The organism is Veillonella sp. T34266-5 (genome assembly GCF_002959815.1).
Classification (GTDB): domain Bacteria; phylum Bacillota; class Negativicutes; order Veillonellales; family Veillonellaceae; genus Veillonella; species Veillonella atypica.
In genome coordinates this window covers 115,343-230,685 of record NZ_PPCZ01000024.1, presented here as the reverse complement: position 1 = coordinate 230,685, position 115,343 = coordinate 115,343, and the positions used below count along the sequence as shown (strand labels likewise).

106 protein-coding genes, 1 tRNA gene, 2 other RNA genes, 1 riboswitch and 1 other annotated feature (2 of these 111 running past the window's edge) are annotated in these 115,343 nt (G+C 38.9%); of the genes, 97 read left to right on the top strand and 12 right to left on the bottom strand.

From position 1 onward, the window contains the following. The 60 genes from mrdA to VIHSUH07_RS08800 all read left to right on the top strand — a co-directional run. Nucleotides 1-328, top strand: the final stretch of a protein-coding gene (mrdA, locus tag VIHSUH07_RS09095) for a penicillin-binding protein 2 (protein WP_105084705.1). The gene continues 1,565 nt to the left of window position 1, outside the view; only the last 328 of its 1,893 coding nucleotides appear in the window; the start codon falls outside the window, past its left edge; it ends in the stop codon at nt 326-328. Nucleotides 329-340: 12 nt separating this feature from the next. Then, nucleotides 341-1,255, top strand: a complete 915-nt coding sequence (locus tag VIHSUH07_RS09090; RefSeq protein ID WP_105084704.1) for a P-loop NTPase — start codon at nt 341-343, stop codon at nt 1,253-1,255. A 7-nt stretch (nt 1,256-1,262) separates the two neighbouring features. After that, nucleotides 1,263-2,366 (top strand): rod shape-determining protein RodA, encoded by a 1,104-nt coding sequence (gene rodA, locus VIHSUH07_RS09085; RefSeq protein ID WP_105084703.1) that lies wholly within the window; start codon nt 1,263-1,265, stop codon nt 2,364-2,366. 59 nt (nt 2,367-2,425) lie between these two features. After that, nucleotides 2,426-4,309 (top strand): TIGR03960 family B12-binding radical SAM protein, encoded by a 1,884-nt coding sequence (locus tag VIHSUH07_RS09080; protein ID WP_105084702.1) that lies wholly within the window; start codon nt 2,426-2,428, stop codon nt 4,307-4,309. Beyond that, a complete protein-coding gene (locus VIHSUH07_RS09075; RefSeq protein WP_105084701.1) occupies nt 4,281-4,976 on the top strand; it encodes a TIGR03936 family radical SAM-associated protein in 696 nt (231 codons plus the stop codon). The genes VIHSUH07_RS09080 and VIHSUH07_RS09075 overlap by 29 nt, the downstream gene beginning before the upstream one ends. 58 nt (nt 4,977-5,034) lie before the next feature. Further along, nucleotides 5,035-6,462, top strand: a complete 1,428-nt coding sequence (locus VIHSUH07_RS09070) for an Rne/Rng family ribonuclease (protein ID WP_105084700.1) — start codon at nt 5,035-5,037, stop codon at nt 6,460-6,462. Between the two features lie 28 nt (nt 6,463-6,490). Continuing rightward, a complete protein-coding gene (locus VIHSUH07_RS09065) occupies nt 6,491-7,066 on the top strand; it encodes a manganese efflux pump MntP (protein WP_105084699.1) in 576 nt (191 codons plus the stop codon). A gap of 204 nt (nt 7,067-7,270) precedes the next feature. Beyond that, nucleotides 7,271-7,582, top strand: a complete 312-nt coding sequence (gene rplU / locus VIHSUH07_RS09060; protein ID WP_005377353.1) for a 50S ribosomal protein L21 — start codon at nt 7,271-7,273, stop codon at nt 7,580-7,582. Between the two features lie 2 nt (nt 7,583-7,584). Next, nucleotides 7,585-7,899: a ribosomal-processing cysteine protease Prp gene (locus VIHSUH07_RS09055; RefSeq protein WP_105084698.1), complete on the top strand. Its 315-nt coding sequence runs from the start codon at nt 7,585-7,587 to the stop codon at nt 7,897-7,899. A gap of 12 nt (nt 7,900-7,911) precedes the next feature. Beyond that, nucleotides 7,912-8,196 carry a 50S ribosomal protein L27 gene (rpmA, locus tag VIHSUH07_RS09050; RefSeq protein WP_004696430.1) on the top strand — a complete coding sequence of 95 codons (285 nt, stop codon included), beginning with the start codon at nt 7,912-7,914 and terminating at the stop codon, nt 8,194-8,196. Between the two features lie 217 nt (nt 8,197-8,413). After that, nucleotides 8,414-9,070 carry an ABC transporter ATP-binding protein gene (locus VIHSUH07_RS09045; protein WP_105084697.1) on the top strand — a complete coding sequence of 219 codons (657 nt, stop codon included), beginning with the start codon at nt 8,414-8,416 and terminating at the stop codon, nt 9,068-9,070. Next, nucleotides 9,067-9,831 (top strand): ABC transporter permease, encoded by a 765-nt coding sequence (locus VIHSUH07_RS09040; RefSeq protein WP_105084696.1) that lies wholly within the window; start codon nt 9,067-9,069, stop codon nt 9,829-9,831. Before VIHSUH07_RS09045 ends, VIHSUH07_RS09040 begins: the two co-directional genes overlap by 4 nt. Before the next feature lie 196 nt (nt 9,832-10,027). After that, complete coding sequence (hydG, locus tag VIHSUH07_RS09035) at nt 10,028-11,446, top strand: [FeFe] hydrogenase H-cluster radical SAM maturase HydG (RefSeq protein WP_105084695.1); 1,419 nt, start codon at nt 10,028-10,030, stop codon at nt 11,444-11,446. 286 nt (nt 11,447-11,732) lie between these two features. After that, nucleotides 11,733-13,727: a single-stranded-DNA-specific exonuclease RecJ gene (recJ, locus tag VIHSUH07_RS09030; RefSeq protein WP_105084694.1), complete on the top strand. Its 1,995-nt coding sequence runs from the start codon at nt 11,733-11,735 to the stop codon at nt 13,725-13,727. Continuing rightward, the gene (locus VIHSUH07_RS09025; protein WP_105084693.1) at nt 13,724-15,964 is read left to right on the top strand and encodes a RelA/SpoT family protein; all 2,241 of its coding nucleotides are present in this window, start codon (nt 13,724-13,726) and stop codon (nt 15,962-15,964) included. The genes recJ and VIHSUH07_RS09025 overlap by 4 nt, the downstream gene beginning before the upstream one ends. Beyond that, nucleotides 15,964-16,599, top strand: coding sequence for an MBL fold metallo-hydrolase (locus VIHSUH07_RS09020; protein ID WP_105084692.1), 636 nt, complete (start codon nt 15,964-15,966; stop codon nt 16,597-16,599). Before VIHSUH07_RS09025 ends, VIHSUH07_RS09020 begins: the two co-directional genes overlap by 1 nt. A 30-nt stretch (nt 16,600-16,629) precedes the next feature. Beyond that, entirely contained in the window at nt 16,630-17,118 is a 489-nt protein-coding gene (locus tag VIHSUH07_RS09015) for a Fur family transcriptional regulator (RefSeq protein ID WP_005380706.1), read from the top strand. Beyond that, nucleotides 17,111-18,538, top strand: coding sequence for a coproporphyrinogen dehydrogenase HemZ (hemZ, locus tag VIHSUH07_RS09010; RefSeq protein WP_105084691.1), 1,428 nt, complete (start codon nt 17,111-17,113; stop codon nt 18,536-18,538). Before VIHSUH07_RS09015 ends, hemZ begins: the two co-directional genes overlap by 8 nt. Continuing rightward, nucleotides 18,538-19,809: a histidine--tRNA ligase gene (gene hisS, locus VIHSUH07_RS09005; RefSeq protein WP_105084690.1), complete on the top strand. Its 1,272-nt coding sequence runs from the start codon at nt 18,538-18,540 to the stop codon at nt 19,807-19,809. The genes hemZ and hisS overlap by 1 nt, the downstream gene beginning before the upstream one ends. Nucleotides 19,810-19,816: 7 nt before the next feature. Then, nucleotides 19,817-21,619 carry an aspartate--tRNA ligase gene (gene aspS / locus VIHSUH07_RS09000; protein WP_105084689.1) on the top strand — a complete coding sequence of 601 codons (1,803 nt, stop codon included), beginning with the start codon at nt 19,817-19,819 and terminating at the stop codon, nt 21,617-21,619. A 100-nt stretch (nt 21,620-21,719) separates the two neighbouring features. Beyond that, a non-coding RNA gene (ssrS, locus tag VIHSUH07_RS08995) (6S RNA) lies at nt 21,720-21,892 on the top strand. A 28-nt stretch (nt 21,893-21,920) separates the two neighbouring features. After that, nucleotides 21,921-23,225: a replication-associated recombination protein A gene (locus VIHSUH07_RS08990; RefSeq protein WP_105084688.1), complete on the top strand. Its 1,305-nt coding sequence runs from the start codon at nt 21,921-21,923 to the stop codon at nt 23,223-23,225. 77 nt (nt 23,226-23,302) lie between these two features. Beyond that, nucleotides 23,303-25,990 carry an FtsK/SpoIIIE family DNA translocase gene (locus VIHSUH07_RS08985; protein ID WP_105084687.1) on the top strand — a complete coding sequence of 896 codons (2,688 nt, stop codon included), beginning with the start codon at nt 23,303-23,305 and terminating at the stop codon, nt 25,988-25,990. Nucleotides 25,991-26,003: 13 nt separating this feature from the next. Beyond that, nucleotides 26,004-26,456, top strand: a complete 453-nt coding sequence (locus VIHSUH07_RS08980; protein WP_005376169.1) for a helix-turn-helix domain-containing protein — start codon at nt 26,004-26,006, stop codon at nt 26,454-26,456. A 34-nt stretch (nt 26,457-26,490) separates the two neighbouring features. Then, nucleotides 26,491-28,419, top strand: a complete 1,929-nt coding sequence (locus VIHSUH07_RS08975; protein WP_105084686.1) for a YgiQ family radical SAM protein — start codon at nt 26,491-26,493, stop codon at nt 28,417-28,419. After that, nucleotides 28,416-29,453 carry an ABC transporter substrate-binding protein gene (locus VIHSUH07_RS08970; RefSeq protein ID WP_105084685.1) on the top strand — a complete coding sequence of 346 codons (1,038 nt, stop codon included), beginning with the start codon at nt 28,416-28,418 and terminating at the stop codon, nt 29,451-29,453. The genes VIHSUH07_RS08975 and VIHSUH07_RS08970 overlap by 4 nt, the downstream gene beginning before the upstream one ends. Nucleotides 29,454-29,520: 67 nt before the next feature. Next, on the top strand, nt 29,521-30,867 hold the full coding sequence (gene rimO, locus VIHSUH07_RS08965) for a 30S ribosomal protein S12 methylthiotransferase RimO (RefSeq protein ID WP_105084684.1): 1,347 nt from the start codon (nt 29,521-29,523) through the stop codon (nt 30,865-30,867). Between the two features lie 63 nt (nt 30,868-30,930). Then, a complete protein-coding gene (locus VIHSUH07_RS08960; RefSeq protein ID WP_105084683.1) occupies nt 30,931-32,181 on the top strand; it encodes a competence/damage-inducible protein A in 1,251 nt (416 codons plus the stop codon). Next, on the top strand, nt 32,181-33,224 hold the full coding sequence (gene recA / locus VIHSUH07_RS08955) for a recombinase RecA (RefSeq protein WP_005376148.1): 1,044 nt from the start codon (nt 32,181-32,183) through the stop codon (nt 33,222-33,224). Before VIHSUH07_RS08960 ends, recA begins: the two co-directional genes overlap by 1 nt. 55 nt (nt 33,225-33,279) lie before the next feature. After that, a complete protein-coding gene (locus VIHSUH07_RS08950; protein WP_105084682.1) occupies nt 33,280-33,732 on the top strand; it encodes a regulatory protein RecX in 453 nt (150 codons plus the stop codon). Between the two features lie 126 nt (nt 33,733-33,858). Further along, a complete protein-coding gene (rny, locus tag VIHSUH07_RS08945) occupies nt 33,859-35,403 on the top strand; it encodes a ribonuclease Y (protein ID WP_255308902.1) in 1,545 nt (514 codons plus the stop codon). A 169-nt stretch (nt 35,404-35,572) separates the two neighbouring features. Further along, on the top strand, nt 35,573-37,330 hold the full coding sequence (gene dnaG, locus VIHSUH07_RS08940; protein WP_105084681.1) for a DNA primase: 1,758 nt from the start codon (nt 35,573-35,575) through the stop codon (nt 37,328-37,330). Nucleotides 37,331-37,351: 21 nt separating this feature from the next. Beyond that, a complete protein-coding gene (gene rpoD, locus VIHSUH07_RS08935; protein WP_105084680.1) occupies nt 37,352-38,518 on the top strand; it encodes an RNA polymerase sigma factor RpoD in 1,167 nt (388 codons plus the stop codon). A gap of 108 nt (nt 38,519-38,626) precedes the next feature. Beyond that, complete coding sequence (gene queD, locus VIHSUH07_RS08930) at nt 38,627-38,965, top strand: 6-carboxytetrahydropterin synthase QueD (RefSeq protein WP_105084679.1); 339 nt, start codon at nt 38,627-38,629, stop codon at nt 38,963-38,965. Continuing rightward, entirely contained in the window at nt 38,940-39,602 is a 663-nt protein-coding gene (locus VIHSUH07_RS08925) for a radical SAM protein (protein WP_105084678.1), read from the top strand. Before queD ends, VIHSUH07_RS08925 begins: the two co-directional genes overlap by 26 nt. 1 nt (nt 39,603) lies before the next feature. Next, nucleotides 39,604-40,167 carry a GTP cyclohydrolase I gene (gene folE / locus VIHSUH07_RS08920; protein ID WP_105084677.1) on the top strand — a complete coding sequence of 188 codons (564 nt, stop codon included), beginning with the start codon at nt 39,604-39,606 and terminating at the stop codon, nt 40,165-40,167. 500 nt (nt 40,168-40,667) lie between these two features. After that, nucleotides 40,668-40,742 (top strand) — tRNA-Ile (locus tag VIHSUH07_RS08915). A 119-nt stretch (nt 40,743-40,861) separates the two neighbouring features. Continuing rightward, nucleotides 40,862-41,599: a tRNA (adenine(22)-N(1))-methyltransferase gene (locus VIHSUH07_RS08910; RefSeq protein ID WP_105084676.1), complete on the top strand. Its 738-nt coding sequence runs from the start codon at nt 40,862-40,864 to the stop codon at nt 41,597-41,599. Nucleotides 41,600-41,620: 21 nt separating this feature from the next. Continuing rightward, nucleotides 41,621-42,727 (top strand): Nif3-like dinuclear metal center hexameric protein, encoded by a 1,107-nt coding sequence (locus tag VIHSUH07_RS08905; protein WP_105084675.1) that lies wholly within the window; start codon nt 41,621-41,623, stop codon nt 42,725-42,727. Nucleotides 42,728-42,792: 65 nt separating this feature from the next. Then, nucleotides 42,793-43,149, top strand: an RNA gene (rnpB, locus tag VIHSUH07_RS08900) — RNase P RNA component class A. A 38-nt stretch (nt 43,150-43,187) separates the two neighbouring features. Further along, nucleotides 43,188-43,520, top strand: a complete 333-nt coding sequence (locus VIHSUH07_RS08895) for a thioredoxin family protein (protein WP_105084674.1) — start codon at nt 43,188-43,190, stop codon at nt 43,518-43,520. A 217-nt stretch (nt 43,521-43,737) separates the two neighbouring features. Continuing rightward, the gene (locus VIHSUH07_RS08890) at nt 43,738-44,877 is read left to right on the top strand and encodes a hydrogenase small subunit (RefSeq protein ID WP_105084673.1); all 1,140 of its coding nucleotides are present in this window, start codon (nt 43,738-43,740) and stop codon (nt 44,875-44,877) included. After that, nucleotides 44,877-46,778 carry a nickel-dependent hydrogenase large subunit gene (locus VIHSUH07_RS08885; RefSeq protein WP_105084672.1) on the top strand — a complete coding sequence of 634 codons (1,902 nt, stop codon included), beginning with the start codon at nt 44,877-44,879 and terminating at the stop codon, nt 46,776-46,778. Before VIHSUH07_RS08890 ends, VIHSUH07_RS08885 begins: the two co-directional genes overlap by 1 nt. A 14-nt stretch (nt 46,779-46,792) precedes the next feature. After that, nucleotides 46,793-47,599 carry a Ni/Fe-hydrogenase, b-type cytochrome subunit gene (cybH, locus tag VIHSUH07_RS08880; RefSeq protein ID WP_038123078.1) on the top strand — a complete coding sequence of 269 codons (807 nt, stop codon included), beginning with the start codon at nt 46,793-46,795 and terminating at the stop codon, nt 47,597-47,599. Next, nucleotides 47,592-48,167, top strand: a complete 576-nt coding sequence (locus tag VIHSUH07_RS08875) for a HyaD/HybD family hydrogenase maturation endopeptidase (protein ID WP_105084671.1) — start codon at nt 47,592-47,594, stop codon at nt 48,165-48,167. Before cybH ends, VIHSUH07_RS08875 begins: the two co-directional genes overlap by 8 nt. A 58-nt stretch (nt 48,168-48,225) precedes the next feature. Continuing rightward, nucleotides 48,226-48,603 carry a hydrogenase expression/formation C-terminal domain-containing protein gene (locus tag VIHSUH07_RS08870; protein WP_105084670.1) on the top strand — a complete coding sequence of 126 codons (378 nt, stop codon included), beginning with the start codon at nt 48,226-48,228 and terminating at the stop codon, nt 48,601-48,603. Between the two features lie 247 nt (nt 48,604-48,850). Then, nucleotides 48,851-49,861, top strand: coding sequence for a glycosyltransferase family 2 protein (locus VIHSUH07_RS08865; RefSeq protein WP_005376014.1), 1,011 nt, complete (start codon nt 48,851-48,853; stop codon nt 49,859-49,861). 83 nt (nt 49,862-49,944) lie between these two features. Next, complete coding sequence (locus VIHSUH07_RS08860) at nt 49,945-50,739, top strand: C40 family peptidase (RefSeq protein ID WP_005382650.1); 795 nt, start codon at nt 49,945-49,947, stop codon at nt 50,737-50,739. 243 nt (nt 50,740-50,982) lie between these two features. Then, nucleotides 50,983-53,601 carry an alanine--tRNA ligase gene (gene alaS, locus VIHSUH07_RS08855; RefSeq protein ID WP_105084669.1) on the top strand — a complete coding sequence of 873 codons (2,619 nt, stop codon included), beginning with the start codon at nt 50,983-50,985 and terminating at the stop codon, nt 53,599-53,601. 99 nt (nt 53,602-53,700) lie between these two features. Continuing rightward, nucleotides 53,701-53,961: an IreB family regulatory phosphoprotein gene (locus VIHSUH07_RS08850; protein ID WP_005376219.1), complete on the top strand. Its 261-nt coding sequence runs from the start codon at nt 53,701-53,703 to the stop codon at nt 53,959-53,961. Continuing rightward, nucleotides 53,961-54,383: a Holliday junction resolvase RuvX gene (gene ruvX, locus VIHSUH07_RS08845; RefSeq protein ID WP_005380531.1), complete on the top strand. Its 423-nt coding sequence runs from the start codon at nt 53,961-53,963 to the stop codon at nt 54,381-54,383. The genes VIHSUH07_RS08850 and ruvX overlap by 1 nt, the downstream gene beginning before the upstream one ends. 66 nt (nt 54,384-54,449) lie before the next feature. After that, nucleotides 54,450-54,740, top strand: a complete 291-nt coding sequence (locus VIHSUH07_RS08840) for a DUF1292 domain-containing protein (RefSeq protein ID WP_005376289.1) — start codon at nt 54,450-54,452, stop codon at nt 54,738-54,740. 195 nt (nt 54,741-54,935) lie between these two features. Further along, a complete protein-coding gene (locus VIHSUH07_RS08835; RefSeq protein WP_105084668.1) occupies nt 54,936-56,168 on the top strand; it encodes an ISL3 family transposase in 1,233 nt (410 codons plus the stop codon). Nucleotides 56,169-56,339: 171 nt separating this feature from the next. After that, nucleotides 56,340-57,752, top strand: coding sequence for an endolytic transglycosylase MltG (gene mltG / locus VIHSUH07_RS08830; RefSeq protein ID WP_105084667.1), 1,413 nt, complete (start codon nt 56,340-56,342; stop codon nt 57,750-57,752). Between the two features lie 121 nt (nt 57,753-57,873). After that, nucleotides 57,874-58,479, top strand: coding sequence for an O-methyltransferase (locus VIHSUH07_RS08825; RefSeq protein ID WP_005382665.1), 606 nt, complete (start codon nt 57,874-57,876; stop codon nt 58,477-58,479). After that, a complete protein-coding gene (locus VIHSUH07_RS08820) occupies nt 58,479-59,720 on the top strand; it encodes a peptidase U32 family protein (RefSeq protein WP_105084666.1) in 1,242 nt (413 codons plus the stop codon). The genes VIHSUH07_RS08825 and VIHSUH07_RS08820 overlap by 1 nt, the downstream gene beginning before the upstream one ends. Nucleotide 59,721: 1 nt before the next feature. Further along, the gene (locus tag VIHSUH07_RS08815) at nt 59,722-60,081 is read left to right on the top strand and encodes a DUF4911 domain-containing protein (RefSeq protein ID WP_105084665.1); all 360 of its coding nucleotides are present in this window, start codon (nt 59,722-59,724) and stop codon (nt 60,079-60,081) included. Nucleotides 60,082-60,127: 46 nt separating this feature from the next. Then, complete coding sequence (locus tag VIHSUH07_RS08810; protein WP_105084664.1) at nt 60,128-61,120, top strand: hypothetical protein; 993 nt, start codon at nt 60,128-60,130, stop codon at nt 61,118-61,120. Nucleotides 61,121-61,471: 351 nt separating this feature from the next. Further along, nucleotides 61,472-61,701 (top strand) — a binding site (T-box leader). Nucleotides 61,702-61,775: 74 nt separating this feature from the next. Further along, nucleotides 61,776-63,686, top strand: coding sequence for a threonine--tRNA ligase (thrS, locus tag VIHSUH07_RS08805; protein ID WP_105084663.1), 1,911 nt, complete (start codon nt 61,776-61,778; stop codon nt 63,684-63,686). A gap of 227 nt (nt 63,687-63,913) precedes the next feature. After that, nucleotides 63,914-64,435 carry a winged helix DNA-binding protein gene (locus tag VIHSUH07_RS08800; RefSeq protein WP_005380696.1) on the top strand — a complete coding sequence of 174 codons (522 nt, stop codon included), beginning with the start codon at nt 63,914-63,916 and terminating at the stop codon, nt 64,433-64,435. A gap of 130 nt (nt 64,436-64,565) precedes the next feature. On the opposite strand, the gene VIHSUH07_RS08795 is transcribed toward VIHSUH07_RS08800, so the two are convergent. Further along, nucleotides 64,566-66,080: a DASS family sodium-coupled anion symporter gene (locus tag VIHSUH07_RS08795; RefSeq protein ID WP_105084662.1), complete on the bottom strand. Its 1,515-nt coding sequence runs from the start codon at nt 66,078-66,080 to the stop codon at nt 64,566-64,568. 344 nt (nt 66,081-66,424) lie between these two features. Between VIHSUH07_RS08795 and infC the strand changes: the two genes are divergently transcribed. From infC to VIHSUH07_RS08710, 16 genes are all read left to right on the top strand, one after another. Next, complete coding sequence (infC, locus tag VIHSUH07_RS08790; protein WP_038123341.1) at nt 66,425-66,943, top strand: translation initiation factor IF-3; 519 nt, start codon at nt 66,425-66,427, stop codon at nt 66,941-66,943. 21 nt (nt 66,944-66,964) lie between these two features. Further along, nucleotides 66,965-67,162, top strand: a complete 198-nt coding sequence (rpmI, locus tag VIHSUH07_RS08785) for a 50S ribosomal protein L35 (RefSeq protein ID WP_005376016.1) — start codon at nt 66,965-66,967, stop codon at nt 67,160-67,162. Nucleotides 67,163-67,208: 46 nt separating this feature from the next. Next, the gene (rplT, locus tag VIHSUH07_RS08780; RefSeq protein ID WP_005376311.1) at nt 67,209-67,559 is read left to right on the top strand and encodes a 50S ribosomal protein L20; all 351 of its coding nucleotides are present in this window, start codon (nt 67,209-67,211) and stop codon (nt 67,557-67,559) included. A gap of 170 nt (nt 67,560-67,729) precedes the next feature. After that, the gene (locus VIHSUH07_RS08775) at nt 67,730-68,371 is read left to right on the top strand and encodes a PdaC/SigV domain-containing protein (protein WP_105084661.1); all 642 of its coding nucleotides are present in this window, start codon (nt 67,730-67,732) and stop codon (nt 68,369-68,371) included. Between the two features lie 16 nt (nt 68,372-68,387). Then, on the top strand, nt 68,388-68,933 hold the full coding sequence (locus tag VIHSUH07_RS08770) for a hypothetical protein (protein ID WP_105084660.1): 546 nt from the start codon (nt 68,388-68,390) through the stop codon (nt 68,931-68,933). A gap of 798 nt (nt 68,934-69,731) precedes the next feature. After that, nucleotides 69,732-71,069 (top strand): hypothetical protein, encoded by a 1,338-nt coding sequence (locus tag VIHSUH07_RS08760; protein ID WP_105084658.1) that lies wholly within the window; start codon nt 69,732-69,734, stop codon nt 71,067-71,069. Nucleotides 71,070-71,316: 247 nt separating this feature from the next. Next, entirely contained in the window at nt 71,317-72,159 is an 843-nt protein-coding gene (locus VIHSUH07_RS08755; RefSeq protein ID WP_105084657.1) for a BRO family protein, read from the top strand. Beyond that, nucleotides 72,149-72,523 (top strand): hypothetical protein, encoded by a 375-nt coding sequence (locus VIHSUH07_RS08750; RefSeq protein ID WP_105084656.1) that lies wholly within the window; start codon nt 72,149-72,151, stop codon nt 72,521-72,523. The genes VIHSUH07_RS08755 and VIHSUH07_RS08750 overlap by 11 nt, the downstream gene beginning before the upstream one ends. 157 nt (nt 72,524-72,680) lie before the next feature. Continuing rightward, nucleotides 72,681-73,319: a hypothetical protein gene (locus VIHSUH07_RS08745; RefSeq protein ID WP_105084655.1), complete on the top strand. Its 639-nt coding sequence runs from the start codon at nt 72,681-72,683 to the stop codon at nt 73,317-73,319. 153 nt (nt 73,320-73,472) lie between these two features. Beyond that, the gene (locus VIHSUH07_RS08740; RefSeq protein ID WP_105084654.1) at nt 73,473-75,359 is read left to right on the top strand and encodes an Eco57I restriction-modification methylase domain-containing protein; all 1,887 of its coding nucleotides are present in this window, start codon (nt 73,473-73,475) and stop codon (nt 75,357-75,359) included. Then, nucleotides 75,359-78,619: a DEAD/DEAH box helicase gene (locus VIHSUH07_RS08735; protein WP_105084653.1), complete on the top strand. Its 3,261-nt coding sequence runs from the start codon at nt 75,359-75,361 to the stop codon at nt 78,617-78,619. Before VIHSUH07_RS08740 ends, VIHSUH07_RS08735 begins: the two co-directional genes overlap by 1 nt. 49 nt (nt 78,620-78,668) lie before the next feature. Beyond that, a complete protein-coding gene (locus tag VIHSUH07_RS08730) occupies nt 78,669-79,637 on the top strand; it encodes a hypothetical protein (RefSeq protein ID WP_105084652.1) in 969 nt (322 codons plus the stop codon). Beyond that, complete coding sequence (locus VIHSUH07_RS08725; RefSeq protein ID WP_105084651.1) at nt 79,634-80,263, top strand: hypothetical protein; 630 nt, start codon at nt 79,634-79,636, stop codon at nt 80,261-80,263. The genes VIHSUH07_RS08730 and VIHSUH07_RS08725 overlap by 4 nt, the downstream gene beginning before the upstream one ends. 191 nt (nt 80,264-80,454) lie before the next feature. Further along, nucleotides 80,455-80,943 carry an SF0329 family protein gene (locus VIHSUH07_RS08720; RefSeq protein ID WP_105084650.1) on the top strand — a complete coding sequence of 163 codons (489 nt, stop codon included), beginning with the start codon at nt 80,455-80,457 and terminating at the stop codon, nt 80,941-80,943. A gap of 351 nt (nt 80,944-81,294) precedes the next feature. Then, the gene (locus tag VIHSUH07_RS08715) at nt 81,295-82,590 is read left to right on the top strand and encodes a hypothetical protein (protein WP_105084649.1); all 1,296 of its coding nucleotides are present in this window, start codon (nt 81,295-81,297) and stop codon (nt 82,588-82,590) included. Between the two features lie 129 nt (nt 82,591-82,719). Further along, nucleotides 82,720-83,208 (top strand): SF0329 family protein, encoded by a 489-nt coding sequence (locus tag VIHSUH07_RS08710; protein ID WP_105084648.1) that lies wholly within the window; start codon nt 82,720-82,722, stop codon nt 83,206-83,208. A gap of 376 nt (nt 83,209-83,584) precedes the next feature. Here VIHSUH07_RS08710 and VIHSUH07_RS08705 read toward each other — a convergent pair whose 3' ends face one another. Both VIHSUH07_RS08705 and VIHSUH07_RS09800 read right to left on the bottom strand, forming a co-directional pair. After that, nucleotides 83,585-84,796: an L-lactate MFS transporter gene (locus tag VIHSUH07_RS08705; RefSeq protein WP_105084647.1), complete on the bottom strand. Its 1,212-nt coding sequence runs from the start codon at nt 84,794-84,796 to the stop codon at nt 83,585-83,587. A gap of 86 nt (nt 84,797-84,882) precedes the next feature. Beyond that, nucleotides 84,883-84,970, bottom strand: a riboswitch (ZMP/ZTP riboswitch). Between the two features lie 274 nt (nt 84,971-85,244). Beyond that, nucleotides 85,245-85,295: a hypothetical protein gene (locus VIHSUH07_RS09800; RefSeq protein WP_353511575.1), complete on the bottom strand. Its 51-nt coding sequence runs from the start codon at nt 85,293-85,295 to the stop codon at nt 85,245-85,247. Nucleotides 85,296-85,542: 247 nt separating this feature from the next. On the opposite strand from VIHSUH07_RS09800, the gene VIHSUH07_RS08700 reads away from it, so the two are divergent. The 4 genes from VIHSUH07_RS08700 (at nt 85,543) to VIHSUH07_RS08685 (ending at nt 88,920) form a co-directional block, all read left to right on the top strand. Then, nucleotides 85,543-86,760 carry a hypothetical protein gene (locus VIHSUH07_RS08700; RefSeq protein ID WP_105084646.1) on the top strand — a complete coding sequence of 406 codons (1,218 nt, stop codon included), beginning with the start codon at nt 85,543-85,545 and terminating at the stop codon, nt 86,758-86,760. Nucleotides 86,761-86,956: 196 nt separating this feature from the next. Then, the gene (locus VIHSUH07_RS08695; protein ID WP_105084645.1) at nt 86,957-87,727 is read left to right on the top strand and encodes a hypothetical protein; all 771 of its coding nucleotides are present in this window, start codon (nt 86,957-86,959) and stop codon (nt 87,725-87,727) included. A 264-nt stretch (nt 87,728-87,991) separates the two neighbouring features. Then, nucleotides 87,992-88,306 carry a hypothetical protein gene (locus tag VIHSUH07_RS08690; RefSeq protein ID WP_105084644.1) on the top strand — a complete coding sequence of 105 codons (315 nt, stop codon included), beginning with the start codon at nt 87,992-87,994 and terminating at the stop codon, nt 88,304-88,306. A gap of 17 nt (nt 88,307-88,323) precedes the next feature. Further along, entirely contained in the window at nt 88,324-88,920 is a 597-nt protein-coding gene (locus VIHSUH07_RS08685; protein ID WP_105084643.1) for a hypothetical protein, read from the top strand. Between the two features lie 90 nt (nt 88,921-89,010). Here VIHSUH07_RS08685 and VIHSUH07_RS08680 read toward each other — a convergent pair whose 3' ends face one another. Beyond that, nucleotides 89,011-89,595, bottom strand: coding sequence for an acetate uptake transporter (locus tag VIHSUH07_RS08680; protein ID WP_233187843.1), 585 nt, complete (start codon nt 89,593-89,595; stop codon nt 89,011-89,013). Nucleotides 89,596-89,756: 161 nt separating this feature from the next. On the opposite strand from VIHSUH07_RS08680, the gene VIHSUH07_RS08675 reads away from it, so the two are divergent. Further along, nucleotides 89,757-90,755: an AEC family transporter gene (locus tag VIHSUH07_RS08675; RefSeq protein ID WP_005376233.1), complete on the top strand. Its 999-nt coding sequence runs from the start codon at nt 89,757-89,759 to the stop codon at nt 90,753-90,755. A gap of 95 nt (nt 90,756-90,850) precedes the next feature. On the opposite strand, the gene VIHSUH07_RS08670 is transcribed toward VIHSUH07_RS08675, so the two are convergent. Continuing rightward, a complete protein-coding gene (locus VIHSUH07_RS08670) occupies nt 90,851-91,510 on the bottom strand; it encodes an HAD family hydrolase (protein WP_105084642.1) in 660 nt (219 codons plus the stop codon). Between the two features lie 112 nt (nt 91,511-91,622). Here VIHSUH07_RS08670 and VIHSUH07_RS08665 point away from each other — a divergent pair, with 112 nt between their 5' ends. After that, nucleotides 91,623-92,465 (top strand): hypothetical protein, encoded by an 843-nt coding sequence (locus VIHSUH07_RS08665; protein WP_105084641.1) that lies wholly within the window; start codon nt 91,623-91,625, stop codon nt 92,463-92,465. Nucleotides 92,466-92,563: 98 nt separating this feature from the next. On the opposite strand, the gene VIHSUH07_RS08660 is transcribed toward VIHSUH07_RS08665, so the two are convergent. Then, entirely contained in the window at nt 92,564-93,871 is a 1,308-nt protein-coding gene (locus VIHSUH07_RS08660; protein WP_105084640.1) for an APC family permease, read from the bottom strand. Continuing rightward, nucleotides 93,871-94,605 (bottom strand): gamma-glutamyl-gamma-aminobutyrate hydrolase family protein, encoded by a 735-nt coding sequence (locus VIHSUH07_RS08655; RefSeq protein WP_105084639.1) that lies wholly within the window; start codon nt 94,603-94,605, stop codon nt 93,871-93,873. Before VIHSUH07_RS08655 ends, VIHSUH07_RS08660 begins: the two co-directional genes overlap by 1 nt. A gap of 221 nt (nt 94,606-94,826) precedes the next feature. On the opposite strand from VIHSUH07_RS08655, the gene VIHSUH07_RS08650 reads away from it, so the two are divergent. Both VIHSUH07_RS08650 and VIHSUH07_RS08645 read left to right on the top strand, forming a co-directional pair. Beyond that, nucleotides 94,827-96,191, top strand: a complete 1,365-nt coding sequence (locus VIHSUH07_RS08650) for a hypothetical protein (protein WP_105084638.1) — start codon at nt 94,827-94,829, stop codon at nt 96,189-96,191. 336 nt (nt 96,192-96,527) lie between these two features. Next, nucleotides 96,528-97,844 (top strand): hypothetical protein, encoded by a 1,317-nt coding sequence (locus tag VIHSUH07_RS08645; protein WP_105084637.1) that lies wholly within the window; start codon nt 96,528-96,530, stop codon nt 97,842-97,844. A gap of 100 nt (nt 97,845-97,944) precedes the next feature. Here VIHSUH07_RS08645 and VIHSUH07_RS08640 read toward each other — a convergent pair whose 3' ends face one another. From VIHSUH07_RS08640 to VIHSUH07_RS08630, 3 genes are all read right to left on the bottom strand, one after another. After that, complete coding sequence (locus tag VIHSUH07_RS08640; protein WP_105084636.1) at nt 97,945-99,501, bottom strand: putative polysaccharide biosynthesis protein; 1,557 nt, start codon at nt 99,499-99,501, stop codon at nt 97,945-97,947. A gap of 3 nt (nt 99,502-99,504) precedes the next feature. Next, a complete protein-coding gene (gene fba, locus VIHSUH07_RS08635; protein WP_105084635.1) occupies nt 99,505-100,434 on the bottom strand; it encodes a class II fructose-1,6-bisphosphate aldolase in 930 nt (309 codons plus the stop codon). Between the two features lie 144 nt (nt 100,435-100,578). Further along, complete coding sequence (locus tag VIHSUH07_RS08630) at nt 100,579-101,499, bottom strand: RluA family pseudouridine synthase (protein ID WP_105084634.1); 921 nt, start codon at nt 101,497-101,499, stop codon at nt 100,579-100,581. Nucleotides 101,500-101,645: 146 nt separating this feature from the next. Between VIHSUH07_RS08630 and VIHSUH07_RS08625 the strand changes: the two genes are divergently transcribed. The 12 genes from VIHSUH07_RS08625 (at nt 101,646) to VIHSUH07_RS08570 (ending at nt 112,349) form a co-directional block, all read left to right on the top strand. Further along, nucleotides 101,646-103,241, top strand: coding sequence for a WG repeat-containing protein (locus VIHSUH07_RS08625; RefSeq protein ID WP_105084633.1), 1,596 nt, complete (start codon nt 101,646-101,648; stop codon nt 103,239-103,241). A gap of 295 nt (nt 103,242-103,536) precedes the next feature. After that, nucleotides 103,537-104,031 carry a YajQ family cyclic di-GMP-binding protein gene (locus VIHSUH07_RS08620; protein WP_105084632.1) on the top strand — a complete coding sequence of 165 codons (495 nt, stop codon included), beginning with the start codon at nt 103,537-103,539 and terminating at the stop codon, nt 104,029-104,031. 71 nt (nt 104,032-104,102) lie between these two features. Continuing rightward, complete coding sequence (cbiD, locus tag VIHSUH07_RS08615; RefSeq protein ID WP_105084631.1) at nt 104,103-105,221, top strand: cobalt-precorrin-5B (C(1))-methyltransferase CbiD; 1,119 nt, start codon at nt 104,103-104,105, stop codon at nt 105,219-105,221. After that, complete coding sequence (gene cbiE, locus VIHSUH07_RS08610) at nt 105,197-105,823, top strand: precorrin-6y C5,15-methyltransferase (decarboxylating) subunit CbiE (RefSeq protein ID WP_060807744.1); 627 nt, start codon at nt 105,197-105,199, stop codon at nt 105,821-105,823. Before cbiD ends, cbiE begins: the two co-directional genes overlap by 25 nt. Beyond that, nucleotides 105,820-106,407: a precorrin-6Y C5,15-methyltransferase (decarboxylating) subunit CbiT gene (cbiT, locus tag VIHSUH07_RS08605; RefSeq protein WP_005382722.1), complete on the top strand. Its 588-nt coding sequence runs from the start codon at nt 105,820-105,822 to the stop codon at nt 106,405-106,407. Before cbiE ends, cbiT begins: the two co-directional genes overlap by 4 nt. A gap of 1 nt (nt 106,408) precedes the next feature. Further along, on the top strand, nt 106,409-107,170 hold the full coding sequence (cobM, locus tag VIHSUH07_RS08600) for a precorrin-4 C(11)-methyltransferase (RefSeq protein ID WP_005376252.1): 762 nt from the start codon (nt 106,409-106,411) through the stop codon (nt 107,168-107,170). A gap of 4 nt (nt 107,171-107,174) precedes the next feature. After that, nucleotides 107,175-108,296, top strand: a complete 1,122-nt coding sequence (locus tag VIHSUH07_RS08595) for a cobalt-precorrin 5A hydrolase (RefSeq protein ID WP_105084630.1) — start codon at nt 107,175-107,177, stop codon at nt 108,294-108,296. A 29-nt stretch (nt 108,297-108,325) separates the two neighbouring features. Continuing rightward, on the top strand, nt 108,326-109,015 hold the full coding sequence (gene cobJ / locus VIHSUH07_RS08590) for a precorrin-3B C(17)-methyltransferase (RefSeq protein ID WP_005376261.1): 690 nt from the start codon (nt 108,326-108,328) through the stop codon (nt 109,013-109,015). Continuing rightward, complete coding sequence (gene cobK, locus VIHSUH07_RS08585) at nt 109,012-109,800, top strand: precorrin-6A reductase (RefSeq protein ID WP_009661287.1); 789 nt, start codon at nt 109,012-109,014, stop codon at nt 109,798-109,800. The genes cobJ and cobK overlap by 4 nt, the downstream gene beginning before the upstream one ends. Next, the gene (locus VIHSUH07_RS08580) at nt 109,787-110,452 is read left to right on the top strand and encodes a precorrin-8X methylmutase (RefSeq protein ID WP_005376263.1); all 666 of its coding nucleotides are present in this window, start codon (nt 109,787-109,789) and stop codon (nt 110,450-110,452) included. The genes cobK and VIHSUH07_RS08580 overlap by 14 nt, the downstream gene beginning before the upstream one ends. A 119-nt stretch (nt 110,453-110,571) precedes the next feature. Then, entirely contained in the window at nt 110,572-111,567 is a 996-nt protein-coding gene (locus VIHSUH07_RS08575; protein WP_005379268.1) for a FecCD family ABC transporter permease, read from the top strand. Further along, nucleotides 111,567-112,349 (top strand): ABC transporter ATP-binding protein, encoded by a 783-nt coding sequence (locus VIHSUH07_RS08570; RefSeq protein ID WP_105084629.1) that lies wholly within the window; start codon nt 111,567-111,569, stop codon nt 112,347-112,349. The genes VIHSUH07_RS08575 and VIHSUH07_RS08570 overlap by 1 nt, the downstream gene beginning before the upstream one ends. Before the next feature lie 70 nt (nt 112,350-112,419). Here the strand turns inward: VIHSUH07_RS08570 and VIHSUH07_RS08565 are convergent, their stop codons facing one another. Beyond that, a complete protein-coding gene (locus tag VIHSUH07_RS08565; RefSeq protein ID WP_105084628.1) occupies nt 112,420-113,361 on the bottom strand; it encodes an ABC transporter substrate-binding protein in 942 nt (313 codons plus the stop codon). 51 nt (nt 113,362-113,412) lie between these two features. After that, complete coding sequence (locus VIHSUH07_RS08560; RefSeq protein ID WP_105084627.1) at nt 113,413-114,414, bottom strand: sirohydrochlorin cobaltochelatase; 1,002 nt, start codon at nt 114,412-114,414, stop codon at nt 113,413-113,415. 387 nt (nt 114,415-114,801) lie between these two features. Here VIHSUH07_RS08560 and VIHSUH07_RS08555 point away from each other — a divergent pair, with 387 nt between their 5' ends. Beyond that, a protein-coding gene (locus VIHSUH07_RS08555; protein WP_105084626.1) for a sirohydrochlorin cobaltochelatase crosses the window boundary here: on the top strand, nt 114,802-115,343 show its 5' portion. It continues 340 nt past the right edge of the window; only the first 542 of its 882 coding nucleotides appear in the window; it begins with the start codon at nt 114,802-114,804; its stop codon lies beyond the right edge, outside the window.

The window sequence follows — 115,343 nt, the reverse complement described above, 5'->3', positions numbered from 1 at the left end:
CGAAGGTGGTACGGCTGGTGAATTGTTTAAAGGCTTCCCTGTTGCTGTAGCAGGTAAAACAGGGACTGCGGAAAATGCACATGGCCGAGATCATGGCTGGTTTGTTGCGTATGCACCATATGATAAGCCTCAAATTGTCGTCGTTGCTCTCGTTGAGCAAGGTGGTTTTGGTGCAGGCTCTGCAGGACCGATTGTACGGGATATTTTGAGTGCCTATTTTAAGGTGCCTACTAGTAGTTCAAAAACGACTGACACAAAAACAACTGATACAAAAATAACAACCAATAAAAAAGAAACACAGGAAATTAAGCCAAGTGTAAAGGAATAGGAAGGATATACAATGGGGGATATAATCGGTCTTATCTCAGGTAAAGGTGGCGTAGGTAAAACGACGATAACAGCCTGCTTAGGGGCTGCGCTTAGCGAACAAGGATATCGAGTTCTTCTTTGTGATGGCGATTTTGGTTTGCGCGACTTAGATATTATTTTGGGAAAAGAAGATGAGGTATGTTTTGATGCATATAATGCATTAGAAGATAAATCCATGGCTGATGATGTAGTCATGAAAGTTCAGGATAATCTATATTTTTTGCCAGCTAGTCAAAGTGTGCGCTGGGAAGATATGGGACGCAAAAAATATCGAAAACTTGTAAGCCACTTAGCTAAGTCTTATGATTATGTACTTGTAGATTGTCCTGCAGGTATCGGTCGTGGGTTGGAATCTATTGTAGAGCTAGCACAGCGGTTTCTAATTATTACTCAACCTTTGTGGGTGTCCATACGAAATGCAGCACGTACCATTCAATTCTGTCGTGAATATGGACATCGTGATTATGCCGTTGTATTTAATGCAGTCCGTACGGATCGGGATATGCCGAATATGTATGATATGCTCGATGCACTCGGTGCTGAATATGTGGGCTCTATATTACCTTATGACACACAAATACTAGATAATACACAGGATGGTGTACTCATTCAAGATATGCCAAAAGCATATCGCCATATGCTAGCTCCTGTAGTAGAGTACATAACCTCTGGAGATGCTTGGGATGAACAAGAACTTATTGAGCGCTTCAACGAAGTGACGACTGTAAAAGTTACTGAACCTTCTGTGACGGCCACATTAGCTCAGCCTGTTGAGTCCGATGATGATAATTCTACTAATCCTGTAATATATACAAATTCTTGGTCTACGCGAAATCGACTTCTTTCTGGTAAAGAAAGTATGTGGCGTCGGGTTCGTATAAAGTAGGTGCCATATGTTACAAAGAATTTGGCGTGATTGTGATTGGACAATCATCATATGTACACTATTACTTGTTGCCATGGGGGTAGTTGCCATCGGTAGTGCCACCCATATTAATCAAACAGGACTTCATTTTTCCACACTAGTAGCAAAGCAACTCATCTTCTTTCTTATCAATGTGGCCCTTGTGATTGGTATTCAATTTATGGATTATCATAAATTAAAAGATTGGGCTAACGGCATATATATAGTAACGATTATGTTGTTGTTAGCCGTAATCTTTGCAGGTACATCTGCCTTAGGTGCACAGCGTTGGATTCAGTTAGGGCCTATTACGCTGCAACCATCAGAGTTTTCTAAATTACTGATGATTATCTGTATGGCAAAGATGTTAGAGTCTCGTTACAATAAATTAGATACCTTTAAATCTCTTGTTGTGCCTATCTTATATGTAGGCGTACCTATTTTGCTAGTATTCATGCAACCAGACTTGGGAACGTCCCTCGTTTATATAGCGATTTTTGTGGGCATGCTCTTTGTTTCTGGCATACGATTGCGATTAGTTCGTATTATCGCTACGGTAGGCGTTTTACTAATGCCGTTGGCTTGGTTTGTGTTGAAAGATTATCAAAAGCAGCGGATTCTCGTATTTATGAATCCTGATATCGACCCATTTGGTTCTGGATATCATATCATTCAGTCTAAGATTGCTATTGGTTCAGGTACTATATTTGGTAAAGGATTATTTAATGGTACACAAAGTCAGCTAAACTTTTTGCCTGAAAATCACACAGATTTTATTTTTTCTGTTATAGGTGAAGAACTAGGCTTTATAGGCTGTATCTTTGTATTAATTCTTTTATTTATGCTTATTTATCGAAGCATAAAGGTAGCGTATTCATGTAATGACCGCTTCGGCATGTTATTGGCTACAGGGATTGGATCCATGTTATGCTTCGAGGTATTGGTCAATGCTGGCATGACCATGGGGATTATGCCGGTTACAGGCATACCATTGCCATTTATCAGTTATGGTGTTAGTGCGTTGACCACAAATATGATTAGTGTTGGTATTTTATTAAATATATCAATGCAGCGTAAAAAATATATTTTTTAGTTATGATTCTAATTTAGGAATGAGTTTGAAAGAAGTCTTTCACAAAAGACGGAGGATGTATGATTCAATTAGATACGTCATGGTTACAACATGTCCAAAAACCAGCTCGTTATACGGGCGGCGAATATAACAGTATAGTGAAAGATCACAGTACTGTTGATATAACTATGGCGCTAGGATTTCCCGATGTGTATGAAGTGGCTATGAGTCATTTGGGCATCAAAATTCTATATGGTTTAGTCAATCGCCGTGAAGATGCAGTAGCAGAACGTGTATTTGCACCATGGCACGATATGGAAGAGGAAATGCGAAAACGCAATATTCCTTTATTCTCTTTAGAAACCCGTACGCCTATTAAGGACTTTGATGTACTTGCGTTCACACTACAATATGAGATGAGTTTTACCAATATTCTAAATATGCTAGATTTAGCAGGTATACCGATGTATGCAAAGGATCGGGATATGAATTTTCCATTGCTCGTATGTGGTGGACCTTGTGCGTATAATGTGGAACCAATTGCGGATTTCTTTGACATTGTGTCTCTTGGTGAATCTGAAGAATGGGGCGATGAGTTTATCGACCTATTGAAAGCCGAAAAAGCGAAGGGATTCCCTGGTGGTAAAGAAGCTTTCTTGCGAAAAGCAGCACAAATTCCCGGTACCTATTGCCCAGCATTATATGATGTAGAGTATACGGAACAAGGCGATTTTAAATCGATTACACCACGCTTTGAAGACGTACCTGCTACGATTCAAAAACGCATCATAGAAGATGTAGAACATGTATTTTTCCCTACAAAACCGGTGGTACCGTTTTTGGATATCGTTCATGATCGGGCTGTTCTTGAATTATTCCGCGGTTGTACGCGAGGTTGTCGATTCTGTCAGGCCGGTATGCTCTATCGTCCTGTTCGTGAACGAACACCAGAACGGTTGTTAGAAATTGCAAAAGAAACGATTGCTAATACAGGTTACAATGAAATCTCTTTGATGAGTTTAAGCTCTGCTGATTACTCCAAGTTACCAGAATTGGTAGATATGCTCATGGAAGAGTTTAAAGATAAACAGGTTAGCGTCAGCTTACCATCATTGCGTATTGACAGTTTCTCTATCGATATTGCTAAGAAGGTACAACAAGTGCGTAAAAGTGGCCTTACCTTTGCACCAGAAGCAGGTTCTCAGCGTATGCGCGATGTTATTAATAAAGGTGTTAGTGAAGAAGATTTGCTAGCCGCTTGTACAAATGCTTTTAAATCCGGATGGAACACGGTAAAGCTATACTTCATGATGGGATTGCCTACAGAGACTGATGAAGATTTAGCGGGTATTGCTAATTTGGCGTACAAGGTGCTTGATTTGCATCGCGATATTACGGGTAAGCGCAATGGTAGCGTAACCGTTAGTGTATCGTTTTTCGTACCAAAAACACATTCTCCATATCAATGGTATGGTCAACAAGATGTGGAAGAAATCCATCGTAAGCAAAAATATTTAAAATCGCTTATTAATAATCGCAATATTTCCTATCATTATCACGATGGCTATACCGGTTATATGGAGGCTGTATTTGCCCGTGGGGATCGTAGATTATCCAAGGTATTAGTAGAAGCATGGAAACTGGGCTGTAAATTTGATGGCTGGACTGAGTTCTTTAGCTATGAAACATGGTTACAGGCTTTTGAAAACTGCGGTATTGATCCTGCGTATTATGCGCGTCGCATCCGTGATTTTGATGAGCCATTACCATGGGATCATTTGGATTGTACCGTGAGCAAGGCCTTCTTAAAACGCGAATGGGAACAGGCCGTTGCTGAAAAATTAACACCAGACTGCCGTCGTGGACCATGTAAGGGGTGTAATGTATGCCCTGAATTAGATACGGCTATTGTAGATTATAAGGAGGGTGGCAGAGTTGAAAAAATTACGTTTGGCCTTACATAAAGGCGAAGAATTACGATTCTTGTCCCATCTCGATTTTGCACAAGCCGTAGAACGCATGATTCGCCGTGCAGAAATCAAAATGGCTTACTCTGAAGGCTTTAATCCGCATATGAAAATTAGTTTTTCTTCTGCCTTGGCATTAGGTGTAACAGCAGAAGCAGAATATATTGATATGGATGTGTTGGAAGATGATAGCTTAGAGTCTATTATGGCGCGATTAAATGCAGTGGCTCCTCGTGGACTTGAGGTTCTCGGTGGCAAGGTCATGCCTGATAAGGTTAAAAAGATGATGGCCATCTGCAATTACGCAATTTACGAAGTAACAGGTCCTGTAACGGAACAGAATGTGGACTGGGATAGCTTACTTAAGCCTTTTAATGAGGCTACTGAAATTTCCTATGAAAAGGTTACCCCTAAAAAGACGCGTATTATCGATGTAAAAGAATTCGTAAAAGAACCGATTGTAGCGTCCGTGCACGATGGTATGGTGACACTAACGATGGGGATTGGTATCTATCCACAAGGTACTATAAAACCTAGCGAAGTATGGAATCTTGGCAAGGATCAATATAATTGGCCTATTACTTCTGGTTACGAAATTCACCGTAAAGCGATTATGGTAGAAAATGAAGACGGTCGTCTTACACCATTAGAAATTAATTATTAAGGCTATATTTTTAATTTGGCTTATACTACAGTTAAACTGAACAGAAGGGAGGGATAGGATGCATAAAATTTTGGTCAATGTTATGCGCGAGGAAATTCGCATGGCTGTCATCGATGAAAAGGAACAGCTTATAGATTTTGTTTTGGAACGCACTGATGAGTCTCACATGGCGAATCATATGTACAAGGGTACTGTTAAAAATATTTTGAATGGAATGCAAGCTGCTTTCGTTGATATTGGAGGTTCTCAAAATGCTTACTTGAACCTTCAACAAGGGAAGGAACAGAAAATATTGCCACGTCTATCTGTGGGGCAACAAATTCTCGTTCAAGTGGTGAAAGAAGAAATGCTTGGCAAGGGGGCACGCGTTACAGCAGATGTAAGTTTAGCGGGACGATTTATGGTGCTATTGCCCTATTCTGAAGGCATGCATATTTCAAAAAAGATTACCGATGAATCTATCCGTGCTCAATTACAAGAATTAGCGGCCCCTTATGTGAAAGAAGGTTGCGGATTTATTATTCGCACTGCCGCAGCTAAGGCTAGTGCTGATGAAATCGGTCGCGATATGGATTACTTATGGCGCACATGGCAACATGTATTAAAGAGATTTAAGGTTGCTAAAAGCGGTACAGACCTTTACAGTGATGCGGATTTTTGGTTCCGCCTTGTGCGTGATTACGCGCATCGCAATGTAGGGGAAATCATCGTTGATTCTGATATGGGAGAATCTCGACTATTGGATCTTTTAGGACATGGACCTACCTCTCAACAAATCAAAGTAACACGCCACCGAGATAGTACTCCTATCTTTAAAGCTAACCACATTGAACCTCAATTAGAAGATCTTATCGCTCGTGATATTAATCTTCCTTCTGGTGGCTCTATCCGTATCGATCATACGGAGGCCCTTACCGTATTTGATGTAAACTCGGCTCACTATACAGGGAAATCGAATAAGCTAGAAGATTTAGCTTTCACAGTTAATAAAGAGGCGGCTAAAGAAATTTGTCGCCAATTGCGCTTGCGCGATATCGGTGGTATTATCGTCGTCGATTTTATTGATATGAAGGATAAAGAGCATCAACAAGAGTTATTAAAATTATTGAGTGATCAGGCCAAACTAGATAAGATGAAAACCGTTGTCTGTGGTATTAGTTCGCTCGGTTTAGTGGAGATGACGCGAAAGCGTGCACGCCAAGGGTTACAAACCTTGATGTTTGATACATGTCCACAATGTGGCGGTACCGGATATATGTTGTCTGGTCGAACTGTATATATGCAGATTGTACGTCGGATTCGGGAACTATTTAAATCTGGTCGCATTAAATCTAATTTAGAAATTGAGGTCCACCCAGAGGTGGCACAATATCTAACAAAATCTGTGCTCGATGATTTAGGTGCTTCTATTGGTCGGAGTATTTCAATCGTAGTGAACCCACAAATTAGCCGGGAAGGGTATTCCTTGATGGCTGTAGCAGAATAAGTAAGTCGTATGTTGATAGGTGAGTATCGTGTCTGTTTTTGAAATCATTTTAATTAGTATTGGTCTGGCGATGGATGCCTTTGGCGTTTCTATTGGCAAGGGTTTGACTATGCCAGTAGGCGAAAATGGTCGAAAAGTGACCTTAGCCTTTTTATTCGGGCTATTTCAGTTTCTTATGCCCGTTATAGGATGGCTTATTGGTCGTCAGTTTATCGATGTTATCTCTGAATGGGATCATTGGATTATCTTTGGCCTTTTAGGATATCTTGGGATTGCTATGATTCGAGAAGGTCTTAGTGATGACGATGATGAAGATGATGATAAGCAATTCTTAGGCGCTTGGGAAATGATTATGCTCTCTGTGGCAACGAGCCTTGATGCGATGGCTGTAGGTTTAACTTTTGCCTTTTTACCAATCAATGTATGCGAGGCATCGACTATGATTGGTGTTATTACTTTTGGTATATCTTTGATTGGTGTATATTTAGGTAAATTCATGGGCCAATTCGTAGGAAAATATGCAGACATACTCGGTGGAGGCGTCCTAATTCTTATCGGTACTAAGATACTCTTGCAACACCTTGGTGTTATCGGAGAATTTTAAACGTTGTATATATATGAAAGTATCAGAAACTGAGCGTATGTTAGGGGATTTGTATTTGACATAGATGTGTAAATACGATATACTATATCAGTATTAGTTCGGTTTACTGAACTTTGCAATCCGCGTGAAGCAGGTTTAAACGCCCGACCGATGTTCGGGTCGGGATACCGAATTCAGCGAGTTCGATAACAAGGAGGTGTTCTCATGTACGCAATTATTAAAACTGGTGGTAAACAATATCGCGTTGCTGAAGGCGATGTAATTACTATCGAAAAATTGGAAGCAGCTGCTAACGATTCCGTAACATTCGAAGAAGTTTTGACTGTAGTGAATGACGGCGACGTTAAAGTTGGCGCTCCTCTTGTAAACGGTGCAAAAGTTACAGGTACAGTTCTTGAACATGGTAAAGGTAAAAAAGTTTTAGTATTCAAATACAAAGCTAAATCCAACTACCGTCGTCGTCAAGGCCATCGTCAACCGTTCACAAAAGTTCGTATTGAATCTATCCAAGCTTAATTATGGTTTCCATTGGAATCCAGCGGAACAAGGATAACCAAGTCATTGGTTGTCATATGTCCGGTCATGCAGGATATGATGAACATGGCTATGATATAGTGTGTGCAGCAGTATCTGTATTGTCTGCTACTGCTATCTTGGGGCTTACCAAAATTGCAAAGCAACGCGGTGAGTTTTCCAATAGCGAAGGCCAATGTGATATGGTCCTCTCTGGTGAAATAACCCGGAGTGGTCAGGATATATTAAATACTATGCTTCTCGGACTAGAAGAAATTAGTAAACAGTATCCAAAGTTTGTCCAAATACACGAAATATAGGAGGTGAACTTCATGTTTACTTTTGATTTGCAATTGTTCGCACATAAAAAAGGTGTGTCCAGTACTCGTAACGGTCGTGATAGTGAATCTAAACGTCTTGGTGTTAAATGCCATGATGGTTCCATCGTAAAGAGCGGTAACATCATCGTTCGTCAACGTGGTACTCACTTCCACCCTGGTACTAACGTAGGTATCGGTAAAGATGACACTTTATTCGCACTTGTGCCTGGTAAAGTAGCATTTGAACGTGCTGGTCGTTATAACCGTAAAGTTAGCGTATACCCTGTAGAAGCTTGATTTTACAAAGACTATTAATCCCTAGTGGTTTTCCACTAGGGATTTTTTGCTTTTCTGTAGTATGTGTGTGTTATAGAAATATTATAATTAAGGTTAGCGTTATTATTTTGACAATGATATAATATTTAGAATTATTATAGATTGAAAGAACTGAATAACTAGCCACAGTAAGGCGAAGTTTTGGTTTTAATATACATATGATGAGATAGGGGGCATTATGACACTGCTAGAATTATCGAATATATCTTATATTGTAAAAGATAAATCTATTATCCGAGACGTATCACTATCAGTAAATCAAGGCGATTATATTACTATTGTAGGCCCTTCTGGGAGTGGTAAAAGTACACTTTTAAAATTATGTAGTGATCTGATTAGTCCTACTTCGGGGATTATTACTTATAAGGGGCGAGATTTAGCTACTATAGACCCTGAAAGCTATCGTAAAGAGGTGGGCTACTGCTTTCAAAGACCGTATTTGTTTGCGAAAACAGTACGTCGCAATATTCTATTTCCTTATGATATTCGCGGTTTAGAACCGGATATGAATCGTATAGAATATCTCTTTGACCTACTACATATGCCTCTAAATTATATAGAACGCCATAATGATGAGTTGTCCGGCGGTGAAATGCAACGCATATGCCTTATTCGGAGCCTTATTTTTGAGCCTAATGTGTTACTTTTGGATGAGGTTACGTCTGCCCTAGATGCGACGAATACATCGATTGTAGAAAATGTTATTGATGAGCTTCATAAAAAGGGAATCACGATTATCTCCATTACTCATAATGAAGAGCAAAGCTTGCGTACTGCTAATCGCCGTATCACTATCGTAGATGGTCAATTAGCTAAAGAGGAGGTACTGCGATGAGTCAGTTTCACAGTATTTCTACTATGTCCTTGTGCCTTGCATCCGTACTAGTTATTATCAGTATGTTCATGTCCTATCGGCAGGAGTTGAAATTAGAGAAAGATATTTTTATAAGTGCTTTGCGCGCTACAATACAGCTATTTGTCATAGGTTTTATTTTAGCTTATATTTTTAGTACCGAAAGTCCTATATTTATAATTGGGCTGTTAGGCTTTATGGCTATCAATGCAGCCTATAATGCTTCTAAGCGCGGAAAAGGAATTCCTTATGCTATATGGATTTCTTGGTTTGCTATAACCGTAGGCGCAAGTATTACTTTAATAATTCTGCTTTTAACGGGCGTGCTTAACTTTACTGCTTATCAAATGATTCCTGTTGGTGGTATGGTCATTAGTGGTGCTATGGTAGCGATTGGGCTTTGTTATCGCCAAATGCTATCAAATTTTGAATTGCGTCAACAAGAGGTAGAGATTAAACTAGCGCTCGGCAGTACACCTAAGCAAGCGTCAAAAGCCATAGTACGAGATGTTATAAAGACTGGGCTGCAGCCAACTGTGGATAGTGCTAAGACCCTAGGCATTGTATCTTTACCGGGGATGATGACAGGCCTTATATTGGCTGGTATGCCACCTTTAGAAGCTGTAAAATATCAAATGATCGTTACATTTATGAGTTTATCTACTATATCGATTGCTTGTTTTATTACATGTCAATTAGCGTATAGAGCATTTTTTAATAATAGAAATCAATTAAATAGATAAGTTTAGTATTCTAAAGAACGGGCTATGAAAGAGCTCTATGATGCGTGGGGAAAAGTATCAAATTCCTATGCTTTTTAGTAGGAATAGTGGTATACTATGTACAGTATTAGTGAAATACCAGAAAACTGGTTGTCATATACTTTTATAAACCTAAAGAGGAGTGGCATTGCCACTGGAAAGATTTGAGGTAAGTACTATGTATGATGTAAAATCTCCAAAGGCGGAGGAATTTATTTCTCATCAAGAAATTCTTGATACTCTTGCCTATGCAGAGGAAAATAAAGAAAATCGCGAATTATTAGACCAAATTTTAGCTAAGGCGGCTACGTTTAAGGGGCTAAATCATAGAGAAGCGGCAGTTCTCTTAGAATGTCCATTACCTGAATACAAAGAAAAGCTATTTGCACTAGCTAAAGAAATTAAAAAAGCTATTTATGGTGACCGCATTGTATTGTTTGCGCCGTTATATTTATCTAATTATTGTATCAATGGTTGTGTATATTGCCCATATCACTCTAAGAACCGCGATATTAAACGGAAAAAATTGACCCAAGAACAAATTAAAGACGAGGTTATCGCTCTAGAAGCAATGGGGCATAAGCGCATTGTTATCGAATCTGGCGAAGATCCTCTTAACAATCCTCTTGATTATATTTTGGAATCTATCAAGACGATTTACAGTATTAAAAATAAAAATGGTGAAATTCGTCGCGTTAATGTAAATATCGCTGCATGTTCCGTTGAAGATTATAAAAAATTGCATGATGTTGGCATTGGTACCTATACATTATTCCAAGAAACGTATAATAAGGAAAATTACGAAGCTTTGCATCCAACAGGTCCTAAGAGCGATTACGCGTACCATACAGAAGCGATGGACCGCGCTATGGAAGGTGGCATCGATGATGTAGGCATTGGCGTATTGTATGGTCTAGAACATTACAAATATGATTTTGTAGGCCTTTTGATGCACGCCGAGCATTTAGAAGCTGTTCATGGTGTGGGCCCTCATACGATTTCTGTACCTCGTATTTGCCCTGCTGATGACATCGATGTAGATGATTTCAGCAATGCTGTACCGGATGATATCTTTGAAAAAATCGTGGCTCTTATCCGCGTATCTACACCGTATACAGGCATGATTATGTCCACTCGTGAAAGCCAATCTATGCGTGAACGTGGTTTGGCATTAGGCATTTCCCAAATTAGCGGTGGCTCTCGCACTAGTGTAGGCGGCTATAAAGAAGAGGAAAAACCAGAAGATAATTCCGCACAATTCGATCGCAGCGATACGCGCACATTGGATGAAATTGTAGATTGGCTCTTGGGCCTTGGTTATGTACCTAGTTTCTGTACCGCTTGTTATCGTGCAGGACGTACTGGCGACCGCTTTATGGCGCTTGCTAAATCGGGTCAAATTCATAACTGTTGCCAACCAAATGCGTTGATGACGTTGAATGAATACATCATGGATTACGGCGATGAAAAGACGAAAAAACATGGTGCCAAGGTTATTGAAGACCAATTGGAAAATATCAAGAATGATTTGGTAAAAGATAAGGCAAAGGCTTACATTGCTCAAATGGAAGATGGAAAACGGGATTTTCGTTTCTAGTTTATCCTGAATATTTTCGAATGTTTCATGTGTGAATAATAGAATATAGCAATATGAATCAGCACTGTTTATTATGAGAATGATAATAAGCAGTGCTATTTTGTTGAGAAGAACAAGTGGTGGATATATGAAAAAGAGTGATATAACCCTTTATTTATAAGGGTGCTTGTTGTATAATAAAAGAAATGATAATGATAATAGAATTACAAACTTTTTAATATTGATTATAAATTATTGAGCTGTTAATCAATATCGTTGTATTTACTTGTTACCGAGGTTTTGGATTATGAAGAAGAAACGTTGGCATGTTATGCCAAGGGATATAGAAAAAGAGAATACATTAATCCGTGAACTCGGTGTAAATCCGATTGTAGCGAGATTGATGGTGAATCGGAATATAGATTGTGATGAAGGCCATCGCTTCTTAGAAGGTACACTTAAAGATTTGCTTGATCCCTTTACCTTAAAGGACATGGAAACTGCAGTCTCCCTCATCCTTGAAACTATAGAAGCTGAAAAATCTATAGTTGTGTATGGTGATTATGATGTGGATGGTATTACTGCTACATCGCTGTTATATCGCTTTTTGGTGAAAATGGGGGCTCGTGTAAGTTATTACATACCGGAACGGCAAAGCGAGGGATATGGATTAAATTTAGAGGCATTAGAGCATATTATCTCTGATGGTGCATCTTTGGTGATAACCGTGGATTGTGGTATTAGTTCTTATGATATTGTCGAGGCCGTTTGCGATCGCATCGACATTATTATTACAGACCATCATACGGCACCGCCTCAAATTCCACCGGCACGCGCCGTTATCAATCACAAACAACCAGATTGTCCTTATAGGGATAAAAATTTATCCGGTGTGGGGGTGGCATTTAAGCTATGCCAAGCATTATGGTTGCGTCAGTGCGGCGAATGGTATCTTGATGATTTAGATATCGTTGCACTTGGAACCGTTGCTGACGTCGTTCCTCTAGTAGGGGAAAACCGCATCATTGTACAGGCAGGTCTTAAGAAGATGAACGAGTTACCTAATTTAGGCATCGACAAGCTAATCGATGTGGCCGGCTTACATGATAAAACGATCACCGCAGGACATATTGGATTTACCTTAGCACCGCGCCTAAATGCGGCAGGCCGCGTTACTCATGCAACACGTGCCGTTGAGTTGCTTGTTACTGATGATGTAGATTTGGCAGAGACAATTGCTCAAGAATTACAAGAAACGAATATGGAACGTCAAGAGATAGAACGTTCTATTCATGAAGAAGCCCGTACTAATGTAGCTGCTCAAGGTCATTTAGCTGATTATGTAACAGTAGTGGCTGGAGAGAATTGGCATCCCGGTGTTATCGGTATCGTTGCATCGCGATTGGTAGAAGAGTTTTACAAGCCTACACTTGTTATTAGCATTGATAATGGCGTAGGTAAAGGCTCTTGTCGTAGCATTGAAGGTTTTAATATATATAATGCATTAAAATCCTGTGAAGATATATTGATTCAATTTGGCGGCCATGCTGCAGCGGCTGGATTTAGTATAGATGCTAGCCGTATCGATGAATTGCGTCAGCGTTTAACAGAGTATTGTAAGGTTCAAGTTTCTCCTGATGAGTATATTCCCGTTGTATCCATTGATGCCACATTGCCTGTTGATGATATTGATGTAGATATCGTAGATCGTGTGTCAGCCTTAGAACCATATGGAATGGGGAATAGCACACCTATATTTGGCGTTATGGATGCAAAGGTGCAGGACATTATGCTGATGGGGCAACTCAAAAATCACTGTAAGGTGATTTTGTCTACAGCCAATGGTAGCGTTGATGCTATCGCTTGGAATCGTCCTGATTTGTTTAGATATATTTTTCAAGGCATGAATGTGAAAGTGGCCTTTACACTTCAAAAAAATGAATGGCAAGGTTTTGTATCGCCACAACTCATGATTCAAGATATAGAGCCTATCATAGAAGAACCTATTCAATTAAGTGCTGAAGGCTTACGTGAAATATATACAATTGTACGCCTAGCATTAAAAGGCGGCGCTAATTCTTTATACCATGTGGAACAAGAAATTTTGCGACGTAAACCAGATAATCAAAATGGTTCATCTGCATTGATGGCCCTTGATGTGTTTAAAGAATTAGGTATTATTAGCGAAGAAACGAACGATAATGGACAAGCGATGATCCGTTGGAATGTCATCAATGGTAAGCTTGATTTGACAACATCCGTTACGTTTATTACATATAGTCAGCAGGAGGTGATACAATGATGACCATAAATGAAGAAGGTAAAGCCTTAGTTGAACAAAAAGGCTTTAATAAAGAAGAGGCCTTAAAAGAGTTTATGGATTATGTGCATTCGTATCTAGGAGATGATGAATGCGACCAAATCATGAAGGCTTTCACCCTTGCAGACAAAGCCCATGAAGGTCAATTTAGAGCCTCCGGTGAACCATATATCATGCATCCTCTTGCAGTGGCAGAGATTTTGGCGCATTTGCAAATCGATCATATTACATTGATTGCGGCCCTACTCCACGATGTCGTTGAGGATACGGAGTATACAAAGGAAGATATTGAAAAATTATTTGGCGCTGAAGTGGCATTCCTCGTTGATGGGGTAACAAAATTAAATCAGTTCCAATATGAAACTAAAGAAGATCGCCAAATGGAAAATTATCGCAAGATGATTTTAGCCATGGCGAAAGACGTGCGCGTTGTCGTTATTAAACTGGGTGACCGGTTGCATAATATGCGTACCTTGAAACATATGCGTAGCGATAAACAAAAACGCATTGCTAAGGAAACGTTGGAGATTTTTGCTCCTTTAGCTCATCGCCTTGGTATTTTCAATGTGAAATGGGAATTAGAGGACTTATCCTTCCGTTACTTGGAACCAGATAAATATTATGATCTCGTTGATCAAATGAAACAAAAGCGCCAAGCTCGTGAAGATATCGTTAACGATACGATGGAACAATTGACGAAGGCTCTTGGCGAGGCCGGTATCAAAGCGGATATCAAGGGACGACCAAAGCATTTTTATAGTATCTATAAAAAGATGAAAAAGGATAATCGCGACTTGTCTCAAATCTATGATTTATTGGCTGTACGCGTTATCGTTGACACTGTACCGGATTGCTATGCCGTTCTAGGTATTGCTCATAGTATTTGGAAACCGTTGCCTTATCGATTTAAAGATTATATTTCCATGCCGAAATCCAACATGTATCAATCATTGCATACTACGGTTATCGGTACGATGGGTCAACCTGTAGAAATCCAAATTCGTACATGGGAAATGCATCGTGTTTCCGAATATGGTGTCGCCGCTCACTGGCGTTACAAAGAAGGTAATAAGGGCGCCGATAAAGAATTTGACCAAAAGGTTGCATGGCTTCGCCAAGTGTTAGAATGGCAAGATACGTCTAACCCTAAAGAATTAGTTAATGCTTTGAAATTAGATGTATTTTCCGGTGAGGTATTCGTATTCACACCGAAGGGTGATGTAGTTAAATTACCTATCGGCTCTGTGCCACTCGATTTTGCTTATCGCGTCCATACCGATGTAGGCCATCGTTGTGTAGGGGCAAAAGTTAATGGCAAAATTGTGCCTCTGGATTACACATTGCAAAATGGGGACATCGTCGATATCATTACCTCTAAAACTGGTAAACCAAGCCTTGATTGGCTCAATATTGTAGGCTCTTCTGAAAGTAAGAACAAAATCCGCAATTGGTTCAAACGAGAAAATAAAGAAGAAAATATTGAAAAAGGTCTTGAAGCCCTTGAACGTGAAGCAAAACGCCTCAATTATAGTTGGAAAGAGCTTTGTTGTGACAATCGCATTCAACAAGTTGTAAAACAGTTGAAGTCCAATACTGAAAATGAACTATATGCCGCTTGTGGCTATGGTGGGATACCGGTAAGTACCGTTCTATTGCGATTGGTTGAACTATATAAAAAATCTAAAGAGCATGAAGATGCTCGTAAAACAACGGAACAAATCATTGAAAAGTTAAAGGTACAAGGGGCCAAAAAGGCTAAGAATGGCACTGGTGTTCTCGTAAAAGGCGAGCCTGGTGTTATGGTTCGTATGGCGAAATGTTGTAATCCTGTACCAGGCGACGATATTATCGGTTATATTACAAGAGGTCGTGGTGTTTCTGTACATCGATCCGATTGTACAAGCCTTGGTCATACACCGGAAGATCTAGAGCGTATGATTGAAGTTTCGTGGGATGAAGCATCGAGTGAATCCTTCCATGTAGGCATCGATATTCAAGCCTATGATAGATCAGGAATCCTCATGGAGGTAATGGCGGTGCTTTCAGAATTGAAAATTACCATTACTAATATGAACGCCAAAGTCCTTGAAAATACGAAAAATGTAATGATCAACATCGTTGTTGAAATTCGAGATATATCGCAACTTGATTTTGTTATGACTAAATTGCGTCGTATCCGTGAAGTTTACACGGTACAACGTAGTAAAGGTGGTGCATAATGGATACATCAAATTTAGTTCTCATGCGTATGCCGTTGGGACCGCTTGGAACCAATTGTTATGTCATAGGCGATAAGGAACAGGAGGAAGCGTTCATTATCGATCCTGCTACGACAGAAGTGTTGGAAGCCTTAAAAAAACATAATGTAAAGCCGAAAGCAGTTCTCCTAACTCATGGTCATGGGGATCACATCGGTGGCGTACAAGGCATTGTAGATGCTTACGATGTGCCTATCTATATACATCATAATGATGTGAAATACTTAAGTGATCCGGAATTGAATCTAAGCAATTATAGCAATCCTACACCGATTACCGTAAAAGGGCGCATTGTAGAGGTTCATGAAGGTGATCACATCACATGTGGTGCTATTGATTTGACAGTATACGAAACACCAGGTCACACACCTGGCGGCGTATGCTACTATATGCCGGGTTTAGTATTTGTTGGGGATACTTTATTTAATCAATCTGTGGGGCGCACTGATTTTGTAGAAGGTGATTATGATGCCCTCATCAACGCGATTAAAACAAAGTTATATACATTACCAGACAATACGATGGTATATCCTGGACATGGTCCAGAAACACAAATTGGTTATGAAAAACAATATAATCCATTTGTAGGTGCTTAATTAATTTATTTAGTAAAGGGGATAGTAATTATGAATACAACATTGGAAAAATTAAAAGAACGTATTAAAGACAAAAAATACAAATTGACTACACAACGTCAAACGATTTTACAAGCTTTCATCGATGCTGAAGAAAATCACTTGAGCGCAGAAGACGTATATGTATTGGTAAAAGAAGTAGCCCCAGATATCGGACTTGCTACTATCTACCGTACATTGGATTTATTTACAGAACTAGATTTGTTAAAACGTCTTGACTTTGGTGATGGCCGTAATCGTTATGAATTAAATGACGAAGAGTTTGCCCATTTCCATCATCATTTGATCTGTGTAAAATGTGGTAAGGTTTCCGAGTTTGAAGATGATATGCTAGAAACATTGGAATCTATCATTGCAAAGAAATTGAATTTCCGTACCATCGATCATCAATTAAAAGTATATGGTTACTGCAGTGATTGCCAAGCGCATATGACGCCAGCAGAACTTGAAAAGCTCGATAAAATGGCACATCATGCTTAATGGATATCATTACACAGGGCCACTACCGCTTGGATCGGTAGTGGCCCACAACTGTGGCGCAGCAGGGCTATTTTCTCGCAATGAAGAGGCTGATGTAATCCTACAGGCTGTTGAGCGTGATGATATGTATGTCTTGACCGTATCTATTCGTGGCGTTGAACATATTTTGACAGGTCCTGTATCCTCTATGGGGCGACGCTCAATAGGCCAGTCCTTACTTGTATTATTGCGTACAGAACAAGGTTTGCCTGCTCATAATGAGTGGGGCACGATGGTAGGGGTGCGCCCTACTAAATTACTTCATAAATATATAGATCAATATGGCTCATTAGAGGATGCAACTCGTCACATTAGGGACGAGTTTTCTGTGTCTTTGGAAAAATTAGATATTCTTAGCCGTATTGGACAATATCAACGTCCTTTTTTAGAGTCTCACTCTAATAAGGATATAAGCCTCTATTGTGGTATTCCATTTTGCGAAACACGTTGTGTATATTGTTCGTTCCCATACGGTTTATATCAAGAGTATCATCGACAATCTGAATTTATAGCAGCCTTGTTACAGGATATAGATGATGTACGGCAAATTTGTGAAAGTTACCAATTGCACACGAATACGCTTTATATGGGTGGCGGTACACCCACTATATTGAACAATGAAGATTTTCATCGTGTCTTAACTGGATTATCAACATTGATACCCAAAGGGCATGAATTCACGGTTGAAGCGGGAAGACCAGATTCTATAACCCCTGAAAAAATACAGACTATGCAACGATGTCATGTGAATCGTATTAGCATTAATCCTCAGACAATGGATGATACTATATTACGTCGCATCGGGCGTGGACACAGTGCACAAGATATCGATGATATGTATCAATATGTTAAAAAACATACAGATTTTGCTGTTAACATGGATTTTATAGCAGGTCTACCAGGGCAAAAAATAAAACATATGGTACATAACATGGATTATATTTGTCATAATTTGCCTGAAAATGTTACAATTCATACGTTAGCTATCAAACGTGGTAGTCCGCTATATGATTTGAACATGCAACATGATGTACCTGATGAGTCTGTGGTAAAACACATGGTGCAGTATGCTCAGGAACGATTAGAGCAGGCAGGTTATGTGCCGTATTATTTATATCGTCAACAATATATGAGAGGTCAACTCGAAAATATTGGGTATACATTGCCAGGTAAAGCGTGTGAATATAATATTCAAATCATGGAAGAGCGGCAAACAATTATGTCTATGGGACCCGGTGGATCATCTAAATGGATTAAGGCCCCTGCGTTTAGACAGAAAAAGCAACACATGCCAAAGGATGTAGATGTATATACAGATACATTAAAGGCTTTATTAGCTAAGAGGCATGCATTATGTAAATCATTTTGGGAGGTTGTGTAATGGCTATTAAAAGACCAAGAGGTACACAAGATTTCTTGCCAGAACAAATTGTAAATTGGCATTATATAGAACAGCATATGCGCGAAATTTGTAAAGCTTATGGCTTTAGTGAAATTCGTACACCTGCCTTTGAAGATACAAAGTTATTTTTACGGGGTATTGGGGAAACTACGGACGTAGTATCAAAGGAAATGTATACCTTCTCCACTGGCGATGACAAGGAACAAAGCTATACATTGCGCCCTGAAAATACGGCTTCTGCCGTACGGGCGTACCTTGAAAATAAGGTGTATGGTAAAGAAAATTTAACAAAATGGTTCTATATGGGTTCTATGTTCCGTCACGATAAACCGCAAGCCGGTCGCTATCGTGAATTCCATCAATTTGGTGCAGAAGTACTCGGTTCGCCATCTCCTGTAGTGGATAGCGAAGTTATCTGTATGATCGTACAGTTGTTGAAAGATTTCGGCCTTAAGGATCTCAATGTAGAGGTGAACTCTGTAGGGTGTCCAAACTGTCGTCCTACGTACCGTCAAAAGTTGATTGAATTCTTTGAACCTAAAAAAGATCAACTTTGTGAAGATTGCCAAGAGCGGTTGTACAAAAATCCATTGCGCTTATTAGATTGTAAAAATGAAACGTGCAAAGCCTTATCCGTAGGTGCCCCTGAAATTCATGAACATCTATGTGAAGAATGTAATACCCATTTTGAAGAACTTAAAACATTACTTGATGCGGCGAATATTCAATATAATCTAAATCCTCGTTTGGTTCGTGGACTCGATTACTACACAAAAACAGCTTTTGAAGTCCAATACACTCCATTAGGTGCACAAAGTGCAGTCGCCGGTGGTGGCCGTTATGATGGTCTTGTAGAGGAACTCGATGGTCCTCATACACCAGCTATTGGTTTTGCAATGGGCATGGAACGCTTGTTGTTGGCTTTGGAAAAACAAAACTTGTTGCCTGAACCGACAATCGAACCAGCAGTATTTGTAGTAGCCCTTGGAGATGCTGCAAAATTAGAAGCTTTCAAAATTTGCCAAACATTGCGTAGCGCATATATCACTGCGGAAATGGATGGACAAGGTAAAAGTATGAAGGCTCAATTAAAATATGCTAACAAAATTCATGCAAAATATGTTATCATATTGGGTGATGATGAATTGGCTAAGCAAGAAGCCATCATTCGTTTTATGGAAACAAGTGAACAGGAAACAGTGCCATTAGCATCTGTTTCTGAACGTATATCTTCTTTGGTGAAAGGATGACAGTAGAATGGAAACAATGAAAGGCTTACACCGTACACACGGTTGTGGCACTATTTCTGAAGCAGAAGTAGGTAAAGAGGTTGTATTATGTGGTTGGGTTGAACGTCGTCGTGACCACGGCGGTTTGATCTTCTTGGACTTGCGAGATCGTTCTGGCATTGTTCAAGTTGTAGCATCCCCAGATCATAATGTGGAATCTTTCCACAAGGCTGAAGATGTTCGTAATGAATATGTGCTTTGTGTACGTGGTAAAATTACAAAACGCGATGAAGAAGCAATCAATCCTAACTTGCCTACAGGCGCTTATGAAATGTATTGTGAAGAACTTCGCGTATTGAATTCTGCGAAAACACCTCCATTCTACATTCAAGATAATATCGATGTAGATGAAAACATCCGCTTGAAATATCGTTATCTTGACTTGCGTCGTCCAGAAATGCAACGCAACTTGATTTTGCGTCATAAGGTAACAAAGGCTATGCGCGATTTCTTCGATAGCCGCGATTTCCTTGAAATCGAAACACCTATGCTTACAAAATCCACACCAGAAGGTGCGCGTGACTATTTAGTACCTTCTCGTGTGAATGCAGGCACATTCTATGCATTGCCTCAATCTCCACAAATTTTCAAACAAATTTTGATGGTAGCAGGCTATGAAAAATATTTCCAAATCGTACGTTGCTTCCGCGATGAAGATTTGCGTGCAGACCGTCAACCAGAATTTACACAACTTGACTTGGAAATGAGCTTCGTTGATGAAGAGGACATTTATGCACTATTGGAACAAATGGTTGCAGAAGTGTTCAAAAAGACATTGGGCAAAGAAATTCCATTGCCTATGCCTCGTATTACATGGGATGAAGCGATGGATAAATATGGTTCTGATAAACCAGATCTTCGCTTTGACATGGCTTTCACAGATGTAACTGAACTCGTAAAAGATACTGAATTCAAAGTATTCCGCTCTGTTATCGACAATGGCGGTATCGTAAAAGGTATCGTAGTACCTGGTGATGCTGGTATTCCTCGTCGTGAACTCGATGATTTGGTAGCATATGTAAATCGCTACGGTGCAAAAGGTTTGGCTTGGGCTTGCTTCAATGAAGACGGTTCCATTAAATCTCAAATCATGAAGTTCTTAGGTGAAGATACAATCCGCAATATCGGTGAAAAAATGGGCGCTAAAGGCGGCGACCTTGTATTGATGATTGCTGATAAACCAGCAACTGTTGCTCGTGCACTTGGTGAGTTGCGCCTTGAAATGGCTCGTCGTATGAACATGATTGACGAAGATAAATTGGCTTTCACATGGGTAACAGATTTCCCTATGTTCGAATATAACGAAGATGAAAAACGCTATGTTGCTATGCATCATCCGTTCACAATGCCTCGCCACGAAGATCTTGATAAATTACAATCCAATCCTGGTAGCGTAAAAGCAATTGCTTACGATATGGTATTGAACGGCGTTGAAATCGGTGGCGGTTCCTTGCGTATTTATCAATCTGACGTACAAGAAAAAGTATTTAAAGCAATTGGTTTATCTGAAGAAGAAGCTAAATCTAAATTCGGTTTCATGCTTGATGCATTTAAATACGGTGCGCCACCTCATGCAGGTTGTGCATTTGGTCTTGATCGTCTTGTGATGTTGATGGCTAAACGTCAATCCATCCGCGACGTTATCGCATTCCCTAAAACACAATCCGCTTCTGATATCATGAGCCAAGCGCCATCTGAAGTAGAACCTAAACAATTAAAAGAATTACACATAAAACCAGATGTAGAGGAAGAAGAACAATCCTTGGTATAATCGCAAGTAAACATATTATAAAAGGACCGCAAGAATTGCTAAAATTTTAAAAGTCAAGTCTTGTAAATGATAAATCTTTCTGCTACTATTTATGTATAAGATATCCCTGCCATGTGCGTGTGATATCGCAGTTTTGAGCCAACACATTTTCTTCGGGAGTCCAGAACTCTCGTCTGAACGTTACGCCCTCACGGGACAACTGCAGGATGAGGAGGACACCCACCTGCTCTTGCAGGATCAAAACGCGGTACATTACGGCATGGTGGGGCTTTTTTGCATGTAAAGAATGAATGGAGGTAGCATGGATAGTTTATTTGATGCATTACCTACGAATAAATATGAACCACTACCGGTGCGAATGAGACCGACAGAACTTGATCATTTGTATGGTCAAGAACAGGCGGTAGGGAAGGGGACATTCCTTCGCGCCATGGTGGAAAAGGATACAATACCATCCATGTTGTTTTACGGGCCTTGTGGAACTGGTAAAACGACATTAGCCGGTATCATCGCTAAGATGAGCAACAGCCATTTTGTCAATTTAAATGCGACAAATGCAGGTATCGGTGAATTGCGAAATATTATAGAAGATGCGCGGAAACGCGTTCGTTCTTTGCAACAACGAACCATTTTATTTCTCGATGAAATACATCGCTTTAATAAGAGTCAACAAGACGTACTGTTACCCTGCGTTGAAGATGGTACGATTATTCTTATTGGGGCAACTACAGAAAATCCATTTTTTGAAGTCAATCGCCCATTATTATCGAGGCTACGACTTATTACATTGGAGGCCTTAACGCCGAAGGCAATTAGTCAAATTTTAAAGCGAGCTCTTACAGATAGCGAAGTAGGCTTAGGGGCTCGTAACTTACAGGTAAAGGATGAGTTGCTTGAGGATATAGGTATCTTCGTCAATGGAGATGGTCGTATGGCACTCAATATTTTGGAGCAAGCTGCAGCCATGGTACACGATGGCGAAGAAATCACTTTAGAAATACTTGAAAAGGTCATAGGCCGACGCATTTATACATACGATAAAAAAGGAGATAGTCATTACGATACAATTTCCGCCTTTATTAAAAGTATGCGCGGGTCCGATGTACAGGCTACACTTCACTACTTAGCACGTATGATAGAGGCCGGTGAGGATCCTAATTTTATCGCTCGTCGTATTGTCATTTGTGCTGCCGAAGATGTAGGATTAGCAGATCCACAAGCCTTAATATTAGCTAATGCAGCAGCACAGGCCGCGCATATGGTGGGATTTCCAGAGGCGCGTATCATTTTATCTGAGGCGGCGTGCTATGTGGCGCTAGCGCCTAAGAGCAATTCTGCATATCTAGGTATTGATGCGGCTATTTCAGATGTGCGTCATAAAGACTGTGGGCAAGTGCCGAATCACTTGCGTGATAGCCATTATAGTGGAGCTAGTAAACTAGGACATGGGCTAACTTATAAATATGCTCATAATTATCCAAATGGATATGTTAAGCAACAATATTTACCGGATCCTTTAATACATGCTGAGTATTATACGGGCGTCGATCGTGGGGTAGAGCATAATCTGTTAAAAGATTGGAATGATAGACGCAAAGATAAATAGAATAATCAATATATGGTATAATATAATGATGATTTAAAATAGATTTTTATATAAAAGTAAGGGGTTTGTATACTATTATGGCAGAAGAGAAAAAAACTTCTACACGAGGGCGGAAGCCTCGCAAAAAACGAGCTACACCGGCACCAAAAAAAGAAGGGTTTTCACTGCGTAATGAAGTGAAAGGCATTATTGTCATAGGTGTTGCCATACTGGCATTGCTAGGCTTTTTTGGCTTTGATTTAGGCATTGTAGGCGAAATATTGACGGGAATATTTCGCTATGGATTTGGCTTTGGGGGCATAATTCCGTGCATTGCTGTACTATGGCTTGGATGGCGTTTGTTATACCAAGGTAAATTTATGTCTATTACACGTCGTGGTCTTCTCATAACAGTTTTTTACTTATTAGCTATTACCATGGTTCCACTTTGTCGTGTACCTGTGGGTGATGAATTGGCGACTACAGCGCTTGCAGATCAAGGTGGTGTTGTGGGTGGTTTCTTGGCTTCCTTTATACGAACTATGTTCGGTGAAGTTGGTTCCATTATTGTTGTTGCCGTACTTATGCTTTGCTGTGGTCTCCTTATTACGCGCCTATCCTTAGGTAACGGATTGCGTAAGGCTGCTGATAAAACGCAAGTAGGCCTTGATAAGGCAAAAGAAGTGGCTGTTGAAAAGGTAGCGGTAGCCAAAGAGGTTATCGAAGATTGGAATGAACAGCGTAAAGAAGCAGCACAGCGCAAGGCTTATGACCGCGAAAAGGATACGCGATATACTGATGCAGCTCAGAATGCTGTAGAGGCTATTGAAAATAGAGGTGTTGTAGCTGCTAATGATGACTATGAAGTTGAGCCAATCGACACACATACGCCTTCTTCTTGGAAAGAATTAGCCGAGTTAGAGGCTCGTAATAGAGCGGCAGAACGATTAGCGCAAATCTCTGAAGAATCTGGTGATGCTAGCCATAGCAGTAGTGAAAGCCATACTAGTAGTATCGATGATGAAGGTCAACCAATGCCATCATGGCTTCATGATCATGATGATATTGAAGAATTCGATACAGATGATGTTAGTGGTGAAGATGAGGCACACAGCACTGATGAAGCAGACACAGAAGAGTACTCTTATCAACCGACAACTATAGGGCCACTTGAGACCAATCATGCAGCGATTGCAAGTGATGTACCTGGTAGTGGTGCAGCTGCAAGCTCTGTTAGTGCTGGGGCAGGAATGAGTTCTATGCCATTATCTGTACCATCTTTGGCAAGTACTGCTGAGGATACAGCACAGGTAGCTGTTTCTAAAGATGGACAGATTCATAGAACTTATGATAGGCCATATCACTTTCCAAGCCTTGATATTTTGTCGAAAGGGAAGGTCGGTCAGAATAATAATGAAGAGGTCGCGTATAATGCGATGCGCCTCGAAGATGTTTTATCTAGCTTTGGCATTTCTGCTAAGGTGGTTAATGCTACGCAAGGCCCAACTGTAACACGGTATGAAATTGAGCCAGCCCAAGGTGTAAAGGTAAGTAGAATCGTTAATTTAACAGATGACATTGCCTTGAATCTAGCAGCTCAACATATACGTATGGAGGCACCAATTCCTGGTAAATCTGCTATTGGTATCGAGGTACCTAATACGAAAACAGAAGCCGTTCACTTGCGTGATGTACTTGATTGTAGTGACTTTAAAGAGGCGCGTGGCGGTATTCCAGTCGGCCTTGGTAAGGACATCGCTGGCAAACCTGTGATTACTGATTTGGCTAAGATGCCACATCTATTGGTGGCTGGTACGACAGGATCTGGTAAATCTGTATGTGTGAATACATTGATTTCCAGTATTCTCTTTAGTCGTAAACCAGAAGAGGTTAAGTTATTACTCATCGACCCTAAGATGGTTGAATTATCTGTGTATAATGGCATTCCTCATTTGATGGCACCAGTTGTAACGGATATGAAAAAAGCGGCTGCTGTATTGCGTTGGGCAGTTCGTGAGATGGAAGCTCGTTACAAGGCTTTTGCTGCATCTGGCAAACGTGATATTAAAAGTTATAATGAAGCTCATCCTAAGTCGGCAATGCCTCTTATCGTATTGATTATCGATGAGTTGGCGGACTTGATGATGACTGCTCCTGATGATATTGAAGAATCCATTAGTCGATTGGCTCAGATGGCACGTGCTGCTGGTATTCATATGGTACTAGCTACACAGCGTCCATCTGTTAACGTTATTACTGGTTCTATTAAAGCCAACGTGCCAAGCCGTATTTCCTTTGCCGTAGGGTCCCAAATCGACTCTCGTACAATCCTCGATATGGCGGGTGCTGAAAAACTATTAGGCAAAGGTGATATGTTGTTCTCTCCAATTGGGGCTAATAAACCAATTCGTGTACAAGGTGCTTTCATCTCTGATGATGAAGTGGAACATTTGGTAGAGTTTGTAAAACAACAACGAGAACCAGAATATGATGATACGGTAACGGCTGAGGCAGAAAAGGAAACCGCAGCACAAGATAATGATGAACAAGATATTTATCGTGATGAGTTATTAGAACGAGCTGTCAATCTTGTAATGGAATCTGGTCAAGCATCCGTATCGATGTTGCAACGTAGATTCCGTATCGGTTATACGCGTGCTGCACGCCTTGTAGATACCATGGAGGATCTTAAAATTGTAGGTCCTAATATGGGTAGTAAAGCACGAGAGATTTTAATGAGTCCAGAACAGGTGAAAGCTCGATACTTCTCTGATTCTGAGGAATAGAAAGGGATATACTGTGGCTGAGTTAGGTGAAGAATTACGTCGAGAACGAGTACGTAGAAATCTCACATTTAAAGATATTGAACAAGTACTTCATATTAAAACAACCTATTTAGAAGCCATCGAAGATGGAAACTATGCAGTTATCCCAGGACGTGTATACGCGAAAGGTTTTATTCGCAATTATGGAAATTACCTTGGCCTTGATGGAGATCGCTTAGTGAAGGTTTATCAAAATCAAGTAGGTGAAGTGGATACATTCACAATACGTCCTATTATGCGTCAAAAGAAACAGGAAACCATTAACTCTGTGCAGAGTGAGTACGTTGAGCATCAGATGGCAAAACGTCGTATGTCGCTTGAAACGAGACAGAAAAAGCGACAACGGTCCATTGAACAAGAACGCATTATGCTTGCTATTATTGCCGTATTCATGGTGATATTTTTGATATGGTTGTTTTTATTCTAAGATACATCGTTACAGTTAAAGGAAGGTTATATTGATGGATACATTTTTAGTTACAGAACGCGCAGATATGGAAGCGCGCGGGTGGGCAGAACTCGATTTCGTGCTCATCAGTGGCGATGCGTATGTAGATCATCCATCTTTTGCGCCTGCCGTAATTGGTCGTTATCTAGAATCCAAAGGCTATCGAGTTGGTATTATTGCCCAACCTGATTGGAATGATGTTAATGCTTTTAAAAAATTAGGAAAGCCTCGTCTTGCATCGCTTGTTACTGCAGGCAACTTGGATTCCATGCTCAATAAGTTTACGGCAGCAAAAAAAATCCGCCGTGAAGATGATTACTCACCGGGAGGTGAGGCAGGACATCGCCCCGATAGAGCGACCTTGGTATACTCTAACCGCATGAAAGAAGCCTTTAGAGATGTGCCTCTTATCATTGGTGGCATCGAGGCCTCATTGCGGCGTTTTGGGCATTATGATTATTGGTCTGATACGGTGCGTCGGTCTATTCTTGTAGACTCTAAGGCTGATGTACTTATATATGGCATGGGTGAATTACAGATTATAGAGTTAGCCGAAGCACTAGATCAAAATCGATTCGAAGAATCATTGCCAAATATACGTGGTATTTGTTATATGTCAAAAGACATACCATCCATTGAGTGTGTTGAATGTCCTTCCTTTGAAGAAATCAAGGCTGATAAAATGGCCTTTGCCGATGCATTCCGCATTCAATATGATGAACAAGATCCATTCTATGGACGACCTATTGTACAAAAACATGGAGATCGCTATGTTGTACAAAATGTACCGGCCTTACCATTAACACAGGAACAAATGGATGCGGCTTATGATTTACCATACACTCGTAAATGGCATCCATCGTATGATGATAAAGGGGGCGTGCCTGCATTAAGCGAGGTGCAGTTTAGCCTCGTTAGTCAACGTGGTTGTTTTGGTAGTTGCTCATTTTGTGCTATTACCAATCATCAAGGCCGTATAATTCAAAATCGCAGCCATCAGTCTTTGATTGATGAAGCTAAGTTGATGATCAATATGGATGGATTTAAAGGCTACATTCATGATGTAGGTGGTCCAACGGCCAATTTCAGACATTTAGCATGCGATAAACAAGCCGTCTTTGGCGCTTGTAAAGGTCGCACCTGTGCGGCGCCGGAACCTTGTGAAAATTTGAATACTAATCACGATGATTACATTGCATTATTGCGCAAGTTACGAAAGTTAAAGGGCGTAAAAAAGGTCTTCGTCAGATCGGGGTTACGTTATGACTATGTTTTAGCCGACAATAATAAAGCCTTTGTAAAGGAACTTTGTCAATATCATGTGAGTGGTCAGCTAAAGGTTGCGCCTGAACATGTATCAAAGCGTGTAACGACTATGATGGGCAAGGCTGGAAAAGAAGAATTCCTGACCTTTAAAAAATGGTTTGAAGAGGCAAATCGTGAATTAGGGAAAAAACAATATTTAGTTCCTTATTTTATGAGTTCTCACCCAGGATGTACATTAGAGGACGCCATAGAATTAGCTGAATTTTTACGAGATCAGCATATGTATCCTGAGCAAGTTCAAGATTTTATTCCTACACCGGGCAGTCTTTCAACGTGTATGTATTATACGGGTATTAATCCTCTTGATGGCAAGCCTGTTTATGTGGCTAAAAAAGGTCGGGACAAGGCTAAGCAACGAGCCTTGATGCAATATAAAAACATTGAAAATTACGACTTGGTAAAAGAGGCCCTTATCGAAGCTAATCGGCGTGATTTAATCGGCTTTGGACCTGAGTGCTTAATTCCATCTAGACCAATTGGACAAGGTAAAATGCAAAATCAAGGACGTAAAAAACCGGGACAATCGAGAGGCGGTCAATCTCGATATGCTCGAAGTGGTTCTCCTTCACAGGTCAATAAGACTAAGGGAGAACGTAAAAGGAGATTTACGCGATGAAACGATGGATGGCATTTATTATATTAATGCTTTTTGTCTTAGGTATGATGGGGTATGGCGTATACTTTTATCGAGAGGAGCAAATTGAAAAATCAAAAGCGCCTGTACGCGGTGAAATTACGGTTTACACTGATTTACCTAATAACTTAACAACATTATTAGCTGATAAATATTTAGAGGATAAAAACGTAAAAGTTAATATTATGCCACTCACTGAGGAGCAAATGGAACAACGGGTTTCCTCTAAGTTAGCAGATTCATCTGGTGATGTAGTGATTACATCTGAGGATAACCTCGTCATCGGTGCTAGTAAAGATAAGTTTGCTCCTATTGTAAATGAACGCATAGATGAGGTCTTGGATCGCCTAAAGGATTCAAATGGTTACTGGGTCGGCTTATGGTATGATCCTATTGTTTTTGTACAAAATGAATCATTTTACAATAAACTAGGTCAACATGTTACGACTTGGGATACCTTGCAAAAGCCTGGGAACTGGCGTGTGGTGATGACAGATTTCGGAGCTTCTCAAAATGCGGCTAATCTTTTGTACAATTTGGTGGAATATAAAGGTGAGCCAGATGCTCTTGCGGATTTATTAGCTTTAAAAACACATGTTATACAACATTCTAAGTTCCTTTCCACACCTGTACGGCTAACAGCTCTTGGTGAATCGGATATTGGTATTGGGAATCTTTCTGATGCACAACAGTACATTCGCCATTCTTATCCTGTAAAAATGATTTATCCTAGTGATGGCACATCATTTTATGTAACAGGTGCAGCTGTGCAAAAGGATTCTAAGCATAAAAATGAAAGTATAGAGTTTATTACCTGGTTATTATCTAGTGAAACTGCAAAATATATGATGAATAATAATTTTACCTATATATTCGCCAACCCTGAAGTTACCGAACCCGTAGATGCATTAGGGCGTTCTGTAGTGTTATGGCCTGTTAATGGCGGCTATACAGTGGAGGGAAAAGAACTTTTATTGAATCACTGGGTTAGCCAAGTACGTTTTAGAAAAGATTAATAGAAGAGTATTTCTATAAAATACATATACAATATAGTTACATTCTATAAGTAAGAAAGGATTTAGAATGACCAAATCATTGGGATATATCAGCCTAGGTTGTGCTAAAAATTTAGTAGATACAGAGGTTATGCTTGGATTGTTAATGGATGATGGTTATACCATTACCGATAATTTACATGAGGCTGACTTAATTATCATAAATACATGTACCTTTATAGAGAAAGCTAAGGAAGAATCTATCAATACGATTCTTGAAGCTGCTCAGTATAAAGAAACTGGTCGTTGTAAAGGCTTAATTGTAGCAGGTTGCTTGAGTCAACAATACCAAGATGAGTTGTTTACAGAAATCCCTGAAATTGATGCCCTTATTGGTACTGGTGCATGGGATCAAGTTATGGTAGCTGTTGATGCGATTGAGCATGGCAATCGTAGCTGCATCATGGAAAATATCACTAATATCTATGATGAACGCATGCCTCGTATTCAAACGACGCCTCGCTACAGTGCGTATGTAAAAATTGCAGAAGGTTGTAACAATGGTTGTACATTCTGTATCATTCCTAAGGTGCGTGGTGCATTTAGAAGTCGTTCCATTGAATCTATCAAAGCTGAAGTTGAACGATTAGCTGCGTCAGGGGTTAAAGAAATCGTTCTCATTGCACAAGATACGACTAGCTACGGCATTGATTTAAATAATGGTAAACCATTACTTACAGAGCTGTTAAAAGAATTAACTAAGGTTGAAGGAATCGAGTGGATTCGCATGCTCTATTTATATCCAACATTCTTTAGTGATGAATTGCTTGATATTATCGTCAATGAACCGAAGCTTTGTAAATATGTTGATATACCATTACAACATGTAAACAACGATATTCTTAAACAAATGAATCGTCGTGATTCTCGTGAGGATATTGAGCGATTATTAAAGAAAATCCGCAATGCACCAACTCATGTTACATTGCGTACATCGATTATTGTTGGATTCCCTGGTGAAACAGATGAACAGTTCCAAGAACTTTGTGAATTTGTGAAGGATATCAAGTTTGATAACATGGGTGTTTTCACATATTCTCAAGAGGAAGGAACTATTGCAGGGGCTCGTGAAGATCAAATACCAGAAGAGGTTAAAGAAGAACGCTATCATACATTGATGTCTATACAAGCTGCTATTTCTGAAGAGAATAACCGCGATTTAGAAGGCACTATTGACTATGCCATGATTGAAGAATTAGAAGAAGGCGATAATGATACTGTTCTTGCAAAAGGTCGTTTGAAATCACAAGCTCCAGATGTAGATGGGAACATGTATATCGAAGACTGTGGCGATAAGGTTAAACCTGGAGATATTGTACAGGTACAAGTAGAGCAAGGATTTGCTTACGATGTAGTAGCTACTATCGTAGAATAATATTGATTGGTGTATTAGGTAATACCACTATTAACACATCTGAAGTGATGGGAGGTATTTACAATGATTGTAGAATTAATTTCTACAGGTTCTGAATTATTGTTAGGGGATACGGTGAACACCAATGTCTCTTGGTTAGCTCAGGAGCTTAATAAATTAGGTTATACCATAGCGTATCAGTCTGTGGTGGGAGACAATCCAGGACGTATGTCTGAAGTGTTTAAAAAAGCGGCACAACGTGCTGATCTCGTGATCAGTACAGGTGGGTTGGGTCCAACTCAGGGTGATATAACACGGCAAGTTTTGGCATCCTCCTTAAATCGCAGTGTCGTATATAATGATGATGCTATGGCTGAGGTGCGACAGTTTTTCAAACGAGTAGGTCGTGAAATGCCCGATGCGAGTCGTAGAGAGGCTATGTTGCCTGATGGCTCTAGTGTTTTAACCAATCCTGTCGGTGTTGCACCAGGTGTAGTAACCGTAGATGGCGATGTAACCTATATACTACTACCAGGACCTCCAGGTGAGATGAAGGGGATGTTTACACAAAGTGTAGTGCCTTATCTACATAAGCGTTTTGGTTCACAAGGTGTTGTAACGTCTTATCGCTATGGCGTTTATGATATTCGTGAAATCGATTTAGAAGAACGTGTTATGGATTTGATTAAGCAACAATCAAATCCAACCATAGCTTTGTTAATAAAAAAAGGCTACATTGAATTACGCATTACTGCAAAGGCTTCATCTCTCGATGAAGCACATAGATTGTTAAATCCTTGGGATGAAATCATTCGTCGCCGTTTAGGTTCGTTGATTGGCCGTAAGTTAGATGTTTCTATGGAGGAAACACTCGGTAATACGTTAAAAGAATCGTCTGCGACCATTGCTACGGCAGAGTCTTGTACATCTGGTTTAGTTGGTAAACTATTGACAAACGTAAGTGGTAGTAGTGATTACTATATGGGTGGCATTATATCCTATAGCAATGATGTAAAACATCGGGTCTTAGGTGTGCCACAAGATTTACTCAACACATATGGCGCCGTGAGCGAACAAGTAGCCAAAGCGATGGCTGAAGGTGCAAAACGCGTATGCAATACGACATATGCGGTGTCTACAACGGGGATAGCAGGCCCTGGTGGTGGCACACCGGATAAACCAGTGGGCCTTGTTTGGTTTGGCGTAACTGGACCATATGGAACCGTTGCTCACAAAGCTAATCTTATTGGTAATCGAGAAGATATCCGCCAAAGTGCGGCTGAATTAGCATTATACTACATGAATTTGTATATTCAAGAAAAAGGGGACAAATAATGGCTGTTGATGGTAGACAAGCAGCGTTGGATAACGCATTAAAACAAATAGAAAAAGACTTTGGTAAAGGTGCTATCATGCGCCTAGGTGAAGCGGCAGATCGTATGAATGTTGAGGTTATTTCCTCTGGTTCTCTTGCCATTGACCTCGCTGTAGGTGTAGGTGGCTTCCCTCGTGGTCGTGTCATTGAAATTTATGGCCCAGAATCATCTGGTAAAACAACTGTTGCTCTTCACGCTGTAGCTGAAGCTCAAAAACAAGGTGGCGTCGCTGCATTTATTGATGCGGAACACGCAATGGACCCAATCTATGCACGTAATCTTGGTGTAGATATTAATAACTTGTTAATTTCCCAACCAGACAATGGTGAACAAGCCTTAGAAATTACAGAGGCGCTTGTACGTAGTGGCGCTGTAGATATCGTTGTAGTTGACTCTGTTGCTGCATTGGTACCTAAAGCAGAAATTGAAGGGGAAATGGGTGATGCTCACGTAGGTCTCCATGCCCGTTTGATGAGTAAAGCATTGCGTAAATTAACAGGTACTATTAATAAGACAAAAACCGTTGTTATCTTTATCAACCAATTGCGTGAAAAGGTAGGCGTAATGTTTGGTAATCCTGAAACAACGACCGGTGGTCGTGCCTTAAAATTCTATTCTTCTGTACGTCTTGATGTGCGTAAAGGTGAATTGATTAAGGCCAATAATGAAAATGTAGGGGCCCGTACAAAGGTTAAGGTTGTTAAGAACAAGGTGGCACCTCCATTCAAAACTGCTGAATTTGATTTGATGTATGGTCAAGGGATTTCCAGAGAAGGTACTCTTATCGATATCGGTACTAATATGGAAATTATCAAAAAATCTGGCGCGTGGTATTCCTATAATGGGGAACGGATGGGACAAGGTAAAGAAGCGGCAAAACAATACCTCTTCGATAATCCTCAAGTAGCTGAAGAAATCGATCGTATCATTCGTGATACATTGGCAGCTGAACCAGAAACATTTGATGTTGTTGGCGAAGATGCTACACCAGAAGAAGATTAATCGATATAGTATATAAAAAAGGGCTACTGTGTAGCCCTTTTTCATTGAGGTTATTATGATAGACGATATGTTTACAGAAGAGGAAAAGCAGGCTGCGTTAGATCAAGCCTATCGATTTCTTGCACAGCGCTTTTTAAGTTCTTATGAGCTGCGCCAAAAGATGAAACGAAAACAGATTCCATCGGATCTCATCGATTACGTAGAAGAGCGATTAATTTACTATGATTACATTAATGATGAGCGTTTAGCGAAACAGGTTGTATCCTATTTGATGAGAGAGCAGAAATATGGTGCATATCTTATAAAGCAAAAAATGAAACAGAGAGGCCTTGATGTGCCTCGTGATATTGAAAATTATGATGAAATGGCAGCCGCTTTTCGAATCGTAGATAAAAAATATGGTGAATCTATAAGCGATATTCCACGTATAAAAATAATGAATTTCCTAAAAAACAGGGGATTTTCTATGAGCACTATTACTAAGGTTTGCGAGGTCTATCAATCTTGACAGAAAGGGCTTTCAAGCATAAAATTAAAATAGCCTTGTAAACATATAATGTATTATAGGTTATTAATTTAATATGTTAAAATCAGGAGACAAGGGGCGTAGTGCCCGTATGTGAAGATACAGGAGGTGAGACTGATTTTAGAGTATAGTCTAATTGCAGTAGTAATGGTGCTAATTGGACTAGGTGTAGGCTATTTTTTACGAAAAAATATCGCTGAAGGAAAACTGAATCAAGCTGAGCAAGAGGCTGAGCGCATTGTCGCAAATGGCGAGCGCATGGCCGAGTCTAAAAAGAAAGAAGCTTTATTAGAGGCAAAAGAAGAAATTCATAAGCTCCGTTCTGATGTAGAACGAGAAAATAAAGAGCGTCGTTCTGAATTACAACGTATGGAACGCCGTATTCTTCAAAAAGAAGAATCTTTGGATAAAAAATTAGACAATATTGAGCACAAAGAGGAAGCTTTACATCGTAAAGAAGCTGACTTAGTTCAAAGCAAAGAAAAAATTGATGCTTTGTATGAAAAGCAAATGGCAGAATTAGAACGTATTTCTGGCATGACCTTTGATGAAGCTAGGAATATCTTGTTGACTAATGTAGAACAAGAAATCCGTCATGAAACAGCTATTATGGTAAAAGAAATGGAACAGCAAGCTAAAGACGAAGCTGAGAAAAAGGCTAAGGAAATTATTTCCGGCGCTATTCAACGTTGTGCAGCTGACCATGTCGCAGAAACAACTGTTTCTGTTGTCGCATTGCCAAATGATGAAATGAAGGGACGTATTATTGGTCGTGAAGGTCGTAATATTCGTGCTCTAGAAACATTAACTGGCATTGATTTAATTATCGATGATACACCAGAAGCTGTTATTCTATCAGGCTTTGATCCAATTCGTCGTGAAGTAGCGCGAATTGCATTGGAAAAATTGATTGTCGATGGTCGAATTCATCCAGCTCGTATTGAAGAGATGGTGGCAAAAGCTCGTAAAGAGGTGGACCAAACAATTAAAGAAGCCGGTGAACAAGCAACCTTTGAGGCAGATGTTCATGGCTTACATCCTGAAATTATTAAAATTTTAGGGCGTTTGAAATACCGTACTAGTTACGGTCAAAATGTGTTAAAACATTCTATCGAAGTATCTCATTTAGCAGGTCTTATGGCCGCAGAACTTGGTTGTGATGTAACATTGGCTAAACGAGGTGGCTTAATTCATGATATCGGTAAGGCTCTAGATCGTGAAATCGAAGGTTCCCATGTGGAAATCGGTGTTGATGTAGCCCGTAAATATCGTGAAAGCGCAGCAGTAATCAACTGTATTGGAGCCCATCATGGTGATGAAGAATTCCAATCCGTAGAGGCTGTTCTCGTAGCAGCAGCAGATGCTATCTCTGCAGCCCGTCCAGGTGCTCGTAGAGAAACCTTAGAAAATTACTTAAAACGATTATCTAAATTGGAAGAAATCGCTGAATCTTTCGAAGGCGTTGAAAAGTGCTTTGCTATTCAAGCCGGTCGAGAAATTCGCGTTGTAGTAAAACCGGATAAGATTGATGAAGCTGAATCTACATTACTTGTTCGGAATATTGTAAAACGCATTGAATCCGAATTAGAATATCCTGGTCAAATCAAGGTTGTTGTCATTCGTGAAACACGCGTTGTTGATTTTGCTAAATAGGCATTATACCTAAAATTATAGGCTGCAATATTATATTGCAGCCTATCCTTTTTAATTGTAGATTATTATATTAGAGGAGTTTTGAAAGTTTTATCGAATATAGAATTATAGACCCTTTTTTCTATGATTGTATAGTCGATAAAAATAAAAATTAAAAGGAGGTGTTCTGGTGAGTCGATATTTTGAAAATGAATTAATTGAACAAATTAAAGATGCTAATGATATCGTATCCGTTGTATCAGAACACGTTACCTTAAAGAAAAAAGGTAAGAATTATTGGGGTTGTTGTCCATTTCACAATGAGAAAACGCCATCCTTTAGTGTGGCTCCTGACAAGGGGTTTTATTATTGTTTTGGGTGCCATGCATCAGGAAATGCCATTAAGTTTCTGATGGAATTGGAAGGAATCACCTTTGTTGAGGCCTTGGAGCGGCTTGCTAATCGAGCTAATATACCATTGCCAGAAGCAAAGCTTTCACCACAGGTGCGTGCTAGAGAGGAACGGCGAAAGAAATTATATGAGGCTTGTGATTTGGCGGCCAATTTCTTTCATAATTGCTTGCTTAAAACATCATTTGGTAAGGCTGGATTAGAGTACTTAAAAAAGCGGGGGCTCACAGATGAAACCATAGAAAAGTTTAGACTTGGGTTTGCCCCTGATGGTTGGGATAGATTATATAAGGCCTTTAGAGAACGTGGCATTGAAGAGTCGATTTTGCTTGAACTTAATTTAATTCGCAAGAATGATAAAGGCCAGGCCTATGATTTCTTCCGTAATCGGGTTATGTTTCCAATCATGGACGGTAAAGGTCGTGTTGTCGGCTTTGGGGGCCGTGTTATGGATGATAGCACGCCGAAGTATTTGAACTCTCCTGAATGCCAAATCTTTGAAAAGGGTAAAATTCTATTTGCCTTTGATAAGGCTTATAAATCGATACGCGAAGAAAAACAAGCCATATTAGTAGAAGGCTATATGGATGTTATTTCTGCTCATAATAAGGGTGTAACCAATGTAGTTGCTTCGTTGGGGACGGCATATACAAAGGATCATGGTCACATCTTGATGCGCCAAGCAGATGAGATTATATTGGCTTACGATATGGATGGCGCTGGCCGCCAGGCTGTTACACGCGCTATTGAATTACTACAGAATACGGATTTTAAGGTTCGCGTGTTGGCTATGCCTGATGGCAAGGATCCTGATGACTATGTGCGTAATCACGGCGGCAAAGCTTTTAAGGAATTAGTAGAAAAGGCTGTTAAGCCGCTCGATTATTTATTAAGTGAATCTCTTATCAAGCATGATACGAATGATGCAGAAGGCAAACAGGCAGTTATGCAAGATATATTCCCTTATATTGCGAATATTCATAGTCAAACGGTTCGAGATGATGCGTTAAAGGCTCTAGCATTGCCATTATGGCTAGATAACAGTACCATATTTCGCTATTTTAGGAATTATACCCAAAAGGGAAATATTGAATTAGTCGATGAAAAAACTACACAGCCTAAAAAGATTGTCAGTGGTGATGAAGAGTTATTGATGGCTCATGTCATTACAGATACAAAGGCTTTACAAGAGGTAGTACAATATTTACCGCTTGAGGACTTTCAAAATATTCAATATCGGGGTATAATAGAAAAGATATACACCTTATTTACTCAAACAGGTCAATATCAGCCGGAATCTATGGAGGACGTATTGACGCCTCAAGAATATGAAATTTTTTCACGGCTTATGATAATCGAGGCAAATGAGGCTGTACCTGTACTTATCCGTAAAATACGGCTACATTCCTTACGGGAACAATATAAAATGCACTCAATTTTAGCCGATCAATTAAAACGTGCAGGAGATTCGGCATTTATTAGCGAATTACATAAATGTCAGGAAATACAAAATCTAATTAGAGAATGGTCTAAATAGTAAGTAATAAAGGAGAGCGCTGTGGCTAAGAAAGTACAAAAAAGTCAAATAGAGGAGATTGTGGCACAACTTCTTGAAAAAGGCCGTAAAAACGGTGTGTTGACACAATCAGAAATTTCAGATGCTCTTCATGAGCAAAGTGAGTTAACAGCAGAACAATTAGATGATATTTATGTTACTTTTAACAAACTAAATATCGAAGTTGTTCCAGATGTTGAGGACGATGATAAAGACGATGCCCTTGAACCTGATGATGATGTCGATGAGGACCGTGATGCTGCGTCTGAAAAGAATATCTCTATTGACCTAAGCGTAGATGCTAGTGTTAATATCGACGATCCAGTTCGTATGTATTTGAAAGAAATTGGTCGTGTTCCATTGCTTTCAGCTGACGAAGAAATCGTATTAGCAAAACAAATTGAAGCAGGGGCAGAGGAAGATGCTACATATAAAGAAATTCAACTTAGCAAAAAGGCTAAGAAGAAATTGGTAGATGCTAACTTGCGCCTTGTTGTAAGTATTGCTAAACGTTATGTTGGCAGAGGCATGTTATTCTTGGATTTGATTCAAGAAGGTAACTTGGGCCTTATCAAAGCGGTCGATAAATTCGACTATACAAAAGGTTATAAATTTTCCACCTATGCAACATGGTGGATTCGTCAAGCGATTACGCGGGCTATTGCAGACCAAGCGAGAACAATACGTATTCCAGTTCACATGGTTGAAACTATCAATAAATTGATTCGTATTTCCCGACAATTATTGCAAGATAAAGGCAGAGAACCAACGCCGGAAGAAATTGCAGAAGGCATGGGTATCACTGCTGAACGTGTTCGTGAAATTCAAAAAATTGCACAAGAACCAGTATCCTTGGAAACACCAATTGGTGAAGAAGAAGACTCCCATTTGGGCGATTTCATCGAAGACCAAGATGCGGTGGCACCAGATGATGCGGCCAGCTACATCTTGTTGCAAGAACAAATCGAAGACGTTTTCACATGCTTAACAGACCGTGAACAACAAGTATTGATTTTACGTTTTGGCTTGAAAGATGGCAAACCACGTACTCTTGAAGAAGTAGGCCAACACTTTAACGTAACTCGTGAACGTATTCGTCAAATCGAAGGTAAGGCGTTAACAAAATTACGTAATCGCGGTAAACGCGATAAAATTAAAGATTTCTTATAAGAATGTCTTAACCATTAGGGTTGCAGTACATATACATGTATGGCAGCCCTTTTGTGCTATAATAAAAGTAATATAATACACTAAGTTTTTAGATATATAGGGGATAACATGTATACTGTTAGCAAACGTTTAGAGGTGAGTGCATCTCATCAATTACAATTAGATTATCCGAGTAAATGTCAGAATTTGCACGGTCACAATTGGATCATAACCGTTCATGCCCGTAGCGAAGAATTAGATCATAATGGCATGGTGATTGATTTTACTATCATTAAAGAAAAGATTCATGGCCGTCTTGATCATAAACATATTAATGACGTATTAGGAAATATTAATCCTACTGCAGAAAATATGGCGAAATGGATTGCCGATGAATTAGGCCCAAAATGTTTTAAGGTAGAGGTTCAAGAGTCAGAAGGAAATGTTGCTATCTATGAACGTGATTGAACTATTTTCCTCCATTGATGGAGAAGGGAAACGGCAAGGATTTTTGACTACCTTTTTGCGCCTCCATGACTGTAATATTCGCTGCTCTTATTGCGATACATTGTATAGTTATGGTCCTGAAAGCACTTTTGAAAGCATGAGTGTTCAGGCTGTAGCTGATGTGATTGAACAATTAGAAAATCATCGCATCACCATTACTGGTGGAGAACCGCTTTTACAGGAAACAGCTGTTATTGAACTTATTGATGAGTTAGCAAGACGTAATCCTGGATATGATTTTAATATAGAAACGAATGGTACAATCATACCCAGCTTTCACAGAGATAATGTATGGTTTACCTATGACTATAAGACGCCGTCATCCTTAGCAGAAGAGGCTATGAACTTAGATATATTCAAGGTAGCTACACCTGCGGATATCATTAAATTCGTAGTTGGTTCTATGCAAGATTTAGACCGTATGAATGAAATTCTAAAAACATATCCTACGGATGCACAAATTTTCGTGTCTCCTGTATGGGGCAATATTGAAGGGGCTACGATCGTTGAGTATATGAAAGCCCACAATTGGCAGAACGTTAGATTCCAGCTGCAAATTCATAAATTTATTTGGGACCCTGATGCGAAAGGAGTATAACATGGACACAAAACGAATCGAATCATTAGTGTATCAATTACTGGAAGCATTGGGAGAAAATCCAGACCGTGAAGGCCTCGTAGAAACACCAAAACGGGTGGCTCAAATGATGGAAGAAATGTTTGAAGGCATCCAATATACGAATGCAGACATTGCGGATATGTTTGGTAAAACATTTGACGTCGATACAAACCAAATGGTAATTGTAAAAGATATTACCTGCTTTTCCCATTGTGAACATCACATGGCCTTGATGTATGATATGAATATTAGTATCGGCTATATTCCTCGTGGCTGTGTCATCGGCTTATCCAAGATGCCACGCATTGCAGAAATGTGTTGCAAACGATTACAACTACAAGAAAAAATCGGTGAAGACATTGCCGAAGTCATCTCCATTGCCACCGGCACCGACGACGTCATCGTCCACATCACAAGCTCCCATAGCTGCGTCAGCGCCCGCGGCGTAAAATCCGCCAACAGCAAAACAACCACCCTCGCCACAAAAGGCGTCTTCGAACAAGACGACATGATCAACCGATTCCTAACACTCAAAAACGCATAAGACAGTTATCCTGTTTAATCCGGGATTCCCGTAGATGCTGAAAATTCTTAGGTACTCAGTTGTCGTATAGTAACCAAAAGAAGGGTTGTCCAAACGACTTTGTTTGTCCAATTCCGGGGCACCGTAGATGCTGTAAATTCTTTGCTCACGGAATGTAAGATAGAGTAGAACATGCAGTTCCTCTCAAACGACTTATCTCCTGTTTGGGCCCAGGGCACTGTGAATACTGAAAAGACTTAGGTGCCAAGTTGCTCTATAGTAACAAAAAGAAGGGTTGTCCAAACGACTTTGCCTGTCCAAACCCGGGGTTCCGTAGATACTGAAAATTTCTTGCTTACATAGATGGCGAAGTGTAGCGGAAAGGTACCGTCCACAAACGACTTTGGCCCTGTCCCGCAGGGACAGACCTGGCCGGTGGAGGCTTGGGGGCGGTACCTTTTCGTGGCAATACGTATCTTGACGTAAGCAAGAATTTTCAGTATAATTTTATACGCAAGCTTGGGCCTATAGCTCAGGGGTAGAGCAACCGGCTCATAACCGGTCGGTCCCTGGTTCGATCCCAGGTGGGCCCACCAAACTTGTATAAATTGAATCAATGAAACCTGCTCCGATTGGAGCAGGTTTTTTGTTATAATATAGATATCAAAAGTAGATAGTATGAAGGTTGATGGACCTGTTAGTATACGAGGTGGTTATGAAAGCAAGAACTATGACAGATCGTTTAGAGGCGGTCTTCGATATTGTTCCCCATGCAGAATCTATTGCAGATATTGGAACGGATCATGGTTATTTAGCTGTTGAATTAATTGTGAGAGGCAAGGCCAAACGCGTTATCGCTGGTGATGTTCATAAGGGTCCTTTGGAATCGGCCAAGTCCTATGTTACATCTCGAGGGCTTAGCAATGTGATCGATTGCCGCCTTGGTGATGGCTTGCAAGTCACTAAAAAGGGTGAATTAAATGGCGCCATCTGTTGCGGTATGGGTGGATTTTTAATGCGCGATATCGTCGAGGAAGGTCCAGAATTGCTGGAGTTCTATGTGTTACAACCTCAGAATGGCCAAGCCGAATTGCGCCAATATATGGTGAAAAAAGGATATCGTATTGTTAAAGAAATTATCATGAAGGATATGGGGAAAATGTACACTGCATTTGTAGCCGTTCGTTCTGACTGTATCGATACATATGGTGACAATGCTAGCTATTCGATTCATTCTGACGATGCTCTTTATGATACATTGCCAAAGACCTCTATTCTTTGGTCTGTAGGGGCTTTATTAGCTAAAGAGAAACCTGCATTATGGAATGAATACATAGATTTTTTGATTTACCAACGACAATGTGCGCTAGACGGCATGACAACGGAGCTTTCAAATACGGAGAAATATAAACAATTACAACATGAAATAGATAAATTGGCGATTCTGCGCTGATTATTGGTTAGGAGTGATACGATGGTGTTAGCAAAACAAATTATAGAATCGATGGAACAATGGGCACCGCCTCATTATGCTGAGTCATGGGATAATGTAGGCCTTATGGTGGGGTCGAAACAACGTAATGTATCTAAAATCGTTACGACGCTCGATATAACACCTGAGGTCATAGAGTATGCGATAGCTGAACAGGCTCAAATGATCATTAGCCATCATCCATTTATTTTTAAAGGTTTGAAATCATTAAATTTAGATAGCTCTCAAGGAAAATTAATTGAGAAACTTATAAAAAATGATATTGTTGTATATAGTGCGCATACGAACTTAGACATTACTACCGGCGGACTCAATGATATGTTAGCGAACCGATTAGGATTGACGAATGTGAGAGGCTTTGTTCCGACCGGTTCTGATATGGTATATAAAATTACCACCTTTGTGCCGACCGATACTGCCGATGCAGTACGTGAAGCAATGGCTAGTGCTGGCGCTGGTCGTATTGGCAATTACGAATCATGTAGCTTTAGTTTTGCAGGCGAAGGTCGGTTTAGAGGTAATGATGAATCCCATCCGGTCATTGGTGAAGCTGGAACATTGACGGTTGTACCAGAGGTGGCCGTTAATGTTATCGTAGATGGTGCTCATAAACAGGCTGTTATCAATGCTATGAAAAAGGCTCACCCTTATGAAGAGGTGGCATACGAAGTATTTACGTTACATGAACCTAATATAGGTCGTACGTTGGGTCGTATCGGTGAATTGCCTGAGACTATGGATTTTGAAAGCTTCCGCGAGCACCTCCAAGAATCTTTACCACATGCTAATCTTAGATTTGGAGGCATTAAAAAAGATTCTATTAAAACGATAGCCCTTTGCTCTGGTGGTGGTGCAGAGTTTATCAAAAATGCAGTTAAGGCTGATGCATATGTAACAGGAGATGTAAAATACCATGATGCACAGCTAGCTAAAGAACTAGGTTTATTCGTCGTAGATGCAGGCCATTTTGGTACGGAAGAGATTGTGGCTGATGGTATCCGCGATTATTTACGAGACCAATCTGACAAAGGTGGCTGGGATATTACTGTACAATCCTTTGAGAACCAAGCAGATTTTTTCTTTGAATAAAAATCTATTTTAATAGTAAATTTCGATATTCTTGCATAGTATATACAGCTATGATAAACTGAATTGAAGCAAGTATGAAAGACGGTTGCGAGTCCATTGGACTCGAGGAAAGTCCGAGCTCCATAGGGCAGGATGCCAGATAACGTCTGGCGAGGGTGACCTTAGGGAAAGTGCCATAGAAAAGGAAACCGCCACGTCAGTGGTAAGGGTGGAAAGGTGAGGTAAGAGCCCACCAGCAGTCTGGTAACAGGCTGGCTCGGTAAACCCCATCCGGAGCAAGACCGAATAGGGAAGGGTTAACGGTGGTCCCGCCTACCTTCCGGGTTGTGTCGCTCGAGCGTGCAGGCGACTGTACGCCTAGAAAGATAATCGTCACCGCGCAAGCGGAACAGAACTCGGCTTAATGATTGCTTGCTTCTTATATAGTTTATAATATGTAACACATAAAGGAGGCCTTTCGATGGCTATTACTGCTATTACAAGCGTAGAACAATTTGATGAATTAGTATTAGGTTCTAAAGAGCTCGTTATTGTAGATTTTTGGGCTGGCTGGTGCGAACCTTGTACAGTTATGCGTCCAGAAGTAGAAGCTGTAGCAGCAAAATTAGACGGCCGCGTTGAGTTTTTCAGCGTAGATGCAGAAGATAAGGCCTTGCGTCCTATTCTTTTGAAAGAAGATGTAGAAGGTATTCCTTCTATGGTATTCTTTAAAGATGGTAAATTATTGGATCGCATCGCAGGTTATAAAAAGGCTGATGTACTAGAATCTTTGATCAATGAAGTGATTAAATAATTCCAATTAATAAGAACACCTATCTGGATAATTATAAATATTATCTAGATAGGTGTTTTTCTTATCAATTTTTTTGATATATATACATAATGTCATAGTTTTATGTAATTTAAAATGATATAATGAGTTAATCGAGATAATATATCTCTCAATAGTTATAGTTGATTAGGTAATATATACATATTGCTGCAAAGTTGTTGTAAGGAGGCTGTATTCCATGAAAAATCGTGTGAACAGTTTATGGACTCTCTTCCAAGAGAGACGTCTCAGTCGGCGTACATTTATGAAATCTTGCGTGGCGTTGACTGCTATTCTAGGGTTGCCACCTACTATGCTTGATACAGTTGTAAAAGCTGCAGAAACAACAGAATTACCTACTGTAATCTGGCTTCATGGTCATGAATGTACCGGTTGTAGTGAATCCTTTATTCGATCTTCTTCACCATTTACATCCGATGTTATCTTAAATATGATTTCTTTGGAATATGATGATACATTGTCTGCAGCATCTGGAGAACCTTTAGAGGAACACCTTAAAAAAATCATTGCTGAGAAAAATGGCAAATATATCCTCGCTGTTGAAGGTGGGGTTCCATTGGATGAAAATGGTATCTACTGTACAGTAGGTGGCCGTACATTTAAGGAATCTTTATTAGAAGCTGCTAAAGGCGCTGCTGCAATTATCGAGTATGGTTCTTGTGCATCTTGGGGCGGTATTCAAGCGGCAAAACCAAATCCAACAAATACAGTGTCTGTATCCTCTGTTGTATCTGGTAAACCTATTATTAAAGTTCCTGGCTGCCCTCCAATTCCAGAGGTTATGACTGGTGTAGTTATGCACTACGCATTATTTGGTCAAATTCCTCCTTTGGATTCTCAAGGCCGTCCTAAACAATTTTATGGCAATCGCATTCACGATACTTGCTACCGTCGTGCGTTCTTTGACTCCGGTTTATTCGTTGAAGAATTTGACGATGATGCATCCAAAGCTGGTTGGTGCTTATATAAAGTAGGTTGTCGTGGACCTCAAACATATAATTCTTGTGGTAACTTGCGTTGGTGGAATGGTTTGTCCTATCCAATTCAATCCGGTCACGGTTGTATTGGTTGCTCTGAAAAAGGCTTCTGGGATAACGATGTATTCTACAAACGATTACCAGATATTCCATTGGCAAACACCATTACTACAGCTGATACAATCGGTACAGTAGCTGCTGTTGGTGCTACCGCTGCAGTTATCGTACATGGTGCTGCAACTCTTACGCGTAATAAAATTCTTGATATGAAAGAAGAAAAACGCTTGAAAGAACAAGGCTTATGGGATGAAAAGAAACATAATAATGGAGGAGGTCACTAATGAAACGCGTAGTAGTAGATCCGATTTCCCGTATTGAAGGTCATTTACGGGTAGAAATAAAAGTTGATGAAGCAAGTGGTAAGGTAGAGGACGCATTGTCCTCTGGTACTGCTTGGCGTGGCATCGAACTTGTTGCAAAGGACCGCGATCCTCGTGACCTTTGGGCATTCGTACAACGTATTTGTGGCGTATGTACAACAACACATGCATTGGCATCATTACGTGCTGTAGAAGATGCACTTGGCATTTCCATTCCTAAAAATGCGAACTACATTCGTAATATCATGCATAGCTCTTTAGATGTACATGACCATCTCGTGCATTTCTATCATTTACATGCACTTGATTGGGTTAGCCCTGTAGCAGCACTTAGTGCAGATCCAGCTAAAACAGCTCAATTACAAAATGATGTATTAGCTACTTATAATGTAAGCGGTCTAGCACCAGCTGAAACAGCATCTAAGGATTCTGCATATCCTAAAGAATTCCCTAAAGCTACAACTGCTTACTTTACAGCTGTACAACAAAAGGTAAAGAAAATTGTAGAATCTGGTCAATTAGGCATTTTCTCTGCTCAATGGTGGGATCATCCTGATTACCAATTATTGCCACCAGAAGTTCATTTGATGGCCGTATCTCATTACTTGAACATTTTAGACCGTCAACGTGACGTAGTTATTCCTCATGTTGTATTCGGTGGCAAAAACCCTCATCCACACTATATTGTAGGTGGTATGCCATGTTCTATTTCTATGAATGACATGAATGCACCTATCAATACAGCACGTCTTGCTGCGGTAGAAGAATCTATTGCATTAGCCAAAGATTTGGTAAGTAACTTCTACTTGCCTGATCTATTAGCTATCGGCAAAATTTACGTTGAAAAAGGCATGGTCGATGGTGGTGGCCTTGCGAAAAAACGCGTTATGTCTTATGGCGATTATCCTGATGATACGTATACAGGTATTTCTGATGGCGATTACCATAAAAAATGTATCGTTCGCTCTAATGGTGTTGTAGAAAACTTTGCATTAGGTGTAGATAAAGCTACATTTATCCCATTAGAAGGTAAGGATTTCATGGATCCTCAATACCTCAGTGAAGAGGTTGATCACTCCTGGTTTGCATATCCAGATGGTACTAGCACACTTCATCCACTCGATGGTGTTACCGATCCTAAATTTACAGGCCCTAAATCTGGTACAAAAGAAAAATGGGAATATCTTGATGAAGATAAAAAATATTCTTGGATCAAGTCCCCAACTTTCAAAGGCAAAACAGCGGAAGTGGGTCCATTAGCTAAATATATCGTCGTATATACAAAGGTAAAACAAGGTATTATCACTGATCCAACTTGGGCTGAATCCATGATGGTTCGTCAAATCGATACTGTATCCCAAGTATTGGGTGTGCCTGCTCATGTATGGATGACAACAATGGTTGGTCGTACTGCATGTCGTGGCCTCGATGCACAAGTGGCTTCTAATATTAGCCAATACTTCTTTGATAAACTCGTAGCTAACATCAAAAATGGTGATACTACTGTGGCGGATACATCTAAATTTGAGCCAAATAAATGGTCTAAGGATGCTAAGGGCGTTGGCCTTGTAGAAGCACCTCGCGGTGGTTTGGGTCACTGGATCCATATTAAAGACGGTCGTTCTGCAAACTATCAATGTATCGTACCATCTACATGGAACGCATGTCCTAAGACAGCAGCAAATGAACATGGCGCATACGAAGATGCTATGATTGATACACATGTTAAGATTGCAGACAAACCACTTGAAATTTTGAAGGTAATTCACTCCTTTGACCCATGTCTCGCATGTGCAACCCATTTATACAATAAAAAAGGCGAAAAAATCGTTTCCGTCAATACAGATGCATTGTGTAAATAAAGGGTGGTGGGCTTATGTTAATACATACTGACAAAAAAGCGTATGTTGTATTTAGTTTATGGCTGCGCATATTCCACTGGACAATGGTGCTTTCCGTAACAGCTTTATTCTGGACAGGCCTTTATATTGGTGATCCAGGGTTTGCAGCTATTACAGGACATCCGGAACCAACGTTTGCCATTGATGGCTGGTTCGCTATGGAAACGATGCGCCGTATCCACTTCATTGCGGGTGTCATTTTGACATTCTCCTTTATATTCCGATTTGCTGGTGCACTTTGGAATCGCGGGGATAGATTATTGCCTAAATTCCGTCAAAAACGGTATTGGTATGGCCTTCGTGAAACAACATTGCACTATTTGATGATTCCACAAAAGCATGAACATCACTGGTTACGTAACTCCTTGGCGAGAACGGCATATATGATGGTGTACATCATGTTCTTCTTTGAAATCATCACAGGTTTTTCAATGTATGCTATGATTGATCCTAATGGTATTATAGGAACTCTTTTTGCACCGATTATTACGCTATTTGGTGGTGAATATAAAGTTCATATTATCCATCACTATATTGCATGGGGCTTCTTATTCTTTACCATTATTCATGTGTACATGGCATTCCGAGAAGATGTTATGGAAGAATCTGGCGAAGTATCCGCTATGGTTTCCGGCATGAAATATTATGCCCATGATCCTATCGATATTGAAGACCTTAACGGTAAACGCCGTCGTGGTGAACGCATCGATAAACCATCTGGTACTACATATCGTCCAAGCAATCCTGACGATCCACGAGAAAAGGAATTACAAGATGACTAATATATCCACTGAAGAACAATTTGGTGGCATAGAATACGCGGGCTCTGAGAGCCCGCGTATTGATTTACATGCCATTTATGATGATTATGAGAATTCTATTGTCGTTCTAGGGGTAGGTAATATTTTACTTACCGATGAGGGCCTTGGTGTTCATGTTGTAGAGGATTTGAAAGCTAATTATACTTTCACCCCTCAGATAAGCTTAATTGATGGCGGAACGATGGGCATGGAATTATTGACCTATATGCGAGGTATGAAGAAAATCCTCTTGATTGACGCCGTTAATGGTGGCGAAGCACCTGGCACAATCTATGAGTTCCCACATCGCGAATTAGAACAATATTTTACGGACCATATTTCTGTTCATGAAGTAGGCATGCAAGATATATTGCGCATTCGTGCCATTCAAGAAAATCCATTGGAAGATGCTATTGTTATAGGTGTTGAACCTGAGTCGTTAGACGTAGGATTTGAACCTAGCGCGCCTGTACAAAAGGCATTACCTGAGGTAAAAAAACGGGTTCTACGTGTTCTTCGTGAATGGGGCGTACAAATCGAACCTAAATAAACTAATACGTATATGTATAGATAAGAATAGATTGATAGGATGAGAAAGGAGGGGCACTATGATTGAAAATTACAATAATGTACGGGCCGTTCTAAATGAGTTACGTCAAGCACTAAAGCAGCTACGTGAAACTGGTGCAACCTATTCCATATATATTGAGAAGACTGGCCTTGCTGAAGAAGAGCAAGTAGAGGTGCTAGAAACTTTGGGGCGTGGACATATTACGATTACCTTCAATGAAACAGATCAACCTGTAGAATGGTATGAATCTCAATTTTCTGGCATTTGGATTGGTACCTATAAAAATGGTCGTGATGACTCAATCCTACATACGGTAGAGGTAGCTCGTTATCCTGAAGTAGTAGGTGCTTTTGATGAAGATATCATGACAGCAGAAGAAGATCTTACGACATGGATTGATGCAGCTGGACTATAAAACAAATAGTTTAATGCCTATACATATGATATGCGTAAAAGTGTATAAATGTAACAATTTAATAAATAGAGTGCTTATTAATAAGCATCTAAGATAAGAATGCAATATGAAGAGAATGAACCTCAAAATCCTGAAAAGTAGCATAGCTATGGGAATTATGAGGTTCATCTTCTTTATTGTTAACCTTTTAAATTTGCCTATATTGACTATTTAACGCTAAAATATAGAAGTAATCGACGGAGGATATATGTTAGTTTCAATTGTTGTACCTGTATATAATGAAGAAGAAAATATAGCTATTTTTTACAATGCCGTAACAAAAGTTATGACAGGTCTACCATATGAATATGAACTTATCTATGTCGATGATGGATCTACGGACTCGTCTGTTGTCGTTTTGCGCGAGATTGCAAAACTTGATACGCGAGTTAAGGTCGTGTTGTTGGCACGGAACTTTGGTCATCAGACTGCGTTGACATGTGGTCTTGATTATGCCAAAGGTGATGCGGTAATCACCATGGATGGTGATATGCAACATCCGCCGGCTTTGATTCCAGAACTGATACGTTTGTGGGAGGCTGGTTACGATGTGGTACGTACCATACGCGACTCTACGGAGGATGCCAGCTGGGCAAAATCCTTCACTTCTAAATATTATTATAAACTGATGAATAAAATGGCAGATGTTCCCATCGTAGAAGGGGGATCTGATTTCCGTTTAATGAATCGTAAGTCGCTAGAAACTTTGAAACATTTCCGTGAACACGGGCGTTTCTTGCGTGGCATCGTTGGTGCACTTGGCTATCGCCAAGCGGAACTTCACTTTGTTGCGCCTCCTCGCTTTGCAGGGGTTTCGAAATTCAGTGTGCGCAAAATGATTCGCTTTGCTCTTGATGGGGTAACGGCGTTTTCGCGCGTTCCATTGCGTGCGGCTTTGTATGTAGGTGTCCTATGTGGGGGCTTGAGTTTTCTCTTGATTCTACATTTGCTCTACGTTTACTTAACGGGTCAAGCATTAAACGGGTGGACCACCTTGGGCGTGTCCATATTATTTATCGGTGGTATCCAATTAGTTGGTCTTGGCATTATCGGCGAATACGTGGGACGCGTATTTGAAGAGGTAAAACAACGTCCATTATATTGGGTGAAAGCTGCTATAAATTTTGATGGTGAAAATCCAGAAATAGCTTATGAACCATCAAAAGCTGATATATTTATAGCCAATCAAGTACCTGGCCCTGAAGAAGATAAAGACTAGCTGTATTTGTTGGATGCAAATAGAGAGACGGTTAGTATATTTTGAATAAGTAAACTCACTTTGAAGTTTTAGGAAGGAAGAATATGAAGTCAAAATATAGTAAGAGTAAAATTGCGGCATTAACATTAACATTTGTATGTGCGACCACTGCGATGGCAAGCGCTACAACATTACAATATGGTGATAAAGGTAGAAACGTAATTGCTGTACAACAACAATTAATCAAACACGGTTATAATGCAACCGATAAAAATGGTGTGTATGGCAAAGAAACGAAATGGGCTGTACGCCTATTCCAACAAGATCGTGGTTTACCTGTAGATGGTATTATCGGACCTGCAACGTACAATGCGTTGATGGGGGCTCCTCGTACAACTAAAGCAGTACTATCCAATAATGCAGCTACAAAAGCAGTGGCAACAAAATCTGCTTTCACAAATCAAAATGCACAATCTAGACGTCTTGCAGGCCAAAACGTTAAGTTAAATAATTTGAAAAAGGTACAAACGCCAAACAATATTCATGCTATTTTGGCAGAAGCCGATAAATATCGCGGTGTTCCTTATGTATTTGGCGGCACTACACCAAGTGGTTTTGACTGCTCTGGTTATGTTAAATATGTGTTTGCAAAACAGGGTATTTCTCTGCCACGTTTAGCGGATGAACAATACAACGTAGGTGTTGAAGTTTCCCGTGCGAACCTCAAGGCTGGTGATTTAGTATTCTTCGAAACTTATGAACCAGGTCCATCTCATTCCGGTATTTACATTGGCAATGGTAAATTTATCAGTGCTACATCTAGCCGTGGCGTAGCCGTAGCGGATCTTGATACTGGCTACTGGGGCGAACGTTACATAGGTGCAAAACGCGTTATATAATATATGGTTTCTCCATGTAGAACCATTGGTGAACTATATATGAGCCATAAAAAGGGGCTATACGAATCAATTATGTTCTGTTGATTTGTATAACCTCTTTTTTGTATCTCTTTTTATGGCAACTAGATGGAATAAAGAATGCTAATGAAGGTTAATTATATCCGTATATATATAGGTTATAATAGATTTTCTATGGTTTTTACGTTATAATTAAGAGTAAATTATTTTAGGAGGAATATACACATGAAAGGTAATGAACTGCGTCAAGCATACTTGCAGTTCTTTGAAAGCAAAGGACATTTAAAATTAGATAGTTTTTCTCTTATCCCAGAAAACGATCCGTCTCTATTATTGATCGGGGCAGGTATGGCGCCATTAAAGCCTTTCTTTACAGGTAAATTGGTACCTCCTTGTCATCGTATTACGACAAGCCAAAAATGTATGCGTACTGGTGACCTTGAAAATGTAGGCCGCACAGCACGTCACCATACATTCTTTGAAATGCTTGGTAACTTCTCTTTTGGTGATTACTTCAAAAAAGATGCTATTCACTGGGCATGGGAATTTTTAACAGAAGTTATTAAACTCGATAAAAACAGATTATATGTCACTGTATATCCAGATGACCAAGAAGCATATGATACATGGCATAACGATTGTGGTGTAGAAGAAAGCCACATTACACGCCTTGAAGATAATTTCTGGGAAATCGGTGAAGGCCCTTGTGGACCAGATAGTGAAATTTTCTTTGACCAAGGTCCTGAACATGGTTGTGACGATCCTAACTGTGCACCAGGTTGTGATTGTGACCGTTACCTTGAAATTTGGAACCTCGTGTTCACTCAATTCAATAAAATGCCAGATGGTTCTTATGAGCCATTACAACATAAAAATATCGATACTGGTGCCGGTCTTGAACGATTGGCTTCCGTATTGCAACATTGCAAAACAAACTTTGAAACTGATTTGATTTTCCCAATCATAGAAGCTACTGCAAAACGCGCTGGTGTTAAGTATAACGAAGATCCAAATACAGATGTTTCTTTGAAAGTTATCGCTGACCATGCTCGTGCTGTAACTGCGTTGATTTCCGATGGTGTGTTGCCATCCAATGAAGGCCGCGGTTATGTATTGCGTCGTATCTTGCGCCGTGCCGTACGTCATGGCCGTTTGCTTGGTATCGAAGGTTTATTCTTAACACCACTTATCGATGTAGTTGTAGATATTCTTGGCCCTGGTATCAAATCCATTGCTGAAAAACAAGACTTCGTTAAACGTGTCGTTCAAAACGAAGAAGAACGTTTCAACCAAACATTGGAACAAGGCCTTGAATTATTGAATTCCTTGATCGATACATTGGCTGCCGAAAAAGCAACCGTCGTTCCTGGCACAGAAGTATTCAAACTATATGATACATATGGATTCCCTTGGGAATTAACAGAAGAAATCGCATCCGAACGCGGTTTTACAATCGACCATGAAGGTTTTGACGCTGCCATGAAAGAACAACGTGAACGCGCTCGTGAAGCTCGCGTAAAAGAAGATGCAAAGGTAGCTACACCAGATATTACATTCTTAAAAGACGAAGAACTTGTAGAAAATGAAGCGGAAACTGCATCCTCTGTATTGATGCTTGGTAAAGGCTCTGAACGTTTACAAACCGCTGTTGATGGCGATGAAATCACTGTTATCGTACGCACTACACCATTCCATGCAGAAGGGGGCGGTCAATTAGGCGATACAGGCTTCATCGTTGGACCTATGGGCAAGGTAGAGGTTCATAATACAAAACGCTTACCAGAAGGTACTGTATATCACATTGGTACTGTTGTAGAAGGTTCCATCTCCGAAGGCGATGACGTAACACTTGAAGTAGATACAGCTCGTCGTGCAGCGATGGCTCGTAACCATACGGCAACTCACTTGTTGCATGCTGCATTAAAACGCGTACTTGGAGAACATGTTAACCAAGCAGGTTCTTTGGTAACACCAGATTACTTGCGTTTCGACTTCACACATTTCTCTCCTGTAACACAAGAGGAACTGGATCAAATCGAAGCTCTTGTAAACGAAGAAATTCTTAAGGCCACAGATCTTGCTATTGCTGAAATGTCTATGGACGAAGCAAAAGCAAAAGGTGCTATGGCACTCTTTGGTGATAAATATGGCGACGTAGTTCGCGTAGTAGAGGTTCCTGGCTTCTCCGTTGAATTGTGCGGCGGTTCTCATGTAGGCAATACAGCTTTCATCAGTTCCTTCCGTTTAACATCTGAATCCGGTATCGGTTCTGGTGTACGTCGTATCGAAGCGATTACAGGTCGTGCCGCTCTCGATGCAGCAAAACATGATCGTTTGACTATCGAACGCATGGCTAGTGAATTAAAAACTAAACCTGCCCAAGTAGAAGAACGTTTGCACCAAGTATTGGCAGAGGCTAAAGAAACAGCTAAAGAATTAGACCAAATTCGCAAAGAGCTTTCTGCTGCAGGTGCTGCTGATATCGTAGCTGGTAAGGTTATGATTGGCGATGTAGCATTTGTTGCTGCGTCTGTGAAAGCATCCTCTATTGATGAATTGCGTGATTTCGCTGATATGGGCCTTGATAAATTAGATGGTTCTGGCGTAGTACTCGTAGGTGCCGCTATGGGCGATGACAAGGTAAACTTTGTATGTAAAGTTTCCAAAGATGTCGTCGGTAAAGGCGTAAAAGCTGGTAATATCGTTAAAGCAGCAGCTCAAGTAGCTGGTGGTAATGGTGGTGGTCGTCCAGATATGGCGCAAGCAGGCGGTAAAGAACCAGCTAAATTGATGGATGCCTTAAAAGCAGCTGGCGAAGCTGTTAAAGAAGCTCTTAACGCATAATACGTTCTATAGGTATATCTTGCATATGCTATAATAGAAACATACAATACATATATGTGGGCCACGTACGTGGCCCATTCATACAAAGGAGGGATACCCATGAAGGTTTCAGATGAAACTATGTTATTCCGTAAAGTAGACGATGAACCGATGACTGCCGAAGAGGTATTGACTCGCGTTTATAAATCTATTCAAGAAAAAGGATATAATCCTATCAATCAAATCTTAGGTTATCTTATCTCTGGGGATCCAGCGTACATTACAAGCTATAATAATGCACGTAGTGATATTCGCCGTTTAGAACGGGATGATTTAATCGAAGAATTATTAAAAGAATACGCAAAGGCTAAACAACTATAATGAGAATTATGGCATTGGACGTGGGTAGTCGCACCATTGGCATCGCATGTAGTGATGCGCTATTGATGACTGCTCAAGGTATAGAAACGATTCGTCGTACATCCTTAGAAAATGACTTTAACCGATTGCGTGAATTGATTTCAGAATACGAAGTGCATGAACTCGTAGTGGGCATGCCGAAGAATATGAACGGCACCAAGGGTGAGCGCGCTGAAAAAACGGAAGAATTTGTCGAAAAAATGAAGGCTGTCATCGACTTGCCTGTTACATTTTGGGATGAACGTTTATCTACCGTTATGGCCGAACGTCAACTCATCGCAGCTGATGTGAGTCGTAAAAAACGAAAGGGCGTCATCGATAAAATGGCTGCTGTCGTTATTTTACAAGGCTATTTAGACCGACTACAATTTAGTAAATCTTAATTCGCATAGATATCTAATGCGAATATCATACAGGTTCTTATATACATAATAAAGGAGGGAATACCCATGGTTGATCAAAATTACGAAGGTGAAATTTTCTATCTCGAATTTGAAGACGAAGATGGTAACAAACAATATTTTACAGAAGATGTAATCTTGAATCATGAAGGTCAAGAATACGCTGTACTTGTTCATGTACAAGATGAAGAACATGAAGGTCAAGATGATACATATATGATTTTGGCTCGCATCGAAACAAACGATGAAGGCGAAGAGGAATATGTTCCATTAGATGAAGATGATGAAAACTTCGAAGTATTGGTAAATATGTACGAAGCAATGGGTGAAGAAGAGTAATTTCTAAGCCCTCATAGACTCTAGTATAACGGTTGTTATACTAGGGTCTTTTTTGTGGTTCTATAATAAATGTTGGGGTGACACCACTACGGTGTCACTTCCAACATTATTTTTTTTGCAAAAAAAATAAGCATACAAGACTCACATACTTTACAATAAAAGTGTCAAAGTCCTAAAGAAAGGATGTGAGCTTATATGCCTACTACTGATTATACTGAATTTTTACATAATGTAAAACAAGAGTTTATTACAAACAGCTACGAATTGGACGGAACATTTATTTTTGACATAGAATTACCGGTAACACAACATATTTGCCCAAAATGCGGAGAAACTACAGAGCGTATTAAAGATTACCGCATACGTACGGTAAAATTTGGAAAAGTACAACGAGGACTATTAATTGGAAAATACAGACAACGTCGATATATTTGCCCTCATTGTAAGCATTCTTTTGCCGAGAATAATCCATTTGTACGAAAATATATGCAACTCAGTATAACCAATATTAAAATGCTATTTGATAAACTTACTGAAAGTTTAACCTATACTGCTATTGCTAACGAGTGTGATACATCTATTACTACAGTATTACGCTATTGCTCTATGATTACTATACCTAAGCCTAGAACACTACCTACTGTTATTGGTATTGATGAATTCAAAGGAAATGCAGAAGGCTATCAATACCAAGTCAATTTAACCAATCCAGATACACATGAAATATTAGATATTTTACCGAAACGTGATACGCAAGCATTAATCCGCTATTTTGCATCATTTAAACATAAAGATCGAGTACAAGTTAAGTTTATTGTAATGGATATGTCCATACAGTTTAAACGCATCATGGAGGCGCTATTTCCACATGCGCATATTATCTGTGATAGATACCATGTGTGTCGACTTGTGGATTGGTCGGTAGAGCGAGTGAGAAAGCGTGAGCAACATAAACTGGCTGCTTATTCACGTATGTTAAAACAGAATCGACGTGTGCTAATGAAACATCCAGATCATTTAACGGAAGCTGAGCACATCAAACTCTGTGAAATACTTCGAATATCTGAAGATATACGGAAAGCATATGCTTTAAAACTATCTTTCAGAAAAATCTTTTCAACCTATGGTAAACAAGGAATAGCTGCACATTTAACCCATTGGTTAGAATTAGTAAAAGCATCTGGTTTGAAAGAATTTAATAACTTCTTTACATCATTTCCTGCATGGATGACTCAATTAACTAATGCATTCTTACTCCCATATTCTAATGGATACACAGAAGGAACTAACAACAAGATTAAGGTATTAAAACGAATAAGCTATGGGCTTCGCCACTTTGGTAGATTTAGAGTACGTATTCTACTTTTGAGCAAAAAGAATGGCACCAACCATACATATGATTGGTGCCAAACAAGACTCGTAGGGTGAACACCCCAACATTTGACAGAGAGCCTTTTTTGTAATTGTAATCTCTTGTGTACTAATTGACTCATGGTTATTTGGTATGATAGATAATATAAAAGAAGAGATACATCGAAAGCCTTTAATATGGTATAATAAGATGATATACAATGGTTTGTAATAGAAAGGAACTCATCCATGAGAAAAGCCTTAAAATATGTTTCCGTAGGTGTTCTTAGCCTTGCGATTTTAGGTGGTGGTGCTTTAGGTGCATCCTATTTTGTACCAAATACCTTTAACGATAACGGAGGATCTCAAGTCCTCGTAATAGGCAAGGATGCAACAGGAACAGAAATTGCCGATATGCTCTATGAACATGGACTAATTCGGTCTACACAGGTATTTAAATTATGGTTAGCTCTTAGTGGAACCGGTTCAAAATTACAATCTGGTCACTACCAAATTCCAAATAAGGTATCGGTCCATGAATTAATTAACTTATTACAAGAGGGTCACGTTGAGTCCATTAAATTAACGATTCCTGAAGGGTATACTGTAGGGGATATCGCCATTGCTCTTGAAAAAGCTCAAATTATGAAAGCTTCCGATTTCTTGGCAGAGGCGAAAACATTCGTCCCATACCCATATATGAAGGGTACTAAACCGACTACATATCCTGTAGAAGGTTTCCTTTTCCCAAGCACTTATGAAGTGCCAGTTGGTGCTACGCCAAAGGATGTCATTTTGATGATGTCTGAGCAAATGAATCGCTATTTAACACCAGCTGTTAAAAAACAAATTCAAGCACAACACATGAGTATTCATGATTTTGTAACCTTAGCATCCATCGTTGAACGTGAATCATTATATGATGCGGATCGCCCAACTATTGCGGGTGTATTTAAGAAACGCTTAGCACATGGTATTCCATTGCAATCTGATGCAACTATTTCTTATGTTCTTGGTTATGCAAAGGAAAATGTAACGCTTGGAGATACGCAGTTACAAAGTCCTTACAATACATATGTAAGTAAAGGTTTGCCACCAGGACCGATTGCAAACCCAGGTAAAAAGGCATTAGATGCGGTACTTCATTCTGAAGATACAGATTATCTATACTTTGTAGCAGATAAAGATGGTCATAATCATTTCTCCAAAACATATGCTGAGCATTTGGCTGAGGTTGAAAAAATTTATGGTGCTGAACAAGCGAGTGCAGGCTCTTCTAATCAAGGTCAGGCTCCTGCATTGGCACAAGCTGGTCCTAACTATGACGTGGCGGCTACATCCGAACCTGATTATAACTATAGCTCTGCAGAGGCTGTAGCAGCAGATTCTCAATATGTAGATGTAGAACCAACATATACATATACACCGACAACTGTACCGGCAGCAACTCAAGTAACGCCAGCGCCAGCAGCACCGGCAGCGACTGAACAACCGGCTACAACATCATCGCCTAGCCAAATACCGGAAAGTATGCAACAAGTAATTCCACAGCAATCGGCACCGGCCCAATCGGCACCTGCAGTGGAAGAACCTCGTGTGATTAGACCTAGCACACAAACGGCACCTGCCTCTGGTAATACTCGCGGCGGTGTTGATAGATAATCAGCGTATCTAGATACTGTAAACTATTATATTATATTAGCTTGTCATATACGCACAGTAATTTGTGCGTATATGATTACTTTCATAGTCAAATATATAGCGGGAATTTATAATACATTTTATGGAATTAAATGAGATATTAAATGAGCAGCGTATTTACGCGATGATTAATAATGTACCAATCCTTCGGGAATCTGAGGTGCATTTATTTGAAGAATTGATTGGATTATACCGGCCCACCTCTGTGTTAGAGGTGGGCACCGCCATTGGTTACTCTACATTACTGATGGCACCTCTTATTGAACGAGGCGGAAAAATCACATCTATTGAATTGGATGAGGTTCGCCATGAGATGGCGAAATACTATATAGGTCAATCTGAGTATAAGGATCAAATTACGTTGATAAAAGGTGATGCGAAGGACGTATTAACTCAAATTAAAGGTGAATATGATCTCGTATTTCTCGATGGGCCTAAGGGACAATATCTTAATCAGCTAGAGGTCATATTGCCTCATGTGAAAGAAGGCGGCGTCATCCTTGCTGATAATGTTCTCTTTAGAGGCTATGTGCGTGGCGACAAAGAGGCTCCGCATCGATTCAAAACTATTGTTAAGCGATTACAAGCGTATTTAGCATATGTAGAAAATAAAGAATTATTTAACACCACCATTTACCCGATGGGAGATGGCATGAGTGTAAGTGTGTGGAAAGGACACAACAAATAATGGCAGATCATTTTATGGAATTGCTTTGTCCAGCAGGTAATATGGACAAATTAAAAATGGCTATTCGCTATGGTGCGGATGCCGTTTATTGTGCAGGTAAACGATTTGGTTTGCGTGCAGGTAACTCCAATTTTTCCGACGAAGAATTGAAGGAAGCCGTTCAATTCGTACATGAACATGGTAAGAAAATCCACGTTACATGTAATATCATTCCTCATAATGAGGACTTTGAAGGCCTTGAGGACTATTTGAAATTTCTTGAAAGTATCGGTGTTGATGCGATTATCGTGGCGGACATGGGTATCTTTAGCTTGGCTAAACGCGTAGCACCAGGCCTTGAACTTCATGTAAGTACACAAGCATCCACAACGAACTGGCATACTGTGCAAATGTGGAAAGAGCTTGGCGCAGCGCGCGTTGTAGCGGCTCGCGAAGTATCTGTAGCAGATCTTAAAGAGATGAAGGAACATGTAGATATCGAAATCGAATCCTTCGTACATGGCTCCATGTGTATTTCTTATTCTGGCCGTTGCCTATTGTCTAACTACATGACAGGAACACGCGATGCTAACCGCGGTCAATGCTCTCAATCTTGTCGTTGGAAATACAGCATTGTAGAATCCAATCGCCCTGGCGAATATTACCCTATCGAAGAAGATGAACATGGCACATACATCTTTAACTCCAAGGATTTATGCCTCATTCATCGCATTCCTGAATTGTACGAAGCGGGCATTGACAGTCTTAAAATCGAAGGCCGCATGAAATCCGTTCACTATTGTGCAACGGTAGCTAAGGTATACCGTACAGCTATCGATACCTATTTGAAAGAACGTGAAAACTGGTACGTTCGTCCAGAATGGATTGCTGAATTAGAAAAAATTTCCCACCGCCCTTACACAGATGGCTTTGCGAATGGTCGCCCTGATGAAAGCGCACAAAACTACGGGAAATCTACAAATACTCAATCCCATGATTTCATCGGTTTAGTGCTTGGCTATAACGATGAAGAAAAATATGTGGACCTTGAACAACGCAATAATTTCAAGGTAGGAGATAAGGTAGAATTTTGCCAACCTAAGGGTGAACTCGTAGAGGCTGTTATCGAAAAAATGACAGACGAAGATGGCAATCCTATCGACGTAGCACCTCATGCGCAAATGAAGGTTCGTTTGTATATGGATACAAAATTGGAACCATATTCCATGATGCGCCGCGAATGCAAGGTGAAAGCAGAGTAACATGGTAGATGAAAATACTATTGCAATGTCTGTACATGATGAAATGACATCTGATGAAGTGACACCTGATGAGACGATTCCGTTACGCGATAATCGAGAACCATTGATGCCGTCTCGTTCACTGTCAGGTTTTCCTGAACCGCCTTCGTATAGCGGTACAGGGGAGGAAGGATATTTGTACTTTCACATAGATCCAAAATATACAAATTATGTCAATCGCATCTTAGAAGGCTATGAATACGTAGGTGTTATGACTAGCCTAAACAAGTCGGGGCGCTGCATGGTGCGGTGTACACCGGATACGCGCAGTCTAGCTATCGAAATCCTATCGGGCTTGCCAGAGGTTACCTTAGAAATATAGTTCAATAACATCGATTAGAGAATTATCCAAATGTAGGAGAATAATAATGAAATTTAATGTATTAAAACGCGCATTAGTCTTAACAGCACTTGGTGCCTCTATGGCAACCGCTGCTTTTGCAGCGCCAAATGGTCCTGTCATGATTCCTCAACCAGGTACGGTTGTTGTGATTAACCATAATCCAGATGTAACATTTGCTGGCAATATTAACTTTGATGTTGAAAGCCAAGAAAACAATAATTTGAAAATTGGTTCTACTGTTGTACCAAATGTATTATATGGTGCCGTATTCAATAAGTCCGGTGCTCCTGATACAATTGTGCCAGCACAAACCTATGTATTTACAGGTGCCAAAGAAGTGCCTGCTGCGTTGACATCTCCTAGCGATGAAGGCAAACCAGGTGCAACTTGGTCTGTGGAAACTATTAAGAAAACTAAATCTGGCGATATTCAAGTAGCTAGCCGTGGTGTACCGGAAAAACCATTGGGCGTGCAAATGGAAATCATTAAAGATACTTTCACAATGGGCGCTATCGACAATAGTAAAACCGTACAAGGCCAAAACAGCAAGGGTACATTGTACATGACCGTGCCTAAGGATTTAAAACTCAATCCTAGTAACGACATTCCTGCAGATGTTCGTGAAACAATGCCAGCTATGCTTCGTGGCCGCATGGGCGAATCCATGATGGTTAACCTATTGCCATTGAACGATGAAGAAAAACAACAACTTCGCAACAACCCGCATAATGCGAATGCTATCGTATTTAACCGTGCTATGGGAATGGCGAGCAGCATCGGCAATTCTGCTAAACAAAGCAAAGTATATACATACATGAAAGACCATTACCTCAACATGATTATTGTTGCAAAAGATTACGACGATAATGGTGCTCGTGGTAGCGGCGTCTTGATGGTATCTAAACAAGACAATTCCGATGACGTAATGTTGATCCTATTCAAGGGTCCAGACATTACAAACTCTAAAATTGAAAAAGTAATTGGATCCATGCTATCTGCGCACTTTGAACGTAAATAGATAGTTCTTGGAAATACTACAGGCCTGTACTAATTTTGGAAAGATGTGTATTCGTATCTTTAGAAATAGAACAGGCCTGTACTAATTTTAGGAAGATGTGTATGCGTGCCTTTAGGAATAGAACAGGCCTGTACTAATTTTAGGAAGATGTGTATGCGTGTCTTTAGAAATAGAACAGGCCTGTACTAATTTTAGGAAGATGTGTATGCGTATCTTTAGAAATAGAACAGGCCTGTACTAATTTTTAGAGAGATGTGTATGCGTGTCTTTAGGAATAGAACAGGCCTGTTCTATTTTTTAGGAGGTACTTATATAGTTGAAATTTTTTAGGACCTATGATAAGATATCTTAGTAAAAGTGATGCAAAGGACATGATTCTCATATCCCTGTGTACCAGAGAGAGGCAGATGCTGGAAATGCCTTACACATATATTTGAGTTACCCCCTTTAAACTGATTTGTCGAACCTAAGTAGGCAAATACGGCCGCCACCGTTATCGGGCTTAATGAAGTGAATGAACTGTATCCTTGTGATGCGGTGAATTAACTAGGGTGGAACCGCGAATGATCTTCGTCCCTTGTTTTGTAGGGATAGGGGGTCTTTTTTTATTACAAAAATCCAGTCTATCCTAGATAATAAATTGGAGGAAATTAAAATGGCAGATGTAAAAATCATTTTACCTGATGGTAGTGCAAAGGAATACGCTGCTGGCACTACTCTTGGGGAAGCAGTAAAAAAATTGTCTAATAGTTTGGCTAAAAAAGTATTAGCTGCTAACGTAAACGGTGAATTAACAGACCTTCGCGAAGAACTCGTAGATGGTTCTGAAGTAGCTTTCTTAACATTTGAAGAAGATGGCGGTAAACATACTTTACGTCACACAGCTTCTCATGTTATGGCACAAGCAGTTAAACGCTTATGGCCAGAAGCAAAATTGGCTATCGGTCCTGCTATCGATAAAGGTTTCTACTACGATATCGATATGGAACATACTTTGACTCCTGAAGATTTGACTAAAATCGAAAAGGAAATGAGCCGTATTGTAAAAGAAAACTTGCCTATCACTAAATCTGTAATGTCTCGTCAAGAAGCTATCGAGTTCTTCAAATCTAAAAACGAAGATTACAAGGTAGAATTGATCGAAGACCTTCCTGAAGATGCTGTGATTTCTTGCTATGCACAAGGCGATTTTGTTGACCTTTGTGCAGGCCCTCACGTTGCATCTACTGGTAAGGTGAAAGCTTTCAAATTACAAAGCATTGCAGGTGCATACTGGCGTGGCGATGAAAAGAACAAAATGTTACAACGTATTTACGGTACAGCATTTGAAAAGAAAGAAGAACTTGATGCATACCTTCATATGCTTGAAGAAGCGGCTAAACGCGACCATCGTAAACTCGGTAAAGAACTTGGTTTGTTCGTTATCAAAGAAGAAGGTCCTGGCTTCCCATTCTTCTTGCCAAAAGGTATGGCTCTTCGCAACGAATTGGAAAACTTCTGGCGCGAAGTACATCATGATTTCGAATATGATGAAATCCGCACACCAATCATCTTGAATAAACAATTGTGGGAAACATCTGGTCACTGGGATCATTACCGTGAAAATATGTATACTACAATCATTGATGACGAAGAATATGCAATTAAACCTATGAACTGCCCAGGCGGTATCTTGGTTTACCAAAACGAAATGCATTCCTACCGTGACTTGCCACTTCGTTATGCAGAACTTGGCCTAGTTCACCGTCATGAATTGTCCGGCGCATTACACGGCTTGTTCCGCGTTCGTGCTTTCACACAAGACGATGCGCACGTATTTATGTTGCCTGAACAAATGCAATCCGAATTAATGAAAGTTATCGAATTGTTCGACCGTATCTATAGCCAATTTGGTTTGAAATACCATGTTGAATTGTCTACTAAACCAGACAATGCAATGGGTGATGATGCAATTTGGGAAGCAGCTACAGAAGCATTGCGTAACGCTATCGAAGCAAAAGGCATTGATTATGTTATCAATCCTGGCGACGGCGCGTTCTATGGTCCTAAACTCGATTACCATATCGAAGATTCCTTGGGCCGTACATGGCAATGTGGTACTATCCAATTGGATATGAACTTGCCTGAACGCTTTAACGTAGAATACATTGGTGAAGATGGTCAAAAACATCGTACTATCATGATTCACCGTGCATGCTTCGGTTCCATGGAACGTTTTATCGGTATCTTGACTGAACACTATGCTGGTGCATTCCCAACTTGGATGGCGCCTGTTCAAGTGAAAGTATTACCTATCTCCGAAAAACACGTGGAATACGCTAACCAATTGGCAAAACAAATGCGCCATGACTACGTTCGCGTAGAAGTAGACGACCGCAGCGAAAAAATTGGTTACAAAATTCGCCAAGCACAAATGGAAAAAGTTCCTTACATGCTCGTTGTTGGTGATAAAGAAATGGAAGAGAATTCCGTTAACGTACGTAAACACGGTGGCGACGAATTAGGTACAGTTCCATTCGATGAATTCTTCAACTCCATTAAAATTGAAATTAAAGAACGCAACTAATTATATAATTGTTGATATATCTGATTGTTTATCTATCATTTTTTGATGGATTTAACGATATTTGGTCAATAATAATTTAGTATAAAAAATCCTCTTATATACTGGACAGTTATCTTTAGATTTTATAATCTAATAGTAGCAGTTCATATATAAGGGGATTTTTCTTTCATTATAGTAGCGGGAGAAATTATAATGAACATCTTATTATGATTAGGTGGTGACCTTGTGTGGAGAAGTCAAGTTTAGCTTCAATTTTGCAACGTAAAAAAAACAAAAATCTTACGCTCGCCCATCGTCAATTATGGGGGATGATTGACTTGGTTTATAAAGATTTCTATGATAAAGAATCTAAAATCTATGATGCTGGCAATGTAACACGTGAAGAATTTTCTATTATTAAACATGTATATAAAACTAGGCATGTAGTAAATTATACGGAAATCAAAGCCTTGTTAAATAACAAACACCTTAGTCATGTGGGGTGGGTTATAAAAAATCTTGAGAAAAAAGGTTTAGTTACCACTGTAAAACATTGGAGCGACCAACGATCTCGGGATGTTATGCTAACAAAGAAAGGAATTCGTACCTATGAACGCATATCATCAACGCATAATAAGGTAATGGGGGCCTTGTTTTCTCAAATACCTAAAGAACAACGAGAACAAACAACAAGACTATTAATTCATATACATAATAGAATGGCAAAGAAACCTATAGCTAACTTTATTGATTCAGATTATATCCAATAAAAATAAATAGAACAGGCCTGTACTATTTTGGGGAAGGTGTGTATATGCGTCTCTAGAAAAAGAACAGGCCTGTTCTATTCTTAGGAAGGTGTATTAACGGTCCCAAGAAATGATACAGGCCTGTAGTATTTTAGGCTATCCCTATCCAGTGCCAGTATGTGAGTGCAAATACGAGCATCATTACATAGCCGATGATGGTCAAAGGAATACCTGTTGTCATAAATGTTTTTACGTCGAATGTGTCTGTACCGTAAGCCACCATACCTTGTGGTGAGTTTACTGGTAATACTAGACCAAAGCAGATGGCATATTGCATGATCATGGTTACGCCAATTGGATTGAGTCCTTCTGCATTATGACCTACAACGATGGAGATGACGATTGGTATCATCGCTGATGAAAGGGCGGTAGCAGAGGCAAATCCTAGATGGATTACGATGAGGAATGCAGCCATGATGGCAATCAACAAGAATACCGTAGCGGATTCTAAAGAGAATGCGTTAACGAATACTTGAGCGAGCCATGTGGCTGCTTTTGTTTTAAGTAAAACTGTACCGAGACCGATACCAGCACCAAACATAACGATGGAACCCCAGTCGATGTTTGGTTGTGCGAATTTCCAATCCATAATACCAATTTTAGGGAAGAAGAATAGGGCAATCGCTATGATTGTAGTAGTTGTAGTATCGATGGAATGTAATTTACCACCTGTAGCCCACAATGCGAGTAAACCGATGGAGATGCATAAGAGTTTCTTTTCATCGGTACTCATAGGACCAATTTCCTGACGCATCTTAGCGAGTTGAACATCGCCGCCGACGAGTTCTTTGAACTCTGGTTTAATTAATGCTTGTGTTAAGAAGTAGGCAATAATTACCATGATGATGGAAAATGGAGCGGCGGCAGTGAGCCAGTCAATCCAGCTAACAGATGTATTCATCTGTGTTTGCATAAATCCTACGGCCACAAGGTTTTGGGCGGCCGCCGTTTGAATCATGATGTTCCAGAATGTATCAGCCTGTACAGCGCCCACCATGAGAAGGGCCGCAACGCGGCTTTTACGTTCAATACCTAAGTTCTCAACGATACCGATGATAATCGGAGCGAGGCAGGCAATACGGGCCGTTGCACTTGGTACAAAGAAGGCGAGGATAAGGCCTGTAATAATAACGCCGAGATAAATGCGACTTACCTTGGTGCCGACGCTAGATAAAACGAGCATGGCGATGCGTCGGTCGAGGCCTGTTTTGCGCATGGCCACCGAGATAAACATGGCTGCACCAACAAGGATCATTGCAGGTGATGAAAAACCAGAAATGATGAGCTTTAATGCGTTGGCGGTGCCCATCATTTTAGCAGGGGCCTCAGGATTTGGTGAGAAACCGAGTAATAAGGCCGTAAGAGCGGTAATCATGGTCGCACTGACCGGATAGGATACAGCCGATGTCATCCATAAGATGATGGCAAAGGCGAGGACACCAATCATGCGATGGCCACCAGTGGATAATGTTTCAGGCGTTGGTAATAATAAAATGACGCCTAAAACAATAAATGCGAGAATAAGTCCGATATTTTGTGCTGTCGTACGACCCTTCGGAGGAGTCGCAGTATGCTGTGTTGTGTTAGTACTACTTACTGTACTCATAATAAACACTCCTTTCTGTAGCTATTATTATACAGTATTTCATAAATAAGTATGTGATAATATATAAGAATATTGTATACATACGAGGGTATCATTATAATTAAAATGAGATGTATGGACCTATACGAAATTCACAAACTTTGTTATACTATAGGAGTTGTAATAATAAATATATGGGAAAGTACAAGATTAGTGTTGACTTTCACCAGTCAATTTGTTATTATAATTAAGTAATTTATGAAGCAGAGGCCATCCGCCACTCACCTAATACCATGAAGTATGAGGTTACATATAGAGAACTCTATTCGGATGGTGTATGCCATCCGTTTTTTATTCTCTTGGAGGTGAAAGCTATTAGCAAGGATACACCACGCATTAATGAAGAGATTCGTGCTCGTGAACTTCGTGTCGTAGGTCCTGAAAACGAACAAATCGGTATTATGTCTGGCCGTGAGGCGTTGGCATTGGCTGAAGAAAAGCATCTTGATCTTGTGGAAATTGCGCCTAACGCTAAACCACCAGTAGCTCGCATTATGAACTACGGTAAATATCGTTATGAACAACAAAAACGCGAGAAAGAAGCGAAAAAGAAACAAAAAATCGTAACTTTAAAAGAAGTTAAGTTACGTCCACATATTGAAGACCATGACTTTTACGTAAAAATGAAAAACGCATCCAAATTCTTGGGTGAAGGTAACAAAGTAAAAGTAACTATCATGTTCCGCGGTCGTGAACTTTCTCACCCTGAACTTGGCATGGCAGTGTTGACACGTTTTGCTGAAGAACTCAAAGAAACGGCGTCTATTGAAAAAGCAGCTAAATTAGAAGGTCGTAATATGACCATGATTTTAGTAAGTAAATAGGATATTGGGAGGATTATAATTATGCCAAAAATTAAAACTCGTCGCGCAGCGGCTAAACGTTTCGCAGTAACTGGTACTGGTGAATTCAAGCGTGCAAAAGCTTTCAAAAGCCACATTCTTGAGAAAAAATCTCCAGCTCGTAAACGTAATTTACGTAAAGCTACATTGGTTGCTAAATCTGACTACAAACGCGTAGTTAAATGCTTACCATACGCTTAATCGCTAACTATTAGATTGATATATCGTAATTTAGGAGGAATATACAATGGCAAGAGTGAAAAAGGGCGTTACAGCTCATGCACGTCATAAAAAGATTTTGAAATTAGCTAAAGGTTACCGCGGTACTCGTTCTCGTTTGTTCAAAAAAGCTAACGAAACAGTAATGAAAGCGTTGTACTACGCTCGTCGTGACCGTCGTGCGAAAAAACGCGAATTCCGTCAATTGTGGATTGCTCGTATCAACGCAGCAGCTCGCATCAATGGCACAACTTACAGTCGTTTCATCGCTGGTTTGACTAAAGCAGGCGTTGAAGTTAACCGTAAAATGTTGGCTGACTTGGCAGTTAACGATGCAGCAGCATTCGCTAAACTTGTTGAAGTAGCTAAAAACGCTTAATAGCATACCATAACAAATTAAGGACTCTCTTTGGAGGGTCCTTTTTTGTATTGTGAAAGCCTCCTCTAGTACGATGGTAAAGAAACAATAAAAAGGAGATTTACTAGTTCATGGCGAAATACTCAGTATAGATATTTCGTTAACAAATCTCAGGTAGAGGAGGGATTAGTATGAACGTATTAAAGAAAGCTTTAGTTTTAGGGGCCGTAGGTGCTATGTTAGCCATACCAGGCTATGCAAAAGTTGTAACTGGTAGCCAATCAGATGCTAACTTAGATCTAAAATATCCACTAGTTTATACAGATCATGCTTATGCGCAACAGGCAATTAATACAGATATCGCAAACTATGTGCTAGAAGCAAAGGATATGTATTACAACCAACATATTTATAAGGTGGCTCAAAATTATAAGGTAACCTATGAAGATAGCCAAGTGGTTTCCATTCTATTGACGACCTATCATTACTATGCCGGTGCCGCTCATGGTATGACTAATACCAGAGGACTTGTATATAATAAAATAACAGGTCAACGTGTTCCTCTATACAATTATGTAAAAATCGCTAATGCAGAACAGTTGGATAGAGGATTACGATCTTATGTATTAGATTACTACACAGGTTCTCATACAAAGAGCCGTATTCCTCAAGGCTGGAGTGTAAAATATGTAACTGATAACTACTGCCTACGCGGTAAGGGTAATATCGATCTAGTTTACCAACCATATGAATTAGGACCTTATTCTAATGGGACTACCTATATTGGATTTACACCGCAATCTATTGAATACTTTAACCGCATGAACTCGTAATAAAGGTGGCGTTATATTGTTTGTTTTCGGACTGATGATTCCCCTAGGACTGTTGTTACTCGTACTGAGCATTAAGCATACTGTGAAAGTGTATACGGTAACGGCCATACATGATATGCCTTATAGAACAGATAAAGGGATATTTACTATACAAACAGCTGGTCGCTATGGTATATGGCTTAATGGTAATCGGTTTAAAAAAGCTCCCTTAGGACTATTTGGACTACAGCTTATTAACTGTGAAACGGAAAAGGAAGTCCCATTAAGAACTAGCTATATACCCGTTAGTGTGACTAAAGTAATCGACGTACGATTTGAACTCTATACATTTTATGCTAATCCGGGGACGTATCAGCTATTATTTAACGATAAGCCGAGTCGAATAGTAAAGATATTTGGTACGATTCGTCGCTATCTAATTAGTAGTGATGATGATTATGGCTCTTATTCCATCAGAATCTATCCTCATCAATCTATGATTTATTCGTTCCTTAGTATATGGGGATTTATATTTGGCGTTATCGCCGTGATGTGGGGGATAGCGGGATTGATTGTGCATTAATAAAATGTAAGATACTTTGAATTTTGTATTTTGCTATATAACGTAAAGTATGTTATATTATAAATACAAAGAGAGCCATCAACGTGTAGCTAGCGTTAGGCCCATCTACAAAATTGCAAATTTAGAATGCGCCTAACGTGTAAGCACTGCGAATGCTTTTATACGTTAGGCGTTTTTCTTACTCTATTTTAAAATAAAAGTAAGAATGGATACTGCTAGAGACAATATAGCAATGATGAGCATTACTTTTTCATAATTGTTCATAGCATCACCACCTTTCGGTGATGAGCCTAACTCACGTTGATGACTCTAGGTTCAGTATAAATAAGTGTCGACAATTTGTCGACACTTATTTAACCTTGTTTATGTTAATGTGCTATAGAGTTATGTATACTTATAGATGATAAAAGCCTATAGCACGAAAATCGTACTATAGGCTTCTGTCATGTCTAATATCTTATCTTCTGTATCCGCCGCATCCTCTAGTATTAGAGTTTGAACCGCAATAGTTTTGGTTGTTATTGTTGCATGGTGCATAGTTAGCATTGTTATTGCAGTTGTATTGTGTGTTAGTATTGCAATTGTACTGAGAATTATTGCATACATAATCGTAAGCAAATCCTGTGGACACTACAGCAGTCACGGCTAAAGCAGTCATGATGAGTATACGTTTAGTAAATTTCATAGTAATCACCTCCTAGTTTTTATACTTACATTATACTACTATAAGTCAAACGAAATATGATATTCTATACATATATACTATTTGAGAGAGTTTATGTGAAAGGAAGCATTATTATGATGAAACGTGTATTGATGGCTACGCTCTGTTTAAGTTGTGTTGCCTTTAGTAGTAACGCAATTGATATTAATATACCTGGTGCAGATCCGACGGTATCAAAAGATGCATATCAGAACTATCGTAAGACTGATGCAGATGCACAGCAAATGGAACGGGAGATTGAAAAGGATATAAAAACATATATGCCAAAAGAAGTGGTAGGTAACGGTGAATTAGATTTAAATGATGTCATTTATTCTAATCGTGAGTTGAACCATGCATTGGATTTTTCTTCATCCGTATTTATATTGAAAGAGGATGGGGCCAATGTAAAATTCACTATGCCATACTCGAGTCGATATGGGAATACTGAGAAGATTGCAGATGGTACACCTGCTTTCAGAAATGCAATGATTATGAGTCCCGACGGTATGATGGCTTATGAATTACGTCATCAACCAGCAGGCAATAATTGGGAGGATAGTAAGATTCCTTATAGCAAATTGACTGTTGATGATATGAAAGCTATCGCAGAGAAAACAGCTGGTGTATTTCGTGGTGATGACCATTCATTATATGCTGGTAAATTTACGTATCCTACGGTTGAAAAAGCGACATGGGATGTCACGTATGCTAAGGATGCACCAATGGTGGGTAGCCTTAATTTTACGATGAAGAATACACCGACGATTTCGTATCATGTGGGTTATAATTTTATGCCTAGAAAACAGTTTAGTGTGTTAAAAGCACAAGGTATTGATAAGGCTAAAGACATAATAATGTCCCCGTTGGTAAACTATGTATTACCATCCATTGAACCAGCGAAGGATATACTTTCAAAAAGTAAAGCATTAAGAATTAATGATTTTACATTCTTAACGCTAAAAACAAGTAAAATGATACGGGAAGATAAGAATGATTCGTACATGTATGTATACGATAGCAATCAGTATAGAGAAGGTATCATGGTGATGCCAGTTGAGGCTGAAGATATACAACATCCAGAGAAGATTTTCCCGAAAGCTGTACGCAGTATTATTCTAACTGACAAGTATTCCATGCATCAACCAATCCAATTTGCTACCGTATGGAATGATGCTATGTCATCCGTATATATGCAAATTAAGCGTCCTAAAACAACGATATATATGTTAATATCCCATGATAAACAATATGTGTACAATCACTTTATTATGACCTATAATACAAGCTCTTTAGTTGAAAAAGACTTGCGAGATATTGTGCAATATGTAGATACTAATAACAATAAGGACTACTATAACACATTCCAAAGTGGGCTTGGGGCTAAGATGCCAAAAGACATGGCGACGGTTGATATTAAGAATGCGAAATAATAGATAAGGTAAGGAATTTAAAAATACCTTGTGAAGTAACTCTCACCATCGGTTAGATTTTTTCATGTAACTATAGGCTCTCTGTTGTGAGGTATATACCTCGCGATAGAGGGCTTTTTGTGTGTGATAAAAGTTAAAAAAGAGCTCTATTTTTCTAGAAAATATCTTTATTTCTTATGCTAAAAGGCGTATACTATAGATAATAATATAGAACATATATTTGTATTTAAAGAAAGGAGGAAGATGTATGAGTGATGATGTAAAGATATTTGAAGGTAGTCAAATTCGTTCTGTGTGGGATAATGAAAGGGAAGAGTGGTATTTTAGTGTAGTTGATGTGATAGGTTCTCTGACTGAAAGCAATAATCCGCGTGACTATTGGTATCGTGTGAAAAAACGTATGTCAGAAGAAGAACGAAGTGAGTTGTCGACATTTTGTCGACAACTGAAACTTAAGTCGACAGATGGTAAGTCATATAAGACTGATGTAGCTGATATGCAAGGTATTTTTCGTATAATCCAATCTGTGCCTTCTCCTAAAGCGGAACCGTTTAAAATGTGGTTGGCTGAAGTTGGTAAAGAGCGTATTGATGAGATAATTGACCCAGAGCTAACTATAGATAGGGCTTTAGAATCTTATGCTCGTAAGGGATATAGCCGAGAATGGATTAACCAACGATTACAGGCGATTCAAGTGCGTAAAGAACTTACAGATACATGGCAAGATCATGGTGTTAAGGGTGGCAATGAATATGCTATCTTAACCAATGAAATTTCAAAAGCTTGGTCCGGAATGACTACTCGGGAGTATAAGGATTTCAAAGGTCTTAAAAAGGAAAATCTGAGAGATAATATGTCTACTACGGAGCTTATTTTAAATATGTTGGCAGAAACAGCAACTAAAGATATTGCAGAAGCTAAAAATCCACAAGGATTAGAGGAAAATAAACAGGTTGCTCAAGATGGTGGTTCTATTGCGGGTGATGCACGTAAATCGATTGAAGCTAGAACTGGTAAGCCTGTTATTATCTCTAAAAATGCTATAGACTTGGGGCGACTAATTAGTGATGTGGTGAAACATGATAGATGAACAATTTGAACGGATAAAACGAAAGCGTAATTGTAGAGTGCATTTTTATGCAGATTCTTTTCAGATATCTGATTGTACAGTAGCGCCAGTACACGATATACCTGATGCAATATATGAAAATCAGGAGTTTGATTTTTATGTTGAGTCTACCTATGATGTATATCTGCTCCGAATCATACATAGCCAAGATTGTGTTGTAAGTATTTATCCTGCAAAAGCTGAGGGAATCATATATATCGTAACTTCTATACCTGTGTCTAAAGATAATATCAAAGAGACTATTCAAAAGATTTTACATGCGTTGGAGAAATATGGTTTTCCGAAATTGAAGAATCCGAAAAGTAGTATTACATTTAATATATAGTGATGAAATAGGTCGTAAAGAAAATAATACCACATCATATAGGAATTTTTTGTCCCGTATGATGTGGTATTTTGTATATAATATATATATGACTGTATACATTATAGACTATTAAATCCCGTATTATAGATATGTACGTATATTGAAAGGATTATTTATGAAGTATCTTGTTTTATTTATTCGAATATTTGCTGATAAAGCCCTTCAGATTAAATTAAATATTAAACGAAACTGGAAGTTTTTCAAGAAAGAATTTAGGAAAGAGCCTATATTACATAAAAAAAGTAGAGTGTTTCGTAGAAATTTTGTAAAATATACTCGTTTATATCGCCTATTAACTGCTGAGAAACGATTGATAGAACTTGAGTTTATAAAAAAATCTGAAAAGTCACTTGATATTGTATATAAGGTTATGATGGTTATGCTTACATCATTTATTACTTTATTTATTCCTTTTCAAGTTAATGTATTTATATCAGCGCAAAATATAGATATATATGGGAGTATATTGATTACAGGGGTTTTAATTGCTTTAGCTGCAACTTTATTTTTACTTTTCTTTCTTGCATATTCATTTGGATCAATAAAACAATATATCATAGCATATATACTTCTTGCTGGATTATGGTTCTTAGTTCTTGTTTCACCAAGGTTAGAAAATAGTATTATTTATCATATCTCTTTGAGTACTTTGTCTATTATTTCTGTAGAGTACTTTATATGGCAGTATTTATCTTATAAAAAAGAGATTTTACTTGCACGAAGACTAGCGATACAAATAAAAAATAATGTGTAGAGTTACTTATATAAAGCATGTAATTGTAGATAATGTAATATCATATTTAATTATAAAGTCTAACTAATTCTATCAAACAAAGCGTACTTTAAAATTTGGATGAATAATTATATAATAATTACAAATGTAACATTAATTTGAAATGAGGCTTATATGCAATTATTAACAGTGGATATTAGCGAAGAAGGGATTGCTAATGATTCTGGAACGCTGTTGACAATTTTACTAAAAGATCGGACTACAAATAAAAATATTGTATGGGCTTCACCTTCTTATGAAGGTATGGGGAAGCCTTTTTGTGCTGACCAGCCTATTAAAAAAAATCTAATTATAGGTCCTTATGACTCGATTATTCAACCACGTGTTGAAAAGAATAAACGTAATCAAGAGCTACGCACTCGTAAACGTGGTGAAGTATTTACTCCACCTTGGCTTGTTGATAAGCAAGTATCTATTGTACTGGATGAAATAGGGGTCATTTCTTTTGAAAGCTTCATTGCTTTACGTTGGTTAGAACTGGCTTGTGGTGAGGGGCCATATATAGTAACTCGTTATGATTCTATAACTGGCGACATTATTCCTGTTGATAAACGTGTTGGTTTTTTAGATCGAAAATTGCAAAGAATAGCTGAACAATCAAATACGGAGAAAGAGTTTATAAAATGGTCTAAAATAGCTTATGAATCTAGCTATGGCTATGAATTACAAGGTGATTCGTTACTCTTAGCGCGTGAAAATTTGTTATTATCATTTTGTGAGCATTATGATTACACATTTGGTAAATTACCGACAATGAAGGTAATTAAACAAATAGCAACGATTATTTCTTATAATATATTTCAAATGAATGGGTTAACTAAGCAAACCCCATATTCAGATAATTCAAAGGGGAATATTCAACTTAATTTATTTGATGATGTAAATAATCAAGAACTGCAGGGGGATATGTTTGCATTTGTCAAAGACTGGGAAAATAAAGCGTTAGTATCTATGGATTCAATTTCTAAGGGAGATGAAATGATGAAATTTGATGTAGTAATTGGGAATCCTCCATATCAGGAAGAAGCACAAGGTACAAGTACAAAAGATATGCCTATATATCATAAATTTATTGATTCTGCATTTGAAATAGGGGAAAAAGCTTGTTTAATTACTCCTGCAAGGTTTTTATTTAATGCAGGGGGGACACCTAAACAATGGAATAGAGAATTTCTTAAAAACCCTCATGTTAAGGTTCCTTATTATGAACAAAATAGTGCTAAGGTATTTCCTAATACATCTATAAAAGGGGGAATAGCGATAACCATATTTGATAAACAGAAAGATTATGGTGCAATAGAGACATTTACATCTTTCGAAGAATTAAATTCTATTATGAAAAAGGTTAATGTAGTACCAGAACAATCATTAGCTGAAATTGTAACGAATCGTGGGGCGTATAGGTATTCAGATTTAATTTATAAAGATTATCCTGATGCAATGAAACGTGTTTCAGATAGACGTTTGGCATCTAATGCGTTTATAAAATTACAAGAGTTATTTTATAATGATATACCTAATGATGGTAATGAATATATTAAGATATTAGGCAGATTTGATAATGAACGATTATATAAATGGTTTCGTAGAGACTATATAAATAGGCCCATTAATTTAGATAGGTATAAGATTGTTCTTCCTAAAGCAAATGGTAGTGGTGCTATAGGTGAAGTTTTGTCTACACCCCTAATCGGGGAACCCCTAATCGGGTATACAGAAACATTTATTGCTATTGGGGCTTTCATAACTGAATTTGAAGCTAAAGCTTGTTTAAAGTATATTAAAGGTAAATTTTCACGTGCGATGTTAGGGATTTTAAAAATTACACAAGATAATACCAAGGAGACATGGCGTAAAGTTCCCATTCAAGATTTCACACCTAACTCAGATATTGATTGGTCTCAATCCATTGAAAACATAGACCAACAATTGTACAAAAAATATAATCTTTCACAGGATGAAATAGATTTCATTGAATCAAAAGTGAGGGCTATGGACTAATGGGGACAGAGATTAAAACAGGGAAGGTTGTAGAACCTAAAATCTATGCATATACTACACCACAAGTTACTACTAATGATGGGTGGATTAAGATTGGGTACACGGAACGGGATGTGGAGACTCGAATTCGTGAGCAAACCCATACAGCAGCTATTCGAACAGAAATTTTATGGAATCATTTAGCCGAATATGTAGACGGACCAGAAAAAGGGCTAAATTTTAAAGACCATGATTTTCACGGTTTCCTAAAGTTTCATGATATAGAACGTAGACCGAAAACAGAGTGGTTTTATTTTAATGGTACACCAGAGAAATCGGAAGGTTTATTTAACAAGTTTATTCGTCATGATGTATCCGGTTATCAACCAGGGAAAAGTAATGAATATGCGTTACGTCGGGAGCAAGACGAAGCTGTTACGAAAACAGCGGCTTATTTCACTAGTCATGAAAATAGCGAATTTCTATGGAATGCAAAACCTCGGTTTGGTAAAACATTATCAGCTTATGATTTAGTTAAACGATTAGGTGAAACAAATGTTATAGTGCTTACCAATCGTCCAGCTGTTGCGAATTCATGGTATGACGATTTTGTTCAGTTTATTGCGGGTAATACAGAATATAAATTTGTTAGCAGTACCGATTCTTTAAAAGACAGACCATCTATGAGTCGAGAACAATTTATTGAATATCTCAGTGAACATGATGAGGCAAAACAAATTGCTTTCATCAGCTTACAAGATCTAAAAGGGTCTAAATATTTTGGTGGAGAATACGATAAATTAAAATGGGTGGCCGATTTACATTGGGATTTAGTTATCATAGATGAAGCTCATGAAGCAGTAGATACACGTAAATCCGATTTTGCATTTAGCAATATACATAGACGTTGGACCCTTCATTTGTCAGGCACACCATTTAAATCAATCGCCAAAGGTCAATTTAGTGATGAACAGATTTATAATTGGTCATATGCAGATGAACAACAAGCCAAGAAAAATTGGGATAGCACGTGTGAAAGTGAGAATCCATACGAAGCATTACCTCAATTGAATATGTTTACCTATCAAATGTCGAAGATGGTTTTAGATGTCATTAATGATGGTGTAACTGTTGATGGTGAAAACTATGACTATGCATTTGATTTGAATGAGTTCTTTGCTACTAATGAGAGTGGTGAATTTGTTCATAAAGAAGCAGTTGTTGCGTGGCTTGATACTTTAACACATAATGAAAAATATCCATTCTCTACAAAAGATCTACGTAATGAATTAAAGCATACATTTTGGATTTTAGATCGTATAAATTCAGCGAAGGCACTTAAGAAGTTACTAGAAAATCATCCAACCTTTGAAAATTATGGAATTGTATTAGCTGCAGGTTCAGGTAATGCTTATGAACATAATAGTGATGAGGGAACTGAGAATCTTCGTTCTCTAGCGGCTGTTCGTAAAGCTATAGCAGATCATGAGAAAACAATTACGCTTTCAGTAGGACAATTAACAACAGGTGTAACCGTACCTGAATGGACTGGTGTAATTATGCTATGTAATATGAAGTCACCAGCTCAGTATATGCAGGCTGCTTTTAGAGCACAAAATCCATATTCTTGGACAGAAAAAGGTAAACACTATAGAAAAGAACGGGCTTATGTATTTGATTTTGCACCAGAACGTACATTGATTATTTATGATAAGTTTGCTAATGATTTATCTATGGTGACTGCTAATGGGCATGGTACGACTGATGAAAGAAAAGAGAATATCGGTGAATTATTAAACTTCTTCCCTGTTATAGCTGAGGACTCTTCTGGTCGAATGATAGAAATTGATGCGGCTCAGGTAATGACGATTCCTAAGCAAATTAAAGCCCAAGAAGTTGTTAAACGTGGTTTTATGTCTAATCTTCTATTTGATAATATTGCTGGTATTTTTAGAGCGACTCAAACTGTTTTAGATATTCTAAGTGAGTTGCCTGAAGCATCTCAAGGTAAAGTTGTTATGGGAAACGATGACATAGATATTGTTGATGTCGATTTAGATGATGATGATAATCCAATTGTTTCAGATGAAATCGTTATTAATAAACAAGAGGCTTTATTTGGAGATAAATTACGAAGTTCAATTGCAAATATTGAAAATACAATACGTAATGAAGATTTAAAACCGACATTGGAGGATATGTTATCTCGTGTGACTGCACCTGTTATTACACCAATTGTTCAGGAAATGCAAGAAACGTATGGTCTTAAAAATCGAGCAGCACAACGAATTGAAAAAGATATTAAAGATGCTATTAAGACGGTAGCCGAAGAAAATGATAAGGCACAAAATGTTGCTATTGCACATAAAGAAGCTGAATATAAAGAGAAAATTGAAGCTGCTACATCAGATGAGGAAAAGCTAGCGATTGAAACCGAACGAGAAGAAGCAATTAGTGCTGTAAAAGTAGAATATAAAGATAAATTTACAAAAGATATTAGTACAACATTACATGAATTGCCTAAACAAATCATTAAACAACAGGAAGTAGAAGCCTTACAAAACCGAATGAATAGTGATGAAGAAAAAATTCGTGGTCATCTACGGGGCTTTGCTAGAACAATTCCAAGTTTCCTTATGGCATATGGTGATGAGCAGCTTACATTAGACAATTTTGATACCTATGTAGATGGAGATGTTTTCTATGAAGTTACTGGAATCACATTAGATCAATTTAGATATCTACGTGATGGTGGAGATGACTTCAATGGTCATTTGTTTGATGCTCCAACATTTAATGAAGCCATACTTGAATTCTTACGTAAAAAAGCAGAACTTGCTAATTACTTTGAAGATAATAAAGAAGACATCTTTGATTACATTCCGCCACAACAAACAAATCAAATCTTCACACCTAAAAAAGTTGTAAAACGAATGGTAGATGAACTAGAAAAAGAAAATCCTCATATTTTTGATGATCCAACTAAAACCTATATTGATTTATATATGAAATCTGGATTATACATCGCGGAATTGGTTAAACGTTTGTATAACAATGAATCTATGAAACAACAATTCCCAGATGATGCGGCAAGATTGAAGCATATTCTTGAAAATCAAGTGTATGGATTTGCACCATCGGCTATTATCTATCGGATTGCTACAAACTTTATCTTTGGGCCAATTAGTGATGATGTAAGTAGAAAGAATTTTGTACAAGAAGATACGATACCTTATGCTAAAGAGGGGAAAATCGGGAATCTTATAAATAATTATTTTTAGTAAATACTTTTATTTATAGATATGAAAGTTTTTAGGGGAGTATAAAATTATGAAAGATGATGGTAAATTAATACAATTTGGCAATTTTAATGTTACTTTTTTTGAGGATAATGAAGATAAACCCATGTTATCTCATTTTGAGGATATTATTTATCCTGCCTTTAATTCTAATATTGAACGGAAAATGAAATCAGGAATATATTCTTTAATAGATGTGTCTATACAAGAGGTTGATGGGGAAATTGTTTTAGCGGGATGTCTAATAAAGAATACTAAATATGAAGTTTATACTACCATGGAAAATGGTTCTTTAGAGTTTGATAGACATAATGTATTAACATGTCCGTTTTCAAAATTTGTAATTTTTTTAAGAAACCATAGGATGGTCCTTGTTAAAAATGAAAAAAATAGTCCTGATTTAAGAAGTTTTAATTCGAGTATTGGCTATATAATAAATGAATTTATTAGGAATGAAAATAAAAGAAGAAAGAATAATAAAGTTAGCTCTACAACTGAGAATCTAAAACCGTTGCTTTTACCAAGTGCAACAGTTAATATTGTTGGTCTTCCCAAAGATAGTCAATCTATTATAGAAAAGCTAGATGAATTAAAGAAGGTAAAACGAGTGGTATTAAGATTTTTCCCCTTAAATAATGATATAGATACGACTGAATTCACTAAAGCAATTAGACAGATGGCATTTAATACGGATACAAAGAACAGTTCTTTTATTTTGAACTCACCAAAAAAGAATATTGGAGTTGCAAATTTATTAACTCAGACAGAAGGAACTGTTGCCGCTAATGTAGAAGGTATTACGGAGGATGGAGAAAAGGTAAATATAAAAAGTAATGATATTGCAATGTCTACATATTTACCTTGTAAGGATAACCTTATGGATTATAGTATTGCTAAAATAGTTTCATTTGTTCGTAAAGCTAAAGTTAAATTAGTTACCAGTAATGAGAATAATAGTATATATGAGTCATTTCTAGAACGTATTAAGAAGTTGTTATGATTAATGGAGATAGAGGTATGAATGAAGAGCTTTGGAATAAAAAGTTAAGAGAATTTTCTAGCTTTAATAAATCATCAATAGTGGCACTAATAAAAGCATTTTCTATATTATCCGTTAAAGGCAGGCATAAATGGAATTGGGTTTTACCAATAATTATCTCTAGTTTTATCGTTTTATTTAATAATTTGGATTATCATAAGACTTTTAATAGCGTAATTGAAAGTATGTTACCAATACAATTGGCTATTTTTGGTATTATATTTACACTGTATTCTATTATTTTAGTTTTTTTTAGTGATGCTTTAACAATTTTTTTGATACGCTTAGAGAAGGAATGTAAGAATGATGCATTAAATTCATATATTGGATATTATGGTGATTTATTGTATGTCTTTTTCTCAAGTATTTGTATTAGCCTGATAGTTAAAATTGGGTTAATAAGAATAGAGGAGTTTTCTTATTTATACTTTATAAACTATGTTGAAAAGATTGTCGTATTTTTATATTTAATCTTCACTTTTCGATGTATTATGGAAATATACTCATCAATTTATAATACTATCAATTTATTTAGTTTAAGTATGTACGTACGTATATCTGATTTAAAAGATAAAAGAGATCTATAAGGTAGTGTCTGTAAATGATACTCTAAGAATGTACAAAAATGATGATATAAAATATAAATTCAATTATTTGCTTGAAAGAGTCAAATATTAAACAAGAAAAAACTACAAAGTAGAATAGATAATGTATTGGAGTTAGATGATTTATTAAGTTTCACACATGGCTCTTATGTAGCCCGATAGGAGTAATTAGCATGTCTACATGGTCCGCTATACGACATAAATTAGAAACAAAATATTTAGCGCTTAGCTTGCGAGGCCATATTCAATATTTTGCTACTTCGTATAGCAAATCGCCTGATCATGAGGGCAGGGCGGCTATTAGATATAATGGGAAGGAAATTATAAAGGGTAATTATTGGAATCAATATGTGAAAGCGCATCTATTTCCTAAAGATGATACATATGAACAGAGAATGCATGAAGGATTTCCGTTTATAGACAATACAGCATTAGAATTAGGCGTATTTGATCAGCGGTGTTTTTATCAGGCTTTTGATGAATTTGATAACCAAAGTATTGATAAAAGCCTATCTAGTGACAATCTAATTGTACGTATTTTTGCCATTTTAGATAGACGTGTAGGAAAACGTAGACTCATTTCTATGAGAAATTTTATGGAGGATCAACCCTCTGTATTTCAAGAGCTTTATGCTATTCGTGTACACTATGAAGGTTTGTAAACAAAACACGGAAGGAAATTGTTCAATTCCCTTCCGTGCTTAGATATGATATAATTTATATCAAAGTGAGGCATAAATGGTTTGGACGCCAAACTTCGCTTCTGATTTTTAATATTGAAGAAACGGTCTGACTCTCAATGTCGGGCCATTTTTCATGCCACGATTAGCAAAGGCTGGACCCATTTAGAGGCCTCAAGCCCAATATAGTCTTGTTAATAACAAAAGTAAATAGATTAGAGGTTCCTAATAGTCACCTAGGTGACCAATAGGAACCTCTTTTGTTATCATTTTATTACTACATAAGTACATTACAATATACAAAATATAGTTAGTGTGTATTGAGGAAATCTTATGTTTAGAAAATCTTTGTTATTCGGTGGTCTGATTGCTATACTGTGTTTGAGTGGTTGCAGCAATGCTAATGAGTTGCCTGGGTATAATGCAAAATCTAAGCATTCTAGTGCTGATTTTTATAAGAATGATTTGATGGATAGTATTCTTAATGAAAAAATCTATAATGCTACTAGTGTTACGGAGATTAGTGATGCGGCTAGATTACTATATCGTGTTGATGAGATGAATGCTGAGCAGCGTAGAAATTTAAACTATTCTATGTGGCGTGCCCAATATAATGCTGTAACCGAAGTCCATATGCATATTGATAAGGGCGGGCTTTCCTATACACTGCCTTTTCCAGCTTTCAAAGGTGGCACACAATCTGCCTCTATTCCAAATGTGAAAGATACTAATACATTGGTGTATACATTTAACCATCCTTTTATTTATACTAGTTTAGTTGTGGATAATCATCCGTATGAGCAAAGTGCTCAGTATTTGGGCAAACCCTATAATGAATTAAAGCAAGGCTATGTACGTTCTGCATTGCAGGAGCAATGGTCACATATGAATCAAGATATGTTTGATATATCCAGTATTGATGATAGTACTTTCAAAGGAGAACGGATTATTAATGGCCGCTGGAGTACCATGAAAACTAAAGGCGATCCTACCTTTGTAGCGAATGATATTTCTTTTGCCTTAAATAATGAGCCTGATACGCAATATGTACTTACCTTAATGGTTAGAGAGGATGGCGAACGAGGTATTGGCAAACGGGGCATCGAGGACATTATCGCTAATTACATTGTGCCTAATATTACTTCATTAGATAGGTTAAATAAGGATAGTCATTTTGAAAGCTTTAATAACTACAATTATCGTGTGTTAAATGATGCCGTTGAGGAAGCATCCGGTAATGAGCATATTAAAATATATAAGGATCCTACAGGTATTTCGCAGATGATAGAAGTATATCCTGTTGAGCATAAGGGGGAAATCTGGGCTAATCTTGTTGACATTGTCACAATCTCTGAAGCACAGTTAAAAACTAGAAAGAATATGCGTAGTGGTAGCCATACGTATATATGGAATGATGGTGTTCCTGGCGTGCTGGTAACATTTGAATATGAAGATGGTATTAGTGAGTGGCGATTTAGCACGCAAGATGCACATAATCTTTATATACATACAATCTATTATAAATATGATGAGAATCGAAAGACTTTGCCAGCACTAGCAGGAATCGCCTCTGATGCGAAGATTTCAAACTTGGGTGATACATATAAGGGCGAAGTAGATTTTTTATGATATAATTGATATCAAAGTGAGGCATAAATGGTTTGGTCGCCAGACTTCGCTTCTATATTGATTTAATTGAAGAAACGGTCTGACTTCACAGTCGGCCTTTTTTCATACCAGTAATTTTAAGGAGTAAACATGTCTACGTGGTCTGGAATACGGCATAAGTTAGAAACAGAATATCTTGCTATCAGCTTGCGAGAGCATATTCAATATTTTGTTACCACTTATAGTAAATCGCCTGATCATGAGGGGCGGGCTGCTATACGATATAATGGTAAGGAAATTATAAAAGGCAATTATTGGAATCAATATGTGAAGGCCCATCTGTTTCCTAAAGATGATACCTATGAACGAAGAATGCATGAAGGTTTTCCGTTTATAGACAATACAGCACTAGAATTAGGCGTATTTGATCAGCGGTGTTTTTATCAGGCTTTTCAAGAATTTGACAATCAAAATATTGATAAAAGTTTGTCTAGTGATAATCTAATTGTACGTACTTTTGCCATTTTAGATAGACGTGTAGGAAAACGTAGACTTATTTCTATGAGAAATTTTATGGAGGATCAACCCCCTGTATTTCAAGAGTTTTATGCTATTCGTGTGCACCATGAAGGTTTGTAAACAAAACACGGAAGGAAATTGTTCAATTCCCTTCCGTGCTTAGATATGATATAATTTATATCAAAGTGAGGCATAAATGGTTTGGACGCCAGACTTCGCTTCTAGAATTTAATGTTGAAGAAACGGTTTAACTTCACAGTCGGGCCTTTTTTCATGCGTTAACTCACCGCCAATCCTCGAGTTGATTAGCAAAGATTGGACCCATTTAGGGACCTCACTTTAATAATATATCGATGTCAGTTGTAAAAGTAAATAGATTAGAGGTTCCTAATAGTCACCTAGGTGACCAATAGGAACCTCTTTCGATTTGTATTTAGTTCGGGGGATTTTAGTCGTGACAATTCACTTACAACTTTTATAATACTAGAATTAAGTATTAGTTATGCAGCCCTCGTCTGCTGTATATTTTTAAGATTATAGCAATAACTGTATTTAATACGAATAGAAGAGCAAAGCATACTAAGGCTGTAGTATAGCCATATCCTGCTTCGTGAAAGTATGATACGAGCATGGGCCCAACGATGCCTGCTAATCCCCAAGCAGTTAGAATGCGGCCGTGAATAGTAGAAAGCTGACGTATACCGTAGAGGTCGGCAAGATAAGCTGGCATACATGAGAAACCGCCGCCATAGCAGGTGATAATGAGAAGGATTAAAATTTGGAATGTTAGAGTACTATTTGTTTGAGAGAGTAAATAGAATGCGATGATTTGTATAATAAAGAATAGTATGTAAGTTTGTGCCCGTCCAAAGTAGTCAGAGATAGTAGACCATGCAATGCGACCACCACCATTGAAAATACCGATGATACCAACCAGCGATGCAGCTGCTGCAGGTGTCATACCAATGGTTTCTTGTGCCATAGGAGAAGCTAAGGATAGAAGACCTATACCACAGGTAATATTAACAAAGAAGATCCACCAAAGGGCACCAAATTGCCAAGTTTTCATAGCATCATTGGCTAGCATGCCATGGTTATGAACATACATAGTGGATTTATCTTTCATAGTTCGAGGTGGTTGTTTTTGTTGAGGTGCTTTCAAATAGAGAGAAGAGGCGCCCATAACTACGAGATAAATTATGCCGAGGATAATGAAATTATTTACTAAGCCTACCTGAGCTACAAGGAACTGCATAAGCGGTCCTGCAATGAGTGAAGCAAAGCCAAATCCCATAATGGCTAATCCCGTAGCAAATCCTGGGCGATTAGGAAAGTATTTTACGAGCGTAGACACTGGTGTTATATAACCAATACCTAGTCCGATACCACCGATGATACCATAGAAGAGATAGAGTAAGGTAAGATTATGGACACTAAGTGCATAAGCAGTACCTAATAGGCCTGCCACCCAGAATAACATGGAAAGAAGTCCGCTTTTCTTAGGACCTATTTTTTCTGCAAAAGATCCTAAAAAGCCTGCAGATAATCCAAGCATCAGAATAGCTAAGGAAAAGGTCCATGTTGTTTGTGACATAGTAAAGCCCATATCTGCCATGATAGGTCGTGTAAGCACGCTCCACGCGTACACACTACCGATGGATATATGTAGACCAATAGCTGCTAGTGCAATAAGCCAACGATTTCTCATAAGAAAACTCCTTTCATATAGGTGAAATGATTAAAGATTTGTCCAGCATATTTGCTATGAAAGAACAAAAAAAGACCGTCTGAACAAAATTTTGCCCAGACGGTCGGCTATCACACGATGTGTGCTACTGTGCATGTAGTCAATTCTACTTATCCGTCAGCCCAGTAGGAATATATTACCAATATAGCAAGTGAGAGAATATCTTGTCGGTGATGTAAATCACTATCGTATGCATCATGAAAATTTATAATTGAAAACAGAGAAAGAAATCATATGATTCCTTTCCCTGTTTAAATATGATATAATTTATATCAAAGTGAGGCATAAATGGTTTGGTCGCCAGACTTCGCTTCTAGATTAAAAAAATTGAAGAAACGGTCTGACTTCACAGTCGGGCCTTTTTTCATGGCCTAATGCTGTGAAAAGCTAGCTTTAGCTAGATGTCAATTCATTTAGCTGCCATAATAATGGTCGCTACAAGTATGCCAAAGGAAATCATCAATGATAACACTTTGTATGTACTCATATTGATCACCGCCAATCTCTAGAAGATTAGCAAAGGCTGGACCCATTTAGAGGCCTCAAATTTAATATAGTGCCGTCAATTATAAAAGTAAATAGATTAGAGGTTCCTAATAGTCACCTAGGTGACCAATAGGAACCTTTTGCGTTTTGTAATCGTATTCATAATTGTTTTCTTATTATGTTACAATACAGTTAAAATTACTTTTTGGGGAGAGATGTATATGTTAAAACGATTATTATTAAGTGCTATTGTATTGAGCGCTATTAGTGTATCTAGTTATGCTGTTGATGTAAATATTCTCGGTGCAGATCCAAGTATTTCGCGTGATACATATGTACAGGCGGTATATACGACTGATAAAATTGAGGCTACTTATGATGAGCGATTAAAAAAGAAGGCGGATTCATTTTCCGCTGATTCTAAAGAGCGCTTTAATCAAGAGTTTGGTGTAGTTGTAGATGACGATGCAGTAGAAGCCTTAAAAAATGAGATTTATACTATTGAGCGCCGTAAGTTTGATGGTAACACAGTAGTGAATTTACATAATAAAAAGGGCGGCCTATCAGTAACATTACCATTTAGTGCAGTACAAAAGGAGGCATTACGTGATTTTCCAGATGCAACGGTTGGGTATTTATTTCAGTCCCCAATGATTGTTACTGCCATTATTGAAAATGAAATGCCAGATCCTCCTGATAAAACAGATGTGGTTTTTAAATATGATGGTCTTAGTAAAAGTTACTGGAGAAAAACAACTCTTACTGGTGCTGTAGATATGGACATTATTGCTTTAAATTTTGAGTTGAGTAAGCATCCTAAGCAAGCATATAATGTTATTCTGTATCCTCGTGTAACGGAGAGTGTCACATCAAATGATATTAATACAATAATGGCAAATTATATATTGCCTTCAATTCATTCTCTTCAAGATTTAGATGACTATAGTAGAGTAGAAAACTATAAGAGCTATTCTTTTAGAGTCCCTAAAACAGCCGTTAAAGAAAATAACTCCAATGTTAAGATAGATGGTGTAACTTTCATAGTTGATAAAGATATAAGGCAACAAATTTTGATTGACCCTGCACGTAAACTGGAAAAGGGTATATTTAGTTCATTTGACGAAATTGATTTGTTACATAAAATTGATAATAAGACTGCAGAGTTCTTTGGGTTTCCTGGGTCCCCAAAGATTACCAAAGGTAGCCATTCCTTTGTTTGGAATGATGGTGTGCCAGGTTTATTACTAGATCTTGAATTAGATAATCGACAAGGTATATTTCTGTTTATTACTTATGATGACAGTTTTAAGTACCAAAATTCAATCCAATATCCCTTAGATCATGGTGCATATACTAAGGCGCAGTTACGAAAATTAATTACAGATGCAACATTATCTGACACTGGTAATATGTATCAAGAGGATGTTTGGTTTATCTAATCCTTATTTTTTATTTTATAGTAAAAAAGGTCCTATTTATCATTCTGAATTTTGGCTTTTATAGATTTATTTCAATAATTTTTTACTATATAATGAAATTATTATGAGATGCACGTGATATGAGTTATTTTATTGTAGCCAATTCGGTAATTAAGGCGCTAATAATTAGATTTTTTTATTGAAAGCGGTGTCCTAGATGAATGTAAATCATGCGTTATTAATATTTAAATCTGCATTAGAATATGCTGATTTTAAGGGAATTAATAATTTGTTAGCAGACAATTGTCAGTATATTAATGTTGAGAGGAATATATTAAAAAATGGAAAGGTAGAAGTATATGATTTTCTAAATTCAATGGCAAAAAGGACCAGAGATGAAAATGTAGCCGTGTATGCACATATGATGACACTTGGAGGGAAGACCAAAGAAAAAGAGTTTTTTTATGAAGGTCAAAGGGGGCTCGCTATTGCATACAATGAAATAGACAATTATGTTATTGGTATGTTTATTGAGTTAGATTCAAATAATCTTATTAATAAAATTATTGTTAGTGATGAAATTCCGAGTTTTAGACTTGATAAACATCGTGCTGAATATAATTCCCCTCCTATAGATTATACTTTTTATAAGAAGCCTGTTGATTTTTTGGATTGGCTTACGGCCATTAGTATTTGGTTAGAAACTGGATATATAGATGAGCATTCTTTTTATGATTCACTTGCTGATGAGTGCTGTGTACATTTTCAAAGAAAAAAACAAGAACCTATTTTGTTGTTAGGTAAGGAAGAAATTATAAATGACTTTGATAAGATGATGAATTTATTTTTCTATACTATGCCCCATATAATTCGTGATAAGAATAATAGATCCTTTATAAAGTATGGACCTATGACGATTGAAATCGGCCGTAGTTTAGCGGGGCCAGCAAATTCTGTACATATTTATATTGACGACAGTGAAGCTTAGTTTGCATATTATTTTTTGCTTAGGTTCATTATGCTTAAAAACAAAAAAGAAACCGTAAGAGACTCCTTTCCCTGTTTAGATATGATATAATTTATATCAAAGTGAGGCATAAATGGTTTGGACGCCAGACTTCGCTTCTATATTGATTTAATTGAAGAAACGGTCTGACTTCTTTGTCGGGCCTTTTTTTCATGCCTTAAACAAATTTATTTATCCTAATATGTTACAATTAATAATATAGTAGTCGTATTGTAGGAGAGACCTATGTTCTATTTAGTCATTGCCGTCATCATCATTGCACTTATTGCAAAATCTAGATCATCGAATGATCAAACAGATAGTGATGCGGATATAGAGAAACAGAATCGCATATTAGACGAAGTTAATCGTACATACGGAAATATTCAAGCGTATGAACCACAATTAGAACCTTCAGATATAGAAGGCATATATTTTAATGAGTTCCGTGAATATGTTAATGCTGAAGGTCGTGTATTAACTCTAGCAGAGATTGATGAAATCCGGTATAAAGATGATTATAGAGAGGATATTGAACAGGATTATCCGTATCATCGATAATCGTGGAGGGCGTAGAGATGAAACGAATTATATATGCTATCAGCCTTGGGGTATTGCTAGCGACACCAGTGCTTTCACAAGCAATTGATACAACACCAATGATACGTGTTACGAATGAGCATAGTGGTCAACATGATGAATCGTTAGATACTTTTACAGAAACAAAATTCTTAGGACCTTATCAATTTCGCGTATTAAAGGATGCTATTGAAACGCAGGGCGAAACAAAAGATATTGATGGTAGGGTGTTTAGAACCTCTGATGGGGTATTTATGCATGTTAAGGCAAGATCTATTGATGGTAATAGTATGTCCTTAGATAATGAGATTAAAAATCTTGTTAAAGAGAGAACGATTCCTGAACCTACTGTTAAGATGGTATTGCCCATTAAGGATAGTGTAATAGAGGTTAATAATGATGGTGTGCGCAGTTTACTAGCTGAATTTATGTATGGCTGGCCATTAAAGAATAGGACGGACATGGTATTAGTTACTGATTATGAAGGAACTAGATACTATTATAAATTGCAGTTCTATAGAGATAGATTGCCAAACGGTGTTCGCATTGAGCAACTGCGAGAAATGATTATGGATGCGCAATTTAGCTATAAATAAATTAAAGGTACATATGTAATGAAAAAAGGTCTATATATTACAACTCAGTAATATATAGACCTTTAAGTGTATTATCTAGTTTTCAATCAATTATAAGATGCTTTTACCCATAGGGAATACAGTTTTGCCAAATACCTTGTTTACAAGTACGGCACCAGAACCGTAGAAGCCCAAGAGGGAGATGAATAATTCGGACCATGCTGCAAGGGCGAAGAAACCTGTTTTGCCACCTAAGAATAGGTCTGTTGCAAGACCAAAGAATAGGAAGCAGATTAATAGCATAATAGCGAATACAACCTTGTTTGTTTTTAAAGCTGCGATGGTGCCAAAGATAGAGAAGATTAAGAAGCCCACAAAGGCGAATGCTAATTGTGTTACATCGAAACCTTTTTGGATTTCAGGACCGAAGGAGCCCATTTGGATTAACCAAACGCCGGCCATGGCGGACCAGAATAAACCGTATGCACCGAATACAACAGATCCGAAAGGATTATTTTTCTTGAAATCAAAATAACTCGCTATCAATTGTGCTAAAGAGCCTAATAAAACAGCCCAAGGGACAATAACAGATGTTGTTGGGCCAGACCATCCAACGCGGGATGTAGATACTACAAAACATACAATCGCAAGACCAAGTAAACCAAGACCTGTCGGGTCAGCAACATTTTCGCTCATTTCAACTCGTTTAATTCCTCTGAAAATTGGGTATTGCATATGAATTTAACATAATTCTTGACCATTGGAGTAATGTATGCGCACAGTGGATTTTGGTTCCATTACGAAACTCGTGGGGCTTCATTTGTGATATACTACATATAAAGTATGTAGGAGGTTATATGGTTTTTCTTACTTCATTACAAAGCATCATGCCTATCGTCTTGCTCATATCTCTTGGATATTTCCTAAAAGGGCGGGGCATGTTTAATGATACATTTAGCTCGAATCTATCGAGGCTCATCATGTCTGTCATTTTGCCGGTCGGCGTATTTATGTCCGTGCTTCACAATGTGCAAACATCGGATTTGTGGGACTTGCGGTATGGATTACTCGTCGTGATGATGACCTATGTGGTGTCGTACATCATAGCGTTTATTATGATGAAAATTGTACATGTCCCACGGGGACGCCGCGGTATTTTTATCAATATGGTAGTTAACGATAATTGTTTATTTATTGGGCTACCTGTACAGATTGCATTGTTTGGGCCTGATGCATTACCGTTTTTCTTGCTGTATTATATTGGTAATACCATATCTGTATGGATGTTTGGTGTATTCCTTATTGAGGCTGATCCGTTGCCTACGAATGGTGCTAGCCATGGTGAAAGCTTCCGCACCTTGGTACGCAAGTTTTCTTGGAAAAAATTATTGCCACCGCCATTATTGGGCTTTTTCTTGGCGTTAGTATTCCTATATGCTCAAATTCCATTGCCGACGGTATTACATAATACGTTAAACTATATAGGGAATATGGTAACTCCATTATCCTTGCTATATATTGGTATCGTATTACATGATGCGGGCCTTAAAAGCATGCGTTTAAATAAGGATTCCATCGGTGGTATCATTGGCCGTTTTGCCGTAGCCCCATTTATTATGTTCTGCGTTATCTATGCTACAAAATACCTCATGGGCATTACATTGGATCCCGTTGCGGTCGTTACATTCATCGTTCAATCTGCAGGACCGGTTATCGCCGTATTGCCAATCGTAGCGAATGAAGCAGGTTCCGATTTGCCATTTGCCACAGGACTCGTAACCATTAGCTCCGTATTGTTCGTATTCGTTATACCAGTTATTATGGAAATATTAACGATATTTGGTATAGGAATGTAAATCTATACAATATAAAACGACTAGCATTATATACATACGTATATGGTGCTAGTCGTTTTTTACGCATTAAACTATTCGATAATCATTATGATATCTTATGCATTAAGCGCTTCGATAATCGTTACGATATCTTCTGCCTTTCGAGCAATGTGTTTGACGCCTAAATCTTTATGTAATTGTTCATCTCTAAAGCCCCACGTAACGCCAATGCATAGTAGGCCTGAGTTTTTGGCTGTAGCAACATCTACTTCAGAGTCGCCAATGTAGATGGATTCGTCTTGGGTTGAACCTAATTCTTGTAATGCTTGTAGTACCATGTCTGGTGCTGGTTTTCGTTGTAATCCAGGGCGTTCGCCGATAGCTACTGGTAAATGATCACCAAAGTATTCCTTGTTTAGTGGTGTAATGCCTTCTTGAATTTTATTAGAAACAATGGCGAGTTTATATCCCTTTGCACGTAATGTGTCTAATACGTCAAGTATGCCAGGATATGGTGCTGTATAATCTTGTAGATGTTCTCCGTAGTATGCTTTAAATTCGTCGAGATAGGTGTTGAATTCAGCCTCCGAAATGGAATCTGGCAGTGATTGACGCATCAAATGTGCAACGCCATTGCCAAGGGCTGCTTTCACCTCAGGAACCGACCGTTCTGGCAAATTATGAGCGCGCAATACATAATTCACCGCATTGCGTAAATCTGTTAACGTATCTAGCAATGTACCGTCACAATCGAATACGATAGTTGTATATTTCATGGGGACCTCCAAAATCTATATAATCTTATTCCATTATATGATATGAACCGAGAATTTTAAATTAGTCTATGATACAATTAGTATACTAGTTGAAAATATTTGGAGGATTAGTATGACTGAAATACAATCTTTATTATTGATGAAAGCCACGTTAGAATCCGCAAATCTTCATGGTGTTGAAGCCATGCTCGACGATGATTGCGAATATGTTTCTACGGGACGAGGCATTATTGCTCGTAATAAACGTGAAAGCTTAGAATTCTTAACGGCCATGGTTGATTCCATCCAATCTGACCATGTACCTGTTATCTGTCGTATTATGTATATTACAGAGGTATACGAAGAAGGCGCCTTATTTCATGAGGGTCGTCACGGTTTGACCGTTGCTTATGAAGAGGGCGACCAATATGCGTATATGTTGTTTGTTGATATCAATGAGGATGGCCGTATTGACCGCATCGTTTCTAGCCAAGAAAATTATGAGTTTGAATATGATGATCTTCGTTTATCCTTAGATGAAACACCATATCGTTTCCCAATTGTGCCGCACACTGTGAAAGACTGGATTGCGGCCCTTAGCATATGGCTTGAAACAGATAACTTTGATATCGACGATTTCTACCAATTCATTGATGAAGATACAAAGGTAGTGTTCCAAAAAGGTGATGCAGAATCCATTACATTAGAAAACGGTCTCGATGTAGAGGACTATTTTGATCAACTCATGAATCAACACTTTGCTGCCGTACCACATATCATTCGTGATGAAGACGATAATCTTATTTTAGTCTATGGCCCTATGAGCCTTATCGTGAGCCTTAACGAGCATGGCGCATTAGCTGTTATTAGTATATACATTGATACGCGCGACGAAGAAGAATCCATTGATGAATACGGTTATATCGAAGAAGATTTGACCGAACCTGTAGAAGAAGAACCTTTTACGGATTATTGATTGGTACATCATACATGTCCATATAAATTAGAACAGGCCTGTTCTAATTTTAAAGAGGCAGGAGCTCGCTCCTGCCTCTTTTGTGTACAAAAATGTAATTAGATATCTTCTTTTTCTTTGATTATACCAGCTTTTTTCTTGCGCCAGTACCAAATGTAGAGAGGGAGGATGACGATACAGCCACCTAGACCCCAAAGTAATTGGTTTGTTTGGGCTTGGCCTAGCATCCAAAGGGATGTAGCAATGGCGATGATTGGAACTGTGTAACCACCTGGGATTGTGTAGGATCGTTCTTTATCGGCCCATTTGCGACGGAATATAATGACTGCTAAACATGTTGGTAGGTACTGTGTGAAACGGGATACTGCACTAATAGCAGCAAGAGTTGTAAATGAACCGGACCAGGCGAGTAGTACGCTGGCAATGGCGGTGACAATCGCTGCTACATATGGCGCATTGTAACGATTGCGTTTAGCTAAGGCACTTGGAAGCATGCCATCTTCGGCCATGGATGTTGCAATACGAGGTGCGTAATAGGCTTCGGCAAAGTTAATGCCGCCCATAGAAATCAATGTACCTGCTAATACAATATACATGCCAACTGGGCCTACGATTACGTTGAAAGCATCTTGTACCGGTGCTTTTGTGTTAGCAAGGTCAGATCCTAGAACACCAATAGATACGGCAAGTATGGCCATATATAGGACTGATACGAGTAGCATACACATGATAATGGCACGAGGTAAATTCTTTTTAGGATTCTTCATATCTTCTGCGGCAATAGCGATAACCTCAAACCCTGTATACGCAAAGAAGAGAAGAACGGCTGCTTGTGCAAAGGATCCTTCTACATAGGTATCGTGTGGGAATACAGGTGTAAAGTTAGCGCCATTAATAAAGAATATACCAATAGCGATAAATAGGGCGAGAGGTACTAATTTAGAGATTGTAATCAAGTTATTAACAAACTTAGACACGTTAACACCAAATATGTTTACGATTGTTAAGCCTACGATTAATATGAAGGAAATGACATCCTTTGCAAAATCGCCACTTAAGGCTGGCACTGCTGCACCTAATGCTGTGGCAAAGCCAACGGCCATGGCGGCCCAAGCGATAACCGTTACAATCCATTTAAGAACGCCTACCTCAAATCCCCAAAAGTCACCTAATGCATGTTTGGCATATAGATAAGGGCCACCATTACGTGTGAATAGACTAGCCGCCTCCGCAAAGCATAAGGCAATACAACCTGCGATGAGAGCATCAAATAGAAGAACACCTAAACTAGCGGAACCAATAATAGCATAGGCCTTGTTAGGTAATAAGAAAATACCAGTACCTACAATGCCATTGATTCCAAGGAGTACAATACTCCAAAATCCAAATTTACTTTTCTTATCCATTAGTTGTCCTCCTTAGTAGCATCTACAAAGGCTTTAAATAATGCTTTCGCATGCATATCTTTCACATGCATCATTTCTGGATGGAATTGAGTTGCTACAAACCAAGGGCGGCTTGTATCTTCTAATGCCTCTACAATTCCGTCTTTAGCACGGCCGGTAACAACTAAGCTTTCACCAATATTACGGCACGTTTGATGATGATGAGAATTTGTAATCCATGTAGTTGTGCCGATGATTTGAGCTAATTTAGAATCAGGTTCAATTTCTACCGTATGCGTAGGTAATGCAGGCGTTTGATTTTGACTGTGCTTAATCGTGCAGTTTTTATCATATGGCAAATCTTGATACAAGGACCCACCACGATAGACATTCACGATTTGACAACCGCGACAGATGGCAAATACAGGAATATTTCGCGCCTCTGCTGCAGCTAGTAAGGCGAAATCAAATTGATCACGCTCAGGGAATACATCACCGATACCTCGCAATGGTTCCTCACCATAATTGAGCGGGTATACATCATGACCTCCTGTAAGGAGTAGACCATCAACAATATCGATAGTTTGCTTTGCTTGCTCTAAATTTTCCGTAAAAGGAATAATAATAGGAATGCCGCCTGCCTCCTCGATGGAGCGGACGTAATCTTGATTGACATAAGAACGGATTAAATCGACATAAGCACCGCTAGTATCGCGTAGCGTATTGCCGGAAATTCCAATTAATGGTTTTTTCATAACATCACCTCAATGTGTAAAATACTGTACATCAAGTACAGTATAATTATAATTCATTTCCTTAAAATATACTATGACATATTATACAAGTAGGAATTGCATTTGTGTAAATATAGCTAATACTGGATAATTCTAAAACGAATTTATATAAAATTGATAAAAAATTAATATTTAGGTATAATGTGTTTTAGATTATATAGTATAAATTGAGGAGAGATTTTATGGATTGGAAACGTGTAATAGCATTAGGTTTACTTGGATTAACATTTGGCATGGGGCAATCCTATGCGATAGATGTAAATATTCCTGGCGCCGATGCATCCATACCTGCTGATGAATATCAAAATTATCGTAAGAATACGGTATATTCAAGGGAAATGGACCAAAAAATTATAGAGAAGGTTAAAAAAGAGGATGCGGCTATTCCTAATTATGATATGTCGAGACTACCGACGGATATATATCATACAACGGAATTAAACCATGGTGTTAGATATTCTAGTACGGTGTTTATCTTAAAAGAAAATGGAGCAAATATAAAATTCACTATTCCTCAATCAAGCATTGTGGCTCAGGCTAAGGGAAGTATAGGTAAGCATAAAGAGTTAATCAGTGCAGGTGGTGTAATGACCTATAATGGGGAGTGGTATTATGAGTTAAGACCACAGCCTAAGGGTGATAACTGGGAAGATACGAACATACCATATAGTAAGTTAAATTCTGATGCTATGAAAGAAGTATTTTATAAAAAATATAATCCAATAGTAGGTAATAAAAAAATTAGTGAAAAGGTGTTAGGTGCTAATACTTTTACATACCCAACCATTGAAAAGGCTACATGGGATTCAATCGTATATAAGAATGATTTGGTAGAGGGAACAATTAATTTTACTATGCCAAAACAGCCGACGATTTCCTATCATATTGGGTATGTGCTTCCAAAAGGAGTAGTTAAAAAGATAAGTTCTAAAGGTGATGATGCACTAGTCAAAGCAACTATGAATCGTTTGGCGAACATCGTATTGCCATCGGTAAAACCAGCTAGTGATATACTAGAATATACCTCTGAAGTACATAGAGGACCTTTTACATTTAGAATTTTGAAAAATAGTAAATCTTTAGGTACAAAAGTCACTAAAAATGGTAGCCAAGTCGAGTATTTTAAGTCTGGTAAAATTAAAGAGTCTATTTCTGTTAGACCTCTATTTAAACGAGATGATCCAAAGAAACAGAATATAATGTACCATTCTTTAATTGGATTTATTGGGACAGATCAATTAAATGAAGGTAAGCCCATTCAATTTGCTACTGTATGGAATGATGCTCTACCAGGTGCTTATTATGAAGTTAAGGGTGAAAAGGATACTTTGTTTGTGATGACTGTATTTGATGATACACATCTTTATACTCATTATATGGTCAAACCACATGATGTACATGTAAGTAACTTTAAATTACGTGATATTGTTCAATATGTAGATTATAAGCATAATAAAGAGGATTATGGTAGATTTAAATTGGGGTTTGGCATGCCAAAGTTCTTAATTGAACGAAATATATCGGAACAAATGAATAAGAAAAAATAAATTATTATGTATTGTGATTCTATAACCCTCTTATTTAGAATATTTTGTTTTTGTAGCATCTACAAATAGGTCAATCTTAATACCATACAAAAGGATGGGTCCTAACATATAGACTCAATCCTATACACTTCTGTTAATGCTATTTATTAGTATATAGCAGATATTTTTTGTAGAGTAAAACATAATGCATAAAAAATAGTTGTTTCCTTAAAATTCTATACGTCAAGACTACTTCAAATTTACATGCAGTGAAAGTTTAAAGAAAATTGATAGATATTTAGTATTTGGATATAATAATTGTTAGCTTAAGAGATAGAAAAATAGAGGAGAGTATCTATGAATTGGAAACAAATAATTACATTAGGTTTTCTTGGTGTTATGTTAGGTGCAGGTCAGTGTTATGGGCTTGATGTTAATATTCCAGGAGCTACACCAACGATTGATGAGATGAGGTATAGAGACTATCGTGTCTCAGGATTTATTGCTGAACTCATTGATAAGAAAATTAGTAATAATGTAGAGAGTATTAAGATGGCTTACCCTCAATATACAAATGATGAGATAGAGAAGTTAAAGTATGTTGTGAAGGAAGTAAATCACGCCACTAATCATTCATATACTGTATATATGCTAAAGGAAAATGGTGCTGATATAATGTTTACATTGCCATTTGCCTCAGTAGCTACTGTTTCAAAAAAATTTAAAGAAGATCATACTGTAACCCATCAAACAGTAACACCAGTTGGTAATATAGGTGTTGAAGTTCAGCAACGTGAGAATATTACCAATTGGAATAATACTCAGGTGCCATATGATGCGGTGACAAAGAATGTCATACGAGACGAAATCAATAAAGCTGGTAAGGAGCAAATACGTTTTATTGATGGCAATACATTTACTTATAAAAATGTCGAGAATGCAACTTGGGATATCGCTAATTACGGAGATAGTCCTAATGGAACAATTAACTTTACAATACCAGGCAAACCTAATGTCGTATATCATATAGGCTATGGGTTAAGTGAAAGTATACTGAAACATCATATAAAGGGGAATGAGACGGAGTTAGTTGATAAAACGATGGCAACCTTAGCAAATTTTGCGTTACCATCTATTAAACCTTCTAGTACAGTTTTAGAATATTCTAGTCCGGTTTCAATTGACAATTATACCTTTAGAGTGTTAAAAGGGAGTAAATTGATAAATAAAAAGAAAGAACCGGATGGCCAAGAATACATTCAGTATGCATCGGGGGCGATAAAATCTTTGTTTATTAAACATCCTGTTTCTAATTCCGTATTAACTGAACGACAAGCTGTTTTTTACAAATACTTAACTGAATTTTTAAGTAGAGATGAAATTAATGGTGCTAAGTCTATTCAATATGCTACTGTTTGGAATGATGCAACACCGGGTATGTATCTAGAGTTAGAAGATAGTGAAAAGACATTATTTGTTATGGTTGTGTATGATGATAAATATGTATATAGCCACCTTCTAGTACAGCCACATGATATTCATATTAGTAAATATAAAACTCGAGATATGATTCAATATGTAAATAGTAAAGTTGATAAAAACAATTATGATACAGTAAAGATAGGCTTAGGCATGGATCCTAGAGAATTTGATAAAAGATGGACTAGTAATTAATTATATAATCTATAACTAATACGTTTTGAATTACTGTGTAGAAATTAACAAGAGGACTGGCTCGTTTGAGTCAGTCCTCTTTTGTAGTTTGCATATGTAATTATCTAAAGAATCTACCAATGAGTGGCATGCTAGCACCATCATTTTTATTAAGTCCTTTTAAGAGAACCATGATGATGACGTAGAGTAATAAGCCTTCGATACCTGTGAGTATAAAGTTAGCCCACATTGGTAAGATACCTGTTAGGTAGTGGTAACTCAAGAAGATGAGAACCCCCATGACACCGGCGCTGACCACGTTTTTCCATAGAAGGGATATATCGAGGAAGTAGCCTGTGTATTTTTTGATGTAAATCAAGTTGAGTAAGGCTGCAAATCCGATGTCGGCTACGGTTGCCCAAGCGGCACCGCCGATGCCAAGCCAAGGAATTGCCGTTAATGTCCAGTTAAGGATAACCTTAATGACAAGAGAAATCCCCATGTTGATAACCGGAATGCGCGGTTTGTTAAGGCCTTGTAAGATACCTGTAGTTACCTGGTGTACACCGAGGAAGAAGATAGAAAACGCTGTGATTTGCGTTGCTAGTTCCGCCTTAGGCGCATTGTAAATTAACGTAACCGTTGGGGCAGCAAGTACATATAATAGCACCGTAAATGGTACGGTCGCCATAAATGTTAAGCGCATAGAGCCTGCAGTGCGTTCGTAAATACCTTGGTGATCTTGTTTAGCAAAGGCATGGGAAATAGCCGGCACGATGCTCGTAGCAAGGGCCGCCGTAATGATGGTAGCCAAGTTGATGAGCGGCACTGCCATACCTGTAAGATAACCGAACAGTTCTGTTACTTCATTCATCGGGAAATTAGCGTCTAATAGGCGACGTGGTACGATGAGCAAATCAAGATTGGCCGTTAATGGTAACATGATGCTGGCTAAGGAAATCGGAATGGACAACGATAACAGTCGCGATAAAATTTCCTTGGCTGATTCGCGTGGACCATCGTAGCTTTCACCAGTACTACTAGCCTTAGGCAATTTGTAGTAATAGTACAAGAGCACGAGGAAGGCACCAAAGGCTCCGACGCCAGCACCTAGGCTAGCACCGCCAGCTGCAGCAGGTAAGCCATATGGCAATAAGATGGCCGCTGCACCGAGCATGACGATAACGCGCAATAGTTGTTCTACGATTTGGCTGACCGCCGTTGGGGTCATCATTTCATAACCTTGGATATAGCCGCGGAAACAGGAAATCCACGTTACAAAGAATACTGCCGGAGCAAGTGCGATGATTGAGTAGTAGGCACGGCTTTCAGCAATGAGACCGCTAGAGATAAGCCAATCTGCGCCAAAGTACATGGCCAAGCTGGCGATAAAGCCCGTAATGGTCAGCATTGTGAAAGAAATATTAAATACTCGTTTAGCACCACCAAAGTCGTGTAATGCTAATCGTTCTGCCGTCAAAATAGAGATGGCAATCGGCACACCTGCGCTCGAAATTTGTAATAGTAACAAATAGATAGGAAAGGCCATCTGGTAGATCCCGATGCCTTCCCCGCCCAAGATACGGGAGAGAAGAATCCAGTTGATACTACCGATGGCTTTCACTACGAAACCGGCAATGGTTAAGATTAAGGTTCCTTTTACAAATCCACTAGCCATAGATTATAGTTTGTGAGAAGAACCTAATACATCTTTAATTTTGTGAGCTACCATGCCTTTAATAGCATCACGAGCAGGTCCTAAATATTTACGAGGGTCAAATTCGGATGGATTTTGTGCCAAGTATTCGCGTACAGATGCAGTCATAGCAAGGCGAAGGTCAGTATCGATGTTGATTTTGCAAACCGCCATTTGCGCTGCTTTGCGAAGCATTTCTTCAGGTACGCCTTGTGCGCCAGGGATGTTGCCACCAAATTCGTTACATTTTGCTACGAATTCAGGCAATACGGAGGAAGCACCATGCAATACGATAGGGAAGTTAGGCAATAATTGACCAACCTTTTCCAAACGTTCAAAGTCGAGGTATGGTGTGCCTTTGAATTTGTAAGCACCGTGGCTTGTACCGATAGCGATAGCCAAGGAATCAACACCTGTTAATGCTACGAATTCAGCAGCTTGTTCTGGGTCTGTGAAGCGAGCATCTGCATCGGATACGTTAACGTCATCTTCGACGCCAGCTAAACGACCAAGTTCTGCCTCTACTACAACACCGTGCGCATGAGCGTATTCAACAACTTGTTTAGTGATTTTTACGTTTTCGTCGAAATCGTGGTGAGATGCGTCAATCATAACAGATGTAAAACCGCCGTCTACGCAATCTTTACAGATTTCAAAAGAATCACCGTGGTCAAGGTGAAGAGCGATTGGTAAATTGCTATCTTCCAATGCTGCTTCTACTAGTTTTACAAGATAAATATGTTTAGCATATTTGCGAGCACCTGCAGATACTTGCAAAATAAGAGGGGATTGTTCCTCTTTTGCTGCATCGACGATACCTTGTACGATTTCCATATTGTTAACGTTGAAAGCACCTACTGCATAGCCGCCTTCATAAGCTTTTTTGAACATTTCCGTAGTCGTTACTAATGGCATGTTGTCCTCCTTGGCTTTATAGCCGATTGTATGTATTTTGAAAGTATTGTCATCAACTTATGATGATACATATCTATTCATTGTTAGTATATCAAGAAACGATATAAAGCACCACAATTTTATAAGGTTTTCTAGATGAATCTGTTAGAGATATAGTAAATCTTTCATATCCTTTGGTATAGGGGCCCGTAGTTCTATATACTCCTGTGTCATAGGATGGGTGAAAGCTAGGTACCCAGCGTGTAATGCTTGCCGACGGATATGATCTAAATGACCGCCATATAAATCATCACCAGCTAAAGGAAAACCTAAATGGGATAGGTGTACACGAATTTGATGGGTTCGGCCCGTATGGAGTACACATTGCACATGAGTGAGAACCTGTTGCGTGCTCAAATTTTTATCCATTTGTATTGGCTGGGAAACAATGTGGTGTGTCAATACCGTCACATCTGTACGAGCCGGTTTGCCGATTAATGTGCAACACCGTTCGATGATGCTACCCGGTTTACGTCCGATGGGATAATTAATGGTTAGCGATTGACTTGGCAGAGTGCCTTCAACAATGGCGTCATAAACCTTTTGAAATTTTGTGCGTTGCTTATCAAAGGCATGCTGTACCACCGATGTTTTAGCGATGATGACGATGCCCGATGTGTCCTTATCGAGTCGATGGACCGGGTGAAAGTCATGAGCTTGTTCGGTTTCGTCATAATAATAGAGAACGCCATTTGCCAATGTTCTATCGCGTACCGTCGAGGTAGGGTGCATAAGAACACCGGCGGCTTTATTTACAGCGAGAATGTAATCGTCTTCGTATACGATTTCCAGATTCATTTGAGTGCGTGAAAATTCTTGTTCAGGTGCTAATTTCATAAGCAGATGATCACCGCCATGAACAAGGGTATCCCATGTAGCCGGTTGTCCGTTAATGGTGATGATGCCATCATTTTTTAGACGCCGGCGCATGCGCTGTGAAATATGCTGTTGTTTTATAATATGATTCATAGATTGCGTGTGTACATTAGCATCTACAATCAAGTCGATTATGGTTGCTGTTTTCATAGGTCCTATTATAGCAAAAAAATAATGAATGAAGTATTTTTCATAATTTATTGTATATATATATGGCTATATAGTATAATTTATATTAATAATTATTTATATATTTTTTATATGTATAGACCTTTGAGTAATAAGAGGAGAGATTTATGAAACTCAACAAGAAATCTTTATTAGTCGCATGTGTGTTGGCGGCTATGTCTACAAGTGCTTTCGCAGCATCCACTACAACATCTACTAGTACCACAACTGTAACAAATACAGATACACCAACATCTACTAGTACGCGTGTAACACGTGAGCAACATAGTACATCCGCATCTTCTACTACGTGGAAATCGGAGGAAACTCATAGAACTACATCAACGAGTGCTAGCGTAGGTGTAATGACACCTCAAAAACTAGAAGAACGTAGTGCCTTGGCCGGTTACATTGCTACCGATGTATCTGATGTATTAAACCCATATCGCGATGCACCAAAATCATTGAAGTCTGGCAAAGGGATGACTTTCAAAAATGATGAAGTTCTTGAACATGGTGTGCTAGCATCTATGAAACAAGGCGGTAAATGGGGGATTATTCGTCCAGATGGAACCGTAGCAATCGAACCTAAATATAAAGAAATTCGCGATGTTGACTATAAGACTGGTAATGTATTAGCTCAAGTAGATAAGAAAACAGAAACTTGGGTAACACCTAAAGGTGTGGAAATTTCCGAAGAAGAAGCTTTAAAAGACCGTATTAAACAAGAAGTTACACAAGAGTATGCAAGTGATGGCTTTGTAGAATTTAAACAAAAAGGAAAATACGGTTTTAAAACAGCAGATGATAAGGTTGTAATTGAACCGCAATTCCGTCAAGTGTTAACTGGTTTTAGTGAAGATCGTGCATTTGTTAAAAATGCAAAAGGTAAAATTGTAGCTATTGATGGTACTGGTAAAGAGTTATTCGTAGCACCTTCTAAAGAGGTCTATGGATATCGTAATGGTCTTGCCGAATATCGTCGTTCTGTAAGTGGTTTTAACCTTGGTGGCCTTGTAGGTGGCTTTATTGTAGGCGGCATTGTAGGCGGTGCCCTTCTAGGTGGTCATCATTACCATGTAGGTGGTTTTGTATATGATGGTGCAAAACGTGGTTATATTGACCGTAATGGCAATATTGTGATTGACAGTAAAAAAGATAAAGTATGGCCTATGACATCATATGGTACGGTAATTAAGGATTCTGGTAAACTATATTTTGTTAATCGCAAGGGCGAAATCGTTATTCAACCAGGTGATTATGATGCTGGTGAAATGGATAAATTTAATGGTTTGTTAGCATTAAAAGATAATAGCACTGATAAATGGGGCATTTTTGATGTGTCTACAGGTAAGCAAGTGGTGTCCTTCAAATATGATTCTATTTCCTTTGCCGGTACAGATCGTTTAGTAGTAGTGAAAGACAATGTTAAAAATCTTATCAATATGTCTACGGGGAAATCATTATATTCTGCTCAAACAGAAGCGACTATTGAGCCATTTAACAGTGATACTGTAACATGGGTTCATACAGGTAAAGACGCATATACTATTATCGATAATGATGGTCATGTATTATTTAGAGATACTAATAATATTATAGAAGATGTGAAGTCTTTTAATCATGGCTTTAGCTCTGTTAAGTCCAAAGGAAAATGGGGCGTTATGAATGCTAAAGGTGAATGGGTTGTACAACCTACTTATGAGGCTATAAATATCCTATAACCAGAACTTTTGCTTAATTAGCGGATTACTTATTCTACAGCTTGTAGGATAGAGGGCCGTTTATATTGAGTACATATAAAAAATAAATTAACGAGTAAATAGCAATGTATGAATGTATCGTACATTGCTATTTTTATATAATGAATAGTTATAATCTAAATTCTGAAATTCCTAGTAAATATAGATAATTTACGATATAATTATATAGATGTATTCCATTCAATGAATACGTGGATGATGATGAAAATAATGCGTGAACCCCATGCCCAATGGGTTCAGGTGTAGGAGGTATAAAATGGCTAAAGATTGTTCCTTTGACGTTGTATCCGAAGTGGATATGCAAGAGGTGGATAATGCGGTAAACCAAGCGAAGAAAGAGATTGGTACGCGTTATGATTTCCGCGGTTCTAAAGCTGAAATTAGCCTTGAAGGTGATACCATTAAAATCATCGGTGATGACGAATATAAATTGAACGCTATTATCGATGTATTAAAAGGCAAAATGGTTAAACGTAATGTAGCGGTTAAGAACCTTGATTATGGTAAGGTTGAGCCTGCTGCTGGTGCCACTGTACGCCAAGTGATTACTATTAAAAAAGGCATTACAAAAGAAAATGCTAAAGAAGTAGTAAAGGCAATCAAAAATATGAAGCTTAAGGTACAAGCGTCTATCCAAGAGGATCAAGTGCGCGTATCTGGCAAGGATAAAGATGATTTGCAAGCGGTTATTCAAATGTTAAAACAATTGGATGTACCGGTTGAATTGCAATTCGTTAACTTCCGTTCCTAATTATATAAGCATAAGAGATAGGGTTAGATTGATTCCAGTGAATCGCTAACCCTATCGGTGTAGGAGGCGCTATGAGAGTAGAGGACATGAAGGGTGGTTATACGACCGGTTCATGTGCTACGGCAGGCATGAAAGCAGGTCTATTGGCCCTCTTAGAACACGATATTGTGGACAAGGTTGTCATTGAGAATCCGCAAGGGCAATTCATCGAGGTACCTATTAAATCTGTGGAAATCATATCCGAAACAGAGGCAAAGGCGACTGTGATGAAGGATGGCGGTGACGATCCAGATGTGACCCATGGCAATGATGTGGAAACGACGGTAACCCTTGATGACACAGGCAAGCTACGTTTTCGAGCTGGCTTTGGTGTTGGTACGGTTACGAAACCAGGTCTTGCCATGCCCCCTGGACAACCGGCCATTAATCCGGGCCCTAGAGCGATGATGAAATTCGTATTTGAAGAGTTTTGTACGCAAGGTCAAGGTGTGACGGTAACAGTAAGCGTTCCTAATGGTAAGGTGTTGGCTAAGAAGACGTTGAACCATACGCTGGGTATCGAAGGTGGTATATCCATTATCGGTACAACGGGTATCGTTAAGCCGATGAGTGAAGAAGGGTTTAAGAATTCTCTCGTGCCTCAGTTAAAGGTGATGAAAGCCAATGGCTGTGAAACGGCAGTTCTCGTACCAGGGCGGATTGGTCAAGATTTAGCGGAACAAGTGCTTGGTATCCATAAGAACCAAATGGCTGAAACGAGTAACTTCATCGGATTTATGCTTGAACAAGCCGTTCATATTGGCTTTAAACGTATCTTGATTATCGGTCATATTGGTAAACTTATTAAGCTTGCTAGCGGAAGTTTTCATACTCATAATCGCATGAGCGATGGTCGTATGGAAAGTATTGTAGCCTATGCAGCTCTTGAAGGAGCATCCCAAGCGGTGTGTGAAGAGTTATTTAATTGCCAAACTACAGAATCTACGTTCCCTATATTAGAACGAGAAGGCCTAACTGGTGTATACCAACGTGTAGTAGACCGCGCATCTATGCGCAGTGAACGATATATTGCTAATGAGGCTGAAGTAGGTATTATTATTACCACCTTAAAGGGTGAGATTTTGGCTATGGATAAGCATGCAAAAGAGATAGGAGAGCTAGAACATTGGCACATACCTTGTATATCGTAGGCATTGGTCCGGGCAATCCTGATTATGTGGTGCCTAAAGGCCTTAATTTAATTAAACATGCTACCGTTTTGGTAGGTAGTGAACGCTCCTTGGAGGATTTTAAGGAACCTGGGCAGATTACGTATCCTGTAACGGGGAAACTAAGCTGGTTATCCGAACAAATCGAGCGTGAACTTCACGACCATGATGTTGTGGTTATGGTCAGTGGTGATACGGGCTACTATAGCTTGTTACCGTATTTGAAAAAGAAATTTCCTACCACACGCATTGACGTGGTGCCAGGCATTAGTTCCATGACATTTGCCTTTGCACGCCTTAACGAAGTGTGGCATGATGCGGATTTAATGAGCTTTCACGGACGCCAACCAGCGCCTGAAAGACTCGTATATGAAGCGGGGAAAAAGATGGGATTCTTAACGGATCCTGAATATAATCCAGCGCATATTGCGCGTATTTTAATAGATGCAGGATGGCCAAAAGAAACGAGAGCAGCAGCCTTAGAGCGCTTGAGTTACGATGATGAAAAAATCGTAGATTCTACATTAGAGGTATTAACTGAGCTCGAAGGCTTTGGACATTCTGTTATGGTGGTACTAGGATGAGACATTTTTTCGGAATTCCTGATGAGGAATTTATACGCGGTGACGTGCCGATGACGAAATGCGAGATTCGCAAAGCCGTTATGAATGAGGCACGCATCGAAGAAGATAGCATCGTCCTTGATGTGGGGGCTGGTACAGGTTCGATTTCTATCGAAGCTGCATTAGCGGCTCCTAAAGGTCATGTATATGCTATTGAACGTTTTGATAAAGGCATTGAGTTGATTCATGAAAATATGAAGAAATTCAATGTAAATAATATGACTGTCATAAAATCCAAGGCTCCAGAAGGTATGGAAGATTTACCTGAGCTTGATGCGGTTATTATCGGCGGCAGTGCTGGCGGTATGACGGGCATTATGGATGAAGTACAACGATTGTTAAAGGTAGGCGGTCGCCTTGTTGTAACGGCGGTAACGATGGAAACGGGATATACCATTTTAAAAGAATTGAAAGGTCGTCCTTTCACATATGAAGGGTACCAAATGTCCATTAGCCGCTATCGTAAGGCTGGTCCATATCATTTGTTGGACCCATTGAGTCCAATTTTCATTGTATCTGCAACGCGTATCGCAGAAGGAGAGTAATATGGTTGACGTGCATATTGTAGGCGCAGGCCCTGGGGATCCAGAGCTTATTACGCGCAAAGGGTATCGTTTAGTGCAAGAGGCCGACGTTGTCATCTATGCCGGTTCCTTGGTAAACCCTGCTATTTTAGAGGCTTGTAAACCAGGTTGTGAAATTCATAACAGTGCCACTATGAACCTTGATGAGGTATTGGCAGTTATGAAAGCTGCCGTAGCTGACGGCAAAAAGGTTGTTCGTTTGCACACCGGTGATCCCGCTATTTACGGTGCTATCCAAGAACAAATGGATGCCTTGGCTGGTATGGGCATTACCTATGAAGTGGTGCCTGGTGTAAGTTCATTCCTCGCTACAGCAGCAGCATTAAAGCAAGAGTACACATTGCCAAATGTATCTCAAACCGTCATTATTACGCGCATGGAAGGCCGTACACCAATGCCTCCGAAGGAAAAATTGCGCATGTTGGCGGCTCATGAAGCGACCATGTGTATCTTCCTTAGCGTTCAAATGCTAGATAAGGTAGTAGCTGAACTTATCGAAGGCGGTTATGATAAAACAACACCTGTAGCTATCGTAGTGAAAGCTTCTTGGCCAGACCAACGCATTATCCGTGGCACATTGGAAACCATTGCGGATATCGTGGCTGAAGAAGGCGTATTACGTCAAGCTATGATCGTTGTTAGTCATGTACTAGACAGCGAATACGAATTATCTAAGCTTTACGATAAGGGCTTTGCTCATATGTATCGTAGTGCTAAGGACTAGTGTGATGAAAGAACTAGAATCTGATGCGCCTATAACAACAGGAAATAAGAATAGGACAGCTATTCTTTCTGTTTCAGAACGCGGTGCAAAGCTAGGACAACGCATTAAGTCTTTGGTGGTTCCTCATGCGGATTGTTATGAAAAGGAAAACCGTCCCTCTGGTGGTGAGGCTATCTATTTTGATTCTCTCAAACATCATATAGGACAGATTTTCAAGGATTACGATCAAGTGTTATGCATTATGGCACTCGGTATCGTAGTGCGCATGATTGCACCGTATATTGAGCATAAATCCAAGGATCCGGCCATCGTCGTAATGGATGAGGCCGGTCATCATGTCATCAGCTTATTATCCGGACATCTTGGGGGCGCCAACGAATGGACGCAGTCCATTTCGCTGGCCATCGATGCGGACCCAGTTATTACAACGGCGACGGATGTTAATGGATTGCCAGCGCCTGATGTGTTGGCGCGCCACGAGCATCTGTTGGTTGATGATTTTCACACATTAGTGGATGTGAATTCTGCTGTTGTGGCTGGTGAAAGCGTCAACTACTACATCGATGAAACCTTAGTCGATGCTAATCGGTTACGCGATGCTGCTGCATTACATATCGGTACGCATGGCACTGTTCAGGTGGTAGATGTATTTACATTGCCTGAGATTGATGGTGTTCGTCGTGTAGTTATAACAGATAAGATGATTCCTGAGTATGCAGAGCAACTCATCTTACGCCCTCGTACGTATACGATGGGGATCGGTTGTCGCCGAGATACGCCAAAGGAACTCATACTGGATGCCATTACACAATCTCTGCAGACGCATAAGCTTTCACCAAAAAGCATCGTCACAGCTGCATCGGTTATCGTGAAACAAGATGAAGTCGGTCTATTAGAGGCCGTAAACGAATTAGGGTGGGCTATTCATTTCTACACACAAGAAGAGATAGCACCCGTTATAGAAGAACAGGATTTAAAAGAATCCACATTTGTAAAAGGAACAATAGGAGTAGGAAACGTATGCGAGACAACAGCATTACTAGCGGCCAAGAGCCAAACATTAATACAGCACAAAACGGTGTATCCCAAAACAACGGTAGCCATTGCACAGGTAACATCAAAGTAATCGGCATTGGACCTGGGGATGCTGAATTTATGACACCACAAGCACGGGAAGCGATTTTAGCGGCAGATCGTGTAGTCGGTTATTTAACATATCTTGATTTGATTAAAGACCTTATCGCAGGTAAACAAACGGTAGGTACAGCGATGATGCAAGAAGTGGATCGTTGTCAACAAGCCGTTGATTTGGCTGTAGAAGGTCACCAAGTAGTAGTTGTATCCTCTGGTGACTCTGGCGTGTACGGCATGGCTGGTCTTGTATTGGAATTGGCTAATAAAGTACCAGCAGACAAACGTCCTTCCGTGGATATCGTACCAGGTCTTAGTGCTGTCAACGTAGCAGCCTCTGTATTGGGAGCACCTTTGATGCATGACTTTGCCGTTATTTCCCTTAGCGATTTGATGACACCTTGGGATCTAATTAAAAAACGTGCTGACCTCTGTGCACAAGGGGACATGGTTATTTCCTTGTATAACCCACGCAGTAAAAAACGCGTAACTCATTTAGATGAAGTACGTGAAATCGTTCTTAAATACCGCGACCCTAAAACACCTGTAGGCATCGTGCAAAAAGCAGGTCGTCCAGGTCAACATATGGTGATTTCTGATCTTGAAAACTTCACAAAAGAAGAAGTAGATATGCAAACACTTGTTATCATTGGTAACAGCCAAACCTATGTTGAAAATGGTCGCATGATTACACCTCGAGGTTACAAATTATGATTTGGGTCATCGCTGGTACCTTGGATGGTCGAACCTTAGCGGTAGATATCCAAGAACGAACCGGTGAAGAGGTTCTCGTGACTGTCGTGAGCCAATATGGGGCGGAACTAGCTGCCCATGACGGTATTACGGTTCATACGGGGCGCCTCGATCAAGAGGCTATGCAACAGTTGATTAAGGAGCATAATGTGCGCCTACTCATTGATGCAAGCCATCCATATGCGGCTATTGTGACCGCAACGGCTCAAGATGCAGCCAAGGTGGTGGGTATTCCTTTTGTTCGGTTTGAACGAAAAGAGGTACCATTGCCAGACTATGATAAGTTGCATATCGTAGTGGATGAAATAGAAGCAGCTAATTTGGCAGGTACATTAGCAAAGGAAAACAACAAACATGTGTATTTGACTACTGGTAGTAAAACGATGCACATCTTTGCTAAATCTGAAGCTTTACAAGACTGCGAAGTATGGACACGCATTTTGCCAACTGCTGAGGTGTTGCAAATGATGGAGGACCTCAATGTGAGCCCTAAGCGTATCGTTGCCGTACAAGGTCCATTTTCTTACGATATGAACCGTATTATGTTCCACGATACAAAGGCGAGCGTTGTGGTTATGAAAAACTCTGGCCTCGTAGGTGGTGCAGATACGAAATTGCAGGCTGCCATCGACCTTGGCATCCACGTTATTGTTATCGATCGTCCACGGGTGAAACTAGAATGCCCTGTGGTATCATCGAATGATGAATTTTTCAAATTATGGGAGGACACTAATGGATTACGTTAAAAATCCTAAAGCCATTGAAGATAAAAGTATGGAAATCATTTACGATTATGTAAAGGATTTAGGTTTAACCGATGATGAAGTACGCGTTGTATCTCGTACAGTTCACGCATCTGGTGACGTTGAATATGCTCAACTCGTAAAAATGAGCCCTGACGCTGTTCAAAAAGGTATCGAAGCATTAGACAATGGTGCAGATATTTACACTGACGTAGAAATGGTTCGCACAGGTATTTCTAAACCGGCTCTTAAACTTCGTGGTAATGAAGTACATTGCTTAATCAAAGATGAAAATGTAGCTAAAATGGCTAAAGAATTGGGCGTAACACGTTCCATCGCTGCTATGCGCACATTTGGCAAACAATTAGAAGGCCAAATCGTTGCTATCGGTAATGCGCCAACTGCATTGTATGAAGTATTGCGTTTAGCTCTTGAAGAAGGTATTAAACCAGCTCTTATCATCGGTATTCCTGTAGGCTTTGTAGGCGCTGCTGAATCCAAAGATTATTTGATGGAAGTATCCCCAGTTCCTTACATCACTGTAAAAGGTAATAAGGGTGGTAGCCCAATTGCAGCATCCGTATGTAATGCATTGCTTTACACAGATGTAAAACGCAACGATATGCTCTTCGTAGAAGGCAAAGAATCTAAATAATAAGTAACCCGAATCGTTGCATACTGCTGGCGATTCGGGTTTTACTGTATCTATTATGAGGTTTATATGTATAATACGGGTGCTGATAGTACCATGTATTGGTGAAAGGAGAGGTTACTGTGGACTCTCTGAATGAACGAAAACTCTTTCGCATATCAGTTATTATTGTCTTGGTTATTGCTGTCATAGCTAGCATGATTATCTCACTGATTTGGGGCTCAACACCGGTGTCACTATCGGAGATTTGGCACACATTGTGGGCTAGTGAGCTAACAGATACAGCATCGCAAATCATTTGGAATATTAGGTTGCCTCGTAATATTGTTGCTGCATTAGTTGGTGCCTGTTTAGCTGTATCGGGTGCCATTTTACAGGCGGTTATGAAGAACCCTTTGGCAGATCCTCAAATCGTTGGCGTTTCCTCCGGTGCTGGACTTGCCGGTGTTATTATATTTATTCTTTTCCCTGGCTATGATCATATTGTGCCTCTCGTCGCCTTTATAGGTGCTATGGCTGCGGCATTGATGGTATATGCTCTTGCTTGGAAGAATGGTGTACGCCCAAGCCGTATCATCTTGGCTGGTGTTGCGGTGGCTGCTTTTTTAGGCTCTGGTATTTCTGCACTACTTGTATTCTATGGAGATCGTGTGCAAGGAGCCTTACTTTGGATGGTGGGGGGACTGGCTGCACGCAGTTGGCCTCAAGTAGAGGTTCTGTTCCCATATGCGTTAGTCGGTCTTATTTTTGCTTGCTTAGGCGCCAAACGTCTTACTATTTTAAGTTTAGGTGATGAAACAGCAAAGGGGCTAGGCCTTAAGGTAGAACAAACGCGGTTTATTATGACTGCTGTTGCGGCTCTATTAGCAGCAGGTGCCGTTAGTATTGCGGGTTTAATCGGTTTCGTAGGCCTCGTTATACCGCATATGTTACGACTTATCATTGGTAATGATTATGCGTATTTACTCCCTGGCTCTGCATTATTAGGGGCACTCGTCCTCGTTGTTAGTGATACGGTAGGGCGTGTTATGTGGAGTCCAATTGAGGTACCGGTTGGCATTATCATGGCATTCTTTGGGGCGCCATTCTTCTTATATCTATTGAGGAGGGATAACTAATGAATACGGCTATTGATGTAAACCAGTTATCCGTCACTCTCGGAGATCGTCATATTTTACATGATATTAATGTATCTGTCCCTTTTGGTAAAATAACGACTTTAATCGGGCCTAATGGTTGTGGTAAAAGTACACTCTTACGGTCTATGATTGGATATATTCATAGTCCTCGTGAATGTGTGACTATTTTAGGTAAACCATTACAGTCGTATTCACAAAATGAATTGGCACGTCAAATGGCGTTTCTGCCACAGGTGCCTAATATGCCAAAGGATATGACCGTAGAAGAATTGGTATATTGTGGACGCTATCCATACCAAATGTGGTGGAAGAATACGGCCAAAGAGGACCGAGAAATCGTTGATTATGCATTAGGCATTACAAAAACGAATCATTTACGGAATCAATTAATTCCATCCTTATCTGGTGGTGAACGGCAACGGGTATGGATTGCTATGGCGTTAGCACAACAACCAAAATTATTAGTGTTAGATGAACCGACAACATACTTAGATATTAACCATCAACTAGAAATCATGGAATTGTTAAAACGATTAAACGATGAACAAGGGTTAACCGTATTGATGGTACTCCATGAATTGACGCAAGCCGTACAATATTCTCATTATATGGCTATTATAAAAGATGGTCATTTAGTGACAGCTGGAGATACGAAAGAAATCGTATCGGATGAACTATTTAGAGATGTATTTTCCGTAGATGTACAAATCGATACCTTTGATGATAAACAATATGTACGCGTAAAAGGTTTAGTTGAGTAGATAGCTAGACTAATAGTGAAAGAGGGCATTCCCGAAATAGGGAATGCCCTCTTTAGTATGTTAGGATATGTTAAAATGTAACATCAATGCCATATGCTTCTTTCACTAAACGAGCCATAGCCTCAGGTGTTTGTAGACCTGGGTTAAGTAGGAATAGTTTAGATGGTAAGTAGATGACACGGTTGTTTTGTACAGCCTTAAGATTAGCCCATGCAGGATTATCTGTCATAGCTTTCTTCATGGCCTTTGTAATTTCTTCTTCTTTACCCATGGTAACGACGAAGATAATATCAGGGTTATCAGCGGTTAATGTTTCAAGAGAATACGGTACCGTTTTATCTTTGGTTGTACCATCTAGGTGAGCTGTTACAACATTTGTCATACCTAATTCTTTGACCATAGATGCAGTTATCGCTTCGTCGGTTTCGGCTGTCACACCTTTGCCGGTAGCACGCAATACGGCAACACGTGCAGGTTGTTGATTTTTAATGGCATCCTTAACCTTTTGAATATTACTTTCATAGGTGGCAATAATGGATTTAGCCTTATCTTGATGGTTTGTTAACTCTCCAAGGAATGTTAGCATTGGCACATTATCCTTAATGCCATCGTAATTGAAAAGTACGGCTGGAATATTGTTAGATTGTAATTGGGATTCATATTTTTTATGTTGGTTTTCCAAACCCAATACCACATCTGGTTTTAAACCTAACAATTGTTCCATATTGATGTTAGCCGTTTGACCTAATGCAGGTAATGATTCTAATTCTGGTGCTAATTTATCGGTTGTGCTAGCACGGGAGATAGCCTTGCCATCAACCGCATATAGCATGGACAATACAGAATTAGAAAGAACAGCGATACGTTGAGGATCCTTTGGTACAGTGTAGGTTTCACCATTAAAGGTAAGTTCCTTCGTAGTAGCAGAAGAGCTGGATGTGGATTTACCACACCCAGCTATTGCTAGTACGATCATGACCAAAGCGAGACTACAGAGTAGTAGTTTTTTCATGATGTACTCCTATGTACGTTATACAACGATACTAGTTAAATTGTAGATTGATTATTTTTGTAATGCGTCCCAAGATTCGTTAGCACGTTCAACGAATAAGTTACGGATGTTAGGGTTTTCACCTAAGCCATGGATGTAAGTGTCAACTTTGAAGCCTTCTTTTTCAAGGATGGATTTATGGGAATCTGGTTCCGCACCAGCCATGTCGTTGTTTGCATGGTCGCCAGCAACCATCATGAATGGCATCAATGTAACATGTTTAATACCATGTAATTTTAATTGTGGGATAACTTGTTCAAGATTTGGAGTACCTTCTACTGTGTAGATGAATACATTTTTCATACCAAGAGTATGGATACGGTCTTGAATTACAGAATAGTAAGCATTGGAAGGATCTGGAGTACCATGAGCCATGATAAGAAGAGCGTCTTCTTTGCCTAATTTAGGGAATTGAGATTGAACAGCTTTTAATGTTTCAATAACTTGGTCAGTTTGGTTTTCTTGACCCATCCAGTACATAAGAGATGTACCAAGTGTCATTTTTTTGAAATTATCTTTGTACAAATTATATACTGCTGCATCGTAGTTGTATTCCATACCAGGGATTACATCAAGGGATGCTAATGCAACGCGAGTGTAACCGTCTTTTTTGAGATCAGCCAAAGCTTCTTCAGGAGTTGGGTAAGTAATACCTTCTTTTTGTTGGATACGATCACGAATGATATGGCTTGTGAAAGCTGTAACTACTTTTGTGTTTGGATGAGCTGCTTTAATAGCATCTACAGTAGCATCGATTGTTTTCGCACGAGTATCTTTATAAGTTGTACCAAAGCTCATAACAACCATAGCATCTTTGTTTGGCAAGTTTTGTAAAGCTTCTGTATTATGTGTACGAACACCAATTGCAGCAGCTTCTTTCAATGCTGGAGTAGGATCTTTTACTTCATCATTTAATTGGTATGCAGCGTGACCAAGCACAGGAGCACCAAATGTCAATGCGAAAGCCGCTAATGCAGCAGAAACTGTTAATGCACGTTTTTTTACACTAAACATAAGTGAATCACCTCATTAAACAACATCATCTGACTATGCAGACATAACTATAAATCTATAATTAATCGTAGCAACCTAGAATATAGATGTCAATAAACCCCATACCTGTACACGTATAAATAATACATCTAGATTTTTATAAAAAATCATAATAAATGAGGAATAATCCTATATCTTATAAAAATATTCTTATTGGTTATGGTGGTATAATTATAAGTAATTCAATATTTATGATAGGATTTATCATTCTGTTTTGCTAAAATGATTATATGATAATATTTCTCATTGACTTTCATACGCTAATCTTGTATTATTAGTACATAGTAGTTGATAATAATTTTCATTTATGAAAATTATTTCATATATATGGGTATATGGAGGTCACATATGAAAGGTATAATCATTGCATCCTTTGGATCAATTTATAAAGAAGCAGTGGAAACATCCATTGGCACTATAGAGTCTAAAGTTCGTTCCTTATACAGAGATGTAGAGGTACGACGCGTATTTTTGTCTGATGCATTAGTGGAAAAGTGGAATGAAAAATATGATGATACGATTGCTTCTTTCACCGACGTCATGCAAGAATTTAGTCGCAAGGGAATTGATGAGGTATATATTCAACCGATTACTCTCGTAGCGGATCAATGCTATCAACAAATGCGTAAGCAAGCACTTAAGTTCTTACATAGTAGTGAATATAATTTCTCTCAAGTTAATATCGGTAAACCGTTGTTAACATCGTTAGGGGTTAAAAATTATGCTGATGATTATGAAGCCACATTAGATGGTATCATGCGTCATATCAATACTAAATCTCTTAATAAATCCGTTTTATTGATGGCAAATGGTCAAAATCAATTGGAATTTTCTACATTACAATTGAAAGCCATGTATGGTTCTGCTCCTAATGTAGCAGTATTTACTAC

What these genes read in the sequence shown, in the direction of transcription:
- VIHSUH07_RS09090 (WP_105084704.1), top strand. Translation starts at nt 341, where the DNA reads ATGGGGGATATAATCGGTCTTATCTCAGGTAAAGGTGGCGTAGGTAAA.
- rodA (WP_105084703.1), top strand. Translation starts at nt 1,263, where the DNA reads ATGTTACAAAGAATTTGGCGTGATTGTGATTGGACAATCATCATATGT.
- VIHSUH07_RS09080 (WP_105084702.1), top strand. Translation starts at nt 2,426, where the DNA reads ATGATTCAATTAGATACGTCATGGTTACAACATGTCCAAAAACCAGCT.
- VIHSUH07_RS09070 (WP_105084700.1), top strand. Translation starts at nt 5,035, where the DNA reads ATGCATAAAATTTTGGTCAATGTTATGCGCGAGGAAATTCGCATGGCT.
- rplU (WP_005377353.1), top strand. Translation starts at nt 7,271, where the DNA reads ATGTACGCAATTATTAAAACTGGTGGTAAACAATATCGCGTTGCTGAA.
- VIHSUH07_RS09055 (WP_105084698.1), top strand. Translation starts at nt 7,585, where the DNA reads ATGGTTTCCATTGGAATCCAGCGGAACAAGGATAACCAAGTCATTGGT.
- rpmA (WP_004696430.1), top strand. Translation starts at nt 7,912, where the DNA reads ATGTTTACTTTTGATTTGCAATTGTTCGCACATAAAAAAGGTGTGTCC.
- VIHSUH07_RS09045 (WP_105084697.1), top strand. Translation starts at nt 8,414, where the DNA reads ATGACACTGCTAGAATTATCGAATATATCTTATATTGTAAAAGATAAA.
- VIHSUH07_RS09040 (WP_105084696.1), top strand. Translation starts at nt 9,067, where the DNA reads ATGAGTCAGTTTCACAGTATTTCTACTATGTCCTTGTGCCTTGCATCC.
- hydG (WP_105084695.1), top strand. Translation starts at nt 10,028, where the DNA reads ATGTATGATGTAAAATCTCCAAAGGCGGAGGAATTTATTTCTCATCAA.
- recJ (WP_105084694.1), top strand. Translation starts at nt 11,733, where the DNA reads ATGAAGAAGAAACGTTGGCATGTTATGCCAAGGGATATAGAAAAAGAG.
- VIHSUH07_RS09025 (WP_105084693.1), top strand. Translation starts at nt 13,724, where the DNA reads ATGATGACCATAAATGAAGAAGGTAAAGCCTTAGTTGAACAAAAAGGC.
- VIHSUH07_RS09020 (WP_105084692.1), top strand. Translation starts at nt 15,964, where the DNA reads ATGGATACATCAAATTTAGTTCTCATGCGTATGCCGTTGGGACCGCTT.
- VIHSUH07_RS09015 (WP_005380706.1), top strand. Translation starts at nt 16,630, where the DNA reads ATGAATACAACATTGGAAAAATTAAAAGAACGTATTAAAGACAAAAAA.
- hemZ (WP_105084691.1), top strand. Translation starts at nt 17,111, where the DNA reads ATGCTTAATGGATATCATTACACAGGGCCACTACCGCTTGGATCGGTA.
- hisS (WP_105084690.1), top strand. Translation starts at nt 18,538, where the DNA reads ATGGCTATTAAAAGACCAAGAGGTACACAAGATTTCTTGCCAGAACAA.
- aspS (WP_105084689.1), top strand. Translation starts at nt 19,817, where the DNA reads ATGGAAACAATGAAAGGCTTACACCGTACACACGGTTGTGGCACTATT.
- VIHSUH07_RS08990 (WP_105084688.1), top strand. Translation starts at nt 21,921, where the DNA reads ATGGATAGTTTATTTGATGCATTACCTACGAATAAATATGAACCACTA.
- VIHSUH07_RS08985 (WP_105084687.1), top strand. Translation starts at nt 23,303, where the DNA reads ATGGCAGAAGAGAAAAAAACTTCTACACGAGGGCGGAAGCCTCGCAAA.
- VIHSUH07_RS08975 (WP_105084686.1), top strand. Translation starts at nt 26,491, where the DNA reads ATGGATACATTTTTAGTTACAGAACGCGCAGATATGGAAGCGCGCGGG.
- VIHSUH07_RS08970 (WP_105084685.1), top strand. Translation starts at nt 28,416, where the DNA reads ATGAAACGATGGATGGCATTTATTATATTAATGCTTTTTGTCTTAGGT.
- rimO (WP_105084684.1), top strand. Translation starts at nt 29,521, where the DNA reads ATGACCAAATCATTGGGATATATCAGCCTAGGTTGTGCTAAAAATTTA.
- VIHSUH07_RS08960 (WP_105084683.1), top strand. Translation starts at nt 30,931, where the DNA reads ATGATTGTAGAATTAATTTCTACAGGTTCTGAATTATTGTTAGGGGAT.
- recA (WP_005376148.1), top strand. Translation starts at nt 32,181, where the DNA reads ATGGCTGTTGATGGTAGACAAGCAGCGTTGGATAACGCATTAAAACAA.
- VIHSUH07_RS08950 (WP_105084682.1), top strand. Translation starts at nt 33,280, where the DNA reads ATGATAGACGATATGTTTACAGAAGAGGAAAAGCAGGCTGCGTTAGAT.
- queD (WP_105084679.1), top strand. Translation starts at nt 38,627, where the DNA reads ATGTATACTGTTAGCAAACGTTTAGAGGTGAGTGCATCTCATCAATTA.
- VIHSUH07_RS08925 (WP_105084678.1), top strand. Translation starts at nt 38,940, where the DNA reads ATGTTGCTATCTATGAACGTGATTGAACTATTTTCCTCCATTGATGGA.
- folE (WP_105084677.1), top strand. Translation starts at nt 39,604, where the DNA reads ATGGACACAAAACGAATCGAATCATTAGTGTATCAATTACTGGAAGCA.
- VIHSUH07_RS08910 (WP_105084676.1), top strand. Translation starts at nt 40,862, where the DNA reads ATGAAAGCAAGAACTATGACAGATCGTTTAGAGGCGGTCTTCGATATT.
- VIHSUH07_RS08905 (WP_105084675.1), top strand. Translation starts at nt 41,621, where the DNA reads ATGGTGTTAGCAAAACAAATTATAGAATCGATGGAACAATGGGCACCG.
- VIHSUH07_RS08895 (WP_105084674.1), top strand. Translation starts at nt 43,188, where the DNA reads ATGGCTATTACTGCTATTACAAGCGTAGAACAATTTGATGAATTAGTA.
- VIHSUH07_RS08890 (WP_105084673.1), top strand. Translation starts at nt 43,738, where the DNA reads ATGAAAAATCGTGTGAACAGTTTATGGACTCTCTTCCAAGAGAGACGT.
- VIHSUH07_RS08885 (WP_105084672.1), top strand. Translation starts at nt 44,877, where the DNA reads ATGAAACGCGTAGTAGTAGATCCGATTTCCCGTATTGAAGGTCATTTA.
- cybH (WP_038123078.1), top strand. Translation starts at nt 46,793, where the DNA reads ATGTTAATACATACTGACAAAAAAGCGTATGTTGTATTTAGTTTATGG.
- VIHSUH07_RS08875 (WP_105084671.1), top strand. Translation starts at nt 47,592, where the DNA reads ATGACTAATATATCCACTGAAGAACAATTTGGTGGCATAGAATACGCG.
- VIHSUH07_RS08870 (WP_105084670.1), top strand. Translation starts at nt 48,226, where the DNA reads ATGATTGAAAATTACAATAATGTACGGGCCGTTCTAAATGAGTTACGT.
- VIHSUH07_RS08865 (WP_005376014.1), top strand. Translation starts at nt 48,851, where the DNA reads ATGTTAGTTTCAATTGTTGTACCTGTATATAATGAAGAAGAAAATATA.
- VIHSUH07_RS08860 (WP_005382650.1), top strand. Translation starts at nt 49,945, where the DNA reads ATGAAGTCAAAATATAGTAAGAGTAAAATTGCGGCATTAACATTAACA.
- alaS (WP_105084669.1), top strand. Translation starts at nt 50,983, where the DNA reads ATGAAAGGTAATGAACTGCGTCAAGCATACTTGCAGTTCTTTGAAAGC.
- VIHSUH07_RS08850 (WP_005376219.1), top strand. Translation starts at nt 53,701, where the DNA reads ATGAAGGTTTCAGATGAAACTATGTTATTCCGTAAAGTAGACGATGAA.
- ruvX (WP_005380531.1), top strand. Translation starts at nt 53,961, where the DNA reads ATGAGAATTATGGCATTGGACGTGGGTAGTCGCACCATTGGCATCGCA.
- VIHSUH07_RS08840 (WP_005376289.1), top strand. Translation starts at nt 54,450, where the DNA reads ATGGTTGATCAAAATTACGAAGGTGAAATTTTCTATCTCGAATTTGAA.
- VIHSUH07_RS08835 (WP_105084668.1), top strand. Translation starts at nt 54,936, where the DNA reads ATGCCTACTACTGATTATACTGAATTTTTACATAATGTAAAACAAGAG.
- mltG (WP_105084667.1), top strand. Translation starts at nt 56,340, where the DNA reads ATGAGAAAAGCCTTAAAATATGTTTCCGTAGGTGTTCTTAGCCTTGCG.
- VIHSUH07_RS08825 (WP_005382665.1), top strand. Translation starts at nt 57,874, where the DNA reads ATGGAATTAAATGAGATATTAAATGAGCAGCGTATTTACGCGATGATT.
- VIHSUH07_RS08820 (WP_105084666.1), top strand. Translation starts at nt 58,479, where the DNA reads ATGGCAGATCATTTTATGGAATTGCTTTGTCCAGCAGGTAATATGGAC.
- VIHSUH07_RS08815 (WP_105084665.1), top strand. Translation starts at nt 59,722, where the DNA reads ATGGTAGATGAAAATACTATTGCAATGTCTGTACATGATGAAATGACA.
- VIHSUH07_RS08810 (WP_105084664.1), top strand. Translation starts at nt 60,128, where the DNA reads ATGAAATTTAATGTATTAAAACGCGCATTAGTCTTAACAGCACTTGGT.
- thrS (WP_105084663.1), top strand. Translation starts at nt 61,776, where the DNA reads ATGGCAGATGTAAAAATCATTTTACCTGATGGTAGTGCAAAGGAATAC.
- VIHSUH07_RS08795 (WP_105084662.1), bottom strand. Translation starts at nt 66,080, where the DNA reads ATGAGTACAGTAAGTAGTACTAACACAACACAGCATACTGCGACTCCT.
- rpmI (WP_005376016.1), top strand. Translation starts at nt 66,965, where the DNA reads ATGCCAAAAATTAAAACTCGTCGCGCAGCGGCTAAACGTTTCGCAGTA.
- rplT (WP_005376311.1), top strand. Translation starts at nt 67,209, where the DNA reads ATGGCAAGAGTGAAAAAGGGCGTTACAGCTCATGCACGTCATAAAAAG.
- VIHSUH07_RS08775 (WP_105084661.1), top strand. Translation starts at nt 67,730, where the DNA reads ATGAACGTATTAAAGAAAGCTTTAGTTTTAGGGGCCGTAGGTGCTATG.
- VIHSUH07_RS08760 (WP_105084658.1), top strand. Translation starts at nt 69,732, where the DNA reads ATGATGAAACGTGTATTGATGGCTACGCTCTGTTTAAGTTGTGTTGCC.
- VIHSUH07_RS08755 (WP_105084657.1), top strand. Translation starts at nt 71,317, where the DNA reads ATGAGTGATGATGTAAAGATATTTGAAGGTAGTCAAATTCGTTCTGTG.
- VIHSUH07_RS08750 (WP_105084656.1), top strand. Translation starts at nt 72,149, where the DNA reads ATGATAGATGAACAATTTGAACGGATAAAACGAAAGCGTAATTGTAGA.
- VIHSUH07_RS08745 (WP_105084655.1), top strand. Translation starts at nt 72,681, where the DNA reads ATGAAGTATCTTGTTTTATTTATTCGAATATTTGCTGATAAAGCCCTT.
- VIHSUH07_RS08740 (WP_105084654.1), top strand. Translation starts at nt 73,473, where the DNA reads ATGCAATTATTAACAGTGGATATTAGCGAAGAAGGGATTGCTAATGAT.
- VIHSUH07_RS08735 (WP_105084653.1), top strand. Translation starts at nt 75,359, where the DNA reads ATGGGGACAGAGATTAAAACAGGGAAGGTTGTAGAACCTAAAATCTAT.
- VIHSUH07_RS08730 (WP_105084652.1), top strand. Translation starts at nt 78,669, where the DNA reads ATGAAAGATGATGGTAAATTAATACAATTTGGCAATTTTAATGTTACT.
- VIHSUH07_RS08725 (WP_105084651.1), top strand. Translation starts at nt 79,634, where the DNA reads ATGATTAATGGAGATAGAGGTATGAATGAAGAGCTTTGGAATAAAAAG.
- VIHSUH07_RS08720 (WP_105084650.1), top strand. Translation starts at nt 80,455, where the DNA reads ATGTCTACATGGTCCGCTATACGACATAAATTAGAAACAAAATATTTA.
- VIHSUH07_RS08715 (WP_105084649.1), top strand. Translation starts at nt 81,295, where the DNA reads ATGTTTAGAAAATCTTTGTTATTCGGTGGTCTGATTGCTATACTGTGT.
- VIHSUH07_RS08710 (WP_105084648.1), top strand. Translation starts at nt 82,720, where the DNA reads ATGTCTACGTGGTCTGGAATACGGCATAAGTTAGAAACAGAATATCTT.
- VIHSUH07_RS08705 (WP_105084647.1), bottom strand. Translation starts at nt 84,796, where the DNA reads ATGAGAAATCGTTGGCTTATTGCACTAGCAGCTATTGGTCTACATATA.
- VIHSUH07_RS08700 (WP_105084646.1), top strand. Translation starts at nt 85,543, where the DNA reads ATGTTAAAACGATTATTATTAAGTGCTATTGTATTGAGCGCTATTAGT.
- VIHSUH07_RS08695 (WP_105084645.1), top strand. Translation starts at nt 86,957, where the DNA reads ATGAATGTAAATCATGCGTTATTAATATTTAAATCTGCATTAGAATAT.
- VIHSUH07_RS08690 (WP_105084644.1), top strand. Translation starts at nt 87,992, where the DNA reads ATGTTCTATTTAGTCATTGCCGTCATCATCATTGCACTTATTGCAAAA.
- VIHSUH07_RS08685 (WP_105084643.1), top strand. Translation starts at nt 88,324, where the DNA reads ATGAAACGAATTATATATGCTATCAGCCTTGGGGTATTGCTAGCGACA.
- VIHSUH07_RS08680 (WP_233187843.1), bottom strand. Translation starts at nt 89,595, where the DNA reads ATGAGCGAAAATGTTGCTGACCCGACAGGTCTTGGTTTACTTGGTCTT.
- VIHSUH07_RS08675 (WP_005376233.1), top strand. Translation starts at nt 89,757, where the DNA reads ATGGTTTTTCTTACTTCATTACAAAGCATCATGCCTATCGTCTTGCTC.
- VIHSUH07_RS08670 (WP_105084642.1), bottom strand. Translation starts at nt 91,510, where the DNA reads ATGAAATATACAACTATCGTATTCGATTGTGACGGTACATTGCTAGAT.
- VIHSUH07_RS08665 (WP_105084641.1), top strand. Translation starts at nt 91,623, where the DNA reads ATGACTGAAATACAATCTTTATTATTGATGAAAGCCACGTTAGAATCC.
- VIHSUH07_RS08660 (WP_105084640.1), bottom strand. Translation starts at nt 93,871, where the DNA reads ATGGATAAGAAAAGTAAATTTGGATTTTGGAGTATTGTACTCCTTGGA.
- VIHSUH07_RS08655 (WP_105084639.1), bottom strand. Translation starts at nt 94,605, where the DNA reads ATGAAAAAACCATTAATTGGAATTTCCGGCAATACGCTACGCGATACT.
- VIHSUH07_RS08650 (WP_105084638.1), top strand. Translation starts at nt 94,827, where the DNA reads ATGGATTGGAAACGTGTAATAGCATTAGGTTTACTTGGATTAACATTT.
- VIHSUH07_RS08645 (WP_105084637.1), top strand. Translation starts at nt 96,528, where the DNA reads ATGAATTGGAAACAAATAATTACATTAGGTTTTCTTGGTGTTATGTTA.
- VIHSUH07_RS08640 (WP_105084636.1), bottom strand. Translation starts at nt 99,501, where the DNA reads ATGGCTAGTGGATTTGTAAAAGGAACCTTAATCTTAACCATTGCCGGT.
- fba (WP_105084635.1), bottom strand. Translation starts at nt 100,434, where the DNA reads ATGCCATTAGTAACGACTACGGAAATGTTCAAAAAAGCTTATGAAGGC.
- VIHSUH07_RS08630 (WP_105084634.1), bottom strand. Translation starts at nt 101,499, where the DNA reads ATGAAAACAGCAACCATAATCGACTTGATTGTAGATGCTAATGTACAC.
- VIHSUH07_RS08625 (WP_105084633.1), top strand. Translation starts at nt 101,646, where the DNA reads ATGAAACTCAACAAGAAATCTTTATTAGTCGCATGTGTGTTGGCGGCT.
- VIHSUH07_RS08620 (WP_105084632.1), top strand. Translation starts at nt 103,537, where the DNA reads ATGGCTAAAGATTGTTCCTTTGACGTTGTATCCGAAGTGGATATGCAA.
- cbiD (WP_105084631.1), top strand. Translation starts at nt 104,103, where the DNA reads ATGAGAGTAGAGGACATGAAGGGTGGTTATACGACCGGTTCATGTGCT.
- cbiT (WP_005382722.1), top strand. Translation starts at nt 105,820, where the DNA reads ATGAGACATTTTTTCGGAATTCCTGATGAGGAATTTATACGCGGTGAC.
- cobM (WP_005376252.1), top strand. Translation starts at nt 106,409, where the DNA reads ATGGTTGACGTGCATATTGTAGGCGCAGGCCCTGGGGATCCAGAGCTT.
- VIHSUH07_RS08595 (WP_105084630.1), top strand. Translation starts at nt 107,175, where the DNA reads ATGAAAGAACTAGAATCTGATGCGCCTATAACAACAGGAAATAAGAAT.
- cobJ (WP_005376261.1), top strand. Translation starts at nt 108,326, where the DNA reads ATGACACCACAAGCACGGGAAGCGATTTTAGCGGCAGATCGTGTAGTC.
- cobK (WP_009661287.1), top strand. Translation starts at nt 109,012, where the DNA reads ATGATTTGGGTCATCGCTGGTACCTTGGATGGTCGAACCTTAGCGGTA.
- VIHSUH07_RS08580 (WP_005376263.1), top strand. Translation starts at nt 109,787, where the DNA reads ATGGATTACGTTAAAAATCCTAAAGCCATTGAAGATAAAAGTATGGAA.
- VIHSUH07_RS08570 (WP_105084629.1), top strand. Translation starts at nt 111,567, where the DNA reads ATGAATACGGCTATTGATGTAAACCAGTTATCCGTCACTCTCGGAGAT.
- VIHSUH07_RS08565 (WP_105084628.1), bottom strand. Translation starts at nt 113,361, where the DNA reads ATGAAAAAACTACTACTCTGTAGTCTCGCTTTGGTCATGATCGTACTA.
- VIHSUH07_RS08560 (WP_105084627.1), bottom strand. Translation starts at nt 114,414, where the DNA reads ATGTTTAGTGTAAAAAAACGTGCATTAACAGTTTCTGCTGCATTAGCG.